Origin of the sequence: Vibrio sp. V30_P3S12P165 (assembly GCF_009904905.1) — a bacterium.
Classification (GTDB): Bacteria; Pseudomonadota; Gammaproteobacteria; order Enterobacterales; family Vibrionaceae; genus Vibrio; species Vibrio fujianensis.
Map to the genome: position 1 here is coordinate 57,672 of NZ_WXWH01000076.1, position 99,110 is coordinate 156,781.

Sequence of the window (99,110 nt, forward strand, 5' to 3'; positions counted from 1 at the left end):
CCCATCATCAAACCGGCAAGCGGTGTTAAGCCCATGCTGGTATCCACACATTCGCCATGTTTTACTGCAGTGACAGAGGCTCCATTACCTAAATGTACGGTAATAAAGTTACTTTGTTCAATGGGCTTATTGATCATTTTTGCGGCTTCACGACTCACATAATAGTGACTAGTCCCGTGAGCACCATAACGACGCACTTTATGTTTTTCATACAACTCGTAAGGCAGTGCAAACGTAAACGCTTTCGCCGGCATCGTTTGGTGGAACGCAGTGTCAAAAACCGCAAATTGAGGTAACTCAGGGAAGGCTTCCATCGCAGCTCGCATTCCAACGGCGTTCGCTTTGTTATGCAATGGAGCAAGTTCGGCTAAACGTTCCACTTCGTTTATGACCTCATCAGTGACTCTTACGGTTCCTTTAAACGTTTCTCCTCCAGCGACAATACGATGCCCAACGGCAACAAATTGAGCACTTAGCCCCAAGGTTTCTAAGAGCTTCACAACTCGGTTTACGGCATATTGATGATGATCCTCTGCCGTGTTAATCACTTCCTCTGTTTTTTCTCCTTGATATTTCCAGCTGATTGAGGCTTCGGGCAGGCCAAAACACTCACCAAGACCAGTAACCAATGCTTCGCCAGTGACTGAGTCAATCACGGCAAATTTAAGCGAAGAGCTTCCTGAGTTGATAACCAACACATACGAGTTCGACATGGGGCAGTATCCTGTTTCCGACTAAGAGTTCGAAGCTTGTGCTTCTCCATTTCATGTTGACCATTATTCAATAATTTTTGAATCTTTCAACTTTTGTTTTGTTCTTTGTGACTGGAAAGGTTTATTTGTTGATCTTTAGCAAGGAATGATTTCTTTTAAGTAGAGAAATATATGACCATATTCCTTACAAGGATTAAATGATGGCTTAAGATAACATAACAAAAAATGGCCGCCATGCCCAATAGCCGCATTGCTCAATAATGACGCTCACAGCACTCGCCATAACCCGTCGAGATGAACTCACTAGAGACGGAATCAATGGCTAACAAAACACACCTAAGCGGTGTGATATAAGCACATCCGTTTTCCTTCTAGCTCAAGGACTCGAAAGGGAGTTTCATAAATTTCACCGAGTACGCCTTCTTGGATCACCTCATTGACTGAGCCTTGCGCAACCACTTGCCCTTTTTTTAAAGCAATGATGGCGTCTGAATAACAAGATGCAAAATTAATATCATGAATTACGACCACAACCGCCTTATTTAACTCGTGAGCGAGTCGCTGGATAGTCGTCATAATCTGTAATGAATGCTTGATGTCTAAATTATTGAGCGGCTCATCTAAGAAAATGTAGTCCGTATCTTGTGCCATCACCATAGCAATAAAAGCAAGTTGGCGCTGTCCCCCACTTAACTCATCTAAATAATGATGTTCTAAACTTTTTATATCCAGATAATGAATCGCTTGATCAATCATCGCCTGATCTTCAGCGGTTAGCTTACCTTGTGAGTGCGGGAAACGGCCAAACGCCACTAACTCTCGTACCGTAAAGCGCATCGTTAAATTATTGGCTTGACGCAGTACCGATAGACGCTTGGCCAGTGCTTTGGTATCCCAATCAACCAGCTCGCGACTATCAATCCAAACCTTGCCTTGATCTCGTGAAATTAATCGGCTCGCCATCGACAATAAGGTACTTTTACCAGCACCATTAGGCCCAATAATCGAGGTCACCTTGCCTTTAGCAAATTCGGCACTGGCTTCGTACACGACCGCTTGTGAGCCAAAATATTTAGTCAATTTATCTAATTGAATCATAACGGGCCTATACCACTTTATTGCGCAAAAGAAGAGAGAGGAAATAAATACCACCAATAAAATTGATGATAACGCTCAAGGTTGTACCAAATGAAAATAGGTTTTCCACCACCCATTGACCCGCTAATAAAGCGGCAACGGACATCGCAGAACAAGCCAATAATAGCGTTCGATGCTGGTAGGTGTGCAACCATTCTCGAGTTAAGTTAGTGACCAATAACCCAAAAAACATCACAGGCCCAACAAGCGCAGTTGAAATAGAGACTAACACCGCACTCAATAGCATTACTGAACGTGTTGTCCGTTTTACATCAACCCCAAGGCTAATGGCATTGTCTGCATCTAACCAAAATACATCTAAAATCCGGTGTAAACGGAACAAGGCATAGCTAACCACCAATAGTAGCGGTGAAACCGCATAGACTAAATGCACATTAACATTATTAAAGCTAGCGAACATTTTGGCTTGCACAGCAGCAAAATCATTCGGGTCCATCAACATAATAAAAAAGGAAGAGAAATTAGAGAAAAGTTGACCGAGAATGACACCCAGTAGTAATAACACAATGATGTTGCTACGTTGACGACGAAAGTAAAAGGTGAACAGTAGACTAGAGAATAGCAGCATCACTATAACGGATACTGAGAAGTTCCAATAAGTGTTCAGCATGATATGGCTTAAACTACCCAATAACGCAACCACTAACACTTGCACAAGTAAATAAAGCGAATCAAACCCCATAATACTTGGGGTAAGTATGCGATTGTGAGTAATGGTTTGAAACGCCAACGAAGATTGCGCAATAGCGATACCTGCCACAATCATGGCCAATACTTTAGGGATACGGCGAGATAAAAAGTATTGATAATTATCAGCCGTTAGTCCAAGACCAATAAAAAGCCCAGCAAACACAAGCGCTACGCATAGCATGGCCAGCGTTTTACGATTATCTTGCATGTTTTGGCCCTCTTAAAATCAGCAAGATAAACGCAATGCCGCCAAGAATACTGATGATCATGGAAATAGGAATTTCATAAGGAAAGATAATCACTCGGCTGATGATGTCACATAACAGCACGAGTGAAGCACCAAAGAGTGCCGTTCGTGGAATGTTTTTGCGCAAGTTATCGCCATAAAAATAACTGACCAAATTGGGCACAATTAGGCCGAGAAAGGGTAATTGTCCGACAATCATGACCACAGAAGCCGCCATAATTGATACTAAACAGACGCCTAATGTCAAAACTTGTTGGTAATTTAAGCCCAAATTGACCGCAAAATCTTTCCCCATGCCGACAGCAGAAATGCGTGCCGCATAAAGGTAGCTCAGTAAAGCAACCGGAATGGCAATGTACAGTAGCTCAAAATCACCACTTAATAAATTTGCGAAATTCGCAACGGCCCAACCAGAGAGGTTTTGCAAAGCATCATAACGATAAGCAATAAAGGTAGCGGCTGACTGCACAACATTGCCAAAGATAATTCCCACGAGGGGAACAAAGACAACATTCTTAAACTGAATACGTTGAATAAACTGAACAAAAATCAAAGTGCCTATCATCGCAGTGGCAAAAATAAGCAGTAAACTTTCACCATGACCAAAAAGGACAAGGCTAAGCACATACCCCAACATCGCGCATTCAATCGTGCCAGAAGTAGACGGAGCCGCAAATCGGTTTTGACTAATTTGCTGCATGATAAGCCCGGCGATACTTAACCCACCGCCCGCAAGTAGCACAGCAAGCACGCGAGGTAACCGGCTGGTCCATAATAGCTGCCAAGCTATGCTATCCCCCTGAATTAAAGCCATCAGAGAAAGCTGTCCGACCCCAACAAATAATGAAATCAGACTTAAAATAAACAAAACGAGTAATAACTTTTTCAAAGTTAACCCCAAACAACACAAATCGATACAGTGATCGCGACACTAACGATAAAAGTCAGACCACGAAAATAGAGACCAAATCTAAGCAAACGTTGACTTTATAGGTTCAACCAATCAGGCCTAATTCTACGATGACAATCAAAAGTACAAACATTGAACAATAGCGGCCGAGATGACTTAGCATCAACCAAGTCATCCACCAACTTACAAGGCAACACAGGCGTTATTCTTGATGCAGTTTCACTTGCATATCATTCAACATTTGCTCCGTCGCTGTAACACCAGCAATCGCTAGGTACCAAGCATTGAGATCGAGAAACACCATCCGGTTATGTTGATAAGCCTCTGTGGCTTTGATCAAATCATTTTCAAACTCTTCACGAGTGTGACTTTGCCCTTTATTCACCAACCTGTCTCGATCGATAATAAACAGCGTTTGCGGGTTATTTTGTCGAATATATTCGTATGAAATTAAATTACCGTGATTAGCCGTTTGCTTCACCGTGGCCGCTTCAGCGAAGCCAAAATCTTTATAGACCGCTGCAAAACGCGAGTTTGCCCCAAAAGTGGTTATATTTCCTCCCGAACTCATCACCGTCATCGCTTGTGCTTGATGCTTTTGGTTATAGTCATGAACTTGAGTAAAGCGTTTGTCTAACTCGGCAATTTTTGCTTCGACTTTATCTTCAATGGCAAACAGTTTGCCGAGGTTACGCCATTGAGCTTGCGTACTCTCCCAATACGGTTTTTTGTCATCAATCGCAAACACGACCGTTGGGGCAATTTTACTTAACTCATCATAGGCAGTACGTGCCGCTCGTGGCCCGGTAATAATAACATCAGGCTTTTGCATATAAATACGCTCAAAATCGGGTTCAAATAATGAACCCGCTGGAGCATATTGCGCCTCTTTATACTGAGCTAAATAGTCGGGTAACTCTGCCACTTTGGAAACCGCCACTGGATTAATACCAAAGTAGTGAACGGCATCTAACGGGCCAATACCTATCACCACCACGCGCTGAGGATTTTGCTCTAACGTTGTTTGTCCCATTTGATGCTCGATTGTGACATTGGCAGCCTGTACAGAAAGTGAGGCAAATAATCCCAATGCGGCCAAACTCATTACTGATTTCATACGATTCCTTATTGCTAGCTAAATATTGCGATGTATTTTGATAAGCATTCTCATTATTGGGTGAGAACTATAACCAGTAATGTTTTACGCCGCAATAGTATTGCAATGATTTGATAAACTTATCCCTCAGCGAGTTGTATACCCAACCAACTGACGTTGCAGGTAAGCGGCCAGTGAGTGACTAATTTGTCTGGAAGAATTTGAACAGCCGTAGGCTGGACTTTGGTGAGAGTCACGGATGGCTCTCACCATCCCCATAAACATAGGCAAACGATGTGATTGGAGTGAACGAATGCAGCCAACACAGCTGCAGCTTCAAGCAGGAATGGTGTGAACAAAAATTAACCACAAATTGAGCAAACAAGGTCCGAGCACACAAAACATAAAAGAAATTTTCGTCCATGGCTGTGCTTTCCAGTGACTGAGAACTGGCGCAGCAATAAATAAACAAATCAGGACGAAAACCATGTGGAACCCTGCTTGTAAAGACAGTCCCACCAGTAATAAAGCGAGCAGTAATAATCGAGCAATAGGGATGGCAAGTTTGCTGCCCAATCCAAATAACAAGATTAGTGTAAAAACGAGGGTTATCATACGCCTCCTTTATGATATTGATTATCATTTAGATATAGAATACCACTGACTCGCGTAAAGGCAATCCGTTCACGCTAAAACCTTACTTTTTCTATTTCTTAGTCCTTATTACGCATTACAAGCGTATACTGGATCTAAGTATTGATTAGTTTTTCTAATTCAAACTATAGATTTTTATCGTGCGATACTCGATAGATTAAGATTGCTTAAGTTAATTTATCTAACTAATATCTCGCGCTGAGAATATAGCCACACTCTGATTTGTCATTAGTAAAACTTTCCCTTTTTATTTTTAATGTTGTTAGGTGGAGAAAAAGATGTCTGCAACATTTCCATTAGCTAAACTAACTTTCCTGATCGCCATATTGACTGCAGTCGGTCAAATGACGCAAACCATGTACGTTCCTTCCGTTGGCTACATGGCTAATGAGTTTCTGGTCACGCCTGCGGCTTTACAAGCAGTGATGGCTTGCTACTTAATTCCTTATGGTTTTTCACAGTTTATCTATGGAACCTTATCTGATCGTCTTGGCCGTAAACCGATCATTATTGCTGGGTTAGCTATTTATATTGTGGGAAGTTTAGTGGCGCTATTTGCTCACCAGTACTCCCTATTTTTAGCGGGCAGCTTTATTCAGGGATTAGGAATTGGCTGTGGTGGAGCCATGAGTCGCACCTTAACCCGAGACTGTTTCAGTGGTGCAAAATTGCATCAAGCAAATAGTTTGATCAGTATGTGTTTGATCTTTTCGCCATTAATTGCACCGGTGCTCGGCGGTTATTTAACCGAAACGTTTGGTTGGCGATCCAGCTATCTGTTTTTATCTTTATTTGCTATCGCCGTCATTATCGTCATGATGACAACGATGATTGAAACACTACCGAAAGAAGCGCGGAAAAAAGAATCGGTACTGAAAAGCTACCAATTTGTTCTTTCAGATCACCGATTTCAAGGATATTTACTGTGCTTAGTCGCCACCTTTGCTGGTGTCGCTGTTTTTGAAGGGGCGGCAGGGGTTCTTTTAGGCGGAGTGCTCGCATTACCAGCCACCACAGTAAGTTTACTATTTGTTACTCCTATTCCCGGTTATCTTACTGGCGCATGGCTATCAAATACCATTGCCCAACGTAGTGGTGAAAAACAAGCGTTACATGTCGGATTAATGGCGATTATTTGTGGCTCAATGATCGTACTCATTCCGGGTCTATTTGATAAAACCACAGCGCTCACCTTAGTCGGAGGTGCAACCTTGTATTTTTTAGGCGCGGGTATATTGTTCCCGGCTGCAACAACCGGAGCGTTGGAGCCATTGCCTTATCATGCCGGAACAGGAGGCGCTATTCTTGGCGGTATGCAAAACTTGGGGGCTGGTATTGCAACGTTAGTCGCTTCACTTTTCCCGGCTACGAATCAATTACCACTCGGCACGATTATGCTGGTGATGTCTATTTTTGCTCTGCTCGGATTACGGCGAGTCTATAAACATCAAGATCCTTCACAGCATATGCCTTTAGCCGTATAACACTGAGGCAACAAGCGCTATTTTTCAGGCCCGTCACCAAATAACCGACATCCAGCCACACTTAACCATCCAGTCATCGCCGATCACACCGGCGATGACAACATTTTCCAACTAAATGCATCACGTGATCTGCTTCAGGTGCTTCAAACTCGGTTGTATTACCCAATGCAGGCTCTTATGATGCGATCCGATAACAGTTAAGCTGTGTGATCAACGCTGCAACCCTCGGTGTGGTTAACTGGCTGATATCTTTCTTTTCTTGCACGGCATACCGAATATCAGTGCTTCTTACCTTGATTTTTTCTGGGCAGGCCATCACCGACCAGCGTTGAAGAATATCCTGGGCACGATAAAATTGACCAAATTGAAATAGGTTATCGGGGCCAATGACAAAAGTCAGTTCCGCCTCGGGCCATTGCGCTTGTAAAAAAGAAAGCACAGCATAAGTCGTTACGCTTTGACCTGGCTGTAAAAGCTCTTTTTCAACCGTGGCTAATTGAGCTTGAGGTAAACTTAAATCGGCAATAAATGCTTCGATTAACCGACAACGGACTTCATAATCCACCATCTCTTTCCCCCATGCATGCGCAATACTGGGGACAAGTACAATGCGATCAAAATGAGTTAACGACTCGATCACACTTTGATGCCCAATCGTTGGCGGATTAAAAGCGCTACCAAATACGGCTATTTTTTCCATCGATTTCTCTCTTTATTTTCGAGATCGTATTCACGGTTTTCTAATTTATCGTTTTCGGTATGATATAACTAATTTACATCAAGATGCGAGGATCCAAACATGGTTTCGCTTACTGGGAAAGGAAAAATTATGGAACAAATGATTCGAAAAGAGATGCGGGTACAACCAAACATTGATCCTCAGTTTGAAATTGAACGTCGAGTCGCATTCATTCAGCGTAAGCTAGTAGACTCTGGCTGCCATGCCCTTGTACTGGGGATCAGTGGCGGGGTTGACTCAACCACCTGTGGTCGTTTAGCTCAATTGGCGATCGAAGCATTAAATCAACAACACAATACGGATCGATACCAATTTATTGCGGTGCGTTTGCCTTATGGTGAACAAAAAGATGAGCAGGAGGCGCAACTCGCCCTCTCTTTCATTCAACCGACTCATTGTGTTTCCGTCAATATTAAATCCGGAGTCGATGGCTTACATTCGGCTTCGCATCAAGCGCTCTCGGGGACGGGATTATTGCCCACCGATAAGGCAAAAATTGATTTTGTAAAAGGCAATGTCAAAGCTCGAGCGAGAATGGTTGCTCAATATGAAATTGCAGGGTATGTGGGAGGCTTGGTATTAGGAACTGATCACTCAGCCGAAAATATCACAGGGTTTTATACAAAATATGGGGATGGCGCTTGCGATTTAGCACCACTCTTTGGCCTCAATAAGCGTCAAGTTCGTCTGGTGGCAGCTCAACTCGGAGCCCCCGAAATATTAGTGAATAAAATACCCACCGCCGATTTAGAAGAACTGACGCCACAAAAGGCGGATGAAGAAGCGCTCAATCTGACCTATGAACAAATTGATGATTTTCTCGAAGGTAAACCCGTTCCTTCTTCAATCACAGAACGTCTGATTCATATTTATCAGACGACACAACATAAGCGTCAACCTATCCCAACCATTTATGATGATATCGAAACCGAATAAATATTCGGTTATCCCTTTCCTACTTGAAGCTGCTGGGGTGTTGGCTACGTTCGTTCACCCCAATCACATCGCCTATTTATGCTCATGGGGATTAGGAGAGCCAGACTAATTCGTTTGGCTTTTTTTTACATTCCACCACGAGTAACACAACATTTTTCCTACAGCCATCCTCCTAAATTTTTTACCTTTACTTAAAATAAAGTGACCCAAATCACACCAACAACTTTCCATTTTTAGAATGTAAGTTTATGTGACAAATGCTTCATATTTTTTATCTATAGCACGGGAAAATAGTCGCCATTTATCTTAAATAACAAGGTCTATATCTATGCTCTATTTGGAATTTTTATTCCTCTTGCTGATCCTTTATACCGGCTCACGTTACGGCGGTATCGGGTTAGGGGTTGTCTCAGGCATTGGCTTGGTCATCGAGGTATTCATCTTCAAAATGCCACCAACGTCACCCCCGATTACCGTCATGCTGATCATTTTGGCAGTGGTAACTTGTGCTTCTATTCTGGAAGCTGCCGGTGGTCTGAAATACATGCTGCAAGTCGCAGAAAAGTTGTTACGCCGTAACCCAAAGCGCGTCACTATTATTGCTCCTTTAGTGACCTATTCAATGACTTTTTTGCTCGGTACCGGCCATGCCGTTTATTCCATCATGCCGATTATCGGTGATGTCGCGCTAAAAAATGGTATTCGACCTGAACGCCCAATGGCGGCAGCTTCTGTGGCATCACAAATTGCCATTACCGCCTCTCCTATCTCTGCCGCTGTGGTGTATTACTTAGCTGAATTATCGAATATTAATCACAGCATAACCTTGCTCTCAATTTTAATGGTATCCGTTCCCGCTACATTATTTGGTACCGTATTGATGTCACTCTACAGTATGCGTAGAGGCAAGGAACTGGATCAAGATAAAGATTATCAATCAAGACTACAAGATCCTGTTTTTAAAGAAAAAATATTAAGCACAACCGCCACATCTTTAGATGAAAAACTGCCAACCGCTGCGAGAAATTCGGTATTACTGTTTATTTTATCAATTTTGGTTATTGTTTTTGTCGCCATGTTCCCTGAAGTCCGTATGGTTGGCGGTGATAAACCGGTGAATATGGCCACCGTCATTCAGATGATGATGCTCTGCTTTGGTGGGATTATTTTACTGGTCGCCAAGGTAAATCCTAAAGTGGTTCCAGAAGGCGTTGTTTTTAAATCAGGTATGGTGGCTGCGATTGCCATTTTTGGTATTGCTTGGATGTCGGATACTTATTTCCAATATGCCATGCCACAGTTTCGTTCCGGCATTATTGACATGGTCAACGCTTACCCTTGGACTTTTGCTCTGGCTCTATTTATCGTTTCTGTCGTGGTAAATTCACAAGCCGTTGTAGCAAAAATGATGTTACCCGTTGGTTTAGCACTCGGTTTAGAGCCTGCTTTATTAATTGGCCTTATGCCAGCACTATATGGTTACTTCTTTATTCCGAACTACCCATCGGATATTGCAACAGTCAACTTTGATATGACCGGCACGACCAAAATTGGCAAGTGGTACTTTAACCACTCTTTTATGGCTCCGGGTTTAGTTGGTGTGATCAGCGCATGCTGCTTAGGCTACGTACTGGGGCAAATTGTGATTGGTTAATTACCTTTCGCCATCGAATGAGAAAGCCGCGGCACGATATGATGCCGCGGCTTTTTTACATGAAAAAATTTACATAACAACACAATTTAAGGCACGTTATGTCCTTTCGCGGCCACCCAAACTCGATACCATTGCTCACGAGTTAACGTAAGTTCTAGTGCTGCAACAGCCGATTTTACGCGTTCTATATTTCCAGATCCAATTATCGGTAGCGGCCTAGAAGGTAACTGACGCACCCAAGCGTATACCACTTGAGCAATAGTCTGTGCGCCTGTCTCTTCTTTTAGTTGTTCAAGTACAGCTCGCACACGTTGACTCGACTCTTCTTGTCCATTCAAGATCGCGCCACCGGCTAAACAAGACCAAGCCATGGGGCGAACACGCAACATTTGTAGTTGATCTAATGTGCCGTCATGAGCGACCTGAAAATTCAATGGATTGATTTCCACCTGATTAGTGATTAAAGGCTTACTAAGACGAGATTGCAATAATTCAAACTGAGCAGGCGTAAAATTTGACACGCCAAAGTGTTTCACTTTACCAACTTTGTGCAATTCGGCGAACGATTCTGCCACTTCATCAGCATCCATCAGCAGATCTGGACGATGCAATAACAGCACATCTAATTCATTGACACCTAAACGTTGCAAAGAATTATTTACAGACTGATAAATATGTGTCGAACTGGTGTCATAATGATTAATCTGACGATTCGGGAATTGATCGCTGCATAATTTAATATCGCATTTGGTCACAATTTGCAGTTGTTCTCGTAGTGAAGGCTCCAGCGCAAGCGCTTCACCAAATAAACGTTCACACTGGTAATTGCCATAAATATCCGCGTGATCGACCGTGGTAATACCAAGCTCAATATGTTGCTTGAGGAACGTTAAACGCGCTTGGGGGGTCATATTCCACTCCCCTAAACGCCAATAACCTTGCACCAATTCAGAGAACTCAGGCCCTTTCGATGCCATCGTTACTTTTTCAACCATGGGTAACACTCCTTTACGTTCAGTATGTTATGAACGGTTATTAATATAAATCCATTGCAATTCGATGATGATTCCATCCGTTTTTAACTGCACTTGCCTTTGCTGAGCAAGCCAACGTTGTGTTTTGGGAAACTCGTTCACATTACGGTTTAAGAATACAATCAACGCTCGATCAAGCTCTTGCCAAGACTCATCCTCTCGCCGCTCGATCACATCAAACTCATTATCGCCCAGCTTCACCCAACCCAATGAAAAACCATCTCGCCTTAAGCCAAGCTGAAGTTGACTCCAAATTGAAGAGGAATAATCGCTGTACATCGTCATCACTACCGGTTGATCGGCATCTTGCCCAATACTGGCCCAAACAGAAACTGAATAATAATAAAACGGATCGCTACACCAGCGCTTGTCAGTGGCTCGCTCACCACACGCAAACCAGTATGGGCTCTGTTCAATCGTTTCAAAACTAGGAAATGGTACATTTCTTTGTAAAAAGGGCGCGATAAATGTAGGGTGAGCGGCTTGAGCACTAGCAGCCCACAGCCACGCGACTATCCACAACCAGTGCAACATATTGGACGGCCCTGTAAAGTTGGTAAGTTAGAATAAAGAGGCATATTACTATTGTTATGTGGTGTAAGCGCGTTTCTATTCATAGGATACATATTGGCACAGCAGAGATGATAACATTCAAACCATGAACAAAATGAAGGGATGGTAAAAATCTATAGTGCCTTGGCATTACATTCGGAACAAGTCTTTTTCGCCTCGGCATATCACAAAATACCGACAGAGACTTGCTAAACAGAAGAGATAAAAAGAGGTGCTAGAGTGCACCTCTTAGATTAAATTGAATTTTATTACACACTAAGCGGAGTTGAGATTTCGCAGTTAAAACTTATACCCACCCGCTATCATCAACACCCAAGGATTAATTTTTACATCCGTTGACTGAGCAGCACCACCAAATTTATACTTAGCGGTTGTTTCAATATTAGCGTACCACGCTGACGCATTGAAAAACCAATTATCGTCAAGCATATAATCAATACCAATATTGGCCGCCAATCCCCATGAGTCATCCAATTTCAGATCACTTAACCCAGCAGTTTTACCGGTGTTATTAAATTTCTCATCAAAAAAAGTGGTGTAGTTAATGCCTGCTCCGACATAAGGACGAAACGCAGAATTCGCCTCACCAAAATAGTACTGAACCATTACGGTTGGGGGTAAATGTTTCGTTTTACCAATATCGCCTAATCCAAGTAGATCAGTAGAAATATCATGGGAAAATGGGGTCGCTGCCAACAGCTCAACACTGAAATTATCCGTCAACATATACCCTAAGGTGAGTCCCAATTGAGTATTGGTATTAACTTTCAACTCGTCAGAGCTTCCTAGAATTTTATCACTGCTATCATTAGGCACAACAGCAGCTAGGCCTGCCCGGACTAAAATATCCCCTTGCTGGTGGGCTAATACATGAGTTGAGACAAGCGCGGCTAATACAGCCAATCCACAGACTGTTTTTTTCATTATGATTTTCCTTTTGTTGGGGCTAATAATTATTATGCCCGCAACATAACACAGAAAAACCATACAAATTTGATGGAAATCAATTTGTAAAATTTATTGTAAAAAAGTATGAGAATATGCAACCTTCGTCACTTTTTATTGCCAATAACACACAATTATCTAATGCAACTTTAACGTGTATCACACCATGGTATCTGGCTTTGTGTTGACACGAATCAATTAAAACTGCAGTAATAAAGCAATTACTGAGACTCAGTTGACATATTAATCAAAATCCAGCCACTTACGGTCTGTTGACCTTAGGTACGATACAGCACCTTAACAATATGCCAACCAAATTTGGTTTTAACTAACTGAGGTGTCAAAAGTTCAGCCTGAAAACACACCTTATCAAACGCAGGTACCATTTGTCCCTGACGAAACTCTCCCAAATCACCGCCTCGTTTGCCTGATGGACATAAGGAGTGTTTTCTTGCCAAAGTTTGAAATTTTGCTCCTTTTTTTAGCTGCTGAAGTAATGCTTCGGCCTGTTCTTTATGCTTGACTAAAATATGCAATGCCGCTGCTGTTTTTGCCATGGTTTTCTCTCACAATAAAAGTGGCTCAGTCTAACTAAAGGTTAAAGAGAATGCACCTCCTCACTGCCCATCGATTTTTTCTGGTTTGCTGACGCTAAAAATGGCTTGATCACGTTACGACTTGACCTTTTTCAGTTACTATAGACACATAGAAAGCATTTATTTTGAGTAATATTATGGCTAAAACCATCAGTAAAGCGAATCAGTCACAAGGGATGTTGATGTTCACCTTGAACTCACAGCGGCAACTGTTTGCGATAGGAACATTAAAAGTACGAGAAATTGTTCCTTTTTTACCGATGACTCAAATCCCTTATTCTCATCATCATGTGGTTGGTACTGTCACGATTCGAGACCTCACTGTGCCAGTAATCGATATGGCTGCGGCCATTGGTTTTCGGCGGATAACTGAACAAGAATATAAAAACTGTTATTTAATTGTTACCGACTGTCTGCGAACTGTGGTGGCTTTTATGGTTCGTAGTATTGAAAAAATTATTGAATGTGATTGGCGCACCATCGAGAGTGCTCCTAGCTCTGCAGGTCAAAATGTTTTTGTGACGGGAATTACTCGCTATCAAGATCGTATCGTACAATTGTTAGACGTTGAACTATTGCTCTCAAAAATCTATCCGCAGTATGAGTCAGCGAAAGTTCCAATGCTGACAGATATAGAACGTGAACGCCTAAAACCCCTTCATATTTTGTTAGTGGATGACTCTTCTATCGCTCGTAAACAACTCGCTGATGCTTTAGACAGTATTAATATTCCATACCAAATTTGTAAAAATGGACTTGATGCCATTGAACTGATGCGTCGAGCCGCGGATGAACATAAAGCGATTGATATTCTAGTCAGTGATATTGAAATGCCCGGTTTAGATGGCTATGAACTTGCTTTTGAAGTGCAAAATGATAGCAAACTCAGCCATGCATATTGTATTTTACATACCTCATTATCGAGTGAAATATGCGTCGATAGAGCGCGTCAAGTGGGGGCACATGAAGCATTGGAAAAATTTAATGCGACAGAACTGATTGAAGCGATGTTACGAGGAGCAAAAACTATCGACACTCAACGTAATGGCACCTTAGCTCGTTAGGTTCCCAGTTCAGAGGGCGTGTGCCCGCCCTTCTTTTTAGCCTGCTATACCCAAACAACTTGGAGTTGCAGGTAGGCGACAAGTAAGTGACAAATTAGTCTGGAACAAATTTGAGCAGCCGTAGGCGCTGACCTTTGGTGAGGGCCACGGATGGCTCTCATCATCCTCATGAGCATAGACAGGCTATGTGATTGGGGTGAAAGAACGTAGCCAACACCCCTGCAGCTTCAAGTAGGAAGGGGATAACTCGCTTTATCTAGCCATCAATGCCTTATCGAGCTTCATTGTGTAGCCGATTATTTTGCAGCAATATAAAATAAAATCCGCTATGCTAAATATACTAGTTCATAGGGTAGTATTATGAATAAGACAATGACTGACGACACGTTTAAAAAAGCAACCGAGAACCTAAAAAAAGCGGTGCCTTTAATGATGAAGCATCATGTTGCTGCCAGCCCAACTAACTATGCACTTTGGTACACCTATGTTGATAATACGATGCCACAACTCAACCAAGAGCTTGATGACGTATTAAGCAACTTGGGGATTTGCCCGCCAGCTTCTGGGGATTACCTCTACCAGCAATTTATTGCTTCTAAAGTCGAAACCACGGTTAGTGAACTACGCTCCAATATCGAACTATTAGCCACTGAAGTCGCCAGTTCAATGTCAGACACAATGACAGATACTCATGCTTTTGAAACGATCATTGATAAAAGCTTTAATCATTTAGAACGCGTGGAAAAAGAAGATCTTTCCATCGATGAAGTCATGAGCTTAATTAGGCAGTTAGTCAGTGAATCACAAGATATTCGCCATTCAACTCGCTTTCTAGGCGCTCAATTGAAAAATGCTTGCGAAGAAATTTCTCGCTTGCGTCATCAATTATCCGATGTGCAAAAAGACGCTTTATTTGATTCACTATCCGGGCTTTATAATCGTCGTTCATTTAACGCTGATTTGCTCAGTTTTGTGCATGCTCAACAAGCCATGAGTCTTATTTTATTGGATATCGATCATTTTAAATCGTATAACGATGACTTTGGCCATCTATTCGGTGACTCGGTTCTGCGTACACTGGCAAAACGTATTCAAGCCAGTTGTAGAGAAGGCATTACAGCCTATCGATTTGGTGGTGAAGAATTTGCCTTGATTCTACCACATAAACCATTGCGTAGTGCTCGCCAATTTGCCGATTCTCTCCGCCGCTCAATTGAAAGGTTATACGTTCGCGATCGTCGAACAGGGCAGCAAGTTGGCAATATTACCGCCTCTTTTGGTGTGGTGGAGTATCAACCAATGGAAACAGTAGACAATCTGATTGATCGGGCAGACAAACTGCTCTATGAAGCAAAAAAATTAGGTCGTAACCGAGTTATGCCCTTATAAAACAGAACCTTGAGCATTAAACCATCAAGCTCAAGGTTTTATACTCAAACAACTTGGAATTGCAGGTAGGCGGCAAGTAAGTAACAAATTTGTCTGGAACAAATTTGAGCAGCCGTAGGCTGGCTTTTGGTGAGGGCCACGGATGGCTCTCATCATCCCCATGAACATAAACAGGCGATGTAATTGGGGTGAACCAACGTAGCCAACACCTCTGCAGATTCAAGTAGGAAGGGGATATCGTTTTTATTTGGTCATAAATTAAAACAATAACTAAGACAGTAATCCCCTCCACTCTTAGCTCTAAATTCTTTATCTTCCCTGCTGGCCTGAGGCTTACCCCGCTCATCTCCCTTAATTAAGCTAATCCAATGGCGCAAAACAGCGTTTGGCATATGATCGTTCACCTCTTGGCTAAGGACAGTACAGGTTTCTAACTGAATGTCATCGATGTCGATCAGTTCAATATAACCGGTTCCTCGTTGACAACCGAGTAAGACTTCAACATGGCTCCCATGCCCATCTCGAAAAAGAATTGAACAAGGTTGTTCTTTCCCCCCCGTGTAAGCAATAAACTGTTTAGGATACTTCAGCCCACTATGCTGACCATTTTTAAAATATGCCAGTACATGATGATAATCGATCACATAACTTGTCACTTCTTGGTGAGAACCATTTTCTAACGGGAATAAACGATCAAGCAATTGCTTGGCTCTAAGTTGTTTTTCTCGTTGTAAATTAGCGCTGATTGTCTCGACGGCGAAGACAGCTTCAGCGATAAAGGGTTTATTGTGTTGTTGCATGTTAGTCTTATCGAATGTCAGCATATTCATCGTCTTTCCCTCATGGATAACTTTCAATTATGTCCTAGCGCAATCTTTTTCAAACTTGTGGTTAAATTTCACTCAAGTTTGTGACTTGCTTACTTGGTAGATTACCGTATTTTTAACTACAATTTCACAACAAAAATTTTACAATGTGAATTTTACAAAATGGCCATCTCCAAAAGCTTAGTTAGACAGTCCCATTTTTTGGGTACAAAAGTGCGAAATTTAAGAAAACGTAACCATTTAACGATGGAAGATCTCTCTGCGCGCTGTATTCGTATTAATCCAGAGTATGCGCCATCGGTCTCTTATCTTTCGATGATTGAACGAGGGAAACGGGTACCTAGCATAGAAATGCTGGAAGTGATTGCAGAGGTTTTTCAAAAAGATCCACGTTGGTTTTTAGACGATGAACCCGGGCAAGCGGATATTACACCAGATAAAGGGAAACGAGGAGGCATCAGTGGTATGGCTCTTGAGCCGAGTTTTCTTTTTTCCCATGATATTTTACAAATAGCTATCCCGGAAATGCTCTCACAAGCAGGCATCACAGGACGACAATTTGCTCATCTTTTGATTCGAGCCCATCAAGAAAGCTTGCAAAATCATTTTCCTGATTTAGAACGAGCCGCTGAGGAAGTTGGATTAAAACGCCTTAACTTAGCAGTAGAAGACTTAATCGATATGGCGAAAAATTTAGGCTTAACCGTACGCTGGGTGACTCGCACACCACATGATGTGGTCGATGAATTAGGGATTAGCGCCAAACAGTTGGTCACCTCTTTCTTCGAACCGCCAGGCCATATCTACTTAAATGAAATCCTACGCAGCTATCCGACTCGGCTCAAATATGATTTAGCCGTCTACATTGGCCATAATATACTCCACAGTAAGGACGGGTTAAAAAGCGTTCTTTCGGTTGGACATACACACAGTTGGGAAGAGTTGGCTGAAACCCCACAGGGTTCTGAACTGAATTCACAAGATATTTTACAAGCCTGGCGTGATTTTGAATCAAGCTTTTTTGCCGGAGCATTACTCTGTCCTAAAGTTCCATTTCGCCAGTTACTGGATAGAAATGGCTATGAGATAGCGGTACATCAAAAGGCCGGTGTTTCTCCCTCTGTGGCGATGAGAAGAATGACCGTCGTCTCTCCCTACCCACATTGGCATTATTTTGATGCTTATGGTGAAGGGAAGCTAAAAGCGGTTTATCGTGGAAATGGTATTCCTCTTCCTTGGGGAAATATGCGTAAAGTGAATGATCCATGTCAACATTGGGCAGTATTTCGTCGCTTAGCGGAGCCTCAGCCTGGCAGTTCGGCACAAATTTCCATTTTAAATGTGGGTGATGAACCACGGATCTACTGCTGTGAATCGATGAATATGACCGATCCTGCAGGAAACAACCGAGTCCTTTGTGCCGGTATCGATCTTAACCCAGCCATTAATGCACAGGGGGGAGATGCCCGAAGCATTGCTGAAGAGCTAAAAGCCTCCTGCGTCACACAAGGAGGAACCACATCCATTCCTCGCCATATTAAAAAGGACTTATTGACGATTGCTAAGATTCTCAACATTAACTGGGTTGAGCGTGGTATAGAGAACCAAGCACGCTTAATCTGCTCTCGAGGTGCCGTTTGTCCTCGTATCCCAAGCTGTTATCAAAAATGTGGGGAATAACAAATAAAAAAATAGCCAATCGCAAGAAGCGCGATTGGCTGTATATAGATGTGAACAAAAGGGTTCACTAACAACGTCAGTTGGCTAGGTGACCCTCGGCTTAAAAGGGTCAATTTATATAAAGCACATTGTGTGCCAACTTTTAACCCTATAAAAAGTGCGATTTTGGGCAAAAAACCACCAGTTTCATTACAACTAATCTCATAATAAAATTGCATAATGCAAAATATTTGCTATTTGCAAAAAACAGCTATCTCTGTCTCATTTCATTATCTGTACAAGTATTGATTATGAAAAATTAATTGCTCATCCACATAGATAACAGCCAATGCCAGTGAAGTAAGTATGCACTAACTCAACAGCATCAATAAGGGGAAATTGATGGATTGCCGTATTGTGCCGCCGCTAAACATATCGAGCGCTTTCCTATGGTTGTGGATTAGTGCCCCTTGATGTTACCAAGCCGAAAACTCAGCAGCAGTGATCGGTTCCAATCGTTTAACCGGACATATACATCCACCACAACCCGATCGCTGCAAACACAACTAACCAAACGATATAGCGAAGCGTATTCGGTTTATCTGATTTAGTTACCACGACGGGCTTCATCGCCTGACGTCGAGCACGACGTGCCGCTGCCATCATAAACGATGGTTTCTCTGGTGGTTTTTCTTCTGCTGATTGTTCTTCGCGCTTTTTTTGAGCACTATTCGCCGTTTGTGTAAAACGGTGTAATTGGTCTGTAGTTAGGTCTCGCTCAGGATCATAACGTGAATAAGGATCAGTATGTTTGGGAACGATCGCCATCTATTCTCCTCACTCGCCCAGCTTTGATTAAATTATAGCCAATACTATCAACCCATGCTTAAACATGCTTCATGAGCTATATATTTTCCCGTTCTCTCATCTCTGATCAGCTCAGCTATGTGCTACAACGCCTTGAGAGAATAAAAATAACCGCTACCTACTTGCCGTATTGAATAAATATTGAAGCTAGATCATACTTTCGATCATCGTTGTTGCGCTTAATAAATCACTGCTTCACTCTAAATTAATCGATACACTCAAACCACTGTGGGTATAACACAAACCTATACGTCGAAGTGGTTTCTAAGTGTACCTGTTTGATCACTGAGTATGCTGAAAAATAGAAGAGATCATGAATAAACCACGCTATCGCCATTATCCATCGACCTCCAAGCAGATTCTGTTACAAACTGTTTTCTGGCTAGTGCTGGCTTTTTTGGCATTGATATTTTCCATGCTCATCTATTTTAGTTATCAAGATTATACCCACCCCAAACATGTCTATGGCTCATGGATAGAAATAGGCACTCCCCCCCATTTGACGGAAGTTCTTACCTTTAATGAACAAGGTGTCTTTCGGAATGAACGGCTGATCAGTACTCAATTTGGGTTTGATGGAAGAAGTATTGAGGTTACCACTGGCAGTGGGATAACCATTTATCAATTATCCGGGACTCAAAAATCCCCCCAGTTGCGGCGAATTGAGCCATTAATTCCTCATCAACGCTTTATTCGAGAAGGCTACGAACATACCATGTCAACCGATCCAACGCCGACTCGTCGATCTGCCGTTTCGGAACACTTTAGAGAGCAATAAGGCTTCGGCAAGGAAGCCTTATCAGCGTAGTTTATTTACGCAAAGCGTTGAGTTTTGCCTGTGCTAAGCCAAAGATACTATCTACTGGATAGCTGCCATCTTCTGTTGCAATTCCAGCAGGTTTACCGGTAAATAGTTCAATGGCTTCGGTAACATGCTCAATTGCCCAAATATGAAATTCACCTTTTTCGACCGCTTTGACAATATCATTACGTAACATCAGGTTATGCATATTTGCCCGCGGAATAATCACGCCCTGATGATCATGCCGCCCTTTAATATTACAGACATCAAAGAAGCCTTCGATTTTCTCATTCACGCCACCAATTGGCTGCGCTTGACCAAACTGATTCATGGAGCCCGTAATCGCAATATCTTGTCGGTTCGGGTACTTAGAAAATGCCGACACAATCGCGCAAAATTCAGCCATACTCGCACTATCGCCATCTACCCCACCATACGATTGTTCAAAAGTAATAGTAGTGGTTAATGGTACCCGAGCGGTACGGCCAAAGACTGACGTTAAGTAAGCAGATAAGATCATCACTCCTTTTGAATGAATACTGCCGCCTAAATCAACACTGCGTTCAATATCAATGATCTCGCCGTCACCATAAGAAGTGGTGGCCGTAATTCGATTCGGTGCCCCAAAAGCATGGTCACTGGTTGCCAGCACTGAAAGTGCATTGACTTGACCGATTGCTGTGCTCTCTGTTTGAATTAAAGTTGTGCCATTGAGAAAGGTTTCCATAACCCCTTCTTGCAAACGGTTAACACGCATTTGTTGGTTATTCAACGCCTCTTCGACATGATTTTGTCGAATCATATTTGAATTAGCTTGTCTGGCAACGTAGTTTGATTCACGTAATAAATTAGCAATATGCGCTGAGTGTAACGACAGTTTATGCTGATCACCTGTCATTCTAGAACTGTGTTCGATAATTCGTGCAATCGCTTTTCGGTCACAATGCAGCAAATTATTGTCATGAATGATACTAGAAATAAACCGAGCGTAATGCAGCTCACTCTCTACGGTACGCTTCATTTCATCTTCAAAATCGGCAGTGACACGGAACAACTCACTAAACTCAGGATCGTAATGAGTCAGCAATTCATAGGTGCGATAATCACCAAATAAGATAATTTTCACATCTAAAGGAATCGGTTCTGGATCCAATGAAACTGTACCCGTCAAAGTGACCTCTTTTTCTAATGAGGTAAAGCTTAACTGACGTGAACGGAGTGCTCGTTTCAGGCCGTCCCAAACATAAGGTTGCTCTAATACTTTGACGGCATCCATCAACAGCACGCCACCATTGGCTTTATGTAAACTACCCGCACGGATCAAAGAAAAATCAGTGAATACGGTGCCTTTATACGTCGCAGTTTCAATATAGCCAAACAGTGAATGATAATTCGGATTTTCCTCAACGACGACAGGGAACTGTTGCGATGATCGACAAACCAGGACATTCACTTTATAACGACGGGGCAGTTTTTTATCGAGGGCAGCAGTGGCTAATTCACCTTGCTCGCCGGTATCATCGAGGAAAATATCCACATTCTCAACAATATCTTTTTGTAACTCGGTCAGATAAGCTTTGATTTCTGGGTATTTAGAATAATCTTGTTTGAGCTGCTTAATAAAATGACTGATGACATCTAGCGTCACATCATCATTCAATTTTTTAATTTTTTCACTGTACGCTTCTTCCCATTCAGTTAGCTGTCGAACCATATTTCTGAGACTAACTTCAAGTTCATCAATCGTTTGAGAAAAATATTCTTGTTCTTTTTTACTTAACGCATCGAAACTTTCTTCGGTATGCATCTCCTCGCCATTCATGGCTACGAATTGATAATCACCTTGCGTCGTGATGGTTAAGCTAATATCACGCTCTTTCGCTCGGCGAGTAATTTCTTCCAACTCGTGTTGCTGCTTCTGTGCTAATTGATTTTTTAACCGATCGGCACGGCTAAAATAGAGTTCATTATCAAAAGCTAATGGAATGGCATTCATTAATTTTGCCATCAATTTTTCAATATCTTGGCGAAATTTTTGTCCCACGCCAGATGGAAGCTTTAACACCCGAGGAGTACGAATATCATCAAAATTGGCCACATAACACCAATCAAATAACTCGGTATTTTCATGCTGATGGCGATTAAGATAACGGAGAATCATCGTCCGTTTACCCAGCCCATTACGCCCAATAGCATAAATGTTGTAACCTTTCTCTTTGATAGACATGGCAAATTCAACCGCTTTTTGCGCACGCTCTTGACCGACGATCTCATCAATAGGAGCCAATTCTTTGGTTGATTTACATGGCAGTTTTTCTAATGTTGCAATATGATAGAGCTGCTCAGCACTTAAATATTGAATTGCCATACTCCCTCCTTATCTTTTTATGATTGTTATGCATCCTGATACTCCAAGGAGATAATTACGTCTATGTGGATGGATACTGAATAATGTTTGACTACAACACGTCTTTAATACTTCACCGTTATTTGGTTCTTTGTTTACCGTATCGGTTAGCCTTACGCTCCTTTGTAGCTCAAGTGTAGAAGAAAATCACAACCTTTTTAGTGACTTAATACCAATTCACAACCAAGCGGATAAATAATCAACAACCGAGCCTAAAAAATTAAATGATAATTAGTTGCATTTAGTGAGTTGTTGCATTTAAATATATCTAAATAACTTGGATCTGCAGATAGGCGGCTAAAGTGTAAAGCCTCATGATCATACGTGCTCAATGTTATTGAGGGCAATCAATTCGCCAACACCGCCCCCCCTGCAACTAGGTTCGCAAAAAGTTACTCTCTATCGGAGTTAATATGGAACTAAAACCATGCTGGAGCCATTACCTTAAAGCGAAACAATTAATGGCTCAACACCATTGGCCTGAAGCTCATTGTCTTTTGATTGATGTCCTACACCATCTTCCCAAACATCTGTGTGATGCGGCACAAAACGCACAAACGAAACCTTGCCAGTTTATTTGCCTCATGACAGGGTTAAAAGAAAGCGCTATTTATCAGTCAGACATTCTTTCTAAAATGGGGCAAGATCAATATGCTTATCAGGCCATTAATCAGACTTATGCTCTATTGCAATTTCTTTCCATAGAGACAAGTCCTCTCATTCGCTCGGTAGCTAATGTAATCAATACACTCTGTAACGAGTTACTTGAGCATATCCACCGGTTTTGTCATAACCAGAGAAGTGCTTCGTGGCGAATCGAATATCAGGATGTTGAAAAAACACATCGTTATTTTACTCAGCTAAAATACCACCAAGGGCAGCCTTGTGATATCCCGATGTTAAATTAAATCAATCGAATCAAATATAGTGCACTATGGTTAAATAGCGTGAACGAGTATGCTCTATGAATAAACGAACTTTATTAGGGAGGCTGATGTGTAAATGGATAAACGAAGTTGCGAGATGCGTGGGCAATATCATGTCAGCCTAATCAAGTATTAGGCGCTTGCTGACTTAAACAACTCGCGCATCAATGATGTCAATGAAATGAAGGGATAACCTCTGTTTAGTTGGCGGCTAATCCTCTCAGAGGCTAGTGGCCTTTAGCCAAAGTTAATTTATCGCTTTTGAATAGAAACGAATTTGAAACCATTGCTCCAGAGGCACTCAATAACGTATTGAACCATTAATTTAATCCTTTTGGCTTTGCTTTTTGGCACATAGAAATCGACCTTTGGCACTCACTCTACGCTCTCCATTCACCAATAATTGAGCAGATAAAAAATAAATACCTCGTCGCTCATCATGACATTGTCCGATCACCGTGAGCCTATCTCCCACCTTAATCGGATGATGAAAGCGAACATCTAACTGCGCCGTTAACGCTGGGATCTCTTGCAGCAACAGACAATGCGTCATAGCTGCATCTAATAACGAACTGGCAATACCGCCATGCAATAATCCTAAGTATCCTTGGTGTCTAGGCTCAACAATAAAGTGCCCTTCTGTTTTTCCAGCAGCAACCGCTGTAAAGTTAACCCCTAAGGAATAAAAGTTTTTTTCTGGTGTTGAACACACCGCACACATTACGTGAGAATCCACCGCTGACATTGATCACTCTCCATTACTCAATGTTAATAGCATATGCTAATTATGGGTAACGTAAAGGAATGGAAACATTGTTTGCAGCACATATTTATATTTACTATAACCAAACAACTGAGAGTTGCAGGTTGGCGGCAAGTGAGTGACAAATTTGTCTGGAACAAATTTGAACAGCCGTAGGCTGGCCTTTGGTTAGAGCCACGGATGGCTCTCATTATCTCCATGAGCATAGACAGACGATACGATTAGGGTAAAAGAACATAAACACCCCATGCAGCTTCAAGTAGGAAGGGCATAGCCCTTCGGTTTATCATTATCCCCCTTATTCCCATTTTGCTGAAGTTGATTCAGCCATCAAAAATCACCCCTATTTTTCTATTCCATCCTATAAAGATCACATTACGCCAAGTTATATATTGAGCACCAGTTGTTCAGGTGTACTCTTTTTGCTGAATCGATTCAGTTATTTAAAATTCGACAATAACATAAGGAAAGACAATGAAAATCACACCGACATTTGCTGCCGTGTTACTGGGTTTAACTGCAATGAATAGCTACGCAGTGGAATTTGTCCTTACAGATTCCATGCTTGCAAAAGAGGTAGGCAATTGGCAAGTCACCCACGACTCACTGGATTTTACCGATAGTCACCCCTTTTCTATTGAAAAACGACAACTACATGGAGGAAAACAAACTGGGGTCGATGTTCTTATTATTGATAATGGAATTCTCTCCATCACCTTAGTTCCCACTCGTGGTATGGGGATTTATGATGTCAAAATGGATGGTCAACGAATTTTAGGTTGGAACTCTCCTGTCAAAGAAATTGTGAATCCGGCATTTATTGATCTTGAAAGTCGTAATGGATTGGGCTGGTTAGATGGCTTTAACGAAATGTTAGTACGCTGTGGTTATGAATGGACAGGTCACCCGGGCATTGATGATAATGGGCAGTTACTCAGTTTACATGGCCGAGTGCAAAATACCCCCGCCTCGACAGTAAAAGTGATTATTGATGATACGCCACCACACAAGATTACGGTTGAAGGTAAAGTGGCTGAACGTACCTTTAAAAAAGCAGAATTAGTGACGCTCACACGGCTAGAAGTCACCCCTGGCAATAATACCTTTGCAATACATGATACGCTCACCAATAAAGCCGATTATGATGATGAATATCAAATTATTTATCACTCCAATTTTGGCCGTCCCATACTAGAAGAAGGGGCCAAAGTAACCGCGGCCGCCAGTGAGATCTCTCCTTTTAATGACTATGCTCAAGCCGGATTAAAAAGTTGGCAAACCTACCTTGGTCCAACAAAAGGGTTTGACGAAATGGTCTTTAACTTAAAACCCATCGGCGATGAAAATGGCCATTCTCTGGCGGTATTGCATAACAAGGCAGCAAATAAAGGGGTAGCCGTCGGCTACAACGTGCAGCAACTGCCTGTTCTTACCCTATGGAAAAATACCGATACTGAGCAACAAGGTTACGTAACGGGTATCGAACCAGGAACCAGTTATGCGTACAATACCAAGTATCAGCGTCCTCTAGGTTTAGTGCCAACCATTAAGGCTGGAGAAAGCAAAGACTTTAATGTGACCTATACCGTATTACGGGACCATAAAGAAGTCCAAAAAGCATTGCAAGCTGTCCAAAAAATCCAAAAGAATGTGCCGCTAAAAACCAGTAACACACTGATTGTAGACTTAAATAAGGTTCAGTAACCCACGACCATAGCTTCCTCCATCATGAATAAGGCTGGAGTTCTCACTGGGTTTATCTATTGTCATTCAACCGCTCAAAATGAGTAGAGAACATTCAGAGTGATATAGATATAACACTGGCGCTTACAGTAAGCGCCAGTGTTTTTATGTTTTTAGCGGAGTAAAAATCACCATTTAACCCGCTCGGCGTATTTCTACCGCTTTCGCCAGCTCACGCAACACAGTCTCTGTATCATTCCAACCAATGCACGCATCGGTGATCGATTGTCCATAAACGGGCGCTTGACCATCCACCAGATCTTGGCGACCTTCGACCAAATGTGACTCGATCATCACGCCAAAAATAGCATGCTCACCTGAACGAATTTGCTGGCAAATATCCTCTGCGACCACCATTTGACGCTGGTACTGTTTTGAACTGTTGGCATGGCTAAAATCGATCATTACTTTTTGTTTTAAACCTGATGTTTCCAATTCTTGTTTGATCGCTGCAACATGCTCTGCACTGTAGTTTGGCTCCTTGCCACCACGCAAAATGATATGACAATCTGGATTACCTGCCGTTTCTACAATTGCCGAATGTCCAAATTTAGTGACCGATAAAAAATGGTGTGATGCACTCGCAGAGCGAATGGCGTCAGAGGCTATTTTAATATTGCCATCGGTACCGTTTTTAAAGCCAACAGGGCAAGAAAGGCCAGAAGACAGCTCTCGGTGAACCTGCGATTCCGTCGTGCGTGCACCTATCGCTCCCCAACTGATCAAGTCTGCAACATATTGTGGTGTAATCATATCTAAAAACTCACTGGCGGTAGGAATACCCATGTCCGTCAGATCCAATAATAACTTACGTCCAATGCGTAAACCGTCATTAATTTTATAAGAATCATCTAGATAAGGGTCATTAATTAAACCTTTCCACCCTACTGTCGTCCGGGGTTTTTCAAAATAAACCCGCATCACGATTTCTAAATGGCCACTTAACTCCTCTCGCAATGTTTTAAGACGCTGGCCATACTCCATCGCCGCTTTCGTGTCATGGATGGAGCAAGGCCCTACCACGACTAATAACCGATCATCTTTATCGTGTAAAATATTATGTATTGCCTCACGCGCTTGGAATGTCGTTGAAGAAGCGATACGACTAGCAGGGAATTTTTCTAAAACCGCCACAGGGGGTAATAATTGCTTAATTCGTTTAATATTAACATCATCAGTTTGGTACATCGCTTACTTCTTCCTATTACTTACATTCAACCGTTGCCGGTTATCCCGTCACAGATTACTTATCCTCTTTAAGTAACTTAAAGGCTTCCTCAACCAAGAGCAAGCACTATTTTATAAAAAATGCAACAAAACAACTTAACTTACAACTAAGTAGGTTCGTAATATTTTCTTTACACCCAATAATAAAGAAAACCATCAGCTTAAAATCACTGAGTTATAATGAGCAAAGAGAAGTTTAGCGATTGCGTGCCCATTATTGATAATGAATATCAATTACAATATATCCTCAAATAACTTCGAGTTGCAGGTAGCCGGCAAGTGAGTGATAAATTTGGACAGCCTCAAGCTGTCTTTTACTGAAACCTAAGGATGGCACTCATCATCACCATAAACATAGACAGGCGAGGAGGTTGAGGTGAACGAACATAGCCAACACCACTGCAACTTGAAATAGGAAAGGTTATACCATCCTCTCGGAATAATCATCGCTCAACAATAATAAGGTGACCACTATGATGAATAAAGTCCTAGCTTGGCTAGAAAAAGATCCTGATCTTAAAACTCGTCAAGAGCTACAAACGCTGATTGATAAGCACCAAATGGATCAAGTTGAAGAACGGTTTAAATCACGATTAGAGTTTGGTACCGCGGGGTTGCGAGGGAAAGTCGGTTGTGGCCCCAACCGAATGAACCGATTGGTAATTCAAGAAACTGCCGCAGGGCTAGGTGCCTATTTAATAAAGCAGGTTGAAAATGCTCAGCAACGTGGTGTGGTCATTGGCTATGATGGCCGCCCGGACTCTCAACAATTTGCTCACGATACTGCCTCAGTGCTCACCGCTTTAGGCATCAAAGTGTACCTCACCTACCAAGTCGCTCCAACGCCAGTGGTGGCTTTTGGTGTCAACCATTTTAACGCCGCCGCTGCGGTTGTCGTGACTGCCAGCCATAACCCTCCCGAGTATAATGGTTTTAAAGTTTATTGGGGAAATGGCGCACAAATCATTCCGCCTCATGATGCAGGCATTGCGGCAGAGATCGAACTAGCGGCAGTGCAAGAAATTCTAACGCTAGATTTGAAGACGGCAGAGCAACAAGGTCTACTGGTTTGGCTGGAAGAAAATTATTACCAGACTTACCGCCAAACCATTAATGCCAGCCCACTTCTTCAAAATCACACTCACCCAGAAAATATCACATTGGCCTATACGGCGATGCATGGTGTTGGCGCTGAAATGGCGGAAACGTTACTAGCGGATGCGGGTTTTACTCAGGTGTACAGCGTGCAAGAACAGCGCGAACCCGATGGTACTTTTCCTACCGTGCATTTCCCAAATCCAGAAGAAGCGGGCGCGATGGATCGAGTCATTGCATTAGCCAGTTCGGTCAATGCTCAACTAGCTTGTGCCAATGATCCCGACGCTGATCGGTTTGCGGTCGCTATCCGTAAATTGAACGGGGAATACCAAATGTTAACGGGCGATCAAGTCGGGGCGTTACTGGGCCACTACTTGCTCAATCAGACTCATCAACAGCAGCCTCTGGTTGGAAATACCATCGTATCGTCTAGCCTATTACATAAAATAGCCCACGCTCATGGTGCAAAATATTATCAAACCTTGACCGGGTTCAAATGGTTAACCAATATTGCCATGCAGCAACAAAGCGAGCAGCATCCTTTCTTATTTGCCTACGAAGAAGCCTTGGGTTACACCGTTGGCAATACCGTTTGGGATAAAGATGGCTTATCTGCCATGGTTGCCTTTGCGCAACTTGCCGCAGAGTTATATAGCCAAGGAAAAACAATTTGGGATCAGCTTGAATCTCTTTACCGTCAGCATGGTTTATATGTCACCGCTCAGCGTAGTATTGCGCTGGATCCGGATACCCCCCCCATTGGCGATCAACTACGTGCAGCGCCACCTCAATCGATTGCAGGTCAAGCTATCTTAAGCTGGGACGATCTCAAACACGCGCTTCGTCACCATCAAGATGGCTCAAGTGAAACACTGACGTTACCCAGCAGTGATGTACTCATTTACCACTTGGCCAACGGCGCTCGGGTGATTGTACGGCCTTCAGGTACTGAACCAAAGCTCAAATGTTACTATGAGGTGATCGGCAGTTTTGATGATCATGAAAGCTTCAGTGATGCTCAGCAACGAGCAGAAGAACAGATGGCGCTATTGATTAGTGAGCATCAAAAAAGCCTATAATCTAAGCGCAGAAGCTCAACCTCATCACAGAGGTTGGGCTCTTTAACTATTCAAGAAAGGGATGACAATCCCGCTAACCATCCAGAGTGCCAAGAGCAAAAAAATCGTCCCCATCAATTTATGTTGATAACATCGAAATTTATCATTTTCTAACAATGTGTTACCGCATAAACCCACCAAGGCAACTAATGATAAATTAAATAATAACCCACAAATATTGAGTAAAATACCCAACGCGAGCATTTGCTCACCTGAGCTGGCGGCTATCTTATGAGAAACAAACTGAGGCAAAAACATAACAAAGAAAACCAATGCCTTAGGATTAAGTAAATTACTCAATAAGGCTCGTTGATAAAACGTTTTTGCCAATTTTGATTCAATCGCCACCGTCGCCGCTGAATGCTCAGTCGCCCGCAGACAATCGATGCCCATTTTCAATAAATACGCCCCACCCAATAACTGTAGAATTGTCAATGCCATCGGATTCATAGCAACCATGGTGGAGACGCCTAGTGCTGCCAGTAAAGTTAAAATCACACCAGAGGTGGCATTGCCTAAGCTAGCAAAAACTCCGACTCTACGTCCATAACTCAAACTAGAGCTGGCAATCAATAACATGTCTGGGCCAGGTAATAACAGCAAGGCAATCACCGCCGTGAGATACACAGGAAGAATCGACAAATCAATCATTACTATCTTTCATATAATAAATAAAACCAGAAATTTTATATCAATAAATAAGAAAAACATAATTATATAAGTAATATATTGACAAAGTATCTAGTCAATTACTTCAATAAAAAAAATCAGGCGAAATTTTGTACAAGTATTTGTTGTTCAATGGTGGTTAGATAAGCTTTTCACACTGTATTTTGTCAAGGCAACAAGATACAGTCAGCCTATTGATTAGGATGATTTATGAGTAACCACATTTTGTCACAACACACTGAAATAGAGTCTCAGTCACGCTTATTCTGGCAAGGCTGTCTTGCCATGTTACCACTCAGTATCGCCGTTTTACCTTGGGGATTATTAGCAGGTTCCTTTGCGATTGATGCCGGTTTAACCTTATTAGAAGGTCAGGCTCTTTCGGCGATTCTCTTTGCCGGCTCCGCACAGTTGGTTGCTATCGGAATGATGAAAACGGGTGCGGGATTAATGACCCTGCTGATGACCACCTTTTTTATTACTTCTCGCCATTTCCTCTACAGCGTCTCCATGCGTAAGAAAATAAGCCCGCTGCCTCTTCGTTGGCGTTTAACGCTTGGCTTTCTTCTCACCGATGAATTATTTGCTATTTGTGGGCAACAAAGTGATCAGCAATTTCAACGCTGGTATGCATTAGGGGCAGGGCTGAGTTTTTATTTATGCTGGAACCTCGCCACTTTGGTGGGCATTATTGCAGGGCAATACTTACCCGCTTTAAATGAATTAGGCTTGGATTTTGCTGTAGCAGCAACCTTTATCGCGATTGTCATTCCCACGGTGAAAAATCGAGCCGTTTTAGTTTCCATACTCGTCGCACTGATACTTTCAGTCGGGTTAACCGTCTTTCATGTGCAAGGAAGTTTAATGATCGCCAGCATTGGCGCTATGTTAGCGGGATTTTTCACCGAACAAATGACCGGAGGAAAAGTATGATTATCCTGTTTATTTTTGCAATGGCAGCGTTGGTGTTCTTAAGCCGGTATCTATTTTTAGAGCCTCGTCTTCCTCTTCGACTCAACCCAACATTGCACCGCTTACTAAGCTACTCAGGGCCTGCGGTCTTAACCGCCATTTGGGCCCCTATAGTCTTTACGGATCAGGGGACTCTTTGGGTCAGCCATCACAACCCTTATTTATGGGCTGCGCTACTGGCGGTAATATTGGCGTGGAAAACCAGCAATGTACTACTCACCACTCTTATTAGCATGGCAATGTTTTTATTGCTCAATATCGTACTCCTGTCTTGAAACGAAATGTTGCTTCGTCAACCACACCAATTTAGGAGTGGATTCTTCAACTCACTCGGCTGGCTACTCTGCCAGCCATTCAACTTCTATCAAGACTTGATCAGCACATTTTAAACGCCCTAAAAATCGATCCCCCTGATGCACTTCGCCAACGCCTTGGGGCGTGCCAGTCATCACAATGTCGTTATCGCACACGGAGGTATATGTTTTTAACTCAGCCAAAATTGCGTCTGGTTTATAAATCATCTGTGCCACACCGCCACCTTGTACTCGGACGCTATTAATAAATAGTTCCAGTTGTAAATCAGAGATATTTACGCCTGGCAATGGAATAAATCGACTTAACACCGCTGAACCATCAAAGGCTTTGGCTCGCTCCCACGGTAACTGTTTCTGTTTCAACTGTGATTGTAAAGTCCGTTTCGTTAAGTCTAATCCCAAGCCTACCGCAGTATAAAGACCATTTTCCACCAAAAAGCAGATTTCGGCTTCGTAATGTAAAGCTTCTTGATGGAAAGCCCGTAAGGTGGAAGTAATACTGCTGTTCGGTTTATTAAACACCACCATCTGTTCTGGGAAGGGATTATTCAGCTCTTTGATATGGTCAGCATAATTGCGCCCGACACACAGTACCTTTGATGGATAGACTAACTGTCCTGCATAACGTACGGCATTCATTTCTCGTCCTTGAATGATGAGTAAAAACAAAGTGTAACCGATCTTTTTTAATCACCAACCTTCACGCTAAAAATCCTAATAGAAATAAGATCCCTGACTCAATATGCGGCAATAGTCCGCGCTTCATCACCAAACATGTTCATTTTTATTCAATAAAAACAAAACCTAATCATCACAATTAAGCAATCAAATCGTCATTTTAAAATCTTAACTTATTCTCAACCAAAACATAGGGCATGAAGCTCAATTCACTATCAATAAGGTAATAACAATGAAACAAGCAGTAGTAGCAACCGCAATCTTCGCCGCTCTCGCTTCTGGTTCCGCGATGGCAGCCACTGTGTATAAAGCAGAGGGTACAGAACTCAAAGTGGGCGGTCGTGCAGAAGCACGCTTCAATATATCTGATAATAACGAGTCGGATAGCTCGACTAAATTTAAAGATAAATCACGTGCTCGGTTCAATTTAGTGGGTAAAACCACCATTGCTGACGATCTGTACGGTTTTGGTAAATACGAAGCGGAATTAGATGGCAGTGACAATTTAACTAATCGCTACTTCTTTGCTGGGCTTGGTACTTCTCTCGGAGCATTCTCATATGGCAAACAAGATTCTGCACAAGTAATGCTCACAAACTTCACCGATATCATGGCAACCTTTGGTGCCGATGCCGCTGACATTGTTGACGGCAATAAAGATAAACGCACCAATAACTTCCTTTATAGCGCTAAATTTGATGCATTATCAGTCCAAGCTAACTATCTTGCTGGAGAGAAAAAACAGGCCAATGGCGATGATGACAGCAGTTTCGGTATTGCTCTTAAATACGACTTCAACATGTTTACACTCGGCTTAGGCTATGTCGGACAAGACAATGATGACAAACAGTTCAACCTTGCTGCTTCCATAACACCAACAGACTCTCTCAGCCTAGCGGCGCTCTTTGTCAAAGGAGAAAAATCGTCTGAAGATATTATCGGTTATGAACTTGCCGCTAAATTTAAAGCCAATAAACAGCTTGATTTAGTCGGTGTGTATAACTTCCAAGAAAATGATGATACCAATACCGATCTAGCGAAAAACTTTGCTATCGAAGCGGTCTATAAATTTAACGGCAATATTCGAACGTATGCTGGTTACAAATTTGAGCAGCTGAACAATAAAGATGATCAACTCCAAGCAGGCATCCGTTACGATTTCTAGTTTCTCGTCTACTCGATAAATACTGTCCTTTTGCTTAGCCTCTCTCACCGGGAGGCTTTTTTCACTGCAATGAACAGTGATCTCAGCTATCTTGATTATATTCAGATACATTAGATGTGCTGCTCAATCGAGCTTATCTACTTAAATACTCATTTATCGAGATCACCAACATGGCAACTCCTATCAATATCACTTTATACCGTTGGGCTGGTCAATTTGGACCATTTAAAGTCAAAATACCTTGTGGTGAGTGCACCTTAACGCTCGATATTCTCAAAGACACCTTCAACCATGAACTGTCCGACGTGGAGATCAATCTACAAACAAAAGAGTGGCTTAGCCATTGGTGGGAACCATTGAAATTCGGCGCTTGGCATGCACCAATTGTGGTTGTTGAAGGTAAATTGATCAGTCAAGGTGAGGCGATGAATCGTGGTGTGCTTATACAAGCTGTCATAAACGAGTGGCGCAAACGTCAATCTCTGCAAGGGAATATTATATTTGGTAAAGCGGGCTGTCCTTATTGCCAAAAAGCCCAGCAAGCACTTCACGAGGCAAGTATTTCTTTTCAATATTTTGATGTGATAAAAGACAGTGCGGCGCTCTACCGGATGATTCCCGAAGTAAAAGCAATGATTGGCCCGAAAACCCCTGTCACAGTGCCACAAATCTGGCTTGATAGCCAATACATCGGGGGCTACGATGCGTTGACTCAATGGCTAGCCGACTCCTCCACGAGTCAATCATCCCGAGTATAACGTCACGCAAAAACCCCGAGCATTCACTCGGGGCTTTTCATATTCTGTTTAGGCAAAGTTATTTGCTCATTTTCTTCCACACGTTTTTGATGAAAGATTTTTTCTTTGGTTTAGCTTTGCCATAGAGGGCTTCATGCATCATTTGTTTCGCGATGATTTGGCCCATATAGACGGTACCTAAATCGTTACCCATGACAATCTCCTACAATAATTACGTAAATTAATTACCAAACAAAGTAAATATATCACACAATAAGGCAAAAACAAGCCATGGATCACATAAATTTAGTTATTTTATTACAAGCTAATTTCGTTTTGGTTGCTGGTAAGTTTTTCCCGCAGCTTTATAAGTCTCTTTAGCCTTAATCGAAAATTGTGAATCAAAAAACCAAGCGATAAACCTAATTACATCGTCCCCTTCGTTCATCACATGCTCAATAAACTCTTGCTCTTCACCTTGCTCATTTTCTTCTTGTGTCACATGATAGATACGCTTTTCTCCATCAACTGTAGCCAAAGCAAACTGTCCGGTTAACGCTTGCGCGGCTTCGGCAATATCAGACTCGTCATGCGTTTTTAATACTTCCAGAGCCTGTGGCAAATTTGGCTGTTGACAAAGGTTTTTCACCAGAGCCTCAAATTGTTTTTGCTGCATTATTATCCCCCAAAATTATTTGAGGGGAGATTATATACTGAACGCCGACAAGGTACAGAATTCAAATACTTCCCGACGTCTCCTCCATGTCTGGCTATCATTACCACCCAATCGGTCCGAAAGTCGTAGAGCCATAAAGTGGCAAATCCATGCATCTTCATCCATAGTTTCTCTATGCATATGATCAATGATTAGCACCATCAAATTATATTAAGACTGGGTAGTTTCCTTTAAACCGTACAGTGAGCAAGCTATGATAACCACCAGCACCTTGGCTAGAGATGCTGTCAGTTTAGAGACAGTGAATAAATTGCTGTTGCTTGACGGTAAGTCTCTCTATGAACAATCCGTATTGAGTTTACATACTCACTTTCAGACCGAGACAACCCAGCTATTGGAGATCGATAAATTAAACTATAAAGCGGTGATGCTTGCTTACGCAGGAAATAACCCAGCATCTACCCATTGCTATATGATAAAAGGAAGTCTCTTCGAGCACATTGCACATTCTAAGCAAGAATTTTCGCTCATCACTGAGCACTCTCTCTCGACTTTTGCCCATGCCCCCGGTTTCCTTAACAAAGGCACACAAGCATATTTAGGCCTCCCCATAAAAGCAGAAACCGGTGAAGTGCTTGGGTTACTTTTTTCAACGTTCACTCAGCTAATAGAGCATCACCATCCTGCGCTTGAATATCATCGAATAATCGCGCGGCTATTAACTCACAGTTTACGCAATAAGTGGCTATATGACCGTTCTGAAAGTTTAATTCAGCAGCTCAGCTATGAGATATCACACGATAATCTGACCCACCTTCTTAATCGCGATTGTTTATCCGATAAATTGGATTATTTGCTAGAGAATAACCATCAATCTTTTACTCTCGCCTACCTCGATATCGATAACTTTAAAGCCATTAACGATCTCTTTGGCCACTATATTGGTGATCAAGTCATTAAATACGTCGCGAATACTATTTTTCAATGCGTATACAATGAAAACCTAATCTTTCGCATTGCTGGCGATGAATTTGCGTTCATTACCTCTTCCAGTGACCCACTAAAAATCTGTCAAATGATCATAGAAAGGTTACAGCGAGGCTATCGTGATTCGAATCATCACATTAAAGTCCGTTTAAGTATTGGGCTCGCCAAAAAAGATGCCACAATCAAAAGTTCGGATCAGCTCATTCTGAATGCCAGCTTGGCACTAAAAGAATGTAAGTCCATACATAATCAACCTATTTGTTGTTATGATACGCACCTAAGCCATGACTATCATCGGCGTACACAAATTATTAATGCGTTACGTATAGAGTTGGATAAATCACTAGAAAATGCGCAGGAACTTTATGTCAACGTCCAGCCGATAGTGCAACGTAGCAACCCAGAATGGCACTATTTTGAGGTGTTAGCACGTTGGGAAAACCCACAACTGGGTACGATTTCTCCAGTCGAGTTTATTGATGCTGCAGAACAATCAGGCTTGATTGTCGATCTAGGGGAAAGAATTGTAGAACTCGCCTGTCAAGCCAAAAAGGAATTAGAACGCTCTTTTAAGCGCAAAGTAAAACTTGCCATTAACTGTTCCGTACATGAAATCGCTCACTCCTCACGTTACTTAAAACAGTTAATGGCAATCATTGGACGCTACCAATTTCATCCCGATGAATTTACCATCGAACTCACAGAAACCGTACTATTATCGAAAACCGCTGAAGTCTCGCAGATGCTCGGCCAGCTACGTGAGTTAGGGTTTAAAGTCGCGTTAGATGATTTTGGCACAGGCTATTCCAGCCTCAATTATATTCACAGCTATCCAATTGATTGTATAAAAATTGATGCGACCTTCATCCGTAACATGCTTTGCAGTGAGACATCTGAACGGGTGGTATGGTTAATCATTCAACTAGCCAAGCAGCTGAAGGTCGATTTAATTGCTGAAGGAGTAGAAAATCAGCAAGCATTGGACAAATTGTATGCGATGGGATGTGAACAAATACAAGGCTATTATTTTTCAAAACCGGCCCTACCATCACAAATATTGCAGCGGTGGCACACTTGGCAAGCACAACATCCTTAAACTATAAGCCCGATGTTGTACTTGCCTCAGACTCAAAAACCGTTAACGCTCTGAATCTGGAGGGGTTGAGTGAACGGCCAGCAAACTATCTTGCTTGGCAAGCAGTTGGTCTAACTCGTTACGTCGTGCTATAAATGTCGCCATTTCTTGTTTAGGCACTGAATTGGCCATTGGGATATTCGCTGTCATCGGATTAACAGGACGGCCTCGAACAATGAGTTCATAGTGTATATGGGGGCCTGTCACTCTTCCCGTTGCTCCCGATAAGCCAATTCGCTGGCCACGCGTTACCTTCTGCCCCTTACGTACCAAGATTTTATCAAGATGCAGGTAACGGGTCATGTATGTACTACCATGCTGGATAGTAACATAATTACCAGCATAAGGATGATTTCGCGTCATTACGACAACGCCATCGCCGGTCGAAACCACTGGCGTTCCGATTGGCGCAGCAAAATCAGTTCCATTATGAGGGGAAACTCGTCCGGTAACCGGGTGGCGACGATGAGGATCAAACCCTGAAGACATACGCCATCGACTGGTGGTCGGATAACGTTGGAAAGCGCGTTGTAAACTTTCGCCGTTTTTATCGTAATACTGGCCATCTTTATATAGATAAGCCGAAATTTCATTCCCTCGGTTATAAATTTTAACCGCTTGAATTTCTTTATTACCTGTAAACTGATCGGCAACAAATTGGCGAGATAATACCACTTCGAAACGATCCCCTGCACGAAGATCACGTCCAAAGTTAATTTTATCTTTTAGCACACTCACAATTTGATCAATATCGGCACTCCCTAGGCCTAATTGGTGAGCAGATTGTGAAAAGCTGCCTTGTATTTCACCAATAACTGGCAGCTCTTGCCAACGGCCAGGTAAGCTAATTTCTTCAAACTCGTAGCTACCATCATCTAAACGAGAATACACCGCCCCTTGCACTAAGCTAAATTTCAACTCCATTTTCGCTAGCGTTTGTCCATCGATCGATTTCCAAAATCGTAGCGTATTGCCTGGTTTCAACGTATCTAGCGCCAGATAATTTAAATCCGTTTCCATAATTTTCATCAATTCTTGGTAACTAAAACCAAGGTGATTAAAAATAGAACTTAAGTTATCCCCTGCTTTGATCTCATATTCATAATCAGGGTAAGAGACTTTTTTGGTTTCTTCAGTATCCGATAAAATCGACTGCACGATCTGAGACTCGGTAATCGTCAAATCGATTTTTCTGGGATAAGACGGATGGCTAAAAGAGGCATAAACCGCAGCAATAGCCAGTAGAGGCAAGCCTACAACGGAAGCTTTTCTCCCTTTAGAAAGCTCCGAAAATCGAAAAAAAAGAGACTTTGGTGACACAATTAACCCGTACAGACTGTTCAAATAAGCAAAAGGGTAAAACTTTCTCGCCTAAAAGTCACCTTCTGAGTAAAAAACAGGCCATTTTTTGACAAACTTGTCAAATTTATTACTGGGCAGTGCAGAGTACGCAGTTATGGTCGCCAAACTCATTTACAACATAATCATCCGCTTGGGAATCATTCATCCACTCTTGTTCGTTCAGTAAATACCGATATTGGAACTTACCATTTTTAGGTAAACGAGTTTTAAACTTATAAATACTCGATTTAGCCACTTTTTTCATTGGCTGAGGTTGCCAGTCTGAAAAGTCAGCGACAAGAGATACTCTGGTGGTTTCTGCGGGTACTTCTAGCTCAAAAGTAACTTCAACTTCATTTTTTGTCTTAAAAAAACGTTTGCTAATCATAACCAATTCCCTTTATGTATCAATTTTGCTCAACCTGAACGATTATAAGCATACTTACGCACATGCTCAACATGAAATCTATTTTATTACCACTGAAAAGCCGTAAAGCTTCTCTCTCTGTCTATTTCTGAACTCATCATGTATATACCCAAACAACGTGGAGTTGCAGGTAGGCGGTAAGTGAGTGGCAATCACACTTCCTGCCATGGCCGCTCCCTTTACAGCAATCAAAATAAGCGTAGAATCCCCAGCGTCCTTATCCCCCTATATTTATTAAGGTGATCATTCATGTTTGCCGTTTATGAGTCTTATAAAGCAGGTTTACTCAAACCCAATCAATGGATAAAAAATATTACCGCCGGTATTATTGTTGGCGTAGTTGCTTTACCTCTAGCCATGGCTTTTGCGATCGCTTCAGGCGTTAAACCCGAGCAAGGAATTTATACTGCCATTATTGCAGGTATTATCGTTTCACTGTTTGGTGGATCTCGCGTCCAGATAGCAGGCCCAACTGGAGCATTTATCGTTATTTTAGCGGGTATTGTCGCTGAGTTCGGTGTTGCTGGATTACAAATCGCCACCATGATGGCTGGCGTGATTTTACTCATTCTTGGTATTGCTAAACTTGGCAGTATCATTCGTTATATCCCAAGCCCTGTCATTGTGGGTTTTACTAGTGGTATTGGTGTCATCATCTGGATTGGCCAATGGCAAGAATTTTTTGGATTACCAGCAATCACCGGAGATCACTTTCATCAGAAATTGATCGCGATTTTTTATGCCTTTCCTCGCCTTGATCTGACCACGACCTTACTTGGTTTGTTTTCACTTGCGCTTGTTATTTTTGGCCCAAAACTTCCGAAGTTGGCTAAAGTTCCCGGGCCATTATTAGCATTACTGGTCGTCACTAGCCTACAGTACACGGTTGGTTTCGATGGCGTTCGCACAATTGGCTCAGCCTTCGGTGGAATTCCACAAGGGTTACCTGAACTCGCGATACCTCAGGTGAGTTTTTCACAAATTTTACAACTAATAGGCCCTGCCTTTGCGATTGCAATGTTGGGAGCCATTGAATCTTTACTGTCTGCGGTTGTCGCCGATGGTATGGCGGGTACTAAGCATAATTCGAATCAAGAACTTGTCGGACAAGGGCTCGCAAATATTGTTGCACCATTATTTGGTGGTATCGCAGCAACGGGCGCGATTGCTCGTACCGCGACAAATATTCGTAACGGGGGTAATAGCCCTATTTCCGGTATTATTCACGCCCTAACATTAGTTATCATTCTACTGGCGTTAGCTCCTCTTGCGGTCAATATTCCATTAGCAACTCTCAGTGCGATTTTATTTGTGGTTGCTTGGAATATGAGTGAAGCACCACACTTTATTAAACTGATCAAACGAGCCCCCAAAGCTGATGTTGCTATCTTATTGATCACATTTGGCTTAACTGTTTTTGCCGATCTCGTTGTGGCCGTTAATATCGGGGTGATCATCGCCACCTTACATTTTGTAAAACGTATGGCGGCAAGTGTTGAAGTCAAAGCAAGCACGCCACGCGAGCTAAATTATGAACTTCAGCAACACGGTATGACTGAACTCCCAAGAGAGATTGCGGTTTATGCGTTAGAAGGACCATTCTTTTTTGCGGCAGCCGAAAACTTTGAACAAGTGATGAGTAGTATTCAAGAGACGCCAGAGATTTTAATTATTCGTTTAAAATGGGTGCCGTTTATGGATATTACGGCACTGCAAACGCTAGAAGGCATGATTAACCACTTTCATCGTAAACAGGTCAAAGTGCTCATCTCTGGCGCAAACGCCAGAGTTACCCTTAAGCTGCGCCGGGCTGGTCTTATTGATTTAGTTGGTGAAAAAAACGTCTTCACTGAGTTTGATGCAGCACTGAGTGCGAGTTTGGCGGATATTCAAGCGAAATAGCGGTCAATCATCATTTTTTATTCATTTAAAGTGCATCGCCCTTTACCCGATAGGTAAGGGGCTTTTTTTATCCCGCCGATAATTAAACAAAATAATAACAAATCAAACACTAACAAAACAAACGACCATCTGGATTAAATATAACAGTAGAAATAAATGAATATTTAAACCATTTAAATGAATAGTATTGCAAAGTAATGCGAATATAGATATTCTGAGCGACAAGGTTAAAGTCATCGTATTGAATAAATATCAGATAGAAACCTTTCATTTATTAGCTACGTATGGGAAAAAAGATGCAAGATAATAGTCAACCCTTCACATCCAGTGCCAATAAGCACTCTGCCAGCAACTTTTGGATGTTTTTCCTGCCATCATTAATGGGCATTTTTCTATTTATGGCCCCCATTTATTATAATGATGGCCTAACCATTCCTGTCGCTGTTTTAGCTAAATCAGTCCAAGCGATCTTTGGTGATTATCTCGTAGGCACCATTACGATCATTGTTACTTTTATGGCAATCGCTTCCGTTATCACTAAGCTATTCAAACCTGCGGTGATTATTCGCCACACTTTTCTTAATAACCTTTTTAATCCAAGCTGGGTTTGGCTAATTGTTCGAGTTATTGGTGGGTTAGCAATCATCATGACTTTCTTCCAAATTGGTCCTAAAGCCATCTGGGAGGAAAATACTGGTGGTTTAGTACTTGATGGATTACTTCCAACGTTATTCTCGGTATTTATTTTCGCAGGGCTACTGTTACCCCTCCTGTTAAACTTTGGTCTACTTGAATTGATGGGCAGTTTGCTCAGTAAAATAATGCGTCCTCTGTTTAACTTACCAGGGCGTAGTGCAATTGACTGTACAGCTTCTTGGCTTGGTGATGGTAGCGTGGGCATCCTGCTAACCAGCAAACAATATGAAGATAAGTTTTATACTCAGCGTGAAGCGGCTGTTGTCGGTACCACCTTCTCTGCCGTGTCGATTACGTTCAGTTTGGTTGTTCTCGCTCAAGTACAATTAGAACACCTATTCTTACCATTTTATGCCGCCATTTGCCTTGCGGGTATTGTTGCCGCAGTTATCATTCCTCGTTTACCGCCTTTAAGCTTAAAAAAAGACGTATTTATTGACGGTTCAACACCAGAAAAAGACGCCGATGCCATTCCACAGGGACACAGCACTTTTTCTTGGGGGCTCTCACTGGCACTAACGAGAGCAGGACAAGTTAAATCTGCCAAGGCGATTTTTGGTGAAGGCATTCGTAATGCGATCGATATGGTATTTGGCGTACTGCCTGTTGTGATGGGACTCGGTACAATCGCTCTCGTCATTGCCGAATACACTTCTGTTTTTGCGATGCTTGGTCAGCCATTTATCCCCTATTTAGAAATGCTCGGCGTTCCTGAAGCGGTACAAGCATCACAAACTATGGTTGTGGGTTTTGCCGATATGTTTATTCCGGCGATTCTCGCCGCGTCTATCGATAATGAAATGACTCGATTTGTAATTGCAGCCATGTCCGTCACTCAACTTATCTATATGTCCGAAGTTGGAGCCCTGTTACTGGGCAGCCGCATTCCCGTCAACATCTTGGAATTATTTATTATCTTTATTCTACGAACCCTCATTACATTACCGGTCATTGTTGGGGTTGCCCATCTCATTTTCTAATGATGCCATTATCTAGATAACCATTTAAGCTCCGTTAATTCGGAGCTTTTTTTATCGTCGGCGATACCTAAACCGCTTGGAATTGCTGTTAGGTGGCAAGTAAATCTCCCCCGTGAGCATAGGCAGGCTATGTGCTCGGGGGAAACGAACGTAGCCAACACCGATGCAGATTCAACTAGGAAGGATCTAGAAGAATATATACGCAAAAGCCGCCATATTGGCGGCTTTGGAATGACGGGTATCCTTAACGATCTATTCTCCATCATCCGTTTTAGGTGGTGTTTTCTTTTTGGGAATAAAAATAGAGTCACCAACGGCCACATTCTGATAATAGCTTTTATCTCGCTTCACCGGTTTCTTAGCTATTTTCTTTTGTTGAGGCTTTTTGTTGTTAACGCTAACCGTGGATTTTTTTGTCGCTTGGCGAACTTTGAGCCCTTTAAACTTGCCTTGTAAACCTTCTAAAACATCAAACTGAATATCTTGCTGTAAAAAGGCTTCTACACGTTTAAAACTATCCCAATCTTTCGGACCAACAAGAGAAATGGCATCACCTTTGTTACCAGCTCGTCCAGTACGCCCTACACGATGAACATACTCTTCGGTGTGTTTAGGCATATCAAAGTTAATCACATGCGTGACCGTAGCAATATCCAAACCGCGAGACGCAACGTCAGTGGTCACTAAAATTTTAAAAACAGCACGTTCGAATTGGCTCATAATGGTATTACGTTGAGCTTGATTCAGATTCCCACTCAACGCGACCGCTTTTAACTGCTGTTGGTTTAACTTCTCTGTTAAACGTTCCGTATCAAGACGTGTTGCGGTAAAAATAATCACTTGACGATAATCCGCTTCTTGCAAAATACGTTCTAGCAATGCTTCTTTATGATCGAGATGATCACACAAATAAAAACGTTGTTGAATATCTTTATGTTGCTCATTGGATAATCCAATGGCAATGCGTTTAGGATCGTTAAGCATTTCATAAGCAATGTCATTCATTTCTGCGTGATCTAACGTTGCAGAAAACATCAGCGTTTGTCGCCGACGATGCTTCGCTGCCTTATGGATATGTCTAAGTTGTGGCGCAAAGCCGAGATCAAGCATGCGATCCGCTTCATCTAAAATAAGTGTCTCTAGCCCATCTAAAAAAAGTGAACGATGCTCAAGATGATCCGCTAAACGGCCCGGAGTTGCGACAATAAATCTCGGCCCTCGACGCAACGCTTTCACCTGATCATTAAAGTTTTCTCCACCAGTAATCAGTGTGGCAGTATAACTTAACCCAGCCAACACTGAACGAAGCTCACCGTAAACCTGCTTCGCTAATTCACGGGTTGGAACTAAAATAATCCCTCTTGGATCCTTAGCTGATAATGCTTTAGTTTTTAATGCCTTATGCAGCATTGGCAGCAAAAAGGCTAACGTTTTTCCCGATCCCGTTTTTGAAGAGGCCAGCAAATCTTTTCCCGCCATGGCGACTGGAATGGCTTGTCGTTGGATATCGGTCGCTTGTTTGAAATTATAATGCGCTAAGGTTTTCAATAAGCGATTGTCTAGGCCTAATTCTTTAAACTGCAAAGGATTCTCCAATAAAAAATAACAACGGCTAACGCTATAAAATAAGATGCTTGCTGATACAGATAAACAACAAGCATTCTCCTCGCACAATCACGAAGAAGATAAACGCCGCCAGATCGCTGCGACTTCAAGTAGAAGGTAAGCAGCACACCAAAAATTTAACGCGATATGATAGCGCGAATAGCTACCGCATAGATAGCCATCATGGACAATTATTCTAGCTCAAACCACTTGCATTGCAGGCCATCGACATGTACCTCGCTTCATTCACGAGCTGAACGGTGGAACACAGGCCTAAATTATTTATTATTTTATAATATTTTGGATTATTTTGACGGTTCTTCTATAGGCGTAAGGTAGAATAGTGGCTACACTTTAACCCGTCACTATATAATATGGTATAAAAATAATGTATAGGGCGTATTTGGTAAATATCAACAAGGAGTTCGATATGAATAAACTATTACTTGCCGCTGCAGCATCGTCAGTACTTTTATTGGCGGGTTGTGCATCAGGCCCTGATGAAGCAACAACCACAAAACTGGATGAATTAAGTAACCAAGTCGGTCAACTGAGCGAACAGGTTTCTGCACTCAGAAGTGAAACCGCTTCATTAGCCTCGAAAACGAATACAGCAGCCGATGCAGCCATGGCAGCACAAGAAGAAGCAGCTCGTGCCAATGAACGTATCGATAATATTGCACAGTCATATACGAAATAATTGACTAGCTTGGCACTACTGAAAGAAAAAGGGCAATCATTGCCCTTTTTACACGTTCTGACCTCGTACTACTTAATTTATTTCACCCGCTTTTTGTAGACTATAAGCGGTTAATGGATCAATTTTTTTGACCAACCTTTCCACTTGAGTAATTGCCTCAATTGATGAGCTGTTTTTTCTATAACTCAAATAAATAGGCCAATACCAATCTTCTACCGCTGCGACACGATACAACTGACCTGACTGCAAAAACGGCTCAACAACGGATGCCGGTAAATAAGCACTACCACCTTTCTCTAGGATAAAATCAAGCGCAATACGAGCTGTTGACGTTCTGAGAAATGGCGCAGGAGAGCGAGGGTGGCGATCGGCATGCTCAGAAGCAAATCGTCCTCCCCAATCAACATATACGTACTTGTTATCAAACACAGTGTCTGCTGTATCGGGTCGTGTTGAGACAAATACTAACACTAAGTCTGCCACTTTTTTACATTGCAGCTCTTCTGCTTTGATTTGATCAAAAGAGAAAGCCATGTCTAATGTTCGCTCAAGAAGATGGCGATTAAGCTGTTCTCGCCCCATAACCTCAGCTTTAAACCCATAGCCACTAAATTCATCAGTCACTGCGCTAAGACAATTTTGTAAATAAGCATCCCATATGTTAGGAGTGCCTCCTAATGTAAGTTGTAGTGCTTTACCGCTCTCTAATGAAAGTTCTAGCTTAGCTTGCTGTAGAGTCGTGACCATCACTTCAGCATAACCGACCAGTCGTTCCCCAGCAGATGTTAACTTGATGTTATTACGATCACGGGTAAACAGTTGGGCATCAAAGTAATTTTCCAACTGTTTGATTCTTGCGCTTACCGCTGCTTGAGTGAGATACAAGTTCTCCGCGGCTCGCCCGAAGTGACGAACTTTAGCCAACTCAAGAAAGGTACGAAAGACTTTTACATCCATTATTCAATCCTCTGCAATGACAGATGAAGATTAACAAGTAACTACAATTATGACGATAAAAAATTTTTGTTTTTCTTTTCCGGAGTTTGCGCCTAACTTTCGCCGTAATCTACCGTTAAGTAATGCTTCTCCTAAATATCGCCAAAATGTGAGCATTATCAATGACATCCGAGCATCTTAGCGGAATTTAGGGAACACCCGCATATTCATACGAGGTTGATATGTCTGAAACACTCTTTCGTCACGGTAAAAAACGTTTTTACGATACAAAAAAATTTCCGCGCGGCTTCGCCAAATCCGGTGACTTTACTCTTGGTGAAGAAGAACTACTAACCCTTTACGGAGAAACTCTGCTGGGGTTAGAGTCTGGTGAATTACACCCTGCTAATGAGGAAGAACAACACTTTGTTGCTGTACTCGCTAACCCAGAATTAGCCGAAACTAAAATTGAGCGAGTGTGGATAAAATACGTTCGTTTGGCTCGTGGACGTAAGCGCTTCCATACGTTAAATGGTCGCAATAAACCGGATGCGGCAGATGACTATGTGGATGATGAACCCAGCTTAGTCGAAGAAGACTAATCAAATCGTTATTATTAGACTTTGATTGTTTAGCCAATTGACCCTGATGAATAAAGAGCGCGCTCTACCACAGTGCCACTCAAATATGGTTAGTTTAACGTTATAAACCAATCTTTCTCCCAAGGCCCCTGAGCGATATCCGCATGGGGCCTTGTCTTTCTATCGTACGACCTTTACTTTACCAACGAGGCAATTTTTTTTAAAAAACTATCTCGTAGATGTTCTTGGTCATAGTCTAAGTGATAGGTGTTATGAAACCCGACTTTCAACTCCACCCCATTTCCGCGCATATAGACGGTATAGCCATCATAGTCAGAAAACGCTTCTACTCCTTGATATATTTTTCCATATTCGGTTGGCGTGCCATGCGTCATAATGCTTTCATAAGCTTGTAATATTTTGCTGGGTTCAAGTTCATTTTTCATGGTCATCACTCCCTAGGGTCGCTCTTCAAGTATGGATAAGGAAAATGATTTTTACCAACATACACAGTATAGAGCAGCAAATGACTTATTTTTATTATTGAATTTTCCTCTTATCTCGGCCCAGCACACATTACCCATTAGTATAACGAGTACTTATCATGCGATAAAAACGACATAAAAATGTAATATAGAAGAGGAAAAATCACTAAATGTAAAAAATTTGACCCAAAGCATAGCGGTTATAAATAACTTTTTTTATAATGCAAATTAATGAACAATCACATGATATGAATACGATTAGGGGCAAAGAATGAGACTGATTCCATTACACCATGCAGCACAAGTCGGTAAGTGGGCGGCAGCACATATTGCAAAACGCATCAACGAGTTCAACCCAACAGCTGAACGTCCTTTTGTATTAGGGTTACCAACTGGGGGCACACCATTAGCAACGTATCAGGCATTAATTGATCTACACAAAGCGGGTGAAGTTAGTTTTAAACATGTCGTAACATTCAATATGGATGAGTATATTGGTATTGCACCAGACCACCCTGAATCTTACCGCTCTTTTATGTACAATAACTTCTTCAATCATATTGATATTCAAGAAGAAAATATTAATCTTTTAAATGGTAATACTGACGATCACGAAGCAGAATGTAAACGCTACGAAGATAAGATCAAATCTTATGGCAAAATTAACCTCTTTATGGGAGGGGTCGGTAATGATGGGCATATTGCCTTCAATGAACCTGCTTCATCTCTTTCTTCTCGTACTCGAATCAAAACATTAACTGAAGAAACACGTATCGCTAACTCACGTTTCTTTGATGGTGATATCAGTCAAGTTCCAAAATATGCACTGACCATTGGTGTGGGTACTTTGCTTGATGCTGAGGAGGTGATGATTCTTGTGACTGGACATAACAAAGCCTTGGCACTACAAGCTGCTGTTGAAGGGTGCGTTAACCATATGTGGACCGTCTCTGCGCTTCAATTGCATCCTAAAGCAGTCATCGTTTGTGATGCGCCATCAACCCAAGAACTCAAAGTAAAAACGGTGAAATATTTTTCTGAACTTGAAGCGGAAAATATCAAAGGCTTTTAATGCAATCACAATGGCTATTTAACACAATGGCTATTTAACAAAAAGTCAGGTCATTAAACCTGACTTTTTTGTGTCACCAAGATTAAGCGACTTCAGGAATAGATGTAGTACTGATATCAGATTCTGGCTCTTTTTGTACAGGCGGTACTTGGCCTTCTTCTCGTGCATTTTGATAGCAACCACTGAGCTTGACGGCAAGATACATGTCTGCACGTAACACTAACCCACCATCACCAACAGGAACTCCCGTTAGCTCACACCACTGGCGTAAACTTCGTTTTCTTCCGGCTAGAATCAAGCGAACCCCTCGTTTTTTAAGCAATGTCTGCGTTTCTGCGAGCATTGCCATGACGCTAAGATCTAAATGGGTAAAACAGGCCACCGCATCAATCACCACACAACTCACTGCTGGTTCACTCTGCTCGACTTGATCTAATAATCGCCGTTTAAAATAGGGGGCATTGAAATAGGTTAATGGGGAATTAAAACGATAAAGCAATAATCCCGGAATTTGTAAAGCTTTCCCTGAGGCATCCATAGTACGAATCGTGCCATCTTGATCCAGTCCAAGTCGCTGATCACTAGGACGCATCACGACACGTAAAAATTGAAATAACCCAAGCAATACTGCAAGGGTAATGCCAGGTATCACACCAATAATCAATACCGAAATAAAGGTAATTGTTGATAAATAGAAAGCATCTCTATCTCTTTTTTTAAGCCCCCAGATCCCTTTTAGATCCAATAATGACGTTGAAGCAATGATTAATACAACCCCTAAAGCAGCGGTAGGAATGTATTGTAACGGCTGATAAAGAAAAACTGCGACAAAACCTATCACCAATGCAGCAATAATAGACACCAGTTGTGATTTACCACCATTAGCATCATTCACAGCGGTACGAGAATCGGCTCCACTAATGGCAAAACCTTGCGAGAAAGCAGACGCAAGGTTGGCCAAGCCCAAGGCTCGAAATTCTTTATCTGCATCAATATCGTAGCCATTTTTCGCTGCAAAACTACGAGCGGTTAACATCATACTGACAAAGCTCACCATTGCTAGATTCAATGCTGGTACCACTAACTCACGGCTCAGGCCAATATCAAAAATAGGCGTTTGTAACCCAGGCAATCCACCTTGAATGGCTCCAACAATATTAACCCCTTGTTGATCCAGTTGGCTAAACCACACGACAAATCCAGCAACCACCATCGCTAACATCGCGCCAGGCCATCCAGGACGAAAACGCTTAGTCGTAAAATAGACGCTCAATGTCACCACGCTCACTAAAACCGTTTGCCAATGAAATTCTAATACCCGTTGTGGCGCTTCAATTAACCGTTCCAATAAATATTTTTGTTCATACCTCACCCCAAATACCTTACTGAGCTGACCAACGATGATCGTCAACGCCACACCATTAAGTAAGCCAAGCAATATAGGACGAGATAAAAAATCGGCTAATACTCCTAATCGGAACCGACTAGCAATGAGACACCACATACCCATCATCGCGGTCATGGTCATAACCAGTTGCCAATGTTTAGTTGGATCTCCCGCAGCTAAAGGGGTAACCACGGCGGCCACCACCGCGCAAGTTGCCGCATCTGGGCCAACAATCAATTGTCGAGAAGTACCAAACAAGGCATACACAATCATCGGAACAACACACGAATAGAGACCAACAATCGCCGAAACCCCGGTCAACTGTGCGTACGCAATCGCAACCGGTAACGCAACTGCGACTACAGATAATGCAGCACGTAGATCGTCTTTAAACCAAGATCGTTGATACTCTTTGAACAGGCACAATCCAGGCATCCACTGTCTAATCACAATTGATTTCAATTATCTTACCCTTGCTACGTCAAGTCGGAAAAGTCATAACCCTATATTAACAAACTGATACGACTCATTCTCTAATTTTTACAATCATTTATACCCTTCCTACTTAAATCTGCAGGGGGTTGGCTACGTGCTTGACCCCAATCACATAGCCTGTCTATGTGGATGATAAGAGCCATCCGTGGCTCCCGCCGAAGGCCAGCCTACGGCTGTTCAAATTTATCACTCACTTGCCGCCGACCTCCAACTCCAAGTTCTTTAGGCATATTTTCTTTATTCACAGAAAAATCGCCTGTTTCCCGCGCCTATTTATGTAAGAATAAGTGACTTCATTTCATTGTTAACCAAGATGTCATATTTATGAATTTTCAAGCTGCTATTTTCGATATGGATGGATTGCTACTCGACACTGAGCGCGTTTGTCTGACGGTTTTTGAACAAGCGTGTCATGCGGTAGGTATCCCTTTCTTGCGTGACGTTTACTTGTCCGTTATTGGACGAAACGCAGCGGGGATTGAACAAGCATTAACTGCCGGCTATGGCCCTCAACTCGATTATCCTGCGTTACATAAAGAGTGGCGTCAACGGTATGATGCGGTCGTTAAACATCAAGCGATTCCGGTAAAACAAGGCGTCATTGAATTATTACAATGGTTAAAAGCAAACCGTATTCCGACCGCGGTTGCGACTTCGACTCAAAAAGAAATCGCAACGATTAAACTTCGTTTAGCCCAGATTGATCATTACTTTGATTCGCTGACCACCGGTTGCGAAGTAACCCATGGTAAGCCAGATCCGGAGATCTATTTACTAGCCGCTAAGCGCTTAGGGGTCACACCAACCCAATGTGTTGCTTTTGAAGATTCCAATAACGGCGTAAGATCTGCTATGGGAGCACAGATGATCACATTCCAAATTCCAGATTTAGTGCAACCGGATGAAGAAATTCGGGCACTCGGTCATCATATACGCCCATCGCTGACCCAAGTGCTGTGCGACTTACAACACTCATTGGTTAGTAAATAAGGGGGAATCCCCCCCTTACTCATCCACGCTTTTGTTGTTTATGTTTTCGCCAAATCATTTTTTCTATTTCAATCAATATCATCACGATGAAGCCATACAGGATCATAACCCCCCATTGCATTAAAGAAATAAGAGCACTATGAAACATTTGATTCATTACTGGTAAATATAAAAAAGCCAATTGTGCGCTGAACATCGCGAATAGTCCCACCATTATCCACGGGTTAGTATGCAGTGGCATAGTAAATATAGAACCATTTAAACGACGACAATTGAGTAAGAAAAAACTTTGTACAACCACAAATAAAGTGACCGCAATACTGCGAGACTCGTCCAAACTCGCGCCCTGAAAGACCGACCATTGAAACAAACCAAATGCGCCAAGTAGTAATAAACTACTCACAGAAAGAATTCGGCTAATGATCTCTCGATTTAGAATTGGCTCTTTTAACTGCCTCGGTCGACGCTGCATTAGCCCAACTTCTTTTGGTTCAAAGGCCAGCATCAGGCCTAAAAAGACAGCAGTCGTCATATTTAGCCATAAGGCCTGCACTGGTAAAATAGGTAGCGTTAAACCAAAGACAATCGCGACCATAATGACTAGCCCTTGACCTAAATTGGTTGGAAGAATCCAAGTGATAAATTTTGTAAGATTATCGAAAACATTACGCCCCTCTTCCACTGCCGCCTCAATCGATGAGAAGTTGTCATCAGTTAGCACCATATCGGAGGCTTCTTTCGCAACTTCTGTGCCACTAATACCCATCGCAATTCCAATATCAGCTTGCTTCAATGCTGGGGCATCATTAACACCATCTCCCGTCATTGCGACAACCCATTGATGAGCTTGCAGTGCCGTCACTAACTGTAATTTTTGTTCTGGTGCAACACGAGCAAAAATCGAGACTTCATGGCAAGCAAGTTTAAACTCTTCATCATTCAATTCATTCAATTGTTGGCCAGTCAATACCGAACCAAATCGTGAATCGGTAGCACTGATGATACCAATTTTCGACGCAATAGCTTGAGCTGTTAGAGCATGATCCCCCGTGATCATTTTTACTTTTACTCCCGCTTTCTGGCAAATTTCAACCGCATGAATCGCTTCTGAACGAGGCGGATCAATCATGGCTTGGAGGCCAATGAATACCAAGTTTTTTTCTGCCTCTTGGTGATTAAAACGTTGTAGATTTTTTTCCTCTTTATCAACCCACTGCATCGCAAAAGCGAGGACACGTAAACCTTGACTCGCCCATTGAGTAACCTGTTCATTGACTTGTGTAAGATTAAACGCCGTCAAATGTCCTTCTGCAGTTAATTGTTGACGACAGCGACGGCTGATCTGCTCGACCGATCCTTTCAGGTAAATAATATTTCTATCGTCATCAAAATGGTGCAGGGTCGCCATATACTGGCGATCTGATTCAAAAGGAATGGTATCTAAACGCGGATAACATTGTTGGCTATCATGAGTCTCGAACCCTGCTTTCAGAGCACAGGTAATTAAGGCCCCTTCGGTGGGATCGCCCTCAACGAACCAACGCTCGTTTTTTTCTAATAAGCGAGAGTCATTATTCAATAATCCAGCTCGTAGTAAATGTTCAAATGCACAATTTCCTTTCCATCCCTCATCTAGCTCGCCATAAGGAGCATAACCGCTCCCAGAAACTTCAATTCGATCCTCGCCAGCATAAAGCCCTTGTACCGTCATTTGATTTTCAGTTAGCGTCCCGGTTTTATCTGAACAAATCACATTGGTCGAACCCAATGTTTCTACCGCTGAAAGCTTACGAATAATGGCATTACGTCTGGCCATTCGCCGAACACCAATGGCTAAAGTGATCGTGACGACCGCAGGAAGCCCCTCTGGAATCGCCGCAACAGCCAACGCCACAGCAGCCATAAAAGTATCAGAAACCGATAGCCCATACCCGAGGCCGATAAAAAAAGTGACTGCAGCTAAAACGAGAATCACCCACAATAACAGACGGCTGAAAGCATGAATTTTAAGGGTTAATGGTGTTTCTAGTTGAATGGCTTGCGCTATCATACGCGCAATTTTTCCCGTCTGCGTTTTATCACCGGTTGCCACAACAATCCCTTGAGCGGTACCATAAGTCACCAAGGTTCCCGCAAACACCATGTTATGTCGGTCTCCTAAAACCGTCTCAGCATCAAGCTGACCTGGTTGCTTTTGAACCGCCACCGACTCTCCAGTTAAAGTCGATTCATCCACCTGAAGATCCCGACAACGATAAAGACGCGTATCAGCCGGAACTTTATCCCCCGAGGCAAATAACACAATATCGCCACAAACCAATTCTATCGTCGGAATCGACTGTTTTTTTCCGTCACGAATGACGGTTGTATTGGATGAAAGCATTTTCTTTAAAGAGTGGATCGCTTGCTCTGCTTTACTCTCTTGGGCAAAGCCAATCAAGGCATTCACGACCACCACCAATAAAATCACACCGGCATCAACATACTCGCCTAGTAACATCGTCACTAAAATTGCAACTAGGAGAATATAAATCAATGGATTATGAAATTGCAGTAACATTCGACGCCAAGCAGGCATCATGGCTTGACCCGTTATCACATTGGGGCCATCTTGCGCTAAGCGATGCTCAACCTCTTGCGCAGATAAACCACACTCGGCATCACTGCCGATCCGTTGAAATACTTCGTCTTCTGTTAATTGATGCCAATAAACCATTGGGTCGTTATATCGGCTATCCGATGCCTTCTTGCTCATTCTCACCTCCTCATCTCAACCGCTTATCCACTTATTAAGGATAGTTGCCAGATGATAAGAAACGAGATTGTGCTTAAAAATCCGTCTTAGAGTTCAAATTTTTCTGCTCAACTGGGTGTGACGAAGTGGGCAATCTACACCCTTCCTACTTGAAGCTGCAGGGGTACTGGCTACGTGCAACACCACGTTGTTTGGATATAGAATGATCGCAATGAGGGAAATAAGTTGAATGCCAAGAAACTAACAACAGTCTCATAATTAAGACAACAATCGCTTCGATTTACCGCACAAGATACAGGAGCGAGCACTAAAGGGTGCTAAAGTAATGAGTATCACCGATCATTTTGAGGATTAGGACTTTGCCTTCTCACCGCACCAAACAATGTGCCTTATCTCTATTATTACTACCACTACTTATCTATTTCGCAGCCTTCCCACTGATTTCATCATCCATCACGACCCTTCTTCTCAATCAGAAGAAGAATCAGATAGAACTCTATCTGATTCATCGCGGGGAAGCCCTGCAAGAAATGATCAAGCAGCAACTGACTGCCCTACACTTTGATTGTAATAATGAAGATTGGCAAATTATCCGTAACCCACATTTCTATAATCGGTATATTCGTTTTATGAGCGTTGAAACCAAAGAGGGTAAGCAGTGCTCTACACTCGGTTATCCACTAATACTCGACGATATAAAAGGTTTTTCCATTCCAGTGCAAACCGGCTTTTCAATCTCAGCTACACCTGTAATCGACCACACTGAAAGCGAACTGCTTATTCAATTTACTGACAATAATAATCGGGTGATTTGGGTCATTGATAGCAGTTGGATACAAAATAAACTCGATAGCCCATGTAACGCCTGTTTTTATTATCAAGCGACTTTTCTTGAAAATGGTACTGAAGTCTTATCAATCAAAAGAGGAAATGAACAGGTTCCCCTCGAGAGCAACGCAAAATCTGTTGTCTTTCATGGTACAGGAAAGACCTCCGCCACTAAACAACAGCTCTGGTCTGGTGAAGCTCTACAACAATACATCCAATACAAGATGATCATTTGGGGTGCTCCGATTAGTCTCTTATTGGGTCTCCTCCTCATGAGTGGCTATTGGTTAGTTCGTAACTATCGAAATTCAATTGAAGGTCTCATTGAAAAAGGAATTCGGGATCGTGAATTTATCCCTTATTACCAACCGATTGTCGATAGTCGCACGCAGAAAGTCGTCGGTTATGAAGTACTATTACGTTGGCAAAAAGGGCATGAATTAGTAGCACCTGATTTATTTATCTATGCCGCAGAAAGCACCGGATTAATCGTTGAGATCACAACTCAGATCATACGAAAAGTCTTAAATGATTTAGAGCGTCTTCCTTCCAGCCATTGGGTAAGTATCAATTTAGTCGCTGAACATGTTGAAAAACGTCAGCTATCCATACTCTTGCATTCCCTGAACTGGCCACAAACTCAACGAATTAAATTTGAACTAACCGAGCGCATCCCGATCAAAAATTTAACCGTCGCCGCAGAAGAGATCGCATTATTAATGGAAAAAGGCTATCAATTTAAAATCGATGATTTTGGTACTGGTTATGGTGGATTTTCCTATCTGCAACATCTCCATATCCGCAGCATAAAAATTGATAAAATGTTTGTCGATACCATCGAAACGGATGATGTAAAGAAAAGCGTGTTAAATTCCATTATTGCCTCAGCAAAAACGGGCAAAATAGAATTGATTGCAGAAGGAGCGGAGACACTGAATCAAGTTAATTATCTTGCAGCACAAGGAGTCTATCTCATTCAAGGTTACGTCTATGCGCACCCTATGCCTATCAATGAAATCGTCCAGCGACTCAACCATACAAACTCATCATCTTCTATTTTTGTATAACTACCTTCTATTTTTACATAACTAAAAGTAAGCTCTCTACCTGACGAGAAGAGAGCTTATCCACACGTTTGACGCTATTTGTATCGATGAGCGAGCTAAAAGCCAAGCCCAGCACCAACAGTAATAGAGGTAGAATCAGCACTGCCTTGTGTACTGTAACCCACTTCTAATGAAAAATTAGAAGCATTAGTACTCAATAAGTTAATTCCAATCGCTCCCGTTAAACCAAAACCGTCACTCTCATTATCTTTATAAGTACGATTGTAATATTGACCACCAGCGCGTAAATAAACATCTCCTGCCGCAAAAGGTTGACGTAACGTCATGGTCAGTGGAACCGTGTAAGCCTTATACGAATGTTTGTCTCCTAAGTCATCTTTAAGATCTGCATTCGTTTCACCATAACCCAAGTTAACGGAGCTAAACGGTGTCAATAAATAAGAGCCTCGAACGTTCCATGCATAACCGGTCGCTTTATCGCCACCATAAGAAACCTGTGTTGGGCCAGCACTGGCCGTCATACTAAAAGGCGTTGATTGAGCATAACTCGATGCAGCAAAAGTAAGTAATAGAGCAGCACCTGTCACCAGAGGGAATTTATTCATGCGTATATCCTTATCCATATCTAAACCTAACAGCCCCTAGTGTAGCGGCCAAGATCGAAAAAATCTGAGCTGTTTTACCACTTTCTTGCATGCGATGCCGTATAACGAGGATATGATGATACCTAAATCGATATACCCGCAAACAATTTAACGTTGCAGCTTCAAGTAGAAAGGGGATAACCATAGCTTAAACAAAGCGAGCGATACACTTTGATTTGATATGGTTAACTGTTACAGTCTTTTGTCTCATAATCAAGGAGCCTGTGATGTGGAATGAGATCTATCAAAGAAAAGAGTATGTCTATGGTGATCAGCCAAACGATTTTTTGAAAGAGCATGCTCATTTCTTACCCAAAGGAAAAATTCTCTGCTTGGCTGATGGTGAAGGGCGCAATTCGGTATTTTTGGCCCAACTTGGCTATCAGGTTACTGCCGTTGATATTTCAGAGGTCGCTTTAGCAAAAGCTCACCAGTTAGCAGAGAAAAATCAAGTAAACATCCATTTTATCCACGCCGATCTAGCTGACTTTGATTTAGGACATCAAGATTGGGATGGCATCGTTTCTATCTTCTGTCACCTTCCAGCACCATTACGTCGCCAAATCCATAGCTCTGTTATACACGGGCTAAAAACACAAGGGGTTTATCTGGTTGAAGGTTACACCCCTGAGCAACTGAATTATCAATCAGGAGGCCCACCGATTGCCGAAATGATGCTTAGCCAAGCATTACTCAGTAAAGAATTAGCCCAATTAACGCCACTATTTTTAGAAGAAAAAGAGCGAGATATTCAAGAAGGGTTAAACCATACTGGGCTAGGTCATGTCGTCCAAGGCGTTTTTTGTAAGCCCTAATCGACATCAGCCGATCATTTACGCCTATTATAATAGGGGGGTACAGGCAATTCGCCATGTTCAACCTAGCCCCCCAACACACGAACTGTATTTACTTAACCTTATGAATAATCAAGAATATCATCAGCTCGGCAAAGCCATTACTGCGCTACAAACCCCCTATTTTACCTCACAGCTTATCGATTTATTGAAAACGATACTCCCTTTCGATTGCGCCGTCATTTTAGGCTATCGACAAGATAAACATCCGATTTACCTTTATGATTCGATTCCTTCACAGCGTCAGTTACTTTTTCAGCACTACTTAACTCACACCTATTTACAAGATCCTTTTTATACCGCCATTACCTTGCAGCAACACAGCGGCATCTTACATCGCTCAGAATTCAGCCAATTGACATCCACCTATTTACAACAAAAGTATCACGCTGATTTTTATCAAAAAACAGGCTGGCAAGATGAGGTGGCTATTGCGGTCAATTTAGATGAAACACGCTGGATAGGTGTGTATTTAGGCATTTTAGAGAGAGAAAAAAGCATTACCGCCAAACAGCTCACCTCACTCAAACAGCGCTTTTCCGTGCTCGAAGCCTTATGCCGTCAACATTGGGGACGCCAGCCATTACTGTTGGCTGAAAATGGTCAAGCTAAAACAGATATACGCCACTGGGTCGAACAGGCAATCAATCAATTTGGAGCGAAGCATTTAACTCCGCGGGAACAACAAATTACCTCACTACTGGTGCAAGGACTAGACTCACAAGAGATAGCTCAGCAATTAAACATTGCTCATGGCACCGTCAAAAATCATCGTAAACATATTTATGCTCAGCTAAATGTCTCTTCATTAAGTGAACTGTTTCAGTTGTTTCTGAATTATTTGATAGCCTCCGCACAATAAAACCTCAAGGTCAGCAAAAATAACGGCGAACTGTCCCTTTAGGGACATCGTCTCTTACGGCCTTCTTCCGCTACTCTGCCAGCAGATTACATTGGAGGCCATATGAATTCACACCCCTTACTTAATGAACTCAATCAACGAGGTTTAATTGCCCAAAGTACCCCACTAGAGGAACTCAGCGTTCTACTCTCTACCCCACAAACGCTTTACTGTGGGTTTGATCCGACCGCGGGTAGCTTACATATTGGCCACTTAGTACCCTTATTAATGCTCAAGCGTTTTCAAGATGCAGGGCATCAAGCGATTGCGTTAATTGGCGGAGCGACAGGTATGATTGGCGATCCGAGCTTTAAAGCCGCTGAGCGCAGCTTGAATTCAGCACAAATCGTACAGCAGTGGGTTGCCGATCTGTCACAACAAATTCAACAAGTGATGAGTCCTCATCTTCAGCAACCCTTTGTCACCGTTAATAATGCAGATTGGATTGGACAAATCAGCATCATTGATTTCTTTCGTGATGTGGGTAAACACTTTTCTGTCAATACGATGATTAATCGGGAGTCAGTCAAACAACGTTTAGCCCGCCCAGATCAAGGCATCTCTTTTACGGAATTTAGCTATTCTTTGCTACAGTCTTTTGATTTTGCTCATCTCAACCAGCATTATCAGTGCAATTTACAGATTGGTGGCAACGATCAGTGGGGGAATATTGTTAGCGGTATTGATCTCACTCGCCGACTCAATAATACCAATGTACATGGGCTGACTCTTCCGTTGATCACCAAATCTGATGGAACAAAATTTGGTAAAACGGAAAGTGGGGCTGTCTGGCTTGATGCCAATAAAACTTCGCCTTATGCTTTCTACCAATTTTGGCTTAATACGGATGATGCTGATGTCTACCGCTTCTTACGTTATTACACGTTTCTCTCTTTATCGGAAATTGAAGCCATTGAGCAAGAAGACCACACACGCACAGGAAAACCCCAAGCACAACAGATTCTCGCCCAGCAACTAACCCAATTTGTCCACGGTGATGAAGGCCTCCTTAGCGCTCAACGTATTACCCAAGCACTATTTAGCGGCGAAATGGGTCAATTGAGTCTCAGTGAACTACAACAACTTGAGCTTGATGGTTTACCTTGTTTTCATACCGAGCAAGCCGGTAACTTGATCGACCTTTTGCTGGAGACTCAATTGGCAAGCTCGAAGCGCCAAGCGAGAGAATGGCTCACCAATGGCGCAATTCGAGTTAATGGTGAACGCGTTCAGAACGAAAACATGGCTGAGCATTTTGCTCTCTTTGATCGTTACTATATTCTTCAGCGTGGTAAAAAACAGTTTGCGTTGTTGAAATTAGCTTAAGCGTTTACACTGTCAATAAGCACCGAACCACTCGGTGCTTATTAACTTCACCAACCTTTACTTAGCCATCAGCTTTTTCACAACAATTCCATCTAATCCCAGTTTACCAGCACCTGATAACATTAAAGATAGGCTAGCGGCGAATAAAGCCAAACCAAATTCATAACCGTTATTCGCCATAAACAGACCATTGGTAAGGTGTACTGAGAAAATGGCAACCAACATAGTAAATGAAAGCATCGCGGCCGCTGGGCGAGTGAGCAAACCTAATAGAATGGCTAATCCGCCAAAAAATTCACCACTTCCGGCTAAAAATGCCATCACAACACCAGGGCCAAGCCCAATAGAGTCCATCCATTGCCCTGTCCCTTCAAGCCCATACCCGCCAAACCAACCAAACAGTTTTTGCGCTCCATGTGCCATAAAGATAATACCAACTGGAATACGTAGCGCCAATGTGCTGTAGCCCGCTTTAGAGTCAACGAGTTTTTTAATGTGTGCTTGCATGATTTCTTCCTCAATAAATTTAAACTTTAAATTCCAAACTGAATACATTTTTTATCAACTGATGTAGCCATTTTAGAGAGAAAAAAAATCAGAAAAACCAGGTTAAATTGATATTAATGTTCAAATTTTTTGAATAAGATAAGTTCCCATCAATCAAAGAAAAAATCCAAGCGCTCCATCACTCGGATATCTTATTTTGGTGATTAAGCTGGAAACATCCAGCGGAACTGAGGCATAAAATCGAGATTTTCTTTTACCGTCTCTTTCAACGCTTCCTCTAATACCGTCCCAGTATTAACGATAGGGTTCAATATTAAGCCACGTTTAGCGGCAACTAAATTCCCCGTTACCGCCGCTTCAACCGTTAATGTTTCAAACTCTTTCATCAACTGAATCAGGCGTAAAGTATCGCTTGGAAAGGGGGCGACATTAAGCGGAAGAGGGCCACTTTTGGTGATCACTGAGCTGACTTCAACGACACAGTCTTCCGGCAAACCTGCGATGGTGCCATTATTGCGTGTATTGACATGCATGATGGTACGTTTATCGTTATGAATGGAGGCCATTAATTCACAAGCAGCTTCTGAATAATATTGACCGCCTCTTTTTTCCAACTCTTTCGGTTTTTCTGCCAATTGTGGATTTTTATAGATCTCGAACAACCGTTGTTCCATCGCTTTGACCACTTCACCACGAGTACCTTCACCCTCTGCTTCGTATTGTTCCTGTCGCATAATATCGTCACTGGTATAGTAGTAACGTAAATAGGCACATGGAATCATGCCCATGGCTTGTAAAAGATCTTTCGGCCACTTGAATGGGGGAATATTTGCTGGTACTAAAGGATCGTGACCATTAAGAATCTCGTTCATCACCCAACTCAGCTTGTCTTGTCCTTGATGGAGGATCTGACGAACCCAGATCAGATGGTTTAAACCCGCGACCTGCATGATGAAATCATCTTCTTTGCTATTGAGAATCTGGGCGACTCCTTTTTGCATAATGATCGGGACATTACACAGGCCCACCGCCTTAACGTTGGTATGTTTAAGTACCGCTTCTGTTACCATGCCGGATGGATTAGTGAAATTCAGTAACCACGCATCAGGGCAAAGCTTTTCCATCTCTCGACAGATTTCTAAGGTAATTGGAATCGTACGGCAAGCATTAGCAAAACCACCTAACCCGTTTGTTTCCTGTCCAATCATGCCATATTTCAGTGAAATTCGTTCATCTCGAATACGCCCTTCCAGACACCCAGCACGAAATTGTGAGCAAACAAAATCGGCGTTTTCTAATGCAGGACGTCGATCTAAACTGACATGCACATCGATTGTTAATCCGGCTTTTTTGATCATACGGCGAGCAAGATCTGCGATGATATTAACTTTTTCCCAACCCTCTTCAATATCAACAAGCCACAATTCACCAATCGGCAGTTCATTTTTACGCTTTAATAAACCTTCAATCAGTTCAGGAGTGTAGCTTGAGCCGCCACCAATAACCGCTATCTTTAGTTGTCTGTCCATTCCCATTTCCTCATTTGGATAAGCTGTGCTAATTTCACATGGATACCCATGGCAAGACAAACCAAATAATCACCCTCATCTATTAGTCATATTAATACGTGGTCATCATATGAAACATAAAGAACATTTGCTTGCTCATTTATATACCTTCAGCGTCGTCGCTAAATTTCGAAGCTTTACCTTAGCGGCAGAAGAGCTATGCCTGACACAAGGAGCCGTGAGTCAACGCATAAAAAAACTGGAAGAAGAGTTAGGATTCAAACTGTTTGTTCGCTTGACTCGTAAACTCGAATTAACCGAACAAGGAAAGCGGATTTTAACCACTCTTACCTACTCACTAGATAATGTTTTTGCCGAAATTGAAGATATTCGTTTCAACGAGTTACGCGGTGAACTGTACCTTGGGGCCGCTCCTACCTTTGCTCATTCATGGCTTTTACCTCGCTTAGCGGAGTTTCAACATCTATACCCTCATTTAGATGTCAAAATTCGAGTTAAAGCCAGCAAATTAGATTTTCAGAACCAACCGGTTGATCTAGCAATTTATTATGGCGATAACACCCATGCCGATTTCTACCATCATCGTCTGTTTGATGAGTACTTGTTACCGGTTTGTACCCCAGCGTACGCCCAAAAACTAAACTTACTAGATAACGATCACCGTTTACATGAAGCGTGCTTTTTACACTGTACCGAATCGTTAGAATTTATCTCTCCATTAGCGGAATGGCAGCAATGGCTAAAAGCGACTGGACGAGTCCCGCAAATACTGCAACGAAAGTATGTATTTAATCATGAAGAACTCACTATGGTGGCCGCAAGGCAATCAATGGGAATAGCCATGGGCCGTTACCACTTGATTAAACCCTACCTAGAGAGTGGTGAGCTGATTGCGCCATTTGAACGTATCCCTTCTGGGCTAGGGTACGATTTAATTTGCCCGAAAGGACATGAAGTTCGCCCTCGATTTAGTGCATTTTTCCAATGGATTAACAACCAAGTAGGAGAGTAAGTGATGTTATAGTAGATAAAATTGGCGCGAGAGCGATCAAAACCTAGCCTATTGTTAACAACGCGCCACATCAAGGATTAACAATAAATTCAATGCCTAAACATGTGAGGCTCATTGATATTCATCGCACTTAGATCGCCATTTGGGTTAAGTACATGAGGTAAAATTTTAGGTAAATTTAACTCAATATCGTTATCTTCTACAGGGTGAATCACTTCGTTATACCACCCTAATAAACCCAGTACCGCATAACCAATCGCATCATCGTCTTCACGATGTTCGATAATAATTTGCAGTAAGCGTAAAATGGCACGGTCATTCGTTTGCGTTTGTGTGCGAGTCGCATGAAAAATTGAAGTTGCCTCTACCACAAGTCCATCAAATTCAGTTTCAATCGCTACTTTAAATGACCCACCATCAACAGAAATTCTCATATCACGTTATCTACTTATACTGATTGATTTCAATGGTTGCTAAGCATAACCATTTTTGAACGTTTTGTCTGTTAAGCGTATGGACTGGTGAAATTTTTCATCTACCGCTCTCTTAGCTCAACATCACTGATGGTTAACATTGATAGATACAAAGCGCTCTAGTTTTTTTTAATCGGTAAACATTCGTATCTACCTCGTACCGAATCAGTAGTACTTTTGCCAAGTTCGAGCGATAATCCTCCGCCCCTGATAAGTCCATACTCCAAGGTAAGCAGTACAGAAACCATGACAGTACAACCAACCGTTATTATCGGGCTGTATAATCCCAAAAGCCCAACCAATGTAGGAGCGGTGATGCGCGCCGCTGGATGCTATAACGCCACTCAAGTGCGCTACAATGGCAGCCGCTATGATCGTGCCGTAAAATTCCAAACCGACACTAAAAAAATGCATCAACATCTTAATGTTGTAGCAATAGACGACCTAACCGCCGATCTTGCCGATGACGTTGAAATTGTCTGTGTTGAATTAGTCGTTGGCGCAACCGCGCTACCTCACTTCACTCACCCTGAAAAGGCCATCTACCTATTCGGGCCTGAAGACGGGTCATTGCCACAAGAGATCGTGAATAAAGCACAGCACGTCGTTTATATCCCAACACATGGCTGTATGAATCTGGCAGCAACGGTGAATGTGGTGATGTATGATCGTTTAGCCAAAACACTAGGCACGATTGATGATCAACAGCAAGTCATGGCGAATCGCGATAATAAAAATCGCTTAATCATCAAGGATGACTTATCCGTCAAAAAAAGAGCACGGATAGGAGAAAACGCCAACATAGCGTAAGCGCACAACTTGTTACTTGTTCTTCACCGCTTCAATTCTCTCTGTAAAATTAGGATGAGATCGAAACCACTCCGGAGTTTCGATCTCTTCTTGCGCTTTGAACAACTCAAACATTTCTGCTAGTGCGTCACTATTACCATAAATTTGCTGCATAGCATTTTTTGCATACTGATCGGCTTGTCTCTCTGCCTCACGAGATTGACCATTCGACGCGATAAAGACTCCGACGCCAGCGAGATTATCAACGATTCCTGAGCTTTCACCCGTTATTAGAGAAACGGCAACCGAAAGAATGGTCGAGTGAACCACACGTGTCATCATATGACGATGATAGACATGGCCAATCTCATGCAAAATTATACCGTCTAACTGCTGCTGAGTTTGTGCTAATGCCACTAAATCATCGAGCAAGACGATCGTCCCTCCCGGAAGTGCAAAAGCATTTGCAACTTCGGGTAAAGAGCGAAATTCCACATTTATTTTATTGGGGAGTTCAGGCAGCACGGTGACCCATTGAGCAACGCGTCGGCGAATCTCTTGTTGTTGGTCAATAGGTAAATCACTCGGCGCAAATTGCAGATCAAGAGACGCCAATACTTGCTCGCCTACCGCAACAGACAAGGAGTCGGGTAAACGCTCTGCTATGTGCTTACTTCCCCAAGGTAATAGGTAATAATAACCGCCTACGATAACGCCCAAACAAATCAATGCAGACAAAATCCACGCAGGAATGCTGCCTTCCATACTCGCGACAAAACTGGATTTCTTATGATGACTTCGCCACTGTGTCAAAGATAAGCATGGCTCTGTCACAAACACCCAACCATTAGGAAAAGAGATTCGAACGGGTAATTGTCCCACTGAATCACTGATCGCTACACAATTATGTTCCGCGTTGAAAACCTCTCCATTCACGTGCAAAACTAAAATGGATGGTTGAGAAAGATCCAACACCGCCTCGTGCCGCATAGCACTACGAGGCGGGAAAGCGGTTCCATCAATACGCATTAGTTAATACTGATCCCAAGATCAAACATTTGCGCCACTTCATCACCGATGGCTGTTTTCACATCAGAATCTTGATCCATCGCTTGCAGTGCATCCATATCACCAATCACTGCGGTATTGTGCGCCACATAACGCGTGGTACGCACCATCACCCAAGGACGAGCTAAACCAACCGTGAACACTTGCAAAAAGAAGTTACTGATCACCAACACCATGTAATCCCACACGCTAAATGTAGAAACAAAATTAAATTGCGTTTCTGGATCACTATCTAAATTGGCACCAAGCTTAGAGAATACATAGTTGCGTACTCGAGTGGTCGTATAAGCGCTAATCATGAGAGACATAGCAATGATAAAGACATAAGGTAACATGATATAAGCAAACAACCAGTATCCTTCCCCCATAGCCAGCTCATCGGTAAACGGATATGTCATCTTGATGCTAAGTACCACAATACCCATAACAATCATAAACGCCACCGAGGTTAAGCCCCCCAGTAATATTGCTTTCAAGTAAGTCTTCAAAAAGAAGCGAGTTTCAATTTGCGCAGAAAATTTCCAGTCACCGTATTGATAGCCTGATGCAAAATACTGATGAATACCAGCGACTAGCCATGCGTACAAAACCACCATCACTAAAATCAGCCCCAAACCTAATACAACCGCCACCACGGGTAACGCATTGGCAGAAATGATCATGAGCACAATATAAGCCACAATCGCTAAGAGAGAGAGCATCCCACGCCCAAGTATCGACCTATAAGCACCTTTCAATGACCCATTAAAAGCAAAACGCACGTTACGGTAACTCGTCATCGCTGAATCAAAACGTGCATGACTCCAAAGTAGCCAAGGCAAAGCCAGATAAAACAAAACCAGCAAAACAATAGATAGCGGTGGAAAAATCGAATTTGAAACGACCCATACTAATAAAATAACAAGCGCAACTAAGCGCCCTTTTAGTAATTGCATGGGGGTTGCGTGGTATTCAAAGTTGTCACCTGAGATAAATGTATTACCGTAAAAATAACGCTTCGTTCTCACTTTAGCCCACGCAGAATAAATCCCTAACGTAATAATCGACAGCAGTATATTAACGATCCAAATACCAAAAAACTCCCCACCTTGCCCTTTAAATTGAATCGGATTCTTCCGCTGTTTCGTGTTCATTTCTACTTTTCCTGACGTTATCGTGAATTCGACTTTTGAGTCATCCACTATTAGTTTTTATAAAACGGCTTATTTTAACCGTTCTCCACAGAATCATGCTGTGATAAGCGTTAATGAATTAATCGCTGACGTTAATTAATCAGCAATCAACCGGATAAAAATTAGCGATATGATGTGAATCGAGTGAATGAACCCCGCCAACCAACTCACAAGGTCAGCATACAAAGAGCCGCAAAAGCGGCTCTTTGTTATTGATAAACCATGATATGACGATCACTCTTTACCAAATACATTATTTTCCTGTTCCAACACACGAATAAATGTCGTACGTTTGGTTAGCTCTTTAAGCTTTGCTGCACCTACGTATGTACAGGTTGAGCGCACGCCACCGAGGATATCTTGAATGGTGCCGTGAACGCTGCCTCGGTATGGCAATAGTACGGTTTTTCCTTCGGCTGCCCGATAACCAGCAACACCACCGGAGTGCTTCTCCATGGCGCTCTTTGACGACATGCCATAAAATTTCATGTATGTCTCACCGTCTTTGACTACCATTTCTCCGCCAGCTTCCTCATGCCCAGCTAACATGCCACCAAGCATGACGAAGTCTGCACCGCCACCAAAGGCTTTCGAAACATCTCCAGCGCAAGTACAACCACCATCACCAATAATACAACCACCTAAACCATGGGCGGCATCACCACATTCGATAATCGCTGAAAGTTGTGGATAACCAACCCCTGTTTTTACTCGCGTTGTACAAACAGACCCCGGGCCAATACCGACTTTAACAATATCAGCACCGGCAAGGATCAACTCTTCGCACATGTCTCCTGTGACCACATTACCCGCCGCAATCACTTTGTCTGGAAATGCGGTACGGACTTGCTGCACATAGTCAACTAAGTGTTCAGAGTAGCCATTCGCAATATCAATACAGATAAAAATAAGCTCATCAGACAGCGCCATAATATCTTTGGTTTTTTGAAAATCAGCTTGAGAAGTACCGGTTGATACCATCACTTTACTTAACGTTGCACTGTCTACATTTTTTACAAACTCCGCCCAATCATCAACGTTGTAATGCTTATGAACAGCTGTCATGACTCCATGTTCAGCCAATGCTATTGCCATGGCAAACGTTCCTACAGAATCCATATTAGCAGCAATAACAGGAACACCAGACCATTGACGACCACTATGCTTGAAGGTAAAATTGCGGGTTAAATTGACTTGAGAGCGGCTTTTTAACGTTGAACGTTTTGGACGAAACAGGACATCTTTAAAACCTAACTTAAGTTCTTGTTCGATACGCATGGTTATTTCCTTAGTTAATTCACTATCTGTGCTTTATCGCAAGGGTGTAACATACCCAAGTTGGCAGACCTGAGTATGTTTCGGACACAAAAAAACCGGAGCGTTGGCAGACGCTCCGGTTTTCAGCATTATAGGTTGCAATTTATTTCCAGCAAGTCTGATATTTCATTTTTTTTTGTGTTACCCTTGGAAAGATTCCATATTCCCAATTTAGTCATGATTGGCTAAGCGTCTCACTTTGAAAATCATTCTATATTTCAATACATTAAAGATACTCCGAACCATTATCTTACTGACAAAGCTTACTCGTATTATCACATGCAATAAAATAGCAACGTACAATGCTAATAATGTGAGGTTAATCACCTAACAAAATGCCTTTTTTCATCGTTCAAGTATACTAAAGATCGCCATGTTGACCGGCTAAAGACGTTACCAAACAAGAAATAGGGTTTATTTTTATCACGATTCGGTTGATATCCAAGGGGGATGCTTCCGATTTATTTCTATACCTAAACAACTTGGAGTTGCAGGTAGGCGGCAAGTGAGTAACAAATTTGAACAGCCGTAGGCTGGCCTTTGGTTAGGGCCGGATGGCTCTCATCATCCCCATCAGCATAAACAGGCGATGTGATTGGGTGAATGAACATATAGCCAACAGCCCTGCAGATTCAAGTAGGAAGGGTATGAGTCTGATCTTATTTAAGGAGACCGCAACTATGATCAACGTCGCTTTTTTCAGCGCCAAAACCTATGATGAAAACTCATTTAATCGCTTTGTTGATCCTCAGCAACTCACATTACACTTCCATGATTTCCGCTTAACGCATAAAACCGCTCAAATGGCTCGAAACTGTCAAGTCGTTTGTGCCTTTGTAAATGATGAATTAGGCGAAGATGTCTTAAATGCACTCTACCAAGGCGGCACACGCCTTATTGCGATGCGCTGTGCCGGGTTTGACAAAGTCGATTTAGCTGCTGCCAAAAGCATCGGTTTACAAGTTGTCCGTGTTCCAGCTTACTCTCCGGAAGCCGTTGCTGAGCATACCGTTGGGCTGATGATGTGTCTTAATCGCCGTTTCCACAAAGCGTACCAAAGAACTCGAGAAGCCAATTTTTCACTCGAAGGCTTGGTCGGCTTTAACTTCTATGGAAAAACCGTTGGGGTAATCGGTACCGGCAAAATTGGTGTTGCAACCATGCGAATTCTCAAAGGGTTAGGAATGACGATTCTTTGTTATGACCCATATCAAAATCCTGCCGCCATTGAATTAGGAGCACGATATGTAGAGCTGTCGGAAATTTTCACCAAGAGCGATGTCATTACCCTCCACTGTCCAATGTCGAAAGAAAATCATCATCTCCTGAACGAACAAGCATTTAACCAAATGAAAGACAAAGTGATGATTATTAATACTAGCCGAGGAGAATTACTCGATTCGGTCGCCGCGATCGAAGCACTAAAAAAAGGGCGCATTGGCTCACTGGGTCTTGATGTTTATGACAATGAAAAAGATCTTTTCTTCCAAGATAAATCCAATGATGTGATTGTTGATGATGTATTCCGCCGGCTATCCGCCTGCCATAATGTCCTCTTTACTGGCCATCAAGCCTTCTTAACCGAAGATGCGCTTAACAACATTGCTCAGACAACGCTCAACAATATTTTGGCTTTTACACAAGGCACCTCATCAGGCAATGAGCTAATTGCTTAACGGTTGACTAAGCGACGCAAATGCGGGATTAAATCGCTCGCAATTAGCCCTCGTTCACCAAAGGCTTCGGCGTTTTGATCGGCCGCTTGGCTATGGATCAAAACGCCGATTTTGGCAGCATCAAATAATGCAAGCCCTTGCCCAAGCAATGACACAATCACCCCAGTCAATACATCTCCCATGCCACCACTCGCCATACCTGGGTTTCCAGCCAAACAGACATAGGTGTCTTGACCATTACATACTAAGGTTCCTGCGCCTTTTAATACCACCACACCACCATATTTCTGGTGTAACGCTTTAATCGCCTGAAAACGATCAGTCTCTATGTTTTCGACACCACATCCCAACAGTCTCGCTGCTTCTGCAGGATGCGGTGTTATAATACGCTGGTCATCATAACAAGCCGATTGTGCCAAAAAGTACAGTGCATCAGCGTCCATCACTTTCGGTTTCGTGATGCTTTGTACTCGATTGATTAGCTGCTGAGCCATTTTATCTCGGCCTAAACCAGGGCCAATAGCTAATACACTACACCAGTCTAGCCGATAATCGAACATCACTGTATCCATCCAACTTGATGTCATCATCTCAGGGCAACTAATTAAAACTGGTTGGGTATTATCCGGGTGAACTAAGGCGGCTGTTAATCCACTGCCCGTTCGAACACAAGCTTGAGCTGCTAATATTGCCGCGCCTCCCATTCCAGAATTACCGCCAATAAGCAACACTTTACCCTGTTGACCTTTATGAGCGGTACGCTTTCTGCCAGGTAAGGCCTTTTGAGCCGCCTGAGGATCAATCGCTTTTAAAGTGGCCGTATTTTGATTGTTAAACGTCTCTTCCAGCCCCAATCCAGCAAAATGCAGCTTTCCAACATGATCACGGGCTTTGCCTGTCACTAACCCTTGCTTAAGTCCAATCAAACTGATTGTGTGCTGAGCACAAATTGCCGAACCAAGAACGGTTCCTGTGTGGCTACACAAACCAGATGGAAGATCAATAGAAACCACCGGAATGCCACTGTCATTAATCGTTTGAATTAATTGTTTCATGGAAGAGCGAACTTCACCTTTGAGGCCTGTTCCAAGTAAACCATCAATCACTACATCAACATCATCAGGTAATGTTTCTGTGCAGGGAAGTACTTCCCCACCACTATCAATCCAATGGTAATAAGCGGTACGAGCATCCCCTTGTAAGCGCTCAGGATCGCCATATTGCCATAACGTCACTTGAATCCCGACCGACTGCGCTAATCGAGCGACAATGTAACCATCACCACCATTGTTTCCGCTACCGCAACAAACCAACCAATGATGCGAGCCTGGATACTGGGCCAATGCAACAGTAAACACGGCTTGTCCCGCTCGTTCCATTAATCGAAACATTTCTAAGCCTTGCGCTCTCGCTGCCCGCAATTCACCACATTTGACTTGTTGAGGGGTATAGAAAACTTGTGGTAACAGCACCGATGATCTCCTTGTGTTAAGTATCCTGACTTTAATTCACCCAGCGGTGTTGGCTACATTCGTTCACCCCAATCACATCACCTGTCTATGCTCATGGCGATGATGAGAGCCATCCGAGGCTCTCACCAAAGGCCAGCCTACGGCTGTTCAAATTTGCGGCCTACCTGCAACTCCACCTTATTTGGGTATAGTTAAAGAGGCTAATGCCTCCGCAGTTGCATCTTGTACAGAAAGAAAAAGAGAATTAACTTTACCTGTTGGAGTTCGCATTGGATTTAACGTGATATTTTGATACATGAATTCGGCCTGTTGAGTAACGGGACGCACATTACGGCACTTAAATAAGTAGGGGCGCTGCTGCCAGGTAATAAAACTGCGGCAACCGAGATCATAGACCGGCTTAGTTTTTAATTTAAACCATTCTGATGGAATTTCAGGAAAAATAGTAAATATCGATGTACCAATCACATCATGCCCATGTTTACCACTGTGATGGGTCATAAATCCATTCCATACCTGCACTTCATAATCTCGATTTAATACAATCAGCCCCATATCAACATTTTGTACCATGTCAACCATCCAATGGAACTGCTCAAATTCAGCGGGTAGTGATAGCATTAGAACTCCTCCATTAAATAGGCGAGCTTATTGTCGAGTAACGGCAGTGATTCATCGACAAACATAAATAGGAGATCGCAGCGAATTGATGTACCTTCAATGTTGTAACTGACTTCAAACGTCATGGTTTTATTAAATGACCCAGTCGTTGACTGAATAACCGAATCAATCGAAATATGTTGCCCCAGTAACACCGGCGAGCTTTGGAAAAACCTCACTTCAGATTGCTGTCCAAGCCCATTTAAAAAAGAACCAACTAGGATATTCGAAACGTCCATTAATAACTCAAGTTCTTCTAACTCTTCGCTATCAACAGGAACTTTCATTAATTTTTTTAAATCCGCGACACTCGAATCACTAAGCAAGACTAACGCTTCGCCAGCAATACCTTCACCACTGAACCCCTGACAAACACCAGAAACCTGAACATTATCGGCTAAATCACGCAAAGCCATATGTAGCTCGCTCACTTCGAGAATATTAATATTCGGCAAAGGTAATTCAACAAATACATCAAAGTGGCGCGCCAATGCATCAGCCGCTTGACCAATCGACACGTTAGCGACTTCCATATAGACATCACGACGTCGTAAAATCGGCAGATCAACCGCAACTGGCGTGATCATTCGAGGTTGCGTCGAGGGCTCAACAAGTTCGCGTAAAACCGCATTTAAGGCATCTTTATCTATTGGCTTTTTGATAAATGCCTTTGCCCCGAGAGTGAGTACCCGCTCCTTAGCTTTAGGTTGAATATCACCAGAAACCACGACGACTGGGGTTTGGTTGCCTTGGGCTCGCATCGCCTCAAGCGTTTCAAACCCATCTAGCTCTGGCATGGTTAAATCTAAAAACATCAATTTAAACGACTGCTTATCAAGCTGCTCCAGTGCATCAACACCATGGACAGCAAAAGTAATGTCTGCATTTAATGAGGCGGGTAGAGAACGTGCCATTTGCTTTCTAGCTAACGCTGAATCATCGCAGATCAATACTGGGTAAGACATAACGACCACCAATCTTATTTATTATTACTTCCAATGTTAAAAGTGTATACCCAAATGAAACCGAGGGTTAAGTCATACAGCAAAGACTCTTACCGCTCGAGCGATCTAGGCTAGGCTGGCCAAAAAATTAACCGCACAATACGTAAAACAATCGCCAACACCATCATCGCAATGCCTAAGCGATACCATTTATATTCGGCTACAGACATTGGTATACGTTTATAGAACATCGTTGCGACGCCTTTCCAATCGTGGCTTCGCCTTCCATAACCGATAATTCCCGTTAAACTACAAATGATGCCGAATACCAGTAATGTGTTTTCTAATCCAAACAATACAAAATCCACTTTAACCTCTCTATTCTTTTTCAACATCCAATATCACTAGCATAGAAAGACATAGACAAAATCGCTGTAGCACACTAGTAGAATAGGAAAGGAGCGCCCCCAAAACCCGGTATGCGACTCCAAACCTAATTTATATTAATGTGTTAAACCTAGCTGATTTGAACGAGTTTGAAACCATAAATAAGTGGTAACAATAGAAAAAAACAGATAAGAAAGACCAAAAATGGCAGGGGAAGACATTAAGTGTAAAGAGACAGCCCATAACACACCGACAATGGTAATCAGCATTTTTACCATCACCCCCAAAAACAGTAACATCAGGGCCAGTTCAGGGAAACGTGTACAGCGAAATGTTAACCAATAACAACTACTAACGGCAACAACTGCAATAGAGAAACCAAGGAAAAATGAATGAACATGATCAGCCGATGCGATAGCCGCCGATACTGACACGATAGCAATGATTAACCATCTCATTATCTACCTTCCTTAGTGCTCGAGCACCTTAAGAAACAGTAACAACCGTGAATATACGCAAGACGTTAAAAAAGCTAAACGCCGTACGACACTGATACCCAAATCGCTTGCAATTTCAGGTCGGAGGCGAGTAAGTGAACCCCATATCATGTGATTGGGATGAACCCACATAACCACCACCGATGCTACTTCAAGTTAGAAGGGTATACATAACTAAAGTTTAGCTTATCTAATGGATTTTATCGAGGATAAGCCTTTATAAAAAAACAAATTCTTGTTCACCCTCCCTCACTCGGTACGATAGCAAATAAGTGTTAGCGAGCACGTGATAAAGCGTCCATTTAGGTAGGCACCATTAATCAAATAATCAAACAAACATAGCCGCTTAACTAAGATGAAAAATAAGTAAATAGTGAATTACACAGAAATGCCGCATAGAGCAAAAAAATGAATAAAAGTTAAAAAACGTCTGCGACTCATATCAAGTTCCGATTGACAAGCCCAAAGATTGCTCTAGACTCAATGTTAGCTAGAAATGAAGTTGATTGTATACACATTGTTTCGTTGGATTCCTTGTAACTCCCGTCGTGTCGTACGCAATAGCAATCTACTTTTCCACGCTATCCGTGCCGAGATCGGCCTATATAAAATTGTTTTTTTAGGATTTTTACTATGTCTACTCCTGTTACTGGTACCGTTAAATGGTTCAACGAAACGAAAGGTTTCGGCTTCATTAAGCAAGAGAACGGTCCTGACGTTTTTGCTCACTTCAGTGCAATCCAAGGCGACGGTTTCCGTACTTTGGCTGAAGGCCAAAAAGTTGAGTTTGTCATTACTCAAGGTCAAAAAGGCCCTCAAGCTGAAAGCATTAAAGTCCTGTAATAGACTTCCAAATTATTCTAATAGCCAGCCTTAGCGCTGGCTATTTTTATATCTGTCAACAAACAACTTGGAGTTGCAGGTGGGCGGCAAGTGAGTGGAGTGAACGAACGTAGCCAACACCCCTACAGCTTCAAGTGGGAAGGGTATGGTTGACCAACACTCTGGCCATTACCAAAATAGCCGCACTAAAAAACACCTCAAGCTAGACAAATTTAGTGCTGAGCTTCAACAACTCGCTCAACCATAGGCTCCGCTGGAAAAGCTTTCTCGTACTCCACCATAAAATCTTGCCGAATAAGCTGTTCTAAATGATTTGCTTTGTCCGTTGGACAAAAAATCATAAAGTGAACGATCTGTTCCCCCGCTGGTGCACTGGTGATTTCAATATGAGGTTCAGCACTAGGTAAATCGACCCCCGCATGTTTTTCGATCATACTGTTATAGCGACGGGCAACATCAATAAAATGGGAAAAATGCTCTTCCATACGCTGATGCATTATAGGTAATAGTGGGTATAAATTGACAAACTTTGGCACTACAATGTTAAAATTATGAAAAACATAACGTTTCATAAAATTCAGGTTTTTCACGGGATGAGTAAAAAACAAGCTATTGGGGAGAGTTGCTGTTTTTCCGGTGTAGTGGTACTGACCATGCTGTAGGTCTATTTCTTGAATTACTGTTGCCATCATATTGTGCTCAATAACTTCACCACAAACTTTTCCTACTTCGATCCAATCCCCCATTCGAAAAGAGCGAGAACTGGCCCGTTGGATTGACCCGGTAAAGCAGAGAATAATTTCTTTGGAGGCGACCACAATTGCAATCGCTATTGCAGTGACTGATAGAGCAAACTGACTAATTTCAGATTTCCAAAGTACAAATAAAATCATCAAGCTGATAACAAAAGCGCCATTCTTGGTGCGAGACATCCACTTACGTTGATCTTCACTCAAAAATGAAACATCACCTCGTATCTGTGCTAAGGCTATCCGTTTAATTAACACGATCACTGATAAAACCAATAAGGTTAAAACTAACTTATTGGTCAATAGATAATCGACAATAGCATTAATGTGTTCCATTCTTTAGCTCCATCAATCACAGTTAAACTAAGACGTTTTCGCCTCATTGGCTAGCATGTCCAACAAAACACAACTCATTGATTTATCCTCAAATAACCTGGAGTTACAAGTAGACCTCCCCCATGAACCTAAATACGCTATCGAATTGGAATAAACGAATATCGCCAGCATCACTGCCGTGTCAAATGAGAAGGTATATACCCCAACAACTTGGTGTTGCAGGTAAGCGGCAAGTGAGTGACACGAACGTAGCCAACACCCCTGCAGCTTCAAGTAGGAAGGGCATAGCTCTATATTTATCTGATTATATTAACAATATAAAGCATGGATATCAGGATAAATTCTAAATTTGTGATTTGTGATGAAGGATAAAACGTGCTGGACGCCCCAACACGTTTTGAATTACAGGGCGTATTGACGAGCGGTCTTTTCAGCCAACTTCATGATAACACGGACAGCTTGCTCCATGCCTTCAATCGTAATAAATTCATGGATACCATGGAAATTATAGCCACCGGTAAAAATATTTGGGCAAGGTAACCCCATAAAGGATAATCTCGCGCCATCTGTTCCACCGCGAATCGGCTTAATCATCGGCTCAATGCCACACGCTTGCATCGCCGATTTAGCAAGCTCGATAATGTGCGGATGCTCGGCAATTTTTTCCTTCATATTGGCATAGCTATCGATAATGTCTAACTCAATATGCCCTTTGTTTAACTGGCGATTGAGTTCCGCCACTTTTTGTTGCATCAACGCCTTACGATCAGCAAACCCTGCAAGATCAAAATCACGAATCAAATAGTCTAGTTGAGAACGAGCAACGCTCATCTTAGCAGACTTGAGATGATAAAAACCTTGGTAACCTTCAGTATGTTCCGGAGTCTCTTGCGCTGGCATCATTTGAATAAATTGCGCTGCAAGATACATTGAATTGACCATTTTATCTTTGGCGGTTCCTGGGTGAACATTAACACCATGACAAACCACTTGAGCATTCGCAGCATGGAAGTTTTCAAATTCCAGCTCACCAACAGGGCCACCATCAATCGTATAAGCCCACTGTGCGGCAAACTTCTCAACATCAAAGTGATCCGCTCCCCGGCCGATTTCCTCATCAGGCGTAAAAGCAAGACAAATATCCCCATGTGGTATAGAAGGATCAGCGATTAACAGTTCAACCGCGGTGATAATTTCCGCAATCCCAGCTTTATTATCGGCACCAAGTAGCGTATTACCATCAGTAGTAATCAAATTATAGCCATGTAGCTGATGCAATTCTGGGTATTGAATTGGCGATAAAATTTCATCACCTTTTCCTAATGCAATATCACCGCCCTGATAGTTCTCAACTATTTGCGGTTTAACATGCTTACCGGACGCATCCGGTGCAGTGTCCATATGTGAAATAAAACCAATGGCAGGAACAGGGTAATCAACATTAGATTTTAATTTCGCCATGACATAGCCATGGTCATCTAAGCTCACCTCATTCAGTCCAAGTGCTCGCAGTTCATCATACAATAATTGGCCAAACACTCTTTGTCCTGTTGAGCTGGGGCAATGGGTATTCTTAGGTTTTGATTGAGTATCATAGGTAACATAGCGTAAAAAACGCTCAACAAGATTATTCATAGCTAGCACTCACTATCGATAAATACAGTCAAAAATCGACTGAAAAAACGCTATACCCAAACAACCTAACAAAGTACGACAAGGACAATAAAGTGATTTGGGTATATACGCAGCGAATTGCAATTCATAGTACGTATTTATATCCGAGATAACTTGCTATAAATCAGTTTTTATTGGATTAACTAACCGAATCGCTCAACTGGACGAAAAATAAGATTTCAAGAAGTGAAAGCAAAGACCACCAAAAGATGGAACCTACATCTCAAATTCATCACAAAAATAGTATTTTCTCTGCCGAGATTGGCATTTTTTCAAAGTATAACTACATTTACAGGTATGCGATTCCAATAGTTAGTCTATCTGGATTCCCTCAATTAATTATTATCACTAACAACGTCTTGCCTCTTGCGATCTCAGTTTGGTCCTTGAGGCTCTTTTCTTTTATAAAAATTCAATAAAGATGCTCAAGAGCACTTCTTGAGCATCGCTGAACGGCTTATGACTCACAAACCACCGACAACATTCGGCTACTTTTCGCTGGGGTATTAATGGTGACTTTTCCTTGCGAACTCAAAAAAGCATCACCAGTAGACAAGTCGTAAAGCGTTTGATCCCATAACAACTCAACTTGCTGGGTACGAGACGATTTATTAATAATGACTACGCCTTTATCACCCCGACAAAAGACCAACAGATCATCACTTGCCTCTATCGTAGTCATGGGTAAGCCATGCATTTGATTATGGAAAGTAATCCCCGCCATAATGTGAGGTGCGCACCAAGCATCTAACCAACGAGGACATCCTTCTGAATCACGAAGATGACTCGGGTTTAAGTCAGAATAAATCAGAGGCACGCCCCCGTCTCGACCTAAAATATAGCTATAAGCGAGTGCTTCATTATCCGCGGACATGACGAGGTCAATAAATACATCATTGTTGGGAATATCATGGGTGATGGCAAATGTGATCGCTCGCTCCTTAGATAGGGCTTCACCAAAGCAATACGGGTCAATCAAACGCTTTAAGCTGCCTTTGGGTTGCAACGCATTATAAACGGTTTGAAATAGAGGAAAATCATAAGCTCCGAGGCGAGTTTCTGCTAGATAAGGCTCCAAAAAAAGTTGGTATTCGGATTTGGTTGCCCCACCATCAGTGATAATTTCACCAAAAATATGTACATCATGCGTAATTGCCTCTGTCCACACCAAAGTGAGATGTTCAAGGCTCATATGTTTAGCGGCATCGATACGAAACCCTTTGACCCCCATGGCTTTTAGAGCCTGTAGATAAGCTTGTTGGAACTCAACAACATGCTTATTGGGCCGCAAGCTGGGTAGCCCGGGATCATGAGGGCCTCCGGAAATTCGGCCATTTTGCACTTGCCATTTATCTTGCCAATTTTCAATTCCAAACGCTTCGACAAAGTCCGTTTCGGTAAATAAGGGTTGTGATAAGTCCCCAAAAAGACGTTGCTTTTGGTAATAATCAGCCTGTTGCCGATAAGCCAATAGATCTTTATTGCTCGGATACTGTAAGTCCAAACGAAGAGATGATTCATTTGCCATATGGTTAAACACCACATCGGCATAAACCCATAAATCTAATCGTTGTAAGGTACTCACCATCGTTTGAAACGATTCCGTATTACCTAATTGGTTATCAATAACTCGGTAGTCTTGTGGTTGGTAACGCTGCCACCACGGCGTGCCTTTATCGTGTCGATAAGATTTCATTGGTGGAGAAACCAGCACGGCTTTATAGCCCGCTTCAAAGATAGCTTGTGCGCGCTCTGTAACTTGTGAATACGGCCAGTCAAACGCGTGTAAAATAACATCAGTTGGCTGAGAACGAATCATGACAAATACTCCTGCTCTGTCTAGCAAGCGAAAAACCAAATAATTGAATGCAGCTTACTCAATCGCATTCCTACTATTGACGATGATTATAAGTCGTCCTCTAAAAGGGCAATCCCCCTAACGTTAATTATTCATGGTGGAGAGCTAGGGCGTAGAACTCAACATATCCTGCTTATGATTAAAGACAATAACTCATCGCTCATCAAGATTGAAAGATAAACGAAAAAGATCGATAACGACTGGGATAAACAAGGAAAATGCTTTAAAAAGGCATAGATGGTAGAACAAAGAAAACGGGGAAATATCACAGCAGGCACCATTCAATACCTGCTGTTTAGCATCCAATCAGTGAATAGGAACTTCCGATTGAGCAAAAAACTGACCAAAATGGGCTTCTAATACCTCTGGAGTTAACTTGCCTTCAGCCTCTAATTTTTTAAGTTCAGCCACAATGGCCTTTTGCTCATCCAAGCTAGGGAGGGGAACCTCCGGTTGTGCTTGCATTTCTTGAGCCATTGTTTCTAGTTCTTTTTCAAAATCATTCATCATACTTACCTGATAGTGTTAATGCTGGCGAGAAGTGTAACTAACTCCTCGTCCAGATTCTAGCGTTAACCATGTTCAAGCATAATGGATAAAGATCGCCGTTTTGATTAGAAGATACCCAAATAACTTGGAGTTGTAGGTAGGAAGGGGATTAAAACCCATTATACCTTAAAGCGCCCCACTCTCGTTTGCAGGTCGGTGGCTAAACGGGCTAATTCATCGCTCGCAGCGGCAATATGTGTTGACCCATTCGAGAGTTGCTCAACCCCACTACTGATCCGGTTTAAGGTTTCATTGACATCATCCGCAACAATTGACTGCTGCTCGGTTGCTGTGGCAATTTGAATATTCATATCATTAATGGTAAAGATGCCCTTGGTAATATCACGTAATTTTTCGGAGGCTTCTTCAGCCCACTGTACAACTTCATTCGCCTTACGATAGCTACCATCCATGACATGAGAGGCTTCTTTAGAGGCAGTTTGTAGTTTTTCAATAATATCTCGGATCTCTTCTGTCGAACTTTGAGTCCGTGTCGCTAAGGTACGAACTTCATCGGCCACAACAGCAAATCCACGGCCATGCTCACCCGCTCGAGCGGCCTCAATGGCAGCATTCAGTGCTAATAGGTTAGTTTGTTCAGCAATGCTGCGGATGACCTCTAATACTTTACCAATAGAATCGGCATCTTGCTGTAATTTACCAATCACTTCAACGGCAGTTTGTACTTCCTTCGATAGCACTAACACTTCATTGGTGGTATTAGTAACGACCGCTTCACCCTCTTGCGTAAATCGACTTGATTGTTCCGCTGCTTGCGCTGCATTCGCTGCATTTTCAGCAACTTGGTTAACCGTTGTGGCCATTTCAGTCATGGCCGTTGCCACCTGATCCGTTTCATGTCGTTGCTGTTGAACCTGGTCATTCGCTTCTCGACTAGAGACCGCGAGCTCTTCTGCTGCTGCACCGAGTTGAATCGAGGCTTCAGCAACTTGTTTGACTAGGCTATGTACACCACCAACAAAGGCGTTAAAACTACGCGCAAGATCGCCAAATTCATCGTATCGGTCTTCGTTTAATCGTTGAGTTAAATCTCCATCACCAGCGGCGATTTGTTCTAACGCTTGACGCGTTTCATTAACTGGTTTGACTATCATTTTGGCCACCAATAAGACAATGCCAATAAGAACAATGATCGTCACCACAAAGGCAAGCAATAAACTCACCGTTAGCTCATGAGCGGTTGACATAATTGCATCGTATGGCTGAGCCACTGCTAATGACCATCCAGGGGTATTTGCCACTGGATGATATGCCACCATATAATGCTGGTTATTCTCTAAATAAAGATCGGTAATGCCAGTCTGCCCGGCAACCATCTGCTTACTCATCTGAGCATAAGCAGCATCACCAGATTCGGTGGCCTTATCTTTTAAGCGCTTGCTTTCGGTTGGGTGGGCAACATAAATACCTCGCGAATCCACCAGCCAAGCAACCGCATTATCGGTTGAAACATTATCCACCAGCTCGGTTAAAGTATTCAGCGTCACCGTGGCTGCTAATAAACCAATCACCTCACCCTGATGATTTTTCACCGCTTGCGCTAACACAATGATCGCATTACCTGAAGTTCCCGAATACAGAGGATCACTCACTAAGGAGGATTGTGTTTTTTGTACAACCAATTGTTGGAAATAAGCTCGATTTGCTCGACTAGCAATCACACCATTGTGATGATAGGCATCGCCTTTAAGATCAACAAAAAACATAACTTCAAACTCCGGACTCATTTTTTTGCCAAAATGCTTCACGTAGTTAAAAATGGCTTGTGTGTCTCCTGATGCTAAGGTTTCTGTTTGCGCTAACGAACGCACCACCGCCATTCGCGCCTCAACCCAACTGCTTACCATATCAGCACTGCTTTGAGACGTTTGACTCACTGACGTCTCTCCCAAACTGACCACTCGTGAACTGACCTGGTTAGTCACAATCCAAGCCGCTAATAACAAACAAAGCGTTAATGGCAAGCTAAATACCATAATAAGTCTTGAGGTCATTCTTAATTTTTTAAACATAGGTTCCTCTCGGCAACAACATCTATATACATCAACATACGCAACTTTATTTTTATGATTATCGCTACAGTTTTAGCACAGTTTGCATCGGGCGCATCCATTTGATCTAAATTTGGTGAGAACTCTCCAATAAAAATAGCTCTATACCCAAATAATTTGGCGTGACAGGTCGGCGGCAAGCGATGTGATTAGAGTGAAAGAACCTAGCCCCGCCTCCCTGCAGATTCAAGTAGCAAGGGTCTATATCTAACTATCTAAACCGCTTGATATTGCAACCGATGACCAGATTGTATACATGGTAACCAATCAGACAGTAAAATGAACATTCCGCTTTTATTGATAGGAACTTTTCGATAAATACAGTGACCAATGGCTGAATTACTAATCGGGAGTCGGGTTAAATGCAGTTATCCACCTTTCAATCACTACAAACCTATTTGAACCAGCAAGTCATTGGTCAACAAGCCTTAGTTGAGCAGTTATTGATTGCCCTGCTCGCAGATGGACATATTCTAGTAGAAGGGCCACCAGGGCTTGCAAAAACAAGAGCGGTAAAATATCTCGCTGAATGTATTGAGGGCGAATTTCATCGCATTCAATTTACCCCTGATTTACTCCCAGCTGATTTAACAGGAACAGATATTTTCCGACCAGAAACAGGAGAGTTCATTTTTCAAGCTGGGCCTATTTTCCACTCTTTGGTATTGGCCGATGAAATTAACCGTGCTCCAGCTAAAGTACAGGCGGCGATGCTAGAAGCGATGGCGGAAAAACAAATTACCGCAGGAAGAAAGACTTATCGTCTCCCCGAGTTGTTTTTGGTCATGGCGACTCAAAACCCTATTGAGCAAGAAGGAACCTATCCGCTACCAGAAGCCCAATTAGACCGTTTTTTGATTCATCTTGATGTCGATTATCCTGATGCTGAACATGAGCTGGCCATTCTACGCCTCAATCGAGGAGAAGCTCTGGGACAAACCTCCGCACGCGCCCCCATGATCACTCAAGCCGAAATTTTTCAAGCTCGACAAGAAGTGCTTAATATTCATATGGCCGAATCCATTGAACATTATTTAATTCGCTTAGTCATGGCAACGCGTCAACCTAAAGAATATGACCAGCAGCTCGCACAATGGATTGAGTTGGGAGTGAGTCCACGGGCGACGATAGCGTTGGATCGTTGCGCAAGAGCACACGCTTGGCTTAATGGCCGTGATTTTGTTAGCCCTGAAGATGTACAAGCTATGGTTTTCCCAGTGTTGCGTCACCGATTACTTCTCTCGTATCAAGCTCAGGCAGAAGGCATTCATCCGAACCAGGTCATAGCTCATTTACTTTCTTTGGTTGGCAGCGCCTAAGGCACTACGATGGTCAATTCGTTAAGCTTATCTCTCCCAGAATATGCAGATGGTATTCACCTTTGCCTTGAGGAACTATTACCTTATCAGCAGCATGCAATAAAATGGTTACCGCCAGCAAAAAGTTTATGGTCTCAACTATTAGGGCATCATCAAAGTAGACAGCTGGGACGAGGGATGGATTTTGCAGAAGTACGTCAATACCAGCCGGGCGATGATATTCAAGCCATGGACTGGCGAGTAACAGCCAGAACAGGCAAACCACATACCAAACTGTTTTGTGAAGAGCGCGAAAAGCCGGTCATTTTATATGTAGATTTGAGTACCTCGATGCAATTTGGCTCAACCCTGCTCTTTAAGTCGGTACTAGCCGCTCATTTGGCCAGCTTACTAAGTTGGCTCGCGGTAGCTCAGCACGACCGGATCGGAGCTATTATTGACCTTGGCTTTCAACAATTCGAATTGAAGCCAACGGCTCGCCACAAAGGGGCATTACAGATCATGGCCAATTTGGTCAATGGTCAACAACAAGCATTATCCCAAATCACCCAAACGCCCACCTCAATGCGAGAAGGGCTTCTGGCATTGAACCGCCTTTGCCCTAAAGGTAGTGAAGTGGTCTTAATCAGTGACTTTGTTCGTTATCATGACGAGTTAACCCCGCTATTTAGCCAACTGAGTCAGCGCAACCAAGTTCGTATGGTACATATCATCGATCCTTTAGAGCAAGGCGAGACCGATTTTAGAGGAATCGCGCGAGTAAAGAATGAACAACAGACGCGCTGGCTCAACTTTTCAGCAAATAATACACGGTTAGGCATCAAAAAATCCTTTGAATCTCAAAAAGTAAAACTAAAATCATTGAGCCAATCTCAGGCAATGGACTACCGTTCACTCTTGTGTGATCGGCCTTTGTTGCAACAATTATCTGGACTCTAAACCGATGCAGGAACCGTCAGCCACTTTAAGCCTTAATCCACTCCACCTCCCGACTCAACCTTCTTGGTGGCCTTTAGCCTGGGGGTGGTGGGCCAGCCTAGCGGTGGTTTTGATCATCAGCCTAGTGATGATTGCACTACTAATATGGAGAAAAAAACGTCTCGCTCCCAAAAAAACGGCTCTACGCCTACTTTGTCAAACGAGTGGCTATCAAACACCCTCTGCAGCCATGGAGTTACTCAGACAAACAGCACTTTGCTATTACCCACGAGACTACATCGCACCATTGACGGGCCATGAATGGTACACCTTTTTAGATACCCAATTAGGTCAATCGCGCTTTGTACCTAATGTCTCCCTATGGCAGCAAGCGTTATATCAAAAAACACCGGTGACTCATCCCGATCAGTTAATTAATGACTGCCAATTGTGGATCAGTGAGGCATTGCCACCGAAAAAGAGGAGTTTAAGGAACCTTGGCAAATATTGAGTTTTTATGGTGGTGGTTTTTATTACTACTTCCATTACCTGTTTTGGTCTATCATTTTGTCTCGCCGCTCCCACAACAGGCGGCGATTCCACTCGCTTATTTACCAACTGATAGCCATGCTGCAAGCCAACAGCAGTGGCGGATAAAAGGCCTCGTCATCGCCATGTGGGTCTGCCTAATTATCGCGGCTGCTCGCCCAGTTTGGTATGGAGACCCTATATCGGTGACGACTCAACAACGAGATGTGATGCTGGTTGTTGACCTTTCCTATTCTATGAATCAGCAAGATATGCAACTCGGAAAGGAATATGTGGATCGCCTCACAGCGGTCAAACAGGTACTCAGTGATTTTATTGCTAAACGGCAGGGAGATCGATTAGGGCTGATTTTCTTTGCTGACCATGCTTACCTGCAGACTCCTCTGACCTTCGATCGCACCACAATTACACAGCAATTAAATCAAGCGGTCTTAAAATTAATTGGAACCAGAACCGCGATAGGTGATGGCATTGGACTTGCCACAAAAACCTTTATTGACAGTGACGCTCCGCAGCGGGTCATGATTTTACTCAGTGATGGCAGCAATAATGCTGGAGTATTAGATCCACTTGAAGCCGCTGAGATCGCAAAACACTATGGTACTACCATCTATACAATTGGGGTCGGCGCTGGTGAAATGACGATCAGAGATTTTCTGCTGACTCGCCGCGTTAATACCGCAGAGGATCTGGATGAAAAAACGTTACAAGAAATCGCTCAATTAACCGGTGGCCAATATTTTCGAGCCCGTGATCAACAAGAGCTGCAAACGATTTATGACACCATCAATCAGTTAGAACCACTGAGTCAAGCAACCCAAACTTGGCGTCCACAAAGTGAATGGTTTCACTATCCACTGACTGCTGCTTTATTGCTTTCCGTGGTATTAATGATTGTAAGGAGACAGTATGGTTGATTTTATGTTTCTCTATCCTGTTTGGTTGTGGGCCTTGCTGCCTTTAGCTGGGCTATTAGGCTGGCTCTTTTATCGCTCTCCTGGTCAGTCATTAATTGCCCCTCACTTGGCACAAGCGTTGGGCATTAGCCATAAACGGCATCACCACCTTTGGCTGACAGGGGTAAGCTTTTGTTGGCTAATCACCACACTCGCCTTAGCTGGGCCTAGCTTTGAAAAACAAACCAGACCCAGCTATACCAATAGTGCTGGTCGAGTTGTGGTCATGGATATGTCATTATCGATGTATGCCAGTGATCTTAAACCGAACCGACTCTCTCAGGCTCGCTACAAAGTATTAGATTTACTCGCTAGCTGGCAAGAAGGCAGTACGGGGTTAGTCGCTTATGCTGGCGATGCTTATAGCATTAGCCCCTTAACCACAGACACGGCAACAATCGCCAATCTACTACCAAACTTGTCACCAGATATCATGCCCTTCCCTGGGGCAAATGCAGCAGCAGGTGTGCAACTTGCGATAGACATGTTAAAGCAAGCGCAGTTAGCTTCAGGGGATATTATTCTGGTCGCGGATGATTTATCGGCAAAAGAAAGCCAATCGATCCAAACCCTCCTCAATGGAACGCCGTGGCGATTGACCCTCTGGGCAATCGGAAGTGCCAATGGTTCACCAATCACATTAAATGATGGCCGCCTACTAAAAGATGAGAAACAGCAACCTGTGATAGCAAAAACCGATATGATTGCGATGCAAACATTCGCCTCACAAGTGGGAGGCCATTTTGTCGCTTATCGTAATGATGATCAAGATGTACAAAATATTCTGCGTGTTACTGATGCCCCAAAAACTGAGATCAAGCAACGCTCGGATACTGCTCAGATAACCGATGCCATCAATAATGGTTATTGGCTGGTAGGGCTGTTAATTATCCCTGCCCTCTTGCTCTTTCGGCGCGGTGTTCTATTCACTCTCCTACTCTGTATTGGTAGCACTGCCGTTCCTAATCCTGCTCATGCCTCTGCTTGGTTAAATCAAGATCAACAGGCGTGGCAAGCCTACCAGCGAGGCGATTATGATGCTGCCGCGACACTCTTTACCTCACCAGCATGGCAAGGCGCGGCGCATTACCAAGCGGGAAATTACCAAGCCGCTATCGATAACTGGGAAGGCATTGCCAACCCAGATGAGCAAACCCAATACAACCTAGCAAATGCCTACGCGCAAGCTGGCCAGTTAGCAAAAGCCGCCCAAGGTTACCAAACCATACTCAAAAACCATCCCAATCATCAAGATGCTCAGCATAACCTCGCTGAGGTTGAGCAGGCATTGAAACAGCAACAGCAACAGCAACAGCAACAGCAACAGCAACAGCAACAGCAACAGCAACAGCAACAGCAACAGCAACAAAAGTCTTCATCGGGTAAAGAGCAAGGTCAAGACGTTTCTTCCTCATCGGATAATCCAGCACATAAAGCGGAAAAAGCCGTAGACCAATCTCAACCTTCACGGCCCACAGAACACGATCCATCATCACAAGCTCAAAGCGCATTAAATGAGCAGTCGCAGATGGATCAGAGCGATGAATTAAAAAATCAACAGTACAATACGAAACAAGCGGAAGCTAAACCGGAGAACTCCCAAGAAAACAAGGGCAAGTATATCAATACAACGCCAGAGCCTAGTGAGGGCAGCACTCAAGATGTCGATCCTCAAATGCGAAAGCTTGAACAAGTGGAAAGTACCCGTGACCCGAGCCGCTTGCTACGCGCACAACTTTATCTGCAAGCAAAAAATAAACCGGCTCCAACAACAGAAGGTAAAAAGTGGTAATGATTAAATTGTTACAACGTCGATTTGCTCTTTGGCTAATCGTATTACTAAGTATGCTAAGTCTGTCTGTCCATGCGGCCACCTTATATGCCACTGTCAGTAAAAACAAAGTGATACAAAATGAGGTCTTTCAACTGCGCATCGTTAGTGATCAACCCTCGACAGCGGATGCGATTGATTTTCACGAACTGGACAACGACTTTTTTACCAGTCGCCCTAGTTTTACCTCTTCAGTAAATATCATGAATGGTAAACGCAGCCAGCATAGTGAATGGACTCTTTCTCTGGCCGCTAATCGACTCGGTATCCTGACTATTCCCAGTTTTGAGCTAGATGGACAAACCACTCAACCCATTGCCATCCAAGTCACCGTTGATCAACAAGCACCCAATATCGATGAACTCATTGAGATGCACAGTCATCTTTCACGAGATAAGCTTTATCCACAAGAAAGCGCCCTGTTGCATATTCGATTGCTGATCAAAACCGAGGTACGTCGGCTGCAAAACCCTCAACTGACACCTCCCTCTGTTGAAGGAATGACGATCACTCAAGCTAACGAAACCAAGCAATACCAAACCGTGCTAGGGGGAGTGGAAGTGACTGTGCTAGAACAAGATTTTCGCCTAACGGCAGAGAAAGCGGGACAATTTCATTTAACCGAGGCCATATTCCAAGGCTCACTTATTTATGGTAATCACTATGATAACGCCACTCGGATCATCCCTTTTAAGACCACGCCCAAAACCTATGCAATAACCGTAGAAGATAAGCCAGCTGATTATCAAGGTGCTTGGCTGCCTACCTCTCAGCTCACTCTGACGGAACAGTGGCAAGATAGCCAAGGCGCGCCGATTGAACAATCACCTTATTCCCTTCAAGTCGGAGAGACAATCAGTCGGCAAATAACCATGCAAGTGACTGGATTAAGCCCAGAACAACTGCCTAAATTAAGCGTCTCTTATCCAGACGCAGTACGCGTGTATGAAGAAAAACCGCAATTGACCACTCAAGAGAATGGTCAAGTCGTTATGACGGTAAAACACGTGTTAATTCCACGCCAACCTGGCGAAGTGACCTTGCCAGAAATTACTGTCAATTGGTGGAATACCGAAACCAAACAGCAACAGGTTTCTCGAGCATCAGGCTTAATCTTAATCGTCGCAGAGAATGAAGAAGTAAGCATCTTACCCACCAACTCAGAACAACCGTCCTCTAGCTCGGTGAATCTTGTCCAAGACTCAGGCTGGTGGCCTTACTTAACAATGCTCTTTGCTCTACTCTGGCTAATGACAGCATTCCTTGCTTGGCGTTTACACTCATCCACTACACAGGCTCGCACAGCGACAAACCCGATCATTGCGCCATCAAACTCTAGCTGGCAACGGCTACAGCAGGCGTTAGCACAACAAGACGGGATCATGATCAGTCATGCAGTAAAAACATGGATGGAGACATTAGATCTCAGCAACGCTGAAAAAATATCGCTTCAACAGGCACTTCAGCAATACCATGCCCAGCTTTATTCTGCGAATGGCCAAACTGCAAATATTGAACAATTAAAACAAGCGATTAATCAAATTCATCGTCAGCAGGCACAACGACAGAGCCAATCGACTCACCCCTTAGCGAAATTATGATTCTCAGCCATCATCATTGAGGACAATGAGCAAAACATTTGTAGCTTCTTTATCCAACAAAATGCGATCAAATTAAAGAAGATGAGCGTGAGAGAAAGCGTAAAATATTACCGATCAGGTTGATTTGAGATTGGTAGACAAGCGGCATCAAGCGCCGATGAGGTGAGCAAAGTTTCACCAATAACACGATTACGGCCTTGATGCTTTGCTTGATAGAGTGCTTTGTCTGCTTGGGCGTACATACGCTCAAATTGAATTTCACTGGCTGGGAAGTTAGCCACACAATAACCAACAGAAATGGTTAACCAAGAACCATCGGGACTAGCACAATGTGGAATGCTTTCCTGTTCAACCGCTGCACGAATACTTTCTGCCAATTGATGTACTTTTTGTGCGCTATGTCCAACCAGTAATAAGACAAATTCTTCTCCCCCGATACGACAAAATTGCTCGCCATCTGACTGAGTGTGTTGGCTTAAAATTTTACCAATACGCATCAGGGCAATATCACCCTCTAAATGTCCATAGTGGTTATTAAACAAACCAAAATGGTCAATATCTAGTAATATAACGCCATAATCAACGGGCTGCACATCATACTGCTCACAGATTTGCTCCAATAAATGCGTCAGCATTCTTCGATTACCTAACCGCGTTAAAGGATCCATTTTCGCTAATCGTTCCAGCTTTTCATTCGCTTTCTGCAACTCTCGAGTGCGGTTATAGATCTCCTTTTCAAGGTTTGCATTTAACTCATTGATTGCTTGCTGTGCTTTCGCTCGCATCAATACTTCGGTCAGGTTTGAAGCAAACATACGAATCACCTCCCTTAACTGAGAAGTTAAAGGAGAGCGGCGAATTAAATTATCAACCGATATAAAAGCCAGTGGTACGTCGTTATCTGTTAGCATGGTCATCGCTGTCCAGCCGAATCCAACGATGTTATTGTCATGATAAATCGGCGCTGATTCTTTAAATACCACTTCATTAGGAGAAGCTTTAGCTAAAAGCACGATTTCATTGTCTTGCGCTGAGGTACGAAAATACCGTTCATCGACAATATTTCCTTGAATATCAGTGCCCCATGTACCTTGTAAGGTATGACATTTTTCATCCGTTAAAAAAACCGCCATGCGATCAATTCCCATCCGTTTTATCGCAAAAGCAACGGCGGTTTTACATACATCACTCACCGTTAAGCAACGTGATAGTTCGACCATACTGGCATGTAAGATACGAATATTCTGTTCTTGCCGTTTACGTAGGTAAATCTGAGCCAGTAAAGAAGAAAACGACTCCAACATCTGTTTTTGATAATCACTAATGGGCTGACGATGAATAAAATTATCCATGGCTAACCAACCAAACACCTCTTCCCCATCACGAAGCAATAACATACCGTTCCAGCCTTGCCCAACGACGGCTCCGTCAGTATAGAGTGGCGCGTCATCGACAATAACGAGTGTAGAATGCCCATCTGAAATCGCTTCAATGTAGCGTGCTTCTAATTGATGTAGATCGTATTGGCTATGATGTTCACTAATGGTGACACCTTGCTCATTGGTTCCATAGGTTCCATTAAAGCAGCGTTTTTTCATATCCAGTAAAAAAAAAGCGACCCGATCAACACCTAGCTTATCCCTAACTGCTTCAACGGCAGCCCGATGAAGTGCATCCAAATTTTCCGGATTGGATAAAGTGATCGCAAGTTGATGGACACGCTTCATATTCTCAATGAATGCTTCCCGCGCAGTAATTTCATCTCGATATTTGGCTTCTCGTCGATCACGCAGTTTAAATTCGGTTGCCGCGTCTGTTTCTGCTCGAATACACTGCCATCGAGCGGCCAGCAAGTGCAGACACTCTAACTCTCCCGCAGCCATCATCTGAGCGACACGCTGCTCATTAACGCCTTCTAACACAAGGTAGGCACGTCGCTCATTATGGTTATCTAACGTAAATAAGTAAGTTTCTTCAGCAATCAGTTGTTTATAATTCCATTGGCAAGGATTGGTCGCAAAGGGGATCAGTGAGTCCGATGAATCAAACTGAGCAGCCCAAGTCCAAAAGTCGTCTGGGTAATGGGTGACCTCTAAAGGCTGCCCTAATTTAAACAAACATTCAAAACACTGAGTGACCGATGGAGGGTAAAAGACCAATATCGCCTGGGGTAAAAGTTGTTGCTGTAAAAAGGAAAACATAACGTCAGCCAGCATGCGATAATTTCGACAAGCCGAAAGCGGTTTAGAGAGCGTTCGAGAAAGCATGGCGGGCGCCTAAATCAAGTAACCTTGCTATAAAATTAGAAAATAGCACACGGTAACTCAATGGCTTATGTACTGCTCTGTTAACTGCGCCGCAAATCATGTAAACCGGTTTATTTATCTTAGAGCAGAGCAACATTTTTGAGAGGTTGTTTCCATTTTAATCCCCTTCCCTAGCGATAAAATCAACAAAAGTATCAATAGTGAGACACTCTCCCGTGATGCTTCCGTTTAATTAATCACGCTGAAATGGGTAAAGGGAGCCTAAGTCCATCAATTGAGTCAATTCATCCAAAGCGGTACGATTCTCGTTAAGTAATACAGGGTCAGCGAGATCAGCTTCCGTTAACCGATCTCGATAATGTTTTTTCACCCAACGGGTTAGCGAGTGATAGAGATGATCATCCAGCAAAGTATTTGGATTAGTGGCTGCCAATTCTTGTTGATTAAGTACTACCCTTAACCGCAAACAAGCTGGCCCACCGCCATTTGCCATACTTTCTCTTAAATCAAACGCTTTTACTTCATTAATCGGGCCACCGCTGCTAACTAAATCATTTAAATAAGCCCAAACACGCGTATGTTGCTGAGACTCCTCTGGTACAATCATCAACATCTTTCCATCAGCTTTACTCAGTAACTGACTATTGAACAAATAAGTCCTCACGGCCTCCTCAACGGAGACGGTATGGTTTGGTACTTCAATCGGCACAAACTGACATTCAAACTGGCTTAATTGGCGAGTAATTTGCTCAAATGCACGTGATTTATCAAGAAATGCATGCTGATGATAAAAAAGCACTGGGCCATTGGCCACGGCAATCACATCATTATGAAAGACGCCTTGATCAATCACTTGTGGGTTTTGTTGTACAAACACACAATGTTCATCCGCCAATTGATGTAGGCGAGCAATCGCCTCACTCGCTTCACGAGTATGACGCGCGGGAAAATAGCGGGGCTCAACACTCCCTCCCCATGCTTGCCGTCCATACACAAAAACTTCAACCCCCGGTTTACCATAATCAGCGCATAAACGATTATGGTTGGCAGCGCCTTCATCACCAAACTGCGCCTGCAAAGGTAGTGGTGTATGATGCACAAAGTGTTCTTTTGCTGGAAACGTCGCTTGTAAGGCTTGTCTCGTCGTTTCTACCTCTATCGAACGATGAAATTTATTGGTGAGATTTGCCACCGTAAAATGAACTTTATTATCCTGCGTATCAGCAGATGGAGAAACTGTTGCAGCATTCGCAACCCACATCGCCGATGCCGAACTCACGTTTGCTAAAAGGTACGGGGCTTTTTTTGCGACTTGGCCTAAAATATGCGCATCAGTGCCAGAAAAACCAAGCAAACGTAAGCTATTGATGCAGGGCCTTTCTTGTGGAGGAAGCACCCCTTGCTTAAATCCGATATCGACCAGTGCTTTCATTTTTTTCAGCCCTTGCAAGGCCGCCAACTGAGGATTTGCCACTGCATGTTGATTCGCTGTAGAGGCGAGATTACCTAATGACAGCCCAGCGTAATTATGGGTTAACCCAACCAAACCATCAAAATTCACTTCATAAGTCGGCATTACCTGCACTCCTTTGACTAAGGTTCTATTCATCGATTTTATGGTGAACTGAATATCATTGAGGCGAATCATGCCATTTTACACCACCTGATGAATCTTTATTCTTCACCACACAAGGGTGATAATAAAGTAAAGACTTAAAAAAACACAAATTCTTTAACAAAAAACAAACAACCACGCTGTTATTCATTCCTCTTCAGCCAAATACTTTGTTACCCGATCTCTTCCCATCAATATGCCTCAATAACGTTAATAAGTTACAAAGTACCGCTCCTAAACCGGTCTCTATAGATTTAAGTCACCATAGGATGGAGACCAATGGACGTAGCGAATACTGCCGCACCGTCAAATAGAAAAAGTAATAGTGATTTTCATTACTGAATAAATGTGATGAAAGTCACCTCTTATACCGCTATACTCCGCGCTCGGTGGTTATCCGAACTCACCAATACAAGCTGTCATATGGAATAGTGAATGACCCTAGGAGGGGACCGGCTCGTTAACATTGCTTGTAAAGGTGCTTTATGAACAAACAAAGGCGACCGCATGGGTCTTTTATTTATCCTTCACTGCAAGTCAGTGCCGTTGCTTGTTTCTCCACTTTTATTTCTATCGCAACTCTTCCCTTTTTATTGACACAACTCATCGAAAACTATTATGAATATTCTTTTTAGCTTACTAGGCATGCTAGTACTGCTTGCTTTAGCGTACCTGTTGTCTGAACGACGCTCGATTATTAATTGGAAAACCGTTTCACGCGCCTTACTACTCCAGATTAGTTTTGCTGCACTAGTCCTCTACTTCCCATGGGGACAAGCGGCTCTAGGCGCATTGAGCCAAGGTGTCGCTAGCCTACTCGGCTTTGCCGATGTCGGAATCGCTTTTCTCTTTGGTGATTTAGCCAATACCGGTTTTATCTTTGCGATTCGGGTATTACCTATCATTATCTTTTTTAGCGCCATAATTTCTGCACTTTATTATTTAGGCATTATGCAGAAAGTGATCGCTTGGTTAGGCGGCGGCATACAGCGCTTTTTAGGAACCAGTAAAGCGGAATCGTTAGTGGCAACAGGTAATATTTTTTTATCACAGGGCGAATCACCATTATTAGTACGACCTTTTCTGCCTAAATTAACACGTTCAGAACTGTTTGCCGTTATGACGGGCGGCATGGCTTCTGTAGCAGGTAGCGTGCTTGGTGGTTATGCTGGCTTAGGCATCGAATTGAAATATTTGATTGCCGCAAGCTTTATGGCTGCACCGGGTAGCTTATTGATGGCCAAATTAATCGTGCCGGAAACCGAACAACCCGGCGATCAAACGGACGTACACATTGATGGTAGTGAACAAAGTAATGTCATTGATGCGCTAGCTAGTGGCGCGATGAATGGTATGAAGGTTGCGGTTGCGGTTGGTACCATGCTAATCGCTTTTGTCAGTGTCATTGCGATGGTCAATACTGGGCTGGAAAGCTTTGCCGAGTTATTCGGTATGCAAGGCATCACGTTACAATTATTATTGGGTTATGTATTCGCCCCTCTCGCTTGGATCTTGGGAATACCAGCGAATGAGATGGTACAGGCTGGATCTTACATCGGGCAAAAAGTCATTATGAATGAATTTGTTGCTTTTATTGATTTTATTCAAGGAAGAGAAACGCTATCAAGCTATACCCAAGTCGTGATTACTTTTGCGTTATGCGGCTTTGCTAATATCGGTTCAATCGCTATCCAATTAGGCTCTATAGGGGTGATGGCACCAGAGCGCCGCGCAGAAGTCGCAAACTTGGGCTTAAAAGCCGTTGTCGCGGGTACACTTGCTAACTTAATGAGTGCCTGTTTAGCTGGCTTATTTATTTCCCTTTAATATATCGAATAAGGAAGGCGTTGTCCTTCCTTATCGATGGCTTGGCCCGAATCAAGTCCTGTAAGTGTCAAGCTGAGTAACAAGCCAAATTGCTAGTGCATCAAATCGGGAGAATTATCTCCAATAATAAAGGATCGTTCCGCATGATAATGCATTTTCGTCAACAAACTGTCGTTGCACTACTCACCAGTGCGCTCTTGATCTCATTTCCTGTGTCAGCAAACCCCCCGCCAGATGCTCACTCACTAAGCTATCGCAATATTGTAGAAACCATGAGCCATAAGGAGGGTTTTCTTAACTTTTATCGCGATCAAATTACCGGTGAAACCTTGTTTTCTATCCACGAATCACAACTCCATCATCCGATGATTTATCTCGCCCAAAGCCTAGATGGTATTGTCGAAACGGGACATTTCCGGGGCAACTATCGTCAAACCCGCATCATCGAGTTTCGTCGCTATTTTGATAGAATTGATATCGTGGCATTAAATCCTCGCTTTCAATTTGACGTGAATCATCCGCTCTCTCGTGCAGCTAATGCCAATATTAGTCAAGCTACGTTGGCAACCTTGCCCATCATCGCCGAAGAAGAGGGAAATATTTTACTCAGTGCTGATCGATTATTCATTAGCGATGCGCTGCATAAACTGACCCCAACATTAGATAACCATTCAATAGAACAAGGTTTTATAATGGGCGATCTACTTGAGCATCGCTCACGTTTTAGTGCTGAACGTATCTACCCACGTAATGTCGATATCGTGGTAGATTACGTGTTTTTGAACAATGAGCCACAGCACTACTCTACCGCACAAGCCGATGCGCGGATCACTCAGATTCGGCTCCAGCATTCATTAATTGCTTTACCAGACAATAATTATCAACCCCGTGCCGATGATGCTCGTATAGGTTACCTTACACAGTCGTTTGATCGAATGACGGAGAGCAGTTGGGCACCTTATGGCGATGTCATTAATCGCTGGCACTTAGAGAAAAAACACCCCGAACAAGCGCTCTCCGAACCGGTCAAACCGATCGTGTGGTGGATAGAAAATACCACTCCCTATGAATGGCGAGACGCCATTCGTCAAGGTGTAGAAAGCTGGAATATCGCGTTCGAAGCTGCCGGGTTTAAACATGCTCTGGTCGTTAAAGAACAACCTGACGATGCTGAGTGGCAAGCTGGGGATATTAACTATAATGTCTTGCGTTGGGCCTCTTCACCTCAACCATCATTTGGCGGTTACGGCCCTTCCCTGGCCAACCCTTTAACGGATGAGATTATTGCAGCTAACATTATGTTAGAACATGCCTTTTTGACTAACGTTTGGCGAACAGGGCAAGTGTTTGCACCACTAAAATCGTCGCCCTCTCACATGGTTAACGGGCCACAGGTACATTGCTCTGCATCTGATTCTTTACATCAAGGTTTGCTGATGGCAAACGCAACGTATGGCTTGCCTAGCGGGGAACAGTTTGCCAATAATGAGCGCTTACAGCAAAGTTTACGTCATTTGGTGATGCACGAAATTGGTCACACTCTTGGGCTAAGCCATAATATGAAAGCCCATTCATTATGGGATAATACCCAAATTCATGATAAATCGCTCACTAAAGGGGTCTTATCTGGATCAGTCATGGATTACGCACCGATTAACTTAGCACCAGTGGGTATTGTTCAAGGTGATTATTACAGTTACTCACCCGGGCCTTACGATATTTGGGCGATTGAATATGGTTACTCACCCGCACTGGCTGATGCTGAGCAAGAATCTCAACGTTTAGAGCGTATTCTCCAACGTTCTCATCAACCTGAATTGGCATTTGCTAACGACGCAGATGATATGCGTTTACCTGGAGTACATATCGACCCACGCGCAATGATTGGCGCACATAGCTCAGATCCCATTACCTATGCCACGCAACGTTTTGAGCTAATTAAACAGACTTATCCTCAACTGTTGCAAACAACCCGGGTAGCCGGCCAATCCCATCAGCAACTATTAAGCAGCGCTAATGTGTTATTTGACCACTACCTTAATCAGGCTAATGTGGTTTCGCGCTATATTGGCGGTATTTATGTCGAACGAGCAGTGGTTGGACAACAATCTGCCGTCAAACCGTTTACCCCGGTACCGCTCGCCGAGCAACAACGGGCGATGCGCACCTTAGCACGCTATGTTTTTTCCCCTGATGTCTTGCAAGAAATGATGCCGCTGCTCAATTATATGCAACCGCAACGACGCGGCTTTGAACGATACAATATGAATGAAGATCCAAAACCTCACCAGCGTTTATTTGTGATGCAGCAAATAATTCTCGATCATTTACTGCATCCGAGCGTCACGATACGTCTGAGTGATAGCCAATTGTATGGTAATCAATACACTGTGAATCAAATGCTGAGTGAGTTAACTCAGGCTATTTTTGTCGATGCAAGACAGGTCAATACCATTAGCCAAATGTTACAAGTCAGTTATGTACAGCGCTTGATTGTAATCGCGAATCTCGATCCAGAAAGTGGAAGTGAACATGATTTTGTGACTCGATCTGAAGCCTTAGCTCAACTCAACGCAATTCGTAAAATGCGCATATCGAGACATGTGAGTGATGAAGTGAAAAATCATTATCAGTTTATTAATCAAATGATAGATAAAGCGCGAAAATAAAATACCCCAAAATGAGGAATGAGGGATAACCGACCAGAGAAAGTTTGAAGTGTTCGGCCCAAAGCCGTTAAGGTATACACCAGCGGCTTTGGGCCATTTTAATCTAGTGGCTTTGTTAAGCTAGTCGCTCAGCCGCTTAAAAGGTAAATGAAATATTAGCGGCGGCACCCAACTGGTTTTTACCCGCGTAATTTCCTGCAAGATCAAAACGAACCACACTGAACGGGCTAAAACCAATCCCCGCGGTAACCGTATTGTCTAAATTATCTTGCAGATCAACTTCATACCCTGCGCGCAATTGTGCCCAACCCCATGCATTACCCTCGACACCGAAACGCAAAAACTGAGTATCATCGGTTTTTCCCTCAAAGCGTGATTGCTTGGTCACATCCATATCAATAGCTGCGGTGAAAAAATCCGATACATAGCCACCAGAAATGGTCACTTGAGTATCGAGTTTATAATGACTCTGATCGTTAAAAGTTGCGATGGTTTGACTAAAGAGATCTTTTACCGCAATACCCGCGCGATAATTGTCTTTAAAATAAACCACCCCTAAATCAAGATTAAAGGCGCTTTTGCTCACCTCACTCTGATCATAGTCGTCAAGATCAAAATCTTGCACACTAAACGTTTGATGGTACGTTTTAAGCTGTTGAACTTTTGGAGAAATACCGACAGCCCAATGATGGCCACGCGAGGTTATTGTCTTGGCTAGAGCAAGACCATATTCGGAATAACCGAATGCCATCAAGTCAACCGCAGAATTTTGGTAACGATCTTCGATATCAGCATCCTGACTTATCTGCGCATCGGCTTGAATTTCCACATAACCACGCGAGAAAAAATTCAGCGATATTTTATTCATCGGAATCGCGACTGCAACCCCCAAACCACCCGATACCGCAAAAGGTTTATTGGTGCTTAATTCATCTAAGTAACGACTTAAGCGGGCCTGATTCGCAGGTGATATATCCCCGGCTTCAAACGCTTTGATTGTATCTTGTAGATCATCAATCGTTGACAGGTTATCATCACTATCACGCAGATTAATCCCTACCGCAGGCAACAATACGCCAAAATCATCTCGACTTTGATAAACAGCCGTCAGCGCGGGATTATAAAAAGGCGCTAATAAGTAATTAGAGGTTGTTACCCCAGTATTTCCCATTGCATTCCCTCTCGCATCAGCCACCATATTTGCTGCATAGCTACTGCCACTCATCAATACGCCCAGCACCACTGCCAGTTGTGTGTATTTTTTCATATTCTTTACAATCCTGAATTAAAAACTCATCCATAAGATTAATACATTCGAGACAGGAGAGGGATAAAAATCGAGATTCGTGTCTAAAAAACTAAGAGGCTTCACGGCTCGGTTGAACACGGCGGTTGGTGTCTCCAGAACCTCGCTGAAACTTCGGCTTTATTGCGCTTCTCGGAGTATGACGGCGCTCAGGCTGGCTAGTCCGGTTTTTTCTCCCCTCTGGCGTACCTTGCGCCGATTTCACTTCTGGCAATACAGAGGTGAGATTTTTCAACTTTTTCGGTTTTTTAGGTTTTTTCGCACGCGTATCTAATTTGGACTCTGGCAATGCATTCACGGGTTCAAAACCAGTTAGCGTTATCCGAGTTAGTAACGTTTGAGTTAAACGTTCAATGGCAAATAATTCTGGAGCTTCTACCGCGCAGACAAGGGAAATCGCTTTACCGACTTCACCAGCTCGGCCTGTTCGGCCAATACGGTGCACATAATCTTCGGCAACATTAGGCAGTTCAAAATTGACCACTTGCGGCAATTGAGGAATATCGATGCCACGAGCAGCAATATCTGTCGCCACTAATGCCCGCACTTCACCAGATTTAAAGTTCGCCAAAGCTTTAGTACGAGCGCCTTGGCTCTTATTTCCGTGAATCGCCGCCGCGGTAATGCCTTGCTCAGTTAGATAAGTTGCAAGGCGGTTTGCACCGTGTTTGGTGCGCATAAACACCAAAACTTGCTGCCAATTCCCATCATTAATTAATTTCACCAACATTGGTGCTTTCTTTTTTACATCAACAGGATAGATACATTGCTCAACGGTTCTGGCCGTAGAGTTCGCTGGACTAACTGAAATTTCAATCGGATTATTTACAAGCCCTTTCGCCAGTTGACGAATTTCGCTGGAAAACGTCGCAGAAAAGAGTAAATTTTGTCGTTTTTCTGGAAGTAATGCTAAGATTTTACGAATGTCACGAATAAACCCCATATCCAACATACGGTCGGCTTCATCGAGGACTAAAACCTCTAACTGATCAAATTTCACCGCATTTTGATGATATAAATCCATCAAACGTCCCGGCGTGGCCACTAATACATCCGCCCCTTTGCGTAAACGCAGCATTTGCGGGTTAATCTTCACTCCGCCGAATACCACAGCACTGGTGAGCGGTAAATGACGTCCATACATAAAAACATTATCTTGGATCTGTGCTGCTAATTCACGGGTTGGGGTTAAAATCAAAGCGCGAACTTGATTACCTCGAACCCGCGGGCCTTTCGATAAACGTTCAAGAATTGGTAATGTAAAACCCGCTGTTTTACCTGTTCCGGTCTGAGCTGCCGCCATGACATCTTTACCTTCTAATACCGCAGGAATCGCCTGCTGTTGGATAGGAGAAGGTGTATCGTATCCTTTCTCTTGAATTGCTTTCAGGATTGGTGCAGACAGACCAAGCGAGGTAAAACTCATATATAATTCTCAATAGTAATATAAATAAACAACGTGGCATGGCCACGAAAGGCGGCCATTCTGAGGCCTTTACGATTGAGTCGCAACCGTTAATTGCCTATCAACCGAAACCGCCTTGATCATGTCATCAGTAAAGCCTGACGAATTTTCGTCAACCTGACGCCACTAACAAACCGAAAAGGATCCAATTAAATGATTATTTGCATTTTTTATTTCGCCTTTGCAAGTTTGCTCACAATAAGTGAAATGAATACAAGTATCGACATTGGCTTTAGCTAAAACATGACGAGTCAATACATCACTATTTAATTGATGGATATCAGAACTCCAGCGATGTTGATTAACAAAGAAATGAACAATCATTGATGAACTTCGATTTTTTTACTTTTATTCATGGTATTTTGTTGTGATCGCTGTTGAAACCAAAACCGTTTACGACCAATAGAACGAGACATAAGCATCCTTAGCTTTTTAAGCATTTTAAAACGATATAATTATATAGCTCGCTCTAAAATATTTAATAAAATAAATCTATTTATAATAATGCAACGAAGAAAATAAGGAACGTAACGACAAAAACACAGAGGTAGATGTAAGAAATGTTTAATATTTTTATGG

General features: G+C 42.8%; 85 protein-coding genes (1 of these 85 only partly in view). 37 read left to right on the top strand and 48 right to left on the bottom strand.

Features of this window, described 5'->3' with window-relative positions; all coding sequences use genetic code 11:
• The 6 genes from CAG57_RS14435 to CAG57_RS14460 form a co-directional block, all read right to left on the bottom strand.
• A protein-coding gene (locus CAG57_RS14435) for an acetate/propionate family kinase (protein ID WP_099611077.1) crosses the window boundary here: on the bottom strand, positions 1-713 show its 5' portion. 478 nt of this gene lie to the left of the window's left edge; 713 of the gene's 1,191 nt are visible here — the first part of the coding sequence; its start codon is at positions 711-713; the stop codon falls past the left edge of the window.
• Positions 714-1,049: 336 nt separating this feature from the next.
• The gene (gene vctC, locus CAG57_RS14440; RefSeq protein ID WP_099611076.1) at positions 1,050-1,811 is read right to left on the bottom strand and encodes an iron chelate ABC transporter ATP-binding protein VctC; all 762 of its coding nucleotides are present in this window, start codon (positions 1,809-1,811) and stop codon (positions 1,050-1,052) included.
• Between the two features lie 7 nt (positions 1,812-1,818).
• Entirely contained in the window at positions 1,819-2,769 is a 951-nt protein-coding gene (vctG, locus tag CAG57_RS14445; protein WP_099611075.1) for an iron chelate uptake ABC transporter permease subunit VctG, read from the bottom strand.
• Positions 2,759-3,697, bottom strand: coding sequence for an iron chelate uptake ABC transporter permease subunit VctD (gene vctD, locus CAG57_RS14450; RefSeq protein ID WP_099611097.1), 939 nt, complete (start codon positions 3,695-3,697; stop codon positions 2,759-2,761). Before vctD ends, vctG begins: the two co-directional genes overlap by 11 nt.
• 223 nt (positions 3,698-3,920) lie before the next feature.
• On the bottom strand, positions 3,921-4,835 hold the full coding sequence (locus CAG57_RS14455; protein ID WP_161428175.1) for a siderophore ABC transporter substrate-binding protein: 915 nt from the start codon (positions 4,833-4,835) through the stop codon (positions 3,921-3,923).
• Between the two features lie 315 nt (positions 4,836-5,150).
• Positions 5,151-5,429: a hypothetical protein gene (locus CAG57_RS14460; RefSeq protein WP_161428176.1), complete on the bottom strand. Its 279-nt coding sequence runs from the start codon at positions 5,427-5,429 to the stop codon at positions 5,151-5,153.
• Positions 5,430-5,746: 317 nt separating this feature from the next.
• On the opposite strand from CAG57_RS14460, the gene emrD reads away from it, so the two are divergent.
• A complete protein-coding gene (gene emrD / locus CAG57_RS14465; RefSeq protein WP_161428177.1) occupies positions 5,747-6,952 on the top strand; it encodes a multidrug efflux MFS transporter EmrD in 1,206 nt (401 codons plus the stop codon).
• Between the two features lie 175 nt (positions 6,953-7,127).
• Here the strand turns inward: emrD and CAG57_RS14470 are convergent, their stop codons facing one another.
• The gene (locus CAG57_RS14470) at positions 7,128-7,652 is read right to left on the bottom strand and encodes a nicotinate-nicotinamide nucleotide adenylyltransferase (RefSeq protein WP_161428178.1); all 525 of its coding nucleotides are present in this window, start codon (positions 7,650-7,652) and stop codon (positions 7,128-7,130) included.
• Positions 7,653-7,781: 129 nt separating this feature from the next.
• Between CAG57_RS14470 and nadE the strand changes: the two genes are divergently transcribed.
• Complete coding sequence (gene nadE, locus CAG57_RS14475; protein ID WP_161428179.1) at positions 7,782-8,627, top strand: ammonia-dependent NAD(+) synthetase; 846 nt, start codon at positions 7,782-7,784, stop codon at positions 8,625-8,627.
• Between the two features lie 328 nt (positions 8,628-8,955).
• Positions 8,956-10,281 carry an anaerobic C4-dicarboxylate transporter gene (locus CAG57_RS14480; RefSeq protein WP_161427418.1) on the top strand — a complete coding sequence of 442 codons (1,326 nt, stop codon included), beginning with the start codon at positions 8,956-8,958 and terminating at the stop codon, positions 10,279-10,281.
• 86 nt (positions 10,282-10,367) lie between these two features.
• On the opposite strand, the gene CAG57_RS14485 is transcribed toward CAG57_RS14480, so the two are convergent.
• From CAG57_RS14485 to ppiC, 4 genes are all read right to left on the bottom strand, one after another.
• Entirely contained in the window at positions 10,368-11,276 is a 909-nt protein-coding gene (locus tag CAG57_RS14485) for an aldo/keto reductase (protein WP_099611071.1), read from the bottom strand.
• A 27-nt stretch (positions 11,277-11,303) separates the two neighbouring features.
• On the bottom strand, positions 11,304-11,849 hold the full coding sequence (locus tag CAG57_RS14490; protein ID WP_161427419.1) for a hypothetical protein: 546 nt from the start codon (positions 11,847-11,849) through the stop codon (positions 11,304-11,306).
• Positions 11,850-12,167: 318 nt separating this feature from the next.
• Positions 12,168-12,812: an outer membrane protein OmpW gene (gene ompW, locus CAG57_RS14495; RefSeq protein WP_161427420.1), complete on the bottom strand. Its 645-nt coding sequence runs from the start codon at positions 12,810-12,812 to the stop codon at positions 12,168-12,170.
• 299 nt (positions 12,813-13,111) lie between these two features.
• Positions 13,112-13,390: a peptidylprolyl isomerase PpiC gene (gene ppiC, locus CAG57_RS14500; RefSeq protein ID WP_161428488.1), complete on the bottom strand. Its 279-nt coding sequence runs from the start codon at positions 13,388-13,390 to the stop codon at positions 13,112-13,114.
• Between the two features lie 176 nt (positions 13,391-13,566).
• On the opposite strand from ppiC, the gene CAG57_RS14505 reads away from it, so the two are divergent.
• Both CAG57_RS14505 and CAG57_RS14510 read left to right on the top strand, forming a co-directional pair.
• Positions 13,567-14,493, top strand: a complete 927-nt coding sequence (locus CAG57_RS14505) for a chemotaxis protein (protein WP_161428489.1) — start codon at positions 13,567-13,569, stop codon at positions 14,491-14,493.
• A gap of 372 nt (positions 14,494-14,865) precedes the next feature.
• Positions 14,866-15,882, top strand: a complete 1,017-nt coding sequence (locus CAG57_RS14510) for a GGDEF domain-containing protein (RefSeq protein WP_161428491.1) — start codon at positions 14,866-14,868, stop codon at positions 15,880-15,882.
• 251 nt (positions 15,883-16,133) lie between these two features.
• Here CAG57_RS14510 and CAG57_RS14515 read toward each other — a convergent pair whose 3' ends face one another.
• Positions 16,134-16,712 carry a hypothetical protein gene (locus CAG57_RS14515; protein WP_161428490.1) on the bottom strand — a complete coding sequence of 193 codons (579 nt, stop codon included), beginning with the start codon at positions 16,710-16,712 and terminating at the stop codon, positions 16,134-16,136.
• A gap of 159 nt (positions 16,713-16,871) precedes the next feature.
• On the opposite strand from CAG57_RS14515, the gene CAG57_RS14520 reads away from it, so the two are divergent.
• Positions 16,872-18,389 carry a DUF3612 domain-containing protein gene (locus CAG57_RS14520; protein ID WP_161431089.1) on the top strand — a complete coding sequence of 506 codons (1,518 nt, stop codon included), beginning with the start codon at positions 16,872-16,874 and terminating at the stop codon, positions 18,387-18,389.
• 498 nt (positions 18,390-18,887) lie between these two features.
• On the opposite strand, the gene CAG57_RS14525 is transcribed toward CAG57_RS14520, so the two are convergent.
• A complete protein-coding gene (locus CAG57_RS14525; protein ID WP_161439545.1) occupies positions 18,888-19,196 on the bottom strand; it encodes a hypothetical protein in 309 nt (102 codons plus the stop codon).
• A 352-nt stretch (positions 19,197-19,548) separates the two neighbouring features.
• Here CAG57_RS14525 and CAG57_RS14530 point away from each other — a divergent pair, with 352 nt between their 5' ends.
• Entirely contained in the window at positions 19,549-20,013 is a 465-nt protein-coding gene (locus CAG57_RS14530; protein WP_161439546.1) for a DUF2850 domain-containing protein, read from the top strand.
• Between the two features lie 31 nt (positions 20,014-20,044).
• On the opposite strand, the gene CAG57_RS14535 is transcribed toward CAG57_RS14530, so the two are convergent.
• Positions 20,045-22,405, bottom strand: coding sequence for a Lon protease family protein (locus CAG57_RS14535; protein WP_161439547.1), 2,361 nt, complete (start codon positions 22,403-22,405; stop codon positions 20,045-20,047).
• 452 nt (positions 22,406-22,857) lie between these two features.
• Between CAG57_RS14535 and CAG57_RS14540 the strand changes: the two genes are divergently transcribed.
• The gene (locus CAG57_RS14540) at positions 22,858-23,352 is read left to right on the top strand and encodes a hypothetical protein (RefSeq protein WP_099611063.1); all 495 of its coding nucleotides are present in this window, start codon (positions 22,858-22,860) and stop codon (positions 23,350-23,352) included.
• Positions 23,353-23,695: 343 nt separating this feature from the next.
• Here CAG57_RS14540 and CAG57_RS14550 read toward each other — a convergent pair whose 3' ends face one another.
• Positions 23,696-24,115, bottom strand: a complete 420-nt coding sequence (locus CAG57_RS14550; RefSeq protein ID WP_161439548.1) for a PaaI family thioesterase — start codon at positions 24,113-24,115, stop codon at positions 23,696-23,698.
• A 492-nt stretch (positions 24,116-24,607) separates the two neighbouring features.
• Here CAG57_RS14550 and CAG57_RS14555 point away from each other — a divergent pair, with 492 nt between their 5' ends.
• Positions 24,608-25,837, top strand: a complete 1,230-nt coding sequence (locus CAG57_RS14555; protein ID WP_161439549.1) for an aldose 1-epimerase family protein — start codon at positions 24,608-24,610, stop codon at positions 25,835-25,837.
• A 174-nt stretch (positions 25,838-26,011) separates the two neighbouring features.
• Here the strand turns inward: CAG57_RS14555 and aroG are convergent, their stop codons facing one another.
• Complete coding sequence (aroG, locus tag CAG57_RS14560) at positions 26,012-27,064, bottom strand: 3-deoxy-7-phosphoheptulonate synthase AroG (protein WP_099611061.1); 1,053 nt, start codon at positions 27,062-27,064, stop codon at positions 26,012-26,014.
• Positions 27,065-27,576: 512 nt separating this feature from the next.
• On the opposite strand from aroG, the gene CAG57_RS14565 reads away from it, so the two are divergent.
• Positions 27,577-29,280, top strand: coding sequence for a phospho-sugar mutase (locus CAG57_RS14565; RefSeq protein WP_161426958.1), 1,704 nt, complete (start codon positions 27,577-27,579; stop codon positions 29,278-29,280).
• A 42-nt stretch (positions 29,281-29,322) separates the two neighbouring features.
• Here the strand turns inward: CAG57_RS14565 and CAG57_RS14570 are convergent, their stop codons facing one another.
• Entirely contained in the window at positions 29,323-29,970 is a 648-nt protein-coding gene (locus CAG57_RS14570; RefSeq protein ID WP_161426957.1) for a LysE family translocator, read from the bottom strand.
• Between the two features lie 228 nt (positions 29,971-30,198).
• Between CAG57_RS14570 and CAG57_RS14575 the strand changes: the two genes are divergently transcribed.
• Both CAG57_RS14575 and CAG57_RS14580 read left to right on the top strand, forming a co-directional pair.
• The gene (locus CAG57_RS14575; RefSeq protein WP_170887406.1) at positions 30,199-30,921 is read left to right on the top strand and encodes an AzlC family ABC transporter permease; all 723 of its coding nucleotides are present in this window, start codon (positions 30,199-30,201) and stop codon (positions 30,919-30,921) included.
• Positions 30,918-31,235: an AzlD domain-containing protein gene (locus tag CAG57_RS14580; protein ID WP_161427801.1), complete on the top strand. Its 318-nt coding sequence runs from the start codon at positions 30,918-30,920 to the stop codon at positions 31,233-31,235. The genes CAG57_RS14575 and CAG57_RS14580 overlap by 4 nt, the downstream gene beginning before the upstream one ends.
• 63 nt (positions 31,236-31,298) lie before the next feature.
• Here CAG57_RS14580 and CAG57_RS14585 read toward each other — a convergent pair whose 3' ends face one another.
• Complete coding sequence (locus tag CAG57_RS14585; RefSeq protein WP_161427800.1) at positions 31,299-31,913, bottom strand: fumarylacetoacetate hydrolase family protein; 615 nt, start codon at positions 31,911-31,913, stop codon at positions 31,299-31,301.
• Between the two features lie 271 nt (positions 31,914-32,184).
• Between CAG57_RS14585 and CAG57_RS14590 the strand changes: the two genes are divergently transcribed.
• Positions 32,185-33,117, top strand: coding sequence for a porin (locus tag CAG57_RS14590; protein WP_161427799.1), 933 nt, complete (start codon positions 32,185-32,187; stop codon positions 33,115-33,117).
• A 170-nt stretch (positions 33,118-33,287) separates the two neighbouring features.
• Entirely contained in the window at positions 33,288-33,875 is a 588-nt protein-coding gene (locus CAG57_RS14595) for a glutaredoxin family protein (RefSeq protein WP_099611056.1), read from the top strand.
• Positions 33,876-33,933: 58 nt separating this feature from the next.
• Here the strand turns inward: CAG57_RS14595 and CAG57_RS16225 are convergent, their stop codons facing one another.
• Positions 33,934-34,068, bottom strand: a complete 135-nt coding sequence (locus CAG57_RS16225) for a hypothetical protein (protein WP_099611055.1) — start codon at positions 34,066-34,068, stop codon at positions 33,934-33,936.
• Positions 34,069-34,179: 111 nt separating this feature from the next.
• Complete coding sequence (locus CAG57_RS14600) at positions 34,180-34,530, bottom strand: hypothetical protein (protein ID WP_099611054.1); 351 nt, start codon at positions 34,528-34,530, stop codon at positions 34,180-34,182.
• Positions 34,531-34,783: 253 nt separating this feature from the next.
• Here CAG57_RS14600 and CAG57_RS14605 point away from each other — a divergent pair, with 253 nt between their 5' ends.
• Positions 34,784-36,613, top strand: coding sequence for a putative bifunctional diguanylate cyclase/phosphodiesterase (locus tag CAG57_RS14605; RefSeq protein WP_161428562.1), 1,830 nt, complete (start codon positions 34,784-34,786; stop codon positions 36,611-36,613).
• Between the two features lie 42 nt (positions 36,614-36,655).
• Here CAG57_RS14605 and CAG57_RS14610 read toward each other — a convergent pair whose 3' ends face one another.
• Together CAG57_RS14610 and CAG57_RS14615 are read right to left on the bottom strand one after the other, a co-directional pair.
• Entirely contained in the window at positions 36,656-37,972 is a 1,317-nt protein-coding gene (locus CAG57_RS14610; protein ID WP_161430987.1) for a peptidoglycan DD-metalloendopeptidase family protein, read from the bottom strand.
• Between the two features lie 109 nt (positions 37,973-38,081).
• Positions 38,082-38,381: an isoamylase early set domain-containing protein gene (locus tag CAG57_RS14615; RefSeq protein ID WP_099611053.1), complete on the bottom strand. Its 300-nt coding sequence runs from the start codon at positions 38,379-38,381 to the stop codon at positions 38,082-38,084.
• A gap of 288 nt (positions 38,382-38,669) precedes the next feature.
• On the opposite strand from CAG57_RS14615, the gene CAG57_RS14620 reads away from it, so the two are divergent.
• Both CAG57_RS14620 and CAG57_RS14625 read left to right on the top strand, forming a co-directional pair.
• Entirely contained in the window at positions 38,670-40,322 is a 1,653-nt protein-coding gene (locus tag CAG57_RS14620; RefSeq protein WP_099611051.1) for a SulP family inorganic anion transporter, read from the top strand.
• Between the two features lie 296 nt (positions 40,323-40,618).
• Positions 40,619-41,998, top strand: a complete 1,380-nt coding sequence (locus CAG57_RS14625) for a YjiH family protein (RefSeq protein WP_161430763.1) — start codon at positions 40,619-40,621, stop codon at positions 41,996-41,998.
• Between the two features lie 252 nt (positions 41,999-42,250).
• On the opposite strand, the gene CAG57_RS14630 is transcribed toward CAG57_RS14625, so the two are convergent.
• Positions 42,251-43,582 (bottom strand): DEAD/DEAH box helicase, encoded by a 1,332-nt coding sequence (locus CAG57_RS14630; protein ID WP_161430762.1) that lies wholly within the window; start codon positions 43,580-43,582, stop codon positions 42,251-42,253.
• 451 nt (positions 43,583-44,033) lie between these two features.
• Here CAG57_RS14630 and CAG57_RS14635 point away from each other — a divergent pair, with 451 nt between their 5' ends.
• Positions 44,034-44,303, top strand: coding sequence for an Lpp/OprI family alanine-zipper lipoprotein (locus CAG57_RS14635; protein ID WP_161428052.1), 270 nt, complete (start codon positions 44,034-44,036; stop codon positions 44,301-44,303).
• 72 nt (positions 44,304-44,375) lie between these two features.
• On the opposite strand, the gene CAG57_RS14640 is transcribed toward CAG57_RS14635, so the two are convergent.
• The gene (locus CAG57_RS14640; protein WP_161428053.1) at positions 44,376-45,260 is read right to left on the bottom strand and encodes a LysR family transcriptional regulator; all 885 of its coding nucleotides are present in this window, start codon (positions 45,258-45,260) and stop codon (positions 44,376-44,378) included.
• A gap of 221 nt (positions 45,261-45,481) precedes the next feature.
• Here CAG57_RS14640 and CAG57_RS14645 point away from each other — a divergent pair, with 221 nt between their 5' ends.
• Positions 45,482-45,841 carry a DUF413 domain-containing protein gene (locus CAG57_RS14645; protein ID WP_161428054.1) on the top strand — a complete coding sequence of 120 codons (360 nt, stop codon included), beginning with the start codon at positions 45,482-45,484 and terminating at the stop codon, positions 45,839-45,841.
• Between the two features lie 173 nt (positions 45,842-46,014).
• Here the strand turns inward: CAG57_RS14645 and CAG57_RS14650 are convergent, their stop codons facing one another.
• The gene (locus CAG57_RS14650) at positions 46,015-46,266 is read right to left on the bottom strand and encodes a DUF3081 domain-containing protein (RefSeq protein ID WP_099611045.1); all 252 of its coding nucleotides are present in this window, start codon (positions 46,264-46,266) and stop codon (positions 46,015-46,017) included.
• 310 nt (positions 46,267-46,576) lie between these two features.
• Between CAG57_RS14650 and nagB the strand changes: the two genes are divergently transcribed.
• Positions 46,577-47,377, top strand: coding sequence for a glucosamine-6-phosphate deaminase (nagB, locus tag CAG57_RS14655; protein WP_099611044.1), 801 nt, complete (start codon positions 46,577-46,579; stop codon positions 47,375-47,377).
• Positions 47,378-47,459: 82 nt separating this feature from the next.
• On the opposite strand, the gene CAG57_RS14660 is transcribed toward nagB, so the two are convergent.
• On the bottom strand, positions 47,460-49,199 hold the full coding sequence (locus CAG57_RS14660) for a SulP family inorganic anion transporter (protein ID WP_099611043.1): 1,740 nt from the start codon (positions 49,197-49,199) through the stop codon (positions 47,460-47,462).
• Between the two features lie 384 nt (positions 49,200-49,583).
• Between CAG57_RS14660 and CAG57_RS14665 the strand changes: the two genes are divergently transcribed.
• Complete coding sequence (locus tag CAG57_RS14665) at positions 49,584-50,249, top strand: HAD family hydrolase (RefSeq protein ID WP_099611042.1); 666 nt, start codon at positions 49,584-49,586, stop codon at positions 50,247-50,249.
• A gap of 19 nt (positions 50,250-50,268) precedes the next feature.
• Here the strand turns inward: CAG57_RS14665 and CAG57_RS14670 are convergent, their stop codons facing one another.
• Entirely contained in the window at positions 50,269-53,004 is a 2,736-nt protein-coding gene (locus CAG57_RS14670) for a cation-translocating P-type ATPase (protein WP_161427622.1), read from the bottom strand.
• 359 nt (positions 53,005-53,363) lie between these two features.
• Between CAG57_RS14670 and CAG57_RS14675 the strand changes: the two genes are divergently transcribed.
• Complete coding sequence (locus tag CAG57_RS14675) at positions 53,364-54,899, top strand: EAL domain-containing protein (protein WP_161433896.1); 1,536 nt, start codon at positions 53,364-53,366, stop codon at positions 54,897-54,899.
• Between the two features lie 95 nt (positions 54,900-54,994).
• On the opposite strand, the gene CAG57_RS14680 is transcribed toward CAG57_RS14675, so the two are convergent.
• Positions 54,995-55,504 carry an outer membrane beta-barrel protein gene (locus CAG57_RS14680; RefSeq protein WP_099611040.1) on the bottom strand — a complete coding sequence of 170 codons (510 nt, stop codon included), beginning with the start codon at positions 55,502-55,504 and terminating at the stop codon, positions 54,995-54,997.
• Positions 55,505-55,770: 266 nt separating this feature from the next.
• Here CAG57_RS14680 and CAG57_RS14685 point away from each other — a divergent pair, with 266 nt between their 5' ends.
• The 3 genes from CAG57_RS14685 to tyrS all read left to right on the top strand — a co-directional run bounded on the left by CAG57_RS14685 (position 55,771) and on the right by tyrS (position 58,624).
• The gene (locus tag CAG57_RS14685; protein ID WP_161427036.1) at positions 55,771-56,358 is read left to right on the top strand and encodes a class I SAM-dependent methyltransferase; all 588 of its coding nucleotides are present in this window, start codon (positions 55,771-55,773) and stop codon (positions 56,356-56,358) included.
• A 103-nt stretch (positions 56,359-56,461) separates the two neighbouring features.
• On the top strand, positions 56,462-57,259 hold the full coding sequence (locus CAG57_RS14690; protein WP_161427037.1) for a LuxR C-terminal-related transcriptional regulator: 798 nt from the start codon (positions 56,462-56,464) through the stop codon (positions 57,257-57,259).
• A 102-nt stretch (positions 57,260-57,361) separates the two neighbouring features.
• Complete coding sequence (gene tyrS / locus CAG57_RS14695; RefSeq protein ID WP_161427038.1) at positions 57,362-58,624, top strand: tyrosine--tRNA ligase; 1,263 nt, start codon at positions 57,362-57,364, stop codon at positions 58,622-58,624.
• A 57-nt stretch (positions 58,625-58,681) separates the two neighbouring features.
• Here the strand turns inward: tyrS and CAG57_RS14700 are convergent, their stop codons facing one another.
• Both CAG57_RS14700 and CAG57_RS14705 read right to left on the bottom strand, forming a co-directional pair.
• Positions 58,682-59,131 (bottom strand): DoxX family protein, encoded by a 450-nt coding sequence (locus CAG57_RS14700; RefSeq protein WP_099611090.1) that lies wholly within the window; start codon positions 59,129-59,131, stop codon positions 58,682-58,684.
• Positions 59,132-59,334: 203 nt separating this feature from the next.
• Complete coding sequence (locus CAG57_RS14705; protein WP_161427039.1) at positions 59,335-60,660, bottom strand: 6-phospho-beta-glucosidase; 1,326 nt, start codon at positions 60,658-60,660, stop codon at positions 59,335-59,337.
• Between the two features lie 109 nt (positions 60,661-60,769).
• Between CAG57_RS14705 and CAG57_RS14710 the strand changes: the two genes are divergently transcribed.
• Entirely contained in the window at positions 60,770-61,672 is a 903-nt protein-coding gene (locus CAG57_RS14710) for a LysR substrate-binding domain-containing protein (protein ID WP_161431010.1), read from the top strand.
• Between the two features lie 89 nt (positions 61,673-61,761).
• Here the strand turns inward: CAG57_RS14710 and CAG57_RS14715 are convergent, their stop codons facing one another.
• Positions 61,762-62,106 (bottom strand): hypothetical protein, encoded by a 345-nt coding sequence (locus tag CAG57_RS14715; protein ID WP_099611037.1) that lies wholly within the window; start codon positions 62,104-62,106, stop codon positions 61,762-61,764.
• A 285-nt stretch (positions 62,107-62,391) separates the two neighbouring features.
• On the opposite strand from CAG57_RS14715, the gene CAG57_RS14720 reads away from it, so the two are divergent.
• Entirely contained in the window at positions 62,392-62,955 is a 564-nt protein-coding gene (locus CAG57_RS14720; RefSeq protein WP_099611036.1) for an RNA methyltransferase, read from the top strand.
• A 12-nt stretch (positions 62,956-62,967) separates the two neighbouring features.
• Here the strand turns inward: CAG57_RS14720 and CAG57_RS14725 are convergent, their stop codons facing one another.
• The 3 genes from CAG57_RS14725 to CAG57_RS14735 form a co-directional block, all read right to left on the bottom strand.
• The gene (locus CAG57_RS14725; protein WP_099611035.1) at positions 62,968-63,963 is read right to left on the bottom strand and encodes a M48 family metallopeptidase; all 996 of its coding nucleotides are present in this window, start codon (positions 63,961-63,963) and stop codon (positions 62,968-62,970) included.
• On the bottom strand, positions 63,963-65,135 hold the full coding sequence (locus CAG57_RS14730; RefSeq protein ID WP_161426882.1) for a YjgN family protein: 1,173 nt from the start codon (positions 65,133-65,135) through the stop codon (positions 63,963-63,965). Before CAG57_RS14730 ends, CAG57_RS14725 begins: the two co-directional genes overlap by 1 nt.
• 273 nt (positions 65,136-65,408) lie before the next feature.
• Complete coding sequence (locus tag CAG57_RS14735; RefSeq protein WP_161426883.1) at positions 65,409-66,452, bottom strand: GMP reductase; 1,044 nt, start codon at positions 66,450-66,452, stop codon at positions 65,409-65,411.
• Positions 66,453-67,171: 719 nt separating this feature from the next.
• Here CAG57_RS14735 and CAG57_RS14740 point away from each other — a divergent pair.
• On the top strand, positions 67,172-68,167 hold the full coding sequence (locus CAG57_RS14740) for a 2-hydroxyacid dehydrogenase (RefSeq protein ID WP_161426884.1): 996 nt from the start codon (positions 67,172-67,174) through the stop codon (positions 68,165-68,167).
• Here CAG57_RS14740 and CAG57_RS14745 read toward each other — a convergent pair.
• The 5 genes from CAG57_RS14745 to CAG57_RS14765 all read right to left on the bottom strand — a co-directional run bounded on the left by CAG57_RS14745 (position 68,164) and on the right by CAG57_RS14765 (position 72,088).
• A complete protein-coding gene (locus tag CAG57_RS14745; protein WP_161426885.1) occupies positions 68,164-69,639 on the bottom strand; it encodes an NAD(P)H-hydrate dehydratase in 1,476 nt (491 codons plus the stop codon). The two genes, CAG57_RS14740 and CAG57_RS14745, sit on opposite strands and share 4 nt — an antisense overlap.
• 177 nt (positions 69,640-69,816) lie before the next feature.
• Positions 69,817-70,260, bottom strand: coding sequence for a hypothetical protein (locus tag CAG57_RS14750; protein ID WP_161430407.1), 444 nt, complete (start codon positions 70,258-70,260; stop codon positions 69,817-69,819).
• Positions 70,260-71,264, bottom strand: coding sequence for a response regulator (locus tag CAG57_RS14755; RefSeq protein ID WP_161426929.1), 1,005 nt, complete (start codon positions 71,262-71,264; stop codon positions 70,260-70,262). The genes CAG57_RS14750 and CAG57_RS14755 overlap by 1 nt, the downstream gene beginning before the upstream one ends.
• A 110-nt stretch (positions 71,265-71,374) precedes the next feature.
• On the bottom strand, positions 71,375-71,611 hold the full coding sequence (locus tag CAG57_RS14760) for a hypothetical protein (RefSeq protein ID WP_099611088.1): 237 nt from the start codon (positions 71,609-71,611) through the stop codon (positions 71,375-71,377).
• 135 nt (positions 71,612-71,746) lie between these two features.
• Positions 71,747-72,088, bottom strand: coding sequence for an NADH:ubiquinone oxidoreductase (locus tag CAG57_RS14765; protein ID WP_099611029.1), 342 nt, complete (start codon positions 72,086-72,088; stop codon positions 71,747-71,749).
• A 672-nt stretch (positions 72,089-72,760) separates the two neighbouring features.
• Here CAG57_RS14765 and CAG57_RS14770 point away from each other — a divergent pair.
• Positions 72,761-72,970 (top strand): cold-shock protein, encoded by a 210-nt coding sequence (locus tag CAG57_RS14770; RefSeq protein WP_000106983.1) that lies wholly within the window; start codon positions 72,761-72,763, stop codon positions 72,968-72,970.
• Between the two features lie 212 nt (positions 72,971-73,182).
• Here CAG57_RS14770 and CAG57_RS14775 read toward each other — a convergent pair whose 3' ends face one another.
• From CAG57_RS14775 to CAG57_RS14795, 5 genes are all read right to left on the bottom strand, one after another.
• Positions 73,183-74,055 carry a mechanosensitive ion channel family protein gene (locus tag CAG57_RS14775; protein ID WP_099611028.1) on the bottom strand — a complete coding sequence of 291 codons (873 nt, stop codon included), beginning with the start codon at positions 74,053-74,055 and terminating at the stop codon, positions 73,183-73,185.
• Positions 74,056-74,457: 402 nt separating this feature from the next.
• Positions 74,458-75,690 carry a peptidase T gene (gene pepT, locus CAG57_RS14780; protein ID WP_161430409.1) on the bottom strand — a complete coding sequence of 411 codons (1,233 nt, stop codon included), beginning with the start codon at positions 75,688-75,690 and terminating at the stop codon, positions 74,458-74,460.
• Between the two features lie 496 nt (positions 75,691-76,186).
• Positions 76,187-77,548, bottom strand: a complete 1,362-nt coding sequence (locus CAG57_RS14785; protein ID WP_161427842.1) for an alpha-amylase family glycosyl hydrolase — start codon at positions 77,546-77,548, stop codon at positions 76,187-76,189.
• A gap of 345 nt (positions 77,549-77,893) precedes the next feature.
• The gene (locus tag CAG57_RS14790) at positions 77,894-78,094 is read right to left on the bottom strand and encodes a restriction endonuclease subunit S (RefSeq protein ID WP_161427843.1); all 201 of its coding nucleotides are present in this window, start codon (positions 78,092-78,094) and stop codon (positions 77,894-77,896) included.
• A gap of 161 nt (positions 78,095-78,255) precedes the next feature.
• On the bottom strand, positions 78,256-80,169 hold the full coding sequence (locus CAG57_RS14795; protein ID WP_161427841.1) for a methyl-accepting chemotaxis protein: 1,914 nt from the start codon (positions 80,167-80,169) through the stop codon (positions 78,256-78,258).
• A gap of 401 nt (positions 80,170-80,570) precedes the next feature.
• Between CAG57_RS14795 and CAG57_RS14800 the strand changes: the two genes are divergently transcribed.
• The 6 genes from CAG57_RS14800 to CAG57_RS14825 are packed head-to-tail and all read left to right on the top strand — an operon-like array spanning position 80,571 to position 87,382.
• A complete protein-coding gene (locus CAG57_RS14800; protein ID WP_161427840.1) occupies positions 80,571-81,527 on the top strand; it encodes an AAA family ATPase in 957 nt (318 codons plus the stop codon).
• Positions 81,528-81,536: 9 nt separating this feature from the next.
• Positions 81,537-82,466 (top strand): DUF58 domain-containing protein, encoded by a 930-nt coding sequence (locus CAG57_RS14805; protein WP_161427839.1) that lies wholly within the window; start codon positions 81,537-81,539, stop codon positions 82,464-82,466.
• A 4-nt stretch (positions 82,467-82,470) separates the two neighbouring features.
• On the top strand, positions 82,471-82,956 hold the full coding sequence (locus CAG57_RS14810) for a DUF4381 domain-containing protein (RefSeq protein WP_099611022.1): 486 nt from the start codon (positions 82,471-82,473) through the stop codon (positions 82,954-82,956).
• Entirely contained in the window at positions 82,943-83,911 is a 969-nt protein-coding gene (locus tag CAG57_RS14815) for a vWA domain-containing protein (RefSeq protein WP_161427838.1), read from the top strand. The genes CAG57_RS14810 and CAG57_RS14815 overlap by 14 nt, the downstream gene beginning before the upstream one ends.
• The gene (locus CAG57_RS14820; RefSeq protein WP_161431206.1) at positions 83,904-85,742 is read left to right on the top strand and encodes a vWA domain-containing protein; all 1,839 of its coding nucleotides are present in this window, start codon (positions 83,904-83,906) and stop codon (positions 85,740-85,742) included. Before CAG57_RS14815 ends, CAG57_RS14820 begins: the two co-directional genes overlap by 8 nt.
• Complete coding sequence (locus tag CAG57_RS14825; protein WP_202597885.1) at positions 85,742-87,382, top strand: BatD family protein; 1,641 nt, start codon at positions 85,742-85,744, stop codon at positions 87,380-87,382. Before CAG57_RS14820 ends, CAG57_RS14825 begins: the two co-directional genes overlap by 1 nt.
• Positions 87,383-87,489: 107 nt before the next feature.
• On the opposite strand, the gene CAG57_RS14830 is transcribed toward CAG57_RS14825, so the two are convergent.
• Positions 87,490-89,649 carry a sensor domain-containing diguanylate cyclase gene (locus CAG57_RS14830; protein WP_161427835.1) on the bottom strand — a complete coding sequence of 720 codons (2,160 nt, stop codon included), beginning with the start codon at positions 89,647-89,649 and terminating at the stop codon, positions 87,490-87,492.
• Positions 89,650-89,881: 232 nt separating this feature from the next.
• On the bottom strand, positions 89,882-91,225 hold the full coding sequence (astB, locus tag CAG57_RS14835) for an N-succinylarginine dihydrolase (protein WP_161427834.1): 1,344 nt from the start codon (positions 91,223-91,225) through the stop codon (positions 89,882-89,884).
• A gap of 657 nt (positions 91,226-91,882) precedes the next feature.
• Between astB and CAG57_RS14840 the strand changes: the two genes are divergently transcribed.
• Both CAG57_RS14840 and CAG57_RS14845 read left to right on the top strand, forming a co-directional pair.
• Entirely contained in the window at positions 91,883-93,091 is a 1,209-nt protein-coding gene (locus CAG57_RS14840; protein WP_161427833.1) for a NupC/NupG family nucleoside CNT transporter, read from the top strand.
• Positions 93,092-93,234: 143 nt separating this feature from the next.
• On the top strand, positions 93,235-95,760 hold the full coding sequence (locus CAG57_RS14845; protein ID WP_161427832.1) for a zinc-dependent metalloprotease: 2,526 nt from the start codon (positions 93,235-93,237) through the stop codon (positions 95,758-95,760).
• Between the two features lie 136 nt (positions 95,761-95,896).
• On the opposite strand, the gene CAG57_RS14850 is transcribed toward CAG57_RS14845, so the two are convergent.
• Positions 95,897-97,027 (bottom strand): conjugal transfer protein TraF, encoded by a 1,131-nt coding sequence (locus tag CAG57_RS14850; RefSeq protein WP_161427831.1) that lies wholly within the window; start codon positions 97,025-97,027, stop codon positions 95,897-95,899.
• Positions 97,028-97,118: 91 nt separating this feature from the next.
• The gene (locus tag CAG57_RS14855; protein WP_099611014.1) at positions 97,119-98,492 is read right to left on the bottom strand and encodes a DEAD/DEAH box helicase; all 1,374 of its coding nucleotides are present in this window, start codon (positions 98,490-98,492) and stop codon (positions 97,119-97,121) included.
• Positions 98,493-99,110 lie beyond the last annotated feature (618 nt).

Excerpts from the sequence above, each read along its gene's own strand:
- vctC (WP_099611076.1), bottom strand. The coding sequence starts at position 1,811 with ATGATTCAATTAGATAAATTGACTAAATATTTTGGCTCACAAGCGGTC.
- vctG (WP_099611075.1), bottom strand. The coding sequence starts at position 2,769 with ATGCAAGATAATCGTAAAACGCTGGCCATGCTATGCGTAGCGCTTGTG.
- CAG57_RS14455 (WP_161428175.1), bottom strand. The coding sequence starts at position 4,835 with ATGAAATCAGTAATGAGTTTGGCCGCATTGGGATTATTTGCCTCACTT.
- CAG57_RS14460 (WP_161428176.1), bottom strand. The coding sequence starts at position 5,429 with ATGATAACCCTCGTTTTTACACTAATCTTGTTATTTGGATTGGGCAGC.
- emrD (WP_161428177.1), top strand. The coding sequence starts at position 5,747 with ATGTCTGCAACATTTCCATTAGCTAAACTAACTTTCCTGATCGCCATA.
- CAG57_RS14470 (WP_161428178.1), bottom strand. The coding sequence starts at position 7,652 with ATGGAAAAAATAGCCGTATTTGGTAGCGCTTTTAATCCGCCAACGATT.
- nadE (WP_161428179.1), top strand. The coding sequence starts at position 7,782 with ATGGAACAAATGATTCGAAAAGAGATGCGGGTACAACCAAACATTGAT.
- CAG57_RS14480 (WP_161427418.1), top strand. The coding sequence starts at position 8,956 with ATGCTCTATTTGGAATTTTTATTCCTCTTGCTGATCCTTTATACCGGC.
- CAG57_RS14485 (WP_099611071.1), bottom strand. The coding sequence starts at position 11,276 with ATGGTTGAAAAAGTAACGATGGCATCGAAAGGGCCTGAGTTCTCTGAA.
- CAG57_RS14490 (WP_161427419.1), bottom strand. The coding sequence starts at position 11,849 with ATGTTGCACTGGTTGTGGATAGTCGCGTGGCTGTGGGCTGCTAGTGCT.
- ompW (WP_161427420.1), bottom strand. The coding sequence starts at position 12,812 with ATGAAAAAAACAGTCTGTGGATTGGCTGTATTAGCCGCGCTTGTCTCA.
- ppiC (WP_161428488.1), bottom strand. The coding sequence starts at position 13,390 with ATGGCAAAAACAGCAGCGGCATTGCATATTTTAGTCAAGCATAAAGAA.
- CAG57_RS14505 (WP_161428489.1), top strand. The coding sequence starts at position 13,567 with ATGGCTAAAACCATCAGTAAAGCGAATCAGTCACAAGGGATGTTGATG.
- CAG57_RS14510 (WP_161428491.1), top strand. The coding sequence starts at position 14,866 with ATGACTGACGACACGTTTAAAAAAGCAACCGAGAACCTAAAAAAAGCG.
- CAG57_RS14515 (WP_161428490.1), bottom strand. The coding sequence starts at position 16,712 with ATGAATATGCTGACATTCGATAAGACTAACATGCAACAACACAATAAA.
- CAG57_RS14520 (WP_161431089.1), top strand. The coding sequence starts at position 16,872 with ATGGCCATCTCCAAAAGCTTAGTTAGACAGTCCCATTTTTTGGGTACA.
- CAG57_RS14525 (WP_161439545.1), bottom strand. The coding sequence starts at position 19,196 with ATGGCGATCGTTCCCAAACATACTGATCCTTATTCACGTTATGATCCT.
- CAG57_RS14530 (WP_161439546.1), top strand. The coding sequence starts at position 19,549 with ATGAATAAACCACGCTATCGCCATTATCCATCGACCTCCAAGCAGATT.
- CAG57_RS14535 (WP_161439547.1), bottom strand. The coding sequence starts at position 22,405 with ATGGCAATTCAATATTTAAGTGCTGAGCAGCTCTATCATATTGCAACA.
- CAG57_RS14540 (WP_099611063.1), top strand. The coding sequence starts at position 22,858 with ATGGAACTAAAACCATGCTGGAGCCATTACCTTAAAGCGAAACAATTA.
- CAG57_RS14550 (WP_161439548.1), bottom strand. The coding sequence starts at position 24,115 with ATGTCAGCGGTGGATTCTCACGTAATGTGTGCGGTGTGTTCAACACCA.
- CAG57_RS14555 (WP_161439549.1), top strand. The coding sequence starts at position 24,608 with ATGAAAATCACACCGACATTTGCTGCCGTGTTACTGGGTTTAACTGCA.
- aroG (WP_099611061.1), bottom strand. The coding sequence starts at position 27,064 with ATGTACCAAACTGATGATGTTAATATTAAACGAATTAAGCAATTATTA.
- CAG57_RS14565 (WP_161426958.1), top strand. The coding sequence starts at position 27,577 with ATGATGAATAAAGTCCTAGCTTGGCTAGAAAAAGATCCTGATCTTAAA.
- CAG57_RS14570 (WP_161426957.1), bottom strand. The coding sequence starts at position 29,970 with ATGATTGATTTGTCGATTCTTCCTGTGTATCTCACGGCGGTGATTGCC.
- CAG57_RS14575 (WP_170887406.1), top strand. The coding sequence starts at position 30,199 with ATGAGTAACCACATTTTGTCACAACACACTGAAATAGAGTCTCAGTCA.
- CAG57_RS14580 (WP_161427801.1), top strand. The coding sequence starts at position 30,918 with ATGATTATCCTGTTTATTTTTGCAATGGCAGCGTTGGTGTTCTTAAGC.
- CAG57_RS14585 (WP_161427800.1), bottom strand. The coding sequence starts at position 31,913 with ATGAATGCCGTACGTTATGCAGGACAGTTAGTCTATCCATCAAAGGTA.
- CAG57_RS14590 (WP_161427799.1), top strand. The coding sequence starts at position 32,185 with ATGAAACAAGCAGTAGTAGCAACCGCAATCTTCGCCGCTCTCGCTTCT.
- CAG57_RS14595 (WP_099611056.1), top strand. The coding sequence starts at position 33,288 with ATGGCAACTCCTATCAATATCACTTTATACCGTTGGGCTGGTCAATTT.
- CAG57_RS16225 (WP_099611055.1), bottom strand. The coding sequence starts at position 34,068 with ATGGGTAACGATTTAGGTACCGTCTATATGGGCCAAATCATCGCGAAA.
- CAG57_RS14600 (WP_099611054.1), bottom strand. The coding sequence starts at position 34,530 with ATGCAGCAAAAACAATTTGAGGCTCTGGTGAAAAACCTTTGTCAACAG.
- CAG57_RS14605 (WP_161428562.1), top strand. The coding sequence starts at position 34,784 with ATGATAACCACCAGCACCTTGGCTAGAGATGCTGTCAGTTTAGAGACA.
- CAG57_RS14615 (WP_099611053.1), bottom strand. The coding sequence starts at position 38,381 with ATGATTAGCAAACGTTTTTTTAAGACAAAAAATGAAGTTGAAGTTACT.
- CAG57_RS14620 (WP_099611051.1), top strand. The coding sequence starts at position 38,670 with ATGTTTGCCGTTTATGAGTCTTATAAAGCAGGTTTACTCAAACCCAAT.
- CAG57_RS14625 (WP_161430763.1), top strand. The coding sequence starts at position 40,619 with ATGCAAGATAATAGTCAACCCTTCACATCCAGTGCCAATAAGCACTCT.
- CAG57_RS14635 (WP_161428052.1), top strand. The coding sequence starts at position 44,034 with ATGAATAAACTATTACTTGCCGCTGCAGCATCGTCAGTACTTTTATTG.
- CAG57_RS14640 (WP_161428053.1), bottom strand. The coding sequence starts at position 45,260 with ATGGATGTAAAAGTCTTTCGTACCTTTCTTGAGTTGGCTAAAGTTCGT.
- CAG57_RS14645 (WP_161428054.1), top strand. The coding sequence starts at position 45,482 with ATGTCTGAAACACTCTTTCGTCACGGTAAAAAACGTTTTTACGATACA.
- CAG57_RS14650 (WP_099611045.1), bottom strand. The coding sequence starts at position 46,266 with ATGAAAAATGAACTTGAACCCAGCAAAATATTACAAGCTTATGAAAGC.
- nagB (WP_099611044.1), top strand. The coding sequence starts at position 46,577 with ATGAGACTGATTCCATTACACCATGCAGCACAAGTCGGTAAGTGGGCG.
- CAG57_RS14660 (WP_099611043.1), bottom strand. The coding sequence starts at position 49,199 with ATGCCTGGATTGTGCCTGTTCAAAGAGTATCAACGATCTTGGTTTAAA.
- CAG57_RS14665 (WP_099611042.1), top strand. The coding sequence starts at position 49,584 with ATGAATTTTCAAGCTGCTATTTTCGATATGGATGGATTGCTACTCGAC.
- CAG57_RS14670 (WP_161427622.1), bottom strand. The coding sequence starts at position 53,004 with ATGAGCAAGAAGGCATCGGATAGCCGATATAACGACCCAATGGTTTAT.
- CAG57_RS14680 (WP_099611040.1), bottom strand. The coding sequence starts at position 55,504 with ATGAATAAATTCCCTCTGGTGACAGGTGCTGCTCTATTACTTACTTTT.
- CAG57_RS14685 (WP_161427036.1), top strand. The coding sequence starts at position 55,771 with ATGTGGAATGAGATCTATCAAAGAAAAGAGTATGTCTATGGTGATCAG.
- CAG57_RS14690 (WP_161427037.1), top strand. The coding sequence starts at position 56,462 with ATGAATAATCAAGAATATCATCAGCTCGGCAAAGCCATTACTGCGCTA.
- tyrS (WP_161427038.1), top strand. The coding sequence starts at position 57,362 with ATGAATTCACACCCCTTACTTAATGAACTCAATCAACGAGGTTTAATT.
- CAG57_RS14700 (WP_099611090.1), bottom strand. The coding sequence starts at position 59,131 with ATGCAAGCACACATTAAAAAACTCGTTGACTCTAAAGCGGGCTACAGC.
- CAG57_RS14705 (WP_161427039.1), bottom strand. The coding sequence starts at position 60,660 with ATGGACAGACAACTAAAGATAGCGGTTATTGGTGGCGGCTCAAGCTAC.
- CAG57_RS14710 (WP_161431010.1), top strand. The coding sequence starts at position 60,770 with ATGAAACATAAAGAACATTTGCTTGCTCATTTATATACCTTCAGCGTC.
- CAG57_RS14715 (WP_099611037.1), bottom strand. The coding sequence starts at position 62,106 with ATGAGAATTTCTGTTGATGGTGGGTCATTTAAAGTAGCGATTGAAACT.
- CAG57_RS14720 (WP_099611036.1), top strand. The coding sequence starts at position 62,392 with ATGACAGTACAACCAACCGTTATTATCGGGCTGTATAATCCCAAAAGC.
- CAG57_RS14725 (WP_099611035.1), bottom strand. The coding sequence starts at position 63,963 with ATGCGTATTGATGGAACCGCTTTCCCGCCTCGTAGTGCTATGCGGCAC.
- CAG57_RS14730 (WP_161426882.1), bottom strand. The coding sequence starts at position 65,135 with ATGAACACGAAACAGCGGAAGAATCCGATTCAATTTAAAGGGCAAGGT.
- CAG57_RS14735 (WP_161426883.1), bottom strand. The coding sequence starts at position 66,452 with ATGCGTATCGAACAAGAACTTAAGTTAGGTTTTAAAGATGTCCTGTTT.
- CAG57_RS14740 (WP_161426884.1), top strand. The coding sequence starts at position 67,172 with ATGATCAACGTCGCTTTTTTCAGCGCCAAAACCTATGATGAAAACTCA.
- CAG57_RS14750 (WP_161430407.1), bottom strand. The coding sequence starts at position 70,260 with ATGCTATCACTACCCGCTGAATTTGAGCAGTTCCATTGGATGGTTGAC.
- CAG57_RS14755 (WP_161426929.1), bottom strand. The coding sequence starts at position 71,264 with ATGTCTTACCCAGTATTGATCTGCGATGATTCAGCGTTAGCTAGAAAG.
- CAG57_RS14765 (WP_099611029.1), bottom strand. The coding sequence starts at position 72,088 with ATGAGATGGTTAATCATTGCTATCGTGTCAGTATCGGCGGCTATCGCA.
- CAG57_RS14770 (WP_000106983.1), top strand. The coding sequence starts at position 72,761 with ATGTCTACTCCTGTTACTGGTACCGTTAAATGGTTCAACGAAACGAAA.
- CAG57_RS14775 (WP_099611028.1), bottom strand. The coding sequence starts at position 74,055 with ATGGAACACATTAATGCTATTGTCGATTATCTATTGACCAATAAGTTA.
- pepT (WP_161430409.1), bottom strand. The coding sequence starts at position 75,690 with ATGAATAATCTTGTTGAGCGTTTTTTACGCTATGTTACCTATGATACT.
- CAG57_RS14785 (WP_161427842.1), bottom strand. The coding sequence starts at position 77,548 with ATGATTCGTTCTCAGCCAACTGATGTTATTTTACACGCGTTTGACTGG.
- CAG57_RS14790 (WP_161427843.1), bottom strand. The coding sequence starts at position 78,094 with ATGAATGATTTTGAAAAAGAACTAGAAACAATGGCTCAAGAAATGCAA.
- CAG57_RS14795 (WP_161427841.1), bottom strand. The coding sequence starts at position 80,169 with ATGTTTAAAAAATTAAGAATGACCTCAAGACTTATTATGGTATTTAGC.
- CAG57_RS14800 (WP_161427840.1), top strand. The coding sequence starts at position 80,571 with ATGCAGTTATCCACCTTTCAATCACTACAAACCTATTTGAACCAGCAA.
- CAG57_RS14805 (WP_161427839.1), top strand. The coding sequence starts at position 81,537 with ATGGTCAATTCGTTAAGCTTATCTCTCCCAGAATATGCAGATGGTATT.
- CAG57_RS14810 (WP_099611022.1), top strand. The coding sequence starts at position 82,471 with ATGCAGGAACCGTCAGCCACTTTAAGCCTTAATCCACTCCACCTCCCG.
- CAG57_RS14820 (WP_161431206.1), top strand. The coding sequence starts at position 83,904 with ATGGTTGATTTTATGTTTCTCTATCCTGTTTGGTTGTGGGCCTTGCTG.
- CAG57_RS14825 (WP_202597885.1), top strand. The coding sequence starts at position 85,742 with ATGATTAAATTGTTACAACGTCGATTTGCTCTTTGGCTAATCGTATTA.
- CAG57_RS14830 (WP_161427835.1), bottom strand. The coding sequence starts at position 89,649 with ATGCTTTCTCGAACGCTCTCTAAACCGCTTTCGGCTTGTCGAAATTAT.
- astB (WP_161427834.1), bottom strand. The coding sequence starts at position 91,225 with ATGCCGACTTATGAAGTGAATTTTGATGGTTTGGTTGGGTTAACCCAT.
- CAG57_RS14840 (WP_161427833.1), top strand. The coding sequence starts at position 91,883 with ATGAATATTCTTTTTAGCTTACTAGGCATGCTAGTACTGCTTGCTTTA.
- CAG57_RS14845 (WP_161427832.1), top strand. The coding sequence starts at position 93,235 with ATGATAATGCATTTTCGTCAACAAACTGTCGTTGCACTACTCACCAGT.
- CAG57_RS14850 (WP_161427831.1), bottom strand. The coding sequence starts at position 97,027 with ATGAAAAAATACACACAACTGGCAGTGGTGCTGGGCGTATTGATGAGT.
- CAG57_RS14855 (WP_099611014.1), bottom strand. The coding sequence starts at position 98,492 with ATGAGTTTTACCTCGCTTGGTCTGTCTGCACCAATCCTGAAAGCAATT.